At 64.4% G+C, this 114689-nt stretch carries 106 protein-coding genes, 3 tRNA genes, 1 pseudogene and 1 riboswitch (1 of these 111 running past the window's edge); of the genes and pseudogenes, 52 read left to right on the plus strand and 58 right to left on the minus strand.

Features of this window, described 5'->3' with window-relative positions:
* Nucleotides 1-403 precede the first annotated feature (403 nt).
* Nucleotides 404-1423 carry a DUF5914 domain-containing protein gene (locus tag AB0P23_RS04400; RefSeq protein ID WP_027494916.1) on the plus strand — a complete coding sequence of 340 codons (1020 nt, stop codon included), beginning with the start codon at nt 404-406 and terminating at the stop codon, nt 1421-1423.
* A gap of 1 nt (nt 1424) precedes the next feature.
* Here the strand turns inward: AB0P23_RS04400 and AB0P23_RS04405 are convergent, their stop codons facing one another.
* Both AB0P23_RS04405 and AB0P23_RS04410 read right to left on the minus strand, forming a co-directional pair.
* Nucleotides 1425-1781, minus strand: coding sequence for an SRPBCC domain-containing protein (locus AB0P23_RS04405; protein WP_052061612.1), 357 nt, complete (start codon nt 1779-1781; stop codon nt 1425-1427).
* Nucleotides 1781-2272, minus strand: a complete 492-nt coding sequence (locus tag AB0P23_RS04410) for a GNAT family N-acetyltransferase (RefSeq protein ID WP_052061618.1) — start codon at nt 2270-2272, stop codon at nt 1781-1783. The genes AB0P23_RS04405 and AB0P23_RS04410 overlap by 1 nt, the downstream gene beginning before the upstream one ends.
* Before the next feature lie 228 nt (nt 2273-2500).
* Between AB0P23_RS04410 and AB0P23_RS04415 the strand changes: the two genes are divergently transcribed.
* Nucleotides 2501-2950, plus strand: coding sequence for an Hsp20/alpha crystallin family protein (locus AB0P23_RS04415; protein ID WP_032374627.1), 450 nt, complete (start codon nt 2501-2503; stop codon nt 2948-2950).
* A 58-nt stretch (nt 2951-3008) separates the two neighbouring features.
* Nucleotides 3009-3191, plus strand: coding sequence for a hypothetical protein (locus tag AB0P23_RS04420; RefSeq protein ID WP_032374615.1), 183 nt, complete (start codon nt 3009-3011; stop codon nt 3189-3191).
* Nucleotides 3192-3275: 84 nt separating this feature from the next.
* Here the strand turns inward: AB0P23_RS04420 and AB0P23_RS04425 are convergent, their stop codons facing one another.
* Genes AB0P23_RS04425 through AB0P23_RS04455 form a run of 7 tightly spaced genes read right to left on the minus strand, consistent with a single transcriptional unit; the run spans nt 3276 to nt 9276 of the window.
* The gene (locus AB0P23_RS04425; protein WP_032400927.1) at nt 3276-3731 is read right to left on the minus strand and encodes a GNAT family N-acetyltransferase; all 456 of its coding nucleotides are present in this window, start codon (nt 3729-3731) and stop codon (nt 3276-3278) included.
* A 49-nt stretch (nt 3732-3780) separates the two neighbouring features.
* Entirely contained in the window at nt 3781-5298 is a 1518-nt protein-coding gene (locus AB0P23_RS04430; protein ID WP_032400926.1) for an NAD(P)/FAD-dependent oxidoreductase, read from the minus strand.
* The gene (locus AB0P23_RS04435; RefSeq protein WP_032367575.1) at nt 5295-6032 is read right to left on the minus strand and encodes a class I SAM-dependent methyltransferase; all 738 of its coding nucleotides are present in this window, start codon (nt 6030-6032) and stop codon (nt 5295-5297) included. The genes AB0P23_RS04430 and AB0P23_RS04435 overlap by 4 nt, the downstream gene beginning before the upstream one ends.
* Complete coding sequence (locus tag AB0P23_RS04440; protein WP_027494925.1) at nt 6029-6262, minus strand: RNA-binding S4 domain-containing protein; 234 nt, start codon at nt 6260-6262, stop codon at nt 6029-6031. Before AB0P23_RS04440 ends, AB0P23_RS04435 begins: the two co-directional genes overlap by 4 nt.
* Before the next feature lie 43 nt (nt 6263-6305).
* A complete protein-coding gene (locus AB0P23_RS04445; RefSeq protein WP_363796891.1) occupies nt 6306-8492 on the minus strand; it encodes a heavy metal translocating P-type ATPase in 2187 nt (728 codons plus the stop codon).
* Nucleotides 8489-8737 carry a hypothetical protein gene (locus AB0P23_RS04450; protein ID WP_363796893.1) on the minus strand — a complete coding sequence of 83 codons (249 nt, stop codon included), beginning with the start codon at nt 8735-8737 and terminating at the stop codon, nt 8489-8491. The genes AB0P23_RS04445 and AB0P23_RS04450 overlap by 4 nt, the downstream gene beginning before the upstream one ends.
* Before the next feature lie 26 nt (nt 8738-8763).
* Nucleotides 8764-9276: a GNAT family N-acetyltransferase gene (locus AB0P23_RS04455; protein WP_363796895.1), complete on the minus strand. Its 513-nt coding sequence runs from the start codon at nt 9274-9276 to the stop codon at nt 8764-8766.
* A gap of 119 nt (nt 9277-9395) precedes the next feature.
* On the opposite strand from AB0P23_RS04455, the gene AB0P23_RS04460 reads away from it, so the two are divergent.
* On the plus strand, nt 9396-11093 hold the full coding sequence (locus tag AB0P23_RS04460) for a cutinase family protein (RefSeq protein WP_363796897.1): 1698 nt from the start codon (nt 9396-9398) through the stop codon (nt 11091-11093).
* A 22-nt stretch (nt 11094-11115) separates the two neighbouring features.
* Here AB0P23_RS04460 and AB0P23_RS04465 read toward each other — a convergent pair whose 3' ends face one another.
* On the minus strand, nt 11116-12348 hold the full coding sequence (locus tag AB0P23_RS04465; RefSeq protein WP_155289501.1) for a hypothetical protein: 1233 nt from the start codon (nt 12346-12348) through the stop codon (nt 11116-11118).
* Between the two features lie 16 nt (nt 12349-12364).
* A complete protein-coding gene (locus AB0P23_RS04470; protein WP_032373368.1) occupies nt 12365-13900 on the minus strand; it encodes an aldehyde dehydrogenase family protein in 1536 nt (511 codons plus the stop codon).
* Between the two features lie 124 nt (nt 13901-14024).
* On the opposite strand from AB0P23_RS04470, the gene lat reads away from it, so the two are divergent.
* A complete protein-coding gene (lat, locus tag AB0P23_RS04475; protein WP_032373564.1) occupies nt 14025-15353 on the plus strand; it encodes an L-lysine 6-transaminase in 1329 nt (442 codons plus the stop codon).
* Between the two features lie 73 nt (nt 15354-15426).
* A complete protein-coding gene (locus AB0P23_RS04480; protein ID WP_032373369.1) occupies nt 15427-15831 on the plus strand; it encodes a hypothetical protein in 405 nt (134 codons plus the stop codon).
* Nucleotide 15832: 1 nt separating this feature from the next.
* On the opposite strand, the gene AB0P23_RS04485 is transcribed toward AB0P23_RS04480, so the two are convergent.
* A complete protein-coding gene (locus tag AB0P23_RS04485) occupies nt 15833-16690 on the minus strand; it encodes a LysR family transcriptional regulator ArgP (RefSeq protein WP_032400922.1) in 858 nt (285 codons plus the stop codon).
* A 72-nt stretch (nt 16691-16762) separates the two neighbouring features.
* Here AB0P23_RS04485 and AB0P23_RS04490 point away from each other — a divergent pair, with 72 nt between their 5' ends.
* The 3 genes from AB0P23_RS04490 (at nt 16763) to AB0P23_RS04500 (ending at nt 18413) form a co-directional block, all read left to right on the plus strand.
* Complete coding sequence (locus AB0P23_RS04490) at nt 16763-17380, plus strand: LysE/ArgO family amino acid transporter (protein WP_032400921.1); 618 nt, start codon at nt 16763-16765, stop codon at nt 17378-17380.
* 122 nt (nt 17381-17502) lie between these two features.
* Nucleotides 17503-18024, plus strand: coding sequence for a DUF664 domain-containing protein (locus AB0P23_RS04495; protein ID WP_032367951.1), 522 nt, complete (start codon nt 17503-17505; stop codon nt 18022-18024).
* Nucleotides 18021-18413 (plus strand): VOC family protein, encoded by a 393-nt coding sequence (locus tag AB0P23_RS04500; RefSeq protein WP_032400920.1) that lies wholly within the window; start codon nt 18021-18023, stop codon nt 18411-18413. Before AB0P23_RS04495 ends, AB0P23_RS04500 begins: the two co-directional genes overlap by 4 nt.
* 4 nt (nt 18414-18417) lie before the next feature.
* Here the strand turns inward: AB0P23_RS04500 and AB0P23_RS04505 are convergent, their stop codons facing one another.
* Together AB0P23_RS04505 and AB0P23_RS04510 are read right to left on the minus strand one after the other, a co-directional pair.
* The gene (locus AB0P23_RS04505; RefSeq protein ID WP_052061611.1) at nt 18418-18843 is read right to left on the minus strand and encodes a VOC family protein; all 426 of its coding nucleotides are present in this window, start codon (nt 18841-18843) and stop codon (nt 18418-18420) included.
* Nucleotides 18824-19201 (minus strand): VOC family protein, encoded by a 378-nt coding sequence (locus tag AB0P23_RS04510; RefSeq protein ID WP_032400919.1) that lies wholly within the window; start codon nt 19199-19201, stop codon nt 18824-18826. The genes AB0P23_RS04505 and AB0P23_RS04510 overlap by 20 nt, the downstream gene beginning before the upstream one ends.
* A 67-nt stretch (nt 19202-19268) precedes the next feature.
* Here AB0P23_RS04510 and AB0P23_RS04515 point away from each other — a divergent pair, with 67 nt between their 5' ends.
* The 3 genes from AB0P23_RS04515 (at nt 19269) to AB0P23_RS04525 (ending at nt 21508) form a co-directional block, all read left to right on the plus strand.
* Nucleotides 19269-20093 carry a helix-turn-helix transcriptional regulator gene (locus tag AB0P23_RS04515; RefSeq protein ID WP_287454325.1) on the plus strand — a complete coding sequence of 275 codons (825 nt, stop codon included), beginning with the start codon at nt 19269-19271 and terminating at the stop codon, nt 20091-20093.
* Nucleotides 20094-20208: 115 nt separating this feature from the next.
* Nucleotides 20209-21279, plus strand: coding sequence for a phospho-N-acetylmuramoyl-pentapeptide-transferase (gene mraY, locus AB0P23_RS04520; protein ID WP_027494939.1), 1071 nt, complete (start codon nt 20209-20211; stop codon nt 21277-21279).
* 16 nt (nt 21280-21295) lie between these two features.
* Nucleotides 21296-21508 (plus strand): hypothetical protein, encoded by a 213-nt coding sequence (locus AB0P23_RS04525; RefSeq protein ID WP_027494940.1) that lies wholly within the window; start codon nt 21296-21298, stop codon nt 21506-21508.
* 6 nt (nt 21509-21514) lie between these two features.
* On the opposite strand, the gene AB0P23_RS04530 is transcribed toward AB0P23_RS04525, so the two are convergent.
* Complete coding sequence (locus AB0P23_RS04530; RefSeq protein ID WP_094665920.1) at nt 21515-22189, minus strand: hypothetical protein; 675 nt, start codon at nt 22187-22189, stop codon at nt 21515-21517.
* A 67-nt stretch (nt 22190-22256) separates the two neighbouring features.
* Between AB0P23_RS04530 and AB0P23_RS04535 the strand changes: the two genes are divergently transcribed.
* Nucleotides 22257-22706, plus strand: coding sequence for a MarR family winged helix-turn-helix transcriptional regulator (locus AB0P23_RS04535; RefSeq protein WP_032400917.1), 450 nt, complete (start codon nt 22257-22259; stop codon nt 22704-22706).
* A gap of 24 nt (nt 22707-22730) precedes the next feature.
* Here the strand turns inward: AB0P23_RS04535 and AB0P23_RS04540 are convergent, their stop codons facing one another.
* Both AB0P23_RS04540 and AB0P23_RS04545 read right to left on the minus strand, forming a co-directional pair.
* Nucleotides 22731-22967, minus strand: coding sequence for a hypothetical protein (locus AB0P23_RS04540; protein ID WP_143537108.1), 237 nt, complete (start codon nt 22965-22967; stop codon nt 22731-22733).
* Complete coding sequence (locus AB0P23_RS04545) at nt 22960-23685, minus strand: haloacid dehalogenase type II (RefSeq protein ID WP_222097631.1); 726 nt, start codon at nt 23683-23685, stop codon at nt 22960-22962. The genes AB0P23_RS04540 and AB0P23_RS04545 overlap by 8 nt, the downstream gene beginning before the upstream one ends.
* A 112-nt stretch (nt 23686-23797) precedes the next feature.
* Between AB0P23_RS04545 and AB0P23_RS04550 the strand changes: the two genes are divergently transcribed.
* Complete coding sequence (locus AB0P23_RS04550; protein WP_027494945.1) at nt 23798-24259, plus strand: GNAT family N-acetyltransferase; 462 nt, start codon at nt 23798-23800, stop codon at nt 24257-24259.
* 22 nt (nt 24260-24281) lie between these two features.
* On the opposite strand, the gene AB0P23_RS04555 is transcribed toward AB0P23_RS04550, so the two are convergent.
* Nucleotides 24282-25355 (minus strand): aldo/keto reductase, encoded by a 1074-nt coding sequence (locus tag AB0P23_RS04555; protein WP_363796902.1) that lies wholly within the window; start codon nt 25353-25355, stop codon nt 24282-24284.
* Nucleotides 25356-25484: 129 nt separating this feature from the next.
* On the opposite strand from AB0P23_RS04555, the gene AB0P23_RS04560 reads away from it, so the two are divergent.
* The 3 genes from AB0P23_RS04560 (at nt 25485) to AB0P23_RS04570 (ending at nt 27925) form a co-directional block, all read left to right on the plus strand.
* On the plus strand, nt 25485-26354 hold the full coding sequence (locus AB0P23_RS04560) for a helix-turn-helix transcriptional regulator (protein WP_287454315.1): 870 nt from the start codon (nt 25485-25487) through the stop codon (nt 26352-26354).
* 89 nt (nt 26355-26443) lie between these two features.
* Nucleotides 26444-27313, plus strand: coding sequence for an AraC family transcriptional regulator (locus tag AB0P23_RS04565; protein WP_363796904.1), 870 nt, complete (start codon nt 26444-26446; stop codon nt 27311-27313).
* A 117-nt stretch (nt 27314-27430) separates the two neighbouring features.
* Nucleotides 27431-27925: a hypothetical protein gene (locus AB0P23_RS04570; protein ID WP_363796905.1), complete on the plus strand. Its 495-nt coding sequence runs from the start codon at nt 27431-27433 to the stop codon at nt 27923-27925.
* A 115-nt stretch (nt 27926-28040) separates the two neighbouring features.
* Here AB0P23_RS04570 and AB0P23_RS04575 read toward each other — a convergent pair whose 3' ends face one another.
* The gene (locus tag AB0P23_RS04575) at nt 28041-28484 is read right to left on the minus strand and encodes a MarR family transcriptional regulator (RefSeq protein WP_032373377.1); all 444 of its coding nucleotides are present in this window, start codon (nt 28482-28484) and stop codon (nt 28041-28043) included.
* Nucleotides 28485-28544: 60 nt separating this feature from the next.
* On the opposite strand from AB0P23_RS04575, the gene AB0P23_RS04580 reads away from it, so the two are divergent.
* Both AB0P23_RS04580 and AB0P23_RS04585 read left to right on the plus strand, forming a co-directional pair.
* Entirely contained in the window at nt 28545-29063 is a 519-nt protein-coding gene (locus AB0P23_RS04580; protein ID WP_197077467.1) for a phenolic acid decarboxylase, read from the plus strand.
* 1 nt (nt 29064) lies between these two features.
* Complete coding sequence (locus AB0P23_RS04585; protein ID WP_287453559.1) at nt 29065-29520, plus strand: DUF3237 domain-containing protein; 456 nt, start codon at nt 29065-29067, stop codon at nt 29518-29520.
* 94 nt (nt 29521-29614) lie between these two features.
* Here the strand turns inward: AB0P23_RS04585 and AB0P23_RS04590 are convergent, their stop codons facing one another.
* Both AB0P23_RS04590 and AB0P23_RS04595 read right to left on the minus strand, forming a co-directional pair.
* Nucleotides 29615-30046, minus strand: a complete 432-nt coding sequence (locus AB0P23_RS04590) for a PPOX class F420-dependent oxidoreductase (protein ID WP_206498826.1) — start codon at nt 30044-30046, stop codon at nt 29615-29617.
* Nucleotides 30043-30633, minus strand: coding sequence for a tetratricopeptide repeat protein (locus tag AB0P23_RS04595; RefSeq protein WP_080733230.1), 591 nt, complete (start codon nt 30631-30633; stop codon nt 30043-30045). The genes AB0P23_RS04590 and AB0P23_RS04595 overlap by 4 nt, the downstream gene beginning before the upstream one ends.
* 245 nt (nt 30634-30878) lie before the next feature.
* On the opposite strand from AB0P23_RS04595, the gene AB0P23_RS04600 reads away from it, so the two are divergent.
* Entirely contained in the window at nt 30879-31349 is a 471-nt protein-coding gene (locus AB0P23_RS04600; RefSeq protein ID WP_027494954.1) for a nuclear transport factor 2 family protein, read from the plus strand.
* 80 nt (nt 31350-31429) lie between these two features.
* Here the strand turns inward: AB0P23_RS04600 and AB0P23_RS04605 are convergent, their stop codons facing one another.
* The 4 genes from AB0P23_RS04605 to AB0P23_RS04620 form a co-directional block, all read right to left on the minus strand.
* Nucleotides 31430-32218, minus strand: a complete 789-nt coding sequence (locus tag AB0P23_RS04605) for an ABC transporter ATP-binding protein (protein ID WP_032400909.1) — start codon at nt 32216-32218, stop codon at nt 31430-31432.
* Nucleotides 32215-33240: an iron chelate uptake ABC transporter family permease subunit gene (locus tag AB0P23_RS04610; protein ID WP_222076383.1), complete on the minus strand. Its 1026-nt coding sequence runs from the start codon at nt 33238-33240 to the stop codon at nt 32215-32217. The genes AB0P23_RS04605 and AB0P23_RS04610 overlap by 4 nt, the downstream gene beginning before the upstream one ends.
* Nucleotides 33237-34265 (minus strand): ABC transporter substrate-binding protein, encoded by a 1029-nt coding sequence (locus tag AB0P23_RS04615; protein WP_363796909.1) that lies wholly within the window; start codon nt 34263-34265, stop codon nt 33237-33239. Before AB0P23_RS04615 ends, AB0P23_RS04610 begins: the two co-directional genes overlap by 4 nt.
* Nucleotides 34266-34330: 65 nt before the next feature.
* Nucleotides 34331-34395, minus strand: a riboswitch (cobalamin riboswitch).
* A gap of 45 nt (nt 34396-34440) precedes the next feature.
* Entirely contained in the window at nt 34441-35640 is a 1200-nt protein-coding gene (locus AB0P23_RS04620) for an MFS transporter (RefSeq protein WP_363796911.1), read from the minus strand.
* Nucleotides 35641-35686: 46 nt separating this feature from the next.
* On the opposite strand from AB0P23_RS04620, the gene AB0P23_RS04625 reads away from it, so the two are divergent.
* The 4 genes and pseudogenes from AB0P23_RS04625 to AB0P23_RS04640 all read left to right on the plus strand — a co-directional run bounded on the left by AB0P23_RS04625 (nt 35687) and on the right by AB0P23_RS04640 (nt 39362).
* Nucleotides 35687-36733, plus strand: coding sequence for a LacI family DNA-binding transcriptional regulator (locus AB0P23_RS04625; protein ID WP_363796913.1), 1047 nt, complete (start codon nt 35687-35689; stop codon nt 36731-36733).
* Between the two features lie 83 nt (nt 36734-36816).
* Nucleotides 36817-38172, plus strand: coding sequence for a bifunctional diguanylate cyclase/phosphodiesterase (locus AB0P23_RS04630; RefSeq protein WP_363796915.1), 1356 nt, complete (start codon nt 36817-36819; stop codon nt 38170-38172).
* A gap of 10 nt (nt 38173-38182) precedes the next feature.
* Nucleotides 38183-38530 (plus strand): annotated as a pseudogene (locus tag AB0P23_RS04635) (TIGR03668 family PPOX class F420-dependent oxidoreductase); the annotation flags it as partial.
* A gap of 277 nt (nt 38531-38807) precedes the next feature.
* A complete protein-coding gene (locus AB0P23_RS04640) occupies nt 38808-39362 on the plus strand; it encodes a GNAT family protein (protein WP_206498827.1) in 555 nt (184 codons plus the stop codon).
* Here AB0P23_RS04640 and AB0P23_RS04645 read toward each other — a convergent pair.
* Entirely contained in the window at nt 39344-40315 is a 972-nt protein-coding gene (locus AB0P23_RS04645; RefSeq protein WP_206498828.1) for a hypothetical protein, read from the minus strand. The two genes, AB0P23_RS04640 and AB0P23_RS04645, sit on opposite strands and share 19 nt — an antisense overlap.
* 383 nt (nt 40316-40698) lie before the next feature.
* On the opposite strand from AB0P23_RS04645, the gene lysX reads away from it, so the two are divergent.
* The 5 genes from lysX to AB0P23_RS04670 all read left to right on the plus strand — a co-directional run bounded on the left by lysX (nt 40699) and on the right by AB0P23_RS04670 (nt 47185).
* On the plus strand, nt 40699-43932 hold the full coding sequence (lysX, locus tag AB0P23_RS04650; RefSeq protein WP_308051298.1) for a bifunctional lysylphosphatidylglycerol synthetase/lysine--tRNA ligase LysX: 3234 nt from the start codon (nt 40699-40701) through the stop codon (nt 43930-43932).
* A 109-nt stretch (nt 43933-44041) separates the two neighbouring features.
* Complete coding sequence (locus AB0P23_RS04655) at nt 44042-44938, plus strand: alpha/beta hydrolase (RefSeq protein WP_179273856.1); 897 nt, start codon at nt 44042-44044, stop codon at nt 44936-44938.
* A gap of 100 nt (nt 44939-45038) precedes the next feature.
* Nucleotides 45039-46043, plus strand: coding sequence for a beta-ketoacyl-ACP synthase III (locus tag AB0P23_RS04660; protein ID WP_206498830.1), 1005 nt, complete (start codon nt 45039-45041; stop codon nt 46041-46043).
* A gap of 219 nt (nt 46044-46262) precedes the next feature.
* Nucleotides 46263-46664 carry a TIGR03618 family F420-dependent PPOX class oxidoreductase gene (locus AB0P23_RS04665; RefSeq protein ID WP_206498831.1) on the plus strand — a complete coding sequence of 134 codons (402 nt, stop codon included), beginning with the start codon at nt 46263-46265 and terminating at the stop codon, nt 46662-46664.
* Between the two features lie 50 nt (nt 46665-46714).
* On the plus strand, nt 46715-47185 hold the full coding sequence (locus tag AB0P23_RS04670) for a DUF4190 domain-containing protein (protein ID WP_287453547.1): 471 nt from the start codon (nt 46715-46717) through the stop codon (nt 47183-47185).
* Here AB0P23_RS04670 and AB0P23_RS04675 read toward each other — a convergent pair.
* Nucleotides 47171-48403, minus strand: coding sequence for an MFS transporter (locus tag AB0P23_RS04675; protein ID WP_287453545.1), 1233 nt, complete (start codon nt 48401-48403; stop codon nt 47171-47173). The two genes, AB0P23_RS04670 and AB0P23_RS04675, sit on opposite strands and share 15 nt — an antisense overlap.
* An 82-nt stretch (nt 48404-48485) precedes the next feature.
* Here AB0P23_RS04675 and AB0P23_RS04680 point away from each other — a divergent pair, with 82 nt between their 5' ends.
* From AB0P23_RS04680 to AB0P23_RS04690, 3 genes are all read left to right on the plus strand, one after another.
* Nucleotides 48486-49397, plus strand: coding sequence for a LysR family transcriptional regulator (locus AB0P23_RS04680; protein ID WP_283541666.1), 912 nt, complete (start codon nt 48486-48488; stop codon nt 49395-49397).
* 4 nt (nt 49398-49401) lie between these two features.
* On the plus strand, nt 49402-50016 hold the full coding sequence (locus AB0P23_RS04685) for a histidine phosphatase family protein (RefSeq protein ID WP_287453544.1): 615 nt from the start codon (nt 49402-49404) through the stop codon (nt 50014-50016).
* Between the two features lie 96 nt (nt 50017-50112).
* Nucleotides 50113-51609, plus strand: a complete 1497-nt coding sequence (locus tag AB0P23_RS04690) for a phage infection protein (RefSeq protein ID WP_363796919.1) — start codon at nt 50113-50115, stop codon at nt 51607-51609.
* Here AB0P23_RS04690 and AB0P23_RS04695 read toward each other — a convergent pair.
* A complete protein-coding gene (locus AB0P23_RS04695; protein ID WP_032367959.1) occupies nt 51544-51837 on the minus strand; it encodes a putative quinol monooxygenase in 294 nt (97 codons plus the stop codon). The two genes, AB0P23_RS04690 and AB0P23_RS04695, sit on opposite strands and share 66 nt — an antisense overlap.
* A gap of 102 nt (nt 51838-51939) precedes the next feature.
* Between AB0P23_RS04695 and AB0P23_RS04700 the strand changes: the two genes are divergently transcribed.
* Complete coding sequence (locus tag AB0P23_RS04700; RefSeq protein WP_206498833.1) at nt 51940-53466, plus strand: MFS transporter; 1527 nt, start codon at nt 51940-51942, stop codon at nt 53464-53466.
* Here AB0P23_RS04700 and AB0P23_RS04705 read toward each other — a convergent pair whose 3' ends face one another.
* The 4 genes from AB0P23_RS04705 to AB0P23_RS04720 form a co-directional block, all read right to left on the minus strand.
* Nucleotides 53467-54369, minus strand: coding sequence for a cutinase family protein (locus AB0P23_RS04705; RefSeq protein WP_032385265.1), 903 nt, complete (start codon nt 54367-54369; stop codon nt 53467-53469).
* 227 nt (nt 54370-54596) lie between these two features.
* Entirely contained in the window at nt 54597-56048 is a 1452-nt protein-coding gene (locus tag AB0P23_RS04710) for a glutamate synthase subunit beta (RefSeq protein ID WP_027494974.1), read from the minus strand.
* Nucleotides 56041-60630 carry a glutamate synthase large subunit gene (gene gltB, locus AB0P23_RS04715; RefSeq protein WP_222063349.1) on the minus strand — a complete coding sequence of 1530 codons (4590 nt, stop codon included), beginning with the start codon at nt 60628-60630 and terminating at the stop codon, nt 56041-56043. The genes AB0P23_RS04710 and gltB overlap by 8 nt, the downstream gene beginning before the upstream one ends.
* Before the next feature lie 424 nt (nt 60631-61054).
* A tRNA-Leu gene (locus AB0P23_RS04720) sits at nt 61055-61140 on the minus strand.
* A gap of 207 nt (nt 61141-61347) precedes the next feature.
* Between AB0P23_RS04720 and AB0P23_RS04725 the strand changes: the two genes are divergently transcribed.
* The 7 genes from AB0P23_RS04725 (at nt 61348) to pknB (ending at nt 71153) form a co-directional block, all read left to right on the plus strand.
* Nucleotides 61348-62817 carry a DUF3662 and FHA domain-containing protein gene (locus AB0P23_RS04725; protein ID WP_094621750.1) on the plus strand — a complete coding sequence of 490 codons (1470 nt, stop codon included), beginning with the start codon at nt 61348-61350 and terminating at the stop codon, nt 62815-62817.
* Between the two features lie 180 nt (nt 62818-62997).
* Nucleotides 62998-63462: an FHA domain-containing protein gene (locus AB0P23_RS04730; RefSeq protein WP_027494977.1), complete on the plus strand. Its 465-nt coding sequence runs from the start codon at nt 62998-63000 to the stop codon at nt 63460-63462.
* Nucleotides 63459-64904, plus strand: coding sequence for a PP2C family serine/threonine-protein phosphatase (locus AB0P23_RS04735; protein ID WP_032385262.1), 1446 nt, complete (start codon nt 63459-63461; stop codon nt 64902-64904). Before AB0P23_RS04730 ends, AB0P23_RS04735 begins: the two co-directional genes overlap by 4 nt.
* Nucleotides 64901-66358, plus strand: coding sequence for an FtsW/RodA/SpoVE family cell cycle protein (locus AB0P23_RS04740; protein WP_027494979.1), 1458 nt, complete (start codon nt 64901-64903; stop codon nt 66356-66358). The genes AB0P23_RS04735 and AB0P23_RS04740 overlap by 4 nt, the downstream gene beginning before the upstream one ends.
* Complete coding sequence (locus AB0P23_RS04745; RefSeq protein ID WP_363796922.1) at nt 66355-67839, plus strand: penicillin-binding protein 2; 1485 nt, start codon at nt 66355-66357, stop codon at nt 67837-67839. The genes AB0P23_RS04740 and AB0P23_RS04745 overlap by 4 nt, the downstream gene beginning before the upstream one ends.
* 6 nt (nt 67840-67845) lie before the next feature.
* Nucleotides 67846-69222 (plus strand): serine/threonine-protein kinase, encoded by a 1377-nt coding sequence (locus AB0P23_RS04750; protein WP_032367614.1) that lies wholly within the window; start codon nt 67846-67848, stop codon nt 69220-69222.
* The gene (gene pknB, locus AB0P23_RS04755; RefSeq protein WP_032373397.1) at nt 69219-71153 is read left to right on the plus strand and encodes a Stk1 family PASTA domain-containing Ser/Thr kinase; all 1935 of its coding nucleotides are present in this window, start codon (nt 69219-69221) and stop codon (nt 71151-71153) included. Before AB0P23_RS04750 ends, pknB begins: the two co-directional genes overlap by 4 nt.
* 10 nt (nt 71154-71163) lie before the next feature.
* Here pknB and AB0P23_RS04760 read toward each other — a convergent pair whose 3' ends face one another.
* Nucleotides 71164-71805 (minus strand): aminodeoxychorismate/anthranilate synthase component II, encoded by a 642-nt coding sequence (locus AB0P23_RS04760; protein WP_032389450.1) that lies wholly within the window; start codon nt 71803-71805, stop codon nt 71164-71166.
* A 13-nt stretch (nt 71806-71818) separates the two neighbouring features.
* The gene (locus tag AB0P23_RS04765) at nt 71819-72565 is read right to left on the minus strand and encodes a DUF881 domain-containing protein (protein ID WP_032367617.1); all 747 of its coding nucleotides are present in this window, start codon (nt 72563-72565) and stop codon (nt 71819-71821) included.
* 203 nt (nt 72566-72768) lie between these two features.
* On the opposite strand from AB0P23_RS04765, the gene crgA reads away from it, so the two are divergent.
* Both crgA and AB0P23_RS04775 read left to right on the plus strand, forming a co-directional pair.
* Nucleotides 72769-73032: a cell division protein CrgA gene (gene crgA, locus AB0P23_RS04770; RefSeq protein ID WP_027494985.1), complete on the plus strand. Its 264-nt coding sequence runs from the start codon at nt 72769-72771 to the stop codon at nt 73030-73032.
* Nucleotides 73033-73068: 36 nt separating this feature from the next.
* Entirely contained in the window at nt 73069-73554 is a 486-nt protein-coding gene (locus AB0P23_RS04775) for a PH domain-containing protein (protein WP_052061608.1), read from the plus strand.
* Between the two features lie 208 nt (nt 73555-73762).
* On the opposite strand, the gene AB0P23_RS04780 is transcribed toward AB0P23_RS04775, so the two are convergent.
* Both AB0P23_RS04780 and AB0P23_RS04785 read right to left on the minus strand, forming a co-directional pair.
* Nucleotides 73763-74680 (minus strand): rhomboid family intramembrane serine protease, encoded by a 918-nt coding sequence (locus AB0P23_RS04780; protein ID WP_206498837.1) that lies wholly within the window; start codon nt 74678-74680, stop codon nt 73763-73765.
* Nucleotides 74681-74704: 24 nt separating this feature from the next.
* The gene (locus tag AB0P23_RS04785) at nt 74705-75241 is read right to left on the minus strand and encodes a peptidylprolyl isomerase (protein ID WP_094621787.1); all 537 of its coding nucleotides are present in this window, start codon (nt 75239-75241) and stop codon (nt 74705-74707) included.
* An 82-nt stretch (nt 75242-75323) separates the two neighbouring features.
* Between AB0P23_RS04785 and AB0P23_RS04790 the strand changes: the two genes are divergently transcribed.
* Nucleotides 75324-75713, plus strand: a complete 390-nt coding sequence (locus tag AB0P23_RS04790) for a hypothetical protein (RefSeq protein WP_032400889.1) — start codon at nt 75324-75326, stop codon at nt 75711-75713.
* Here AB0P23_RS04790 and AB0P23_RS04795 read toward each other — a convergent pair.
* The 15 genes from AB0P23_RS04795 to dnaA form a co-directional block, all read right to left on the minus strand.
* Nucleotides 75702-77333: an alpha/beta hydrolase gene (locus AB0P23_RS04795; RefSeq protein ID WP_206498838.1), complete on the minus strand. Its 1632-nt coding sequence runs from the start codon at nt 77331-77333 to the stop codon at nt 75702-75704. The two genes, AB0P23_RS04790 and AB0P23_RS04795, sit on opposite strands and share 12 nt — an antisense overlap.
* 122 nt (nt 77334-77455) lie before the next feature.
* A complete protein-coding gene (locus AB0P23_RS04800) occupies nt 77456-78451 on the minus strand; it encodes a GGDEF domain-containing protein (RefSeq protein WP_230591612.1) in 996 nt (331 codons plus the stop codon).
* A gap of 196 nt (nt 78452-78647) precedes the next feature.
* Complete coding sequence (locus AB0P23_RS04805) at nt 78648-79598, minus strand: acyl-ACP desaturase (protein ID WP_206498839.1); 951 nt, start codon at nt 79596-79598, stop codon at nt 78648-78650.
* Between the two features lie 392 nt (nt 79599-79990).
* A tRNA-Ala gene (locus tag AB0P23_RS04810) sits at nt 79991-80063 on the minus strand.
* A 190-nt stretch (nt 80064-80253) separates the two neighbouring features.
* Nucleotides 80254-80327 (minus strand) — tRNA-Ile (locus tag AB0P23_RS04815).
* Between the two features lie 109 nt (nt 80328-80436).
* Nucleotides 80437-81828 (minus strand): DUF3566 domain-containing protein, encoded by a 1392-nt coding sequence (locus tag AB0P23_RS04820; RefSeq protein ID WP_283550836.1) that lies wholly within the window; start codon nt 81826-81828, stop codon nt 80437-80439.
* On the minus strand, nt 81829-84372 hold the full coding sequence (gyrA, locus tag AB0P23_RS04825; protein ID WP_027494992.1) for a DNA gyrase subunit A: 2544 nt from the start codon (nt 84370-84372) through the stop codon (nt 81829-81831). It lies immediately after the preceding gene.
* A 65-nt stretch (nt 84373-84437) separates the two neighbouring features.
* Complete coding sequence (gene gyrB / locus AB0P23_RS04830) at nt 84438-86480, minus strand: DNA topoisomerase (ATP-hydrolyzing) subunit B (protein WP_027494993.1); 2043 nt, start codon at nt 86478-86480, stop codon at nt 84438-84440.
* A 255-nt stretch (nt 86481-86735) separates the two neighbouring features.
* Complete coding sequence (locus AB0P23_RS04835) at nt 86736-87869, minus strand: PDR/VanB family oxidoreductase (RefSeq protein ID WP_283550837.1); 1134 nt, start codon at nt 87867-87869, stop codon at nt 86736-86738.
* Entirely contained in the window at nt 87866-88783 is a 918-nt protein-coding gene (locus tag AB0P23_RS04840) for a metal-dependent hydrolase (protein WP_027494995.1), read from the minus strand. The genes AB0P23_RS04835 and AB0P23_RS04840 overlap by 4 nt, the downstream gene beginning before the upstream one ends.
* 167 nt (nt 88784-88950) lie before the next feature.
* Nucleotides 88951-89511 (minus strand): DUF721 family protein, encoded by a 561-nt coding sequence (locus AB0P23_RS04845; RefSeq protein ID WP_027494996.1) that lies wholly within the window; start codon nt 89509-89511, stop codon nt 88951-88953.
* Nucleotides 89508-90740, minus strand: coding sequence for a DNA replication/repair protein RecF (recF, locus tag AB0P23_RS04850; protein WP_032373402.1), 1233 nt, complete (start codon nt 90738-90740; stop codon nt 89508-89510). Before recF ends, AB0P23_RS04845 begins: the two co-directional genes overlap by 4 nt.
* Nucleotides 90741-91667 (minus strand): phosphogluconate dehydrogenase (NAD(+)-dependent, decarboxylating), encoded by a 927-nt coding sequence (gene gnd / locus AB0P23_RS04855; protein WP_283550838.1) that lies wholly within the window; start codon nt 91665-91667, stop codon nt 90741-90743.
* A 104-nt stretch (nt 91668-91771) separates the two neighbouring features.
* On the minus strand, nt 91772-92956 hold the full coding sequence (gene dnaN / locus AB0P23_RS04860; protein ID WP_027494999.1) for a DNA polymerase III subunit beta: 1185 nt from the start codon (nt 92954-92956) through the stop codon (nt 91772-91774).
* 670 nt (nt 92957-93626) lie between these two features.
* Nucleotides 93627-95159 carry a chromosomal replication initiator protein DnaA gene (gene dnaA, locus AB0P23_RS04865; RefSeq protein WP_027495001.1) on the minus strand — a complete coding sequence of 511 codons (1533 nt, stop codon included), beginning with the start codon at nt 95157-95159 and terminating at the stop codon, nt 93627-93629.
* 622 nt (nt 95160-95781) lie between these two features.
* Here dnaA and rpmH point away from each other — a divergent pair.
* The 9 genes from rpmH (at nt 95782) to AB0P23_RS04910 (ending at nt 104896) form a co-directional block, all read left to right on the plus strand.
* Complete coding sequence (rpmH, locus tag AB0P23_RS04870) at nt 95782-95925, plus strand: 50S ribosomal protein L34 (protein WP_026347786.1); 144 nt, start codon at nt 95782-95784, stop codon at nt 95923-95925.
* Between the two features lie 30 nt (nt 95926-95955).
* On the plus strand, nt 95956-96336 hold the full coding sequence (gene rnpA, locus AB0P23_RS04875) for a ribonuclease P protein component (protein WP_363796930.1): 381 nt from the start codon (nt 95956-95958) through the stop codon (nt 96334-96336).
* Nucleotides 96333-96662, plus strand: coding sequence for a membrane protein insertion efficiency factor YidD (yidD, locus tag AB0P23_RS04880; protein ID WP_027495003.1), 330 nt, complete (start codon nt 96333-96335; stop codon nt 96660-96662). Before rnpA ends, yidD begins: the two co-directional genes overlap by 4 nt.
* Nucleotides 96663-96666: 4 nt before the next feature.
* Nucleotides 96667-97758 (plus strand): membrane protein insertase YidC, encoded by a 1092-nt coding sequence (yidC, locus tag AB0P23_RS04885; RefSeq protein ID WP_032373404.1) that lies wholly within the window; start codon nt 96667-96669, stop codon nt 97756-97758.
* A 25-nt stretch (nt 97759-97783) separates the two neighbouring features.
* Entirely contained in the window at nt 97784-98473 is a 690-nt protein-coding gene (locus tag AB0P23_RS04890; RefSeq protein ID WP_288123475.1) for a R3H domain-containing nucleic acid-binding protein, read from the plus strand.
* 2671 nt (nt 98474-101144) lie between these two features.
* Nucleotides 101145-101822, plus strand: a complete 678-nt coding sequence (rsmG, locus tag AB0P23_RS04895) for a 16S rRNA (guanine(527)-N(7))-methyltransferase RsmG (RefSeq protein WP_032371601.1) — start codon at nt 101145-101147, stop codon at nt 101820-101822.
* Between the two features lie 76 nt (nt 101823-101898).
* Nucleotides 101899-102900, plus strand: a complete 1002-nt coding sequence (locus AB0P23_RS04900; protein ID WP_027495008.1) for a ParA family protein — start codon at nt 101899-101901, stop codon at nt 102898-102900.
* 3 nt (nt 102901-102903) lie between these two features.
* Nucleotides 102904-103980, plus strand: coding sequence for a ParB/RepB/Spo0J family partition protein (locus tag AB0P23_RS04905; protein WP_363796931.1), 1077 nt, complete (start codon nt 102904-102906; stop codon nt 103978-103980).
* A gap of 235 nt (nt 103981-104215) precedes the next feature.
* Complete coding sequence (locus tag AB0P23_RS04910) at nt 104216-104896, plus strand: hypothetical protein (protein WP_032373407.1); 681 nt, start codon at nt 104216-104218, stop codon at nt 104894-104896.
* Between the two features lie 37 nt (nt 104897-104933).
* On the opposite strand, the gene AB0P23_RS04915 is transcribed toward AB0P23_RS04910, so the two are convergent.
* The 7 genes from AB0P23_RS04915 to AB0P23_RS04945 form a co-directional block, all read right to left on the minus strand.
* A complete protein-coding gene (locus AB0P23_RS04915; protein ID WP_032371397.1) occupies nt 104934-106127 on the minus strand; it encodes an N-acetylmuramoyl-L-alanine amidase in 1194 nt (397 codons plus the stop codon).
* Nucleotides 106128-106265: 138 nt separating this feature from the next.
* Nucleotides 106266-106598: a thioredoxin gene (gene trxA / locus AB0P23_RS04920; protein WP_032373577.1), complete on the minus strand. Its 333-nt coding sequence runs from the start codon at nt 106596-106598 to the stop codon at nt 106266-106268.
* A 47-nt stretch (nt 106599-106645) separates the two neighbouring features.
* Nucleotides 106646-107635 (minus strand): thioredoxin-disulfide reductase, encoded by a 990-nt coding sequence (gene trxB, locus AB0P23_RS04925; RefSeq protein ID WP_032371600.1) that lies wholly within the window; start codon nt 107633-107635, stop codon nt 106646-106648.
* 125 nt (nt 107636-107760) lie between these two features.
* Nucleotides 107761-108519, minus strand: coding sequence for a hypothetical protein (locus AB0P23_RS04930; protein ID WP_363796933.1), 759 nt, complete (start codon nt 108517-108519; stop codon nt 107761-107763).
* 59 nt (nt 108520-108578) lie between these two features.
* Entirely contained in the window at nt 108579-109160 is a 582-nt protein-coding gene (gene sigM / locus AB0P23_RS04935; protein ID WP_045841535.1) for an RNA polymerase sigma factor SigM, read from the minus strand.
* A 99-nt stretch (nt 109161-109259) separates the two neighbouring features.
* Entirely contained in the window at nt 109260-113435 is a 4176-nt protein-coding gene (gene murJ, locus AB0P23_RS04940; protein ID WP_363796935.1) for a murein biosynthesis integral membrane protein MurJ, read from the minus strand.
* On the minus strand, nt 113432-114689 hold the 3' portion of the coding sequence (locus tag AB0P23_RS04945; RefSeq protein ID WP_230593509.1) for a glycoprotein. It continues 1145 nt past the right edge of the window; the window shows 1258 of its 2403 coding nt (coding positions 1146-2403); the start codon falls outside the window, past its right edge — the gene reads right to left on this strand; it ends in the stop codon at nt 113432-113434. The genes murJ and AB0P23_RS04945 overlap by 4 nt, the downstream gene beginning before the upstream one ends.

Consider the following 114689-nt stretch of genomic DNA (forward strand, 5'->3'; position numbering starts at 1 on the left):
GAACACCGGATCCGACACCGGTAACCACTCACGCATGTCCACCGGCAACAAGAACTGCTGATCCCGATCCACCGGGCGATACCCTTTGGCCACCAACACATTCTCTCAGCCGACCACACCAGCCACCACTCAACACGCAGCACACCGAACCAGCTCAAATCGCAACAGCCCGGATCCCGCCTTTCGAGCCGAATTGTGGGCGCTGACATCAGTTGACCGGCACAGCGTGAACCGCCGACCCCCACTGGACCCACCTGATCTCGTGCACCGCTCCCCGTTCACCGGCACCCCGAGTCCACTAGATGTGACATTGACCCCCGAAAAGTCCACTCGACGTCACATTGAGTACCCCCGGGCGGGGACAATGGAGAATGAACACAATGTCTCGATGTGGGGAGCAGCAATGACCGCGCTGGATGCAGTACGACGACGCTGGCCGAAGACGATGCCACTTCAGCCGCTTCCGTCGGAGTCGTGGGCCAAGCAGGAGCCGACGTGGAAGGGTGCGAATCCCCAGGTCATCGAGTCGGCGTTGAAGCGTGCGAAGACTCGGACGTCGGGTAATTGGTTCGTTTTCGCTGCCAGTCGCGACGTGAAGGCCGACAAGCCGTTCGGTCGCTATGTCGGCACCACCGAGTTGGTTGCGTGGCGGGATTCGGCGGGCAAGGTGCATATCGGTCCGGGTGCGTGTCCGCATCTCGGGGCGGCACTCGATACCGCGAAGATCGAGTGCGACGCGTTGGTGTGCCGGTGGCATGGGCTGGCGTTGGGTCCGAAGGGTAAGGCGGGCTGGCGGCCGGTTCCTGCGTTCGACGACGGTGTACTGGTGTGGGTCCGGCTCGACGAGCTTGGCGGCGAGGAGCCGACGCCGGTGCCGGTGGTTCCGATCAGGCCCCCTGCGTCGACGTCCATTCCTGGTGTCGTCACGTTGATCGGGAAGTGCGAACCGGACGACATCATCGCCAATCGCCTCGATCCGTGGCACGGCGCATGGTTCCATCCGTACTCGTTCGCGAGGTTGAAGGTGGTGAGCGCGCCCACCGACATCGATGTGCCCGAGGAGGACGATCGCTTCCTGGTCGATGTCACGTTCCGCGTCAGTCGCGGCATCGGCGTTCCGGTTCGAGCCGAGTTCGTCTGCCCCGGCCCACGCACCATTGTCATGCGCATCCTCGACGGTGAGGGGGCGGGAAGCGTCGTCGAGACTCACGCGACTCCCCTGGCTCCTGCGCCCGACGGCACCCCGCGGACGGCGGTCATCGAGGCGACGATCGCGAGCTCGGATCGACCCGGCTTCCAGATGGCGCGCAAGGTTTCGGGATTGCTGCGTCCGGCGATGAACTTCACCGCAGCACGTCTGTGGAAGGACGACCTCGACTACGCCGAACGCCGTTACGAACTGCGCTCGACGGGTCGCGCGTGATCTAGCCTTCGACGAACGCGGCGAGTTGGCCGATGACGGTTCCCCAACCGTCATCGAAGCCCAACTCCTCGTGCATCTTTCGGTCTTCTACGTTGCGGTGCATCACGTGCGCCCGGTACTCCGTCCCGTCGGGATGATCGGCGAACGTGATCACCGCGGTCATGAACAGTTGCGGGGCAGGTCGCCAACCTTCGACGAGGGAGTTGGTGAACACGATGCGTTCCTGATGGTCGACGGCGAGGAAGCACCCGTCGATGTGCGGTTCGAAGTCGCCTCCGGGTTCACTCATCAGCGTTCGGAATGCGCCTCCGGGCTGCAGATCCCACGCGTCGGCTCGGGTCGGACTCGCCACAACCATCAGTCGTCGGCGAGGTCCTTGAAATACCGGGCGACAGGCCACCGCTCGAAACCACTCTTCTCGTAGACCGACCGCGCCGGCGCATGACCGGGATCGTCACCGGTCTCGACCATTACCATGCGCATTCCGGCGGATCTCACTCGCGCGAAAGACCGATCGAGGAGCGCCCTTCCGACGCCGGCTCGCTGCTGAGCTGGGTCGACCACCAGGACGTACACCTCACCCATGTCGTCGTTCGGGTGCAGGCGGGTACAGACCCAGCCGACCGGCGTGTCACCGTCCACGGCCACGTCCACGCTCTCGGGTTCGTCGTCGATGACGGATGCGAGATCGTCGTACTGACGTGCCTGCCACCCCTGGGGATAGAAGCAGTCGTACACGAACGACGGGACCGCCTCCTGCACGAGAGGAAACACCGGTTCCCACGCGCGAAGCGACAGTGCGAGCAACTCGGCCCGATACCGGGGGACGTACGGCACGATGGTCACCATCGGATCGAGTGTAGGTTGCAGCATTCGAGCGAGGCGGCGGTTCGACCGTCACACCGACTACTGCACGCCACCCCCATTGCGCCGCAGCACTATTGAGTCCAAAAATTTCCGAAAATGTGCCGAAAAGGTCTTGGCACTCGCCGCAATCGAGTGCTAATTTCTGTGTTGCACAGTTGAGGAGCGCCTCGCCACAGGGGCGAGCGCATCTGGGTACAGGAGGTGGTTGCTGTGCTTCGTTTCGATCCGTTCCGTGACGTCGATTCGCTCACCTCGGCATTGTTGGGTGCGTCTACCGGTTCGGACCGCGCACCGCGATTCATGCCCATGGATCTGTACAAGGTCGACGATCACTACGTACTCAGTGCCGACCTTCCCGGCGTCGACCCGGGATCCATCGACGTCGACGTCGATCGCGGCACATTGACGCTCACCGCGCGACGAACAGTGCCGGAAAGCTCCGGCGTGCAGTGGATTTCATCGGAACGGTTCGCCGGGACGTTCCGTCGACAGATCTCTCTGGGTGACGGCGTCGACACCGAGGGCATCTCGGCGTCGTACGACAACGGCGTCCTGTCGATCACCATTCCGCTTGCCGAGCGAGCGAAGCCGCGCAAGGTCGACATCGCTCGTGCCGAGCTGACCGGCGAGCAGAGATCCATCGAACACCAATCGACCTGATCCGTCACGCGCACAAGCACATCGAGCACTGTCGAACTACTCAGGGAGGGTGATGCATATGGAAACGGATACCGTGGTCTGGCCGGAATCTCCCGATCGTGACCAATGGTGGCGCACGGTTCTCGGGGTCGGGACCGAGATCCGTGAATGCGCCGCGGCCGATCTACTGGATCAGCAGCGAGCAGAGCCGGTCGACGACGACCTCTACCCGCACGTACCGCGACAGCCCGTCGCTGCGTGATCCCAACGACCGCAAGGCCGGCACCGACATTCGGTGCCGGCCTGCGTCATTGCCGCACCGAGTAACTGGTCACAAGGCCAGACATCACAGGACCAACGAGTAGAACGTGCTCGACGGGTCCACGACGTAGTCGCCGAACGGGGGCACTGCGACGAATCCATGTCGCTCGTAGAGGCGTCGAGCTGCGGCGAAGTAGTCCTGGGTACCCGTCTCCAGGCTGACGCGCTCGAACCCCAACCGCCGCGCCTCCGTCAGAACGTGCTCGAGCAGTTCGGACGCCACCCCGCGGCCTCGCGCGAAACGCGAGGTGCGCATCGATTTCAGTTCTCCGTGTTCAGGAGTGAGTGTCTTCAGCGCGGCAATGCCGAGCAGTGCCCCGGCCTCCCACGCCGTCCACACCCCCATGTCCGGCCCGCGCAGACCCGACAGATCCAGTGCGTGAACACTCTCTGCCGGGGACGTCGCGTGCATGTCCGCAAGGTGCTCGACGAGCAACGCACCGACCTCCGGCCGCGACAGATCGTCGACCTCGAGACGCATGCAACCTCCTGTCGTGAGTGGAAGTTCGACCCCTGCTACGAAGTACCACTCACCTGCGGCGAAGCCGCTCCAAAGCGTCGAACATCTTGAATCGTCCACTCGTGGGTACGGTTTCGATGTCGTGGCCGGTGACGCCCCAGCCCGCCAACAGGGTGTTCGCTGCCTGCAGTCCGGTGGTGGCGGCACGTTCCATGAGAGCAACGGGCAGATCGATTCGAATGCCGTCACCCGCGAGTACCAGCGAGGGCTCGGGGGTGCGCACGGTGGGTCGCTCGGCGAATGCTCCGAGGCCGAACATCGGACAGTCGTCTCGCCATTCGGATCGTTCCGCGATTACTTCTGCCGCAGCGGTTTCCGGGTAGATCTCGTGCATGCGAGCCATCAGCTGCGCGCGGGTGACCTCCTCGGATTCCTCGGCGGCGTAGGCATGCAGTTCGACCACGGAACCTCCGGTCCTCGCTGCCCACTCCGCGGCCTCGTCCTCGAACCGCTCGAGCACACTGATGTTGTCGATCGGAGGCATACCGCCGGTGCCGATGAACGCGGGACGATCGGCATTCACCGCCTTGCTCAGCCACACGCGGTGGACCATGAAAGGCGGGGTGTTCTGCAGCGCGCCGATCTGCTTGCGCCACGCCGGCGTCCCGAGCTCGGGGGATTCCTCGAGCACCCGCTGCAATCCGGCGATGTCGGTAGCGAGGACCACCGCGTCGGCGTCGATGATTCCGCCGGCGTCGACGCGGAACTTGCGCAGGCCACCGCGGGTGATCTCGCCACACGGAGTGGACGTTCTGATCTCGACACCGAGACCGCTGAGGTACTCCCCCAACGGGTTCCACAGTGCCTGTGGGTAGGGATCGCGGGGGACGTCGAAGATCAGACCCTCGGAGGAGCCGAGGAAGTAGATGTGGAACATCATCGCCAGTTCGGCAGCCGACATCTCCTCCGGGTCGGCGAAGAAGCTGCGTGAGAACACCCCGAACGCCAGATGGCGTGCCGCTTCGGGGAAGTTGATGTTGCGCAGGAACTCCGCCGCGGGAGTGGTGTCGAGTTCGTCGAAGGTCTTCGGCACGCTCACCGTCATCAGTGGCAGGGCGGCGATTCCGTTGAGATCGGTGAGGTCCTTCCACCGGAACGTCGGACTGCGCTTGACGAACGCGAATGCATTGAGCGGTGGCGTCTCGGGCAGACCCTTGAATCCGTCGATACGTCCGTCGCCGTCGATCAGCGGGTAGTCGTCGACCGGGCGTAGACGCGCCAGGTCGGGGTCGGTGCGGCGCAGCAGGTTTCGCAGGTTGTAGTACTGCCGGAAGAACGCGTGGAAGCCGCGGCTCATCGTCGCGGGCGAGCCGTCCTCCAGCGTCGTGTCCCAGCCACCGACGCGGCCACCGAGGTAGCTTTCGCGTTCGACCAGATGAACCTTGACGCCGCGTTCGGCCAGCGCGGTCGCGGCGCTCAGCCCCGCGATACCGCCGCCCACCACCACCACATGCGGGACGTCGGCCAGCTGGCCTGCGTCCGAATATCCTTGCACCGCAGCATGGGTGACCTTCTTGGAGTCGGTCAACGCTCTTCCTTCGCGGGTCGAGAGCCCAGGAACGTGTGCACCACACCGTTCTGCCATCCGGTCATCGTCTCTCGGGCGACACCGCTGTAGCCCGCACGCTGCATCCGTCGCATGAACGCCGATGCGCCGTCGAACGTCACGACGCTGCGCCACAGATGCCGATACAATGTGGCGTCTCGCGTCGCGAGCCAGCCGAGCGGGATGATGATGCCCCAGCTCACGACGTTCCAGGAGATGCGAGCACGCAGTGAATCGTGCACCGAGTATTCGTGGAACGCGATCGTCGAACCCGGACGCAGCAGCGCCAGTAGCGATTTGAGTTCGGTGTCGGGGTCGTCGACGTTCCTGATCAGATATGCGGCCAGGATGGCGTCGAACGGTCCGTCGACCCCGTTCACGGCCAGATCCTCCACCCGCGAATGCACGAACGTGACGTTCGACGGCCAGTCCTTGCTCCGGGCGACCTCGAGCATCTCGGCGGACGCGTCGGCGGCGACGATCTCGGCGTGCGGTGCCGCTTCGAGCAGCGCTGCGGTGGACGCACCCGTACCGCAACCGATATCGAGCAGGCGCAGTCCGCTCCCGAGGTCGGGGATGCGGAGGCGCTGCGCGGACTTGACGAGGTGCTCGTGGTAGCCGGGGTTCGCTCCGACGAGTCGGTCGTACGCCTTGGCACCGACGTCGAATGCGCCGGGAACTTCGTTTCGCGGCAGACCGCGCTTACCGACCTTCACAGTGCCTCTTCCTTGCTCACGCGGGCAGCTGGCCCACCCTGGACCGACACGACATCTCCGTGCTGCAACTGCCGTCCGCGGCGGATGTCCACGTCCCCGTTGACGCTGACCAGGCCGTCGGCGATGATGCCCTTGGCTTCGGCACCGGATTCGATCAGGTTGGCGAGCTTGAGGAATTGGCCCAGCCGGATCGATTCGTCGCGGATGGGGACATCGTGTGCATCGGACATGTCTCCATCCTGTACTAGCGGGCCGCTCGCTGCTACCAACGAGTCACATCGTGGCGCGGAAGCGGCGCAACCGCAGGCTGTTGCTCACCACGAACACCGAGGACAGCGCCATCGCCGCCCCGGCGAGCATCGGGTTGAGCAGGCCCGCGGCCGCGAGGGGTATCGCCGCGACGTTGTAGGCGAACGCCCAGAACAGGTTGCCCTTGATGGTGCTCAGTGTGCGACGCGAGAGCCGGATCGCATCGCCGACGGCCCGTAGGTCGCCGCGGACGAGCGTCAGATCACTCGCCTCGATCGCTACATCTGTACCGGTCCCCATCGCGAGCCCCAGGTCGGCGGTGGCCAGCGCTGCCGCGTCGTTGATGCCGTCGCCGACCATCGCCACGACCTTGCCTGCGGCCTGCAGTTCACGAACGGCATCGACCTTGCCCGACGGCAGCACACCGGCAACGACCTGCTCGATGCCTACCTCCGCGGCGATCGTTCGGGCGGCGGCCTCGTTGTCGCCGGTGAGCATGACCGGCGTCAGGCCCAGCTCGCGCAGTTCTGCGACGGCCTGCTTCGACGTCGGCTTGACCGAGTCGGAGACCACCAGAACCCCGCGAGCCTTCCCGTCCCACCCGATTGCGACGGCGGTGCGTCCCTGGCGTTCGGCGTCGTCGAAGGCGTCGGCCAGTTCCGGTGGCAGGGGCATCGACCAGTCGGCCAGCAGGCTGCGACGGCCGATGACCGCGGCGCGACCCTCGACGACGCCCTGGACACCGAGACCCTCGAGGCTGGTGAACTCCTCGACCGACTGGGACAGTGCCCCGCCTGCGATGGCCCGCGCGATGGGGTGCTCCGAACCCGATTCCAACGCTGCCGCCACGGCACGGACCACGTCCTCGTCCTCACCGTCGGCCACGTGCACCGAGTGCAGTGTCATCTCACCGGTGGTCACGGTGCCGGTCTTGTCCAGCACGACGGTATCGATGCGGCGGGTCGATTCGAGCATTTCTGGGCCCTTGATCAGAATCCCCAGCTGCGCCGCCCGACCGGTGCCGACCATCAGTGCTGTGGGGGTGGCCAGCCCGAGTGCGCAGGGGCACGCGATGATCAGGACGGCTACCGCCGCCGTGAAGGCAGCGGCCACCGAATTGCCGGTGCCGAGCCAGAATCCGAGCGTTGCCACCGAGATGGCGATGACGATCGGCACGAAGATTCCCGAGATACGATCGGCCAGACGCTGGGCCTGAGCCTTGCCGGTCTGCGCATCTTCCACCACCTTCGCCATCTGCGCGAGCTGGGTGTCTGCACCGACTCTGCTGGCGCGCACGGTGATTCGACCACCGACGTTCACCGTGGCTCCGGTCACCGCGTCGCCGGCCCCGACCTCCACCGGCACCGACTCGCCCGTCAGCATCGACCGATCGACGGCCGAGGATCCACTCTCGACGGTTCCGTCCGTGGCGATCTTCTCACCCGGACGAACGACGAACAGATCGCCGACGGCGAGCTGATCGATCGGAATCTGTTGCTCCTCATCGCCTTTCACCACGGCGACGGTCTTGGCACCGAGGTCCATCAGTGCGCGCAACGCCGCACCGGCCTGCCTCTTGGACCTGCTCTCGAACCACCGGCCGGCCAGGATGAAGGTGGTGACACCCGCAGCCGCCTCGAGATAGATATTGCTCGCCCCGTCCATCCGCGCGATAGTGAACTCGAACGGATGCGTCATGCCGGGCTCGCCGGCTGTACCGAAGAACAGCGCATACAGCGACCAGCCCAGTGCAGCAAGGGTTCCCATGCTCACGAGGGTGTCCATCGTCGACGTACCGTGCTTCAGGTTGGTCCACGCGGCCCGGTGGAACGGCAGCGCTCCCCAGACGACGACCGGCGCGGCGAGAGTCAACGACAGCCACTGCCAGTTGGTGAACTGGAGAGCTGGAATCATGGCCATCGCGATGACCGGAATGCTGAGCACTGCCGAGACGACCAACCGCTGTTTCAGCGGATCGGTAGGGAGATCGTCCTGTGGCTCGGCGGCGGGCAGCGTGGCGGTGTACCCGGCAGCTTCGACGGCGGCGATCAGGTCTTCGGTAGCAACACCGTCACTGGTGACGCGCGCCTTCTCGGTGGCGTAGTTGACCGTCGCCGATACCCCGTCGAGCTTGTTGAGCTTGCGCTCGATGCGGTTGGCGCACGACGCACAGGTCATGCCGCCCAGAATCAGTTCGGTTTCCGTACTCATCCCCGATTCCCTTCTGCCTCGATGACGAATGTGGCCGTGCGGACGACACCCTGATGCTGGAAGTCCGGATGAAGCGCAGATGTTCCGACGTGCGACTCGTGGTCGGAATGCGTCGGTTCGCTGGGCGACCCGTCGGGTCCGATCGCGTGGCCGACGAACAGGGCGAGAAAGAAGACGAGGGCTATGCCGACGACGAATCCGACGAGCTTGGTCGGGGTGCCGAGTTCATGTCGTGTGGAGTTCACATCCCTACCCTACCCCCCCAGGGTATCTAGTGGGTAGTGCCGATCGCCTTCTTGAAGCCGACGTGTGAGGCAGTGAAGCCCAGACGGGTGTAGAACCGGTGGGCATCCACTCGACGCGAGTCGGACGTCAGCTGCACCAGAGCGCACCCTCGCCGCGAGGCCTCCTCGATCGCCCACTCGATCAACGCGCCACCGAGCCCGCGGCTGCGCCAGGTAGCGGCCACCCGTACGGCTTCGATCTGAGCGCGCAACGCACCACCTCGCGCCAGTCCCGGAATGACCGTCGACTGCAGAGTTCCCACCACCTCGTCACCGTGCACGACGACGACCAGCACGTTCCGTGGATCGGAGGAAATGTCCTCGAAAGCGGTGCGATATCCGTCCATGTTCTCGACGGATTCGCGCGTCGCGCCCAACTGGTCGTCCGCCAGCAGCGCCACGATCGACTCGAGGTCCGACGCCACCGCCTCACGCACGACGCAGGTCGATCCATCGGTCAGAGCTAATTCCATCGGTGTCATTCGGGCGTGAAAAGTCATGTCCACGACGGTAAACGAAGCGTTTTGTAACGCGAACCATCCGAGCGACGAAATGCCGGGTAACCCACTGGCAATTGCAGTCGGGATCGGTTCGGGCGTGGATGATGGGGATCGAAAACATGAATGGTGGCAAGTCGAAGCGTGTGCGCATCGCGCTCAGCGCGTTTGCGATCGGCGCACTCGGTGCCGGAGTGCTGGTAGCAGCACCCTGGTCTGCGTCGGAAACGAGTGTCGAGGCCTCCGTCGAGCTGGTCTCGACATCGACCTGCTACGACATGGTGAGCATCGCCATCGGCGGACGCGGCGACACCCCACGCGAGGGCGTCAAGTGGCTGACCAAGCCCGACGGCACCCGCCTCCCCGCAGCGATGTCCGGTGACTACTCGAGCGACTGGATCGACCAGGCCGTGCGAGCTCCGAACAACGGCAACGTGGTTCCCGACTCCTACGCCGCGGTCTACGTCGAGTACCCGGCCGACCTGGCGAGCTACGAGAACGCCGTGCAGACGGGCGTCACCAACTCGCAGACCATCATGAAGGAAATCTCCGCGTCCTGCCCCAAGACTCGCTTCGCCATCGTCGGCTACAGCGAAGGCGCAGACGTTGCTCGCCGCACCGCCATGGAAATCGGCAATCAGGCCGTTCCCGAGGACGGCAAGTACGGCATCATCGACCCCTCGCAGGTCGTCGGCGTCGTCATCTTCGCCGACGCGGGACGCGTCGCAGGAGAGGGACCGTTCCCCGGTGCCGAGAACCCGTTCAGTAACCCGGACGGTTTCGACACCAAGTACCAGAACGGCAACAACGCCATCCCCGGACAGGGTGCATTGCCGGGAACGTCGGGCGGCTTCGGCGCACTCGACGGACGCGTCGCGTCCTTCTGCTCCGACGGTGACCTGACCTGCGCACTGCCCGCCAACACGTCGCTGATTCACCTGGCCGCCAACGTCGGTCGACAGGTCAACGCCGATGCGCTGCAGAACGAGAACCTCACCCCGGCCACCGGAGCCGACCTGGCTCTGGCACTGGGACGCATCGCAGTCAACGCCTTCAACGACATTGCGTCGCAGCCCAATTGGATGCAGAGCGACGAGACCTTCCTCGACGTACTGATCAAGGTGTCCGAGCCCAACTACAAGCCCGGCACCGCAACGACCCCCGTCTCGGCCAAGGTCGATGGTGAAGAGCCGATCGAGACCGGCCAGATGGTCGACATGGTGTACCTGCCGCAGAAGATCTTCAAGGAGATCACCGGGTTCATCTCGTCCAACCAGAACACGATCCCGGTCATCATGAACGATCCCTACGGCCTGACCCTCGGGCCCGGCTCGGGACACCACTTCGACTACTGGCGCGACGCCGACGCCGCCAACGGCAAGCCACTGACCTCGGTGCAGTACGCCGCAGCCTGGCTGACCCAGCTGGCCGAGCAGGCCAACCGGGGCGAGCCGGTGAAGACCAAGGAAGTACAGGAGAAGGCAGGCCGCGCAGCAATCCAGGCCATCGCCGCCACACCCGAGACCACCACCTCGGCAACGGCAACTCCGACGGCAACGACGACAGCACCGGTCACCACCAGCCCCGCTGCCCCGGCCGCCCCCGTTGCGCCTGCTCCCGCCCCCGCGGCCGAGGTGCCGGCACCCGCACCGGCACCGGCTCCCGCTGCCGAGCCTGCAGAACCGGCCTGCACGACTCCGGTCGAGGGCGAGACACCCGTCGAGGGCGCACCGCCGGTATGCGTCACCGCGCCCGCCACGGAAACGCCGGTCACCCCCGAGGCCGCAGCTCCGACGACGACTGTCGCACCGACCCCGTAGGTGTGTGGAAACTCGTAGCCCACTACGAGTTTCCACGCACGACGGGTGAGCGACGCGCCAGCAGAACAGCGGCACCCGTCACCACAGCAAGAACCACGAGCCCGGCCACCGACAGCACCAGGTGGTCGGGCTCGCTTGTGCGTGTGGCAACGGCGCTGTCGTACACCGAGGCTGTTTGATAGCTCGCAGCGTAGGCGGTGACAGGGAGCGCCATGACGAACAGCGCCGGCAGTGAGATCACCAGAGATCCGGGCGAGGTCGCCAGTGCGGAGACCAGAACATAGGCCGCAACGAGCGGCAGAGCGAACTGCGAGACGATCGGAATGTCGACGTAGTTCTCCGTCAGGCTCGTAGCAGCGATGACGAACAGGCCGCCCAGCCCGATGTACAGCTGCGGCCACCGGTAACCGATCCCGGCTCCCACTACCAACAGTGCTGCGCTCGCGCACAACCGAACGGCATCTCCCGCGGCGAAGCCGGAGGTGCCCAGGGCCGTCGCCGACACTGCGAACAACACCAGCAGCAGCCGTCCGTCCCGCCCCGGAAGTAGGAACGACGCCAGCAGCGCGGAAGCCGCCATACCGACGAGAGCAACGAGCCACTCGACGCTCCGCGTATCGGCATCTGCCGCAATCCAGCTCAGGACGCTGGCCACGACGGGCAGCGACAGGCCGACGAGCAGAATCCGCGGGGTCTCGGGTGGCTGCACCACCTCGTGATGGCGTGCCAGAAACAACGTGACTGCCGCGGCCACTGCAGCGATCACCATGACGATCGCGCGCTCGGGCGCCACATCGTCCTCGGCACCGACCACATCCCAGACGAAGACGGGACCGTCGTTCGCCTGCAACAGCGCATCGAGCCAATAACCCAGCAGCCCGGCGCCCACAACCGAGACACCCAGGGCGGCCTGTGCACCACGGTGGTGTCCCGACAAAACCGCGGCCGCACCCAGCAGCACACCGGTGCCCACTGCAGCGGCCCAGTGCCCGAGCATCCCGGGCACCATTCCGACGGTCTGGAACACCACGACGAGCAGCGCTGCCATCGCCACAATGGTCGCAGTTGGCGCACTGGCCCGGGCCGCGGAGACCGCCGTCCCACAGGCAGCGACGGCAACGACTGTGAGCCCGTTGACAATCGACCAGAACGACCCGAATTCCGCAGTGCTGTTCACCAGCGACTCGACGGGGCCGATGTCACTGATGGCATAGCCGAGAACGAAACCGGCCAAGAGCATCGACAGTACTTTCATACTGCCGATCATGCCGTCAGCCGAATTTCACTCCCTGCGCCAGGGGCAGTTCGTTGGAATAGTTGACCGTGTTCGTCGCCCGGCGCATGTAGGCCTTCCATGCGTCCGAACCTGATTCGCGTCCGCCGCCGGTTTCCTTCTCACCACCGAAAGCACCGCCGATCTCGGCGCCCGAGGGACCGATGTTGACGTTCGCGATACCGCAGTCCGATCCCGCAGCCGACAGAAAACGTTCTGCTTCACGCAGGTCGGTGGTGAAGATCGACGACGAAAGCCCCTGTGGCACATCGTTGTGCAGGGCGATGGCCTCGTCGAGGGTGTCGTAGGTGAGCACGTACAGGATGGGCGCGAACGTCTCGTGCCTGACGATGTCGGTCTGGGCGGGCATCGTCACGATCGCGGGCTGCACGTAGTACGAATACTCGTCGACGACATTCACGCGCTCACCGCCGACCACCACCGTTCCGCCGTCGGACTCGGCGGCCTCGAGCGCCTTCTGATAGCCGGCGAACGCGCCAGCGTCGATGAGCGGTCCCACCAAAGTGTCGCTCTCCAAGGGAGATCCGATGGACAGCGTCTCGTACGCCGAGACCAACTTGGCCACCAGTTCGTCCGCAACCGAGGAATGCGCGATGACGCGTCGGAGCGAGGTGCACCGCTGACCGGCCGTACCCGCAGCCGAGAACACCAGCCCGCGCGTCGTGAGATCGAGGTCTGCCGACGGCGTCACGATCGCCGCGTTGTTGCCGCCGAGTTCGAGCAGCACGCGCCCGAATCGCTGCGCAACCCGCGGCGCAACAGCCTTGCCCATCCTGGTCGAACCGGTTGCCGACACCAGAGCAACACGCGAATCATCCACCAGCGCTTCACCGGACGCTCGGTCCCCGATCACCAACTGAGCGATCTTGGGATCCACGCCTGCAGCGGCAGCAGCACGCTCGAACAGAGCCTGCACGCCGACGGCAGTCAGCGGGGTCTTCTCCGACGGCTTCCAGATGACGGTGTCCCCGGCCACCAACGCCAACGCCGTGTTCCAGCTCCACACCGCGACAGGGAAATTGAACGCCGTGATGACGCCGACTACACCGAGCGGATGCCATTGCTCCATCATGCGATGCCCGGGGCGTTCGGTGGCAATGGTGTTGCCGTACAGCTGACGTGACAGGCCGACGGCGAAGTCGCAGATGTCGATCATCTCCTGCACTTCCCCGAGCCCCTCGGAGACGATCTTTCCGGCCTCGATGGAGACCAGCGCGCCGAGGTCCTCCTTGTGCGTACGCAGCAGTTCCCCGAGTTCTCGGATCACCTGACCCCGCGCCGGTGCCGGCACCTGCGACCACGAGACGAACGCCGCAGCTGCGTCCGCGATGACACCGTCGACGTCTGCGGCAGAGGCCGATGCCAGCGACGCCAGATTTCCGCCGGTGATCGGCGATCTCGCGGTGATCGCGTCGGGACCGGCCGGCACGTCGAGCGCGATCGTCGCACCCAGCCGGTCGAGAATGGCGCGCGTACGCACACTCAGCTCGTCGTGGGTGATGGATGCAGACATGCGCGTACACCTTCCGTGGAGAGAATCGAACCGTCGGACATAAGCCTACCGACGGGGGTTACAACCGCATTATTTCCTGCCTAATGGTCTTGCTTACGGAATATTAACGCGTATGTTCGTCATCATGACGCAAGTATTACAGCGCACCGGAGTGCCCATCGACGCCTCGACCGCTCGCGGCGTGATCGGTGAACACCTACTGGCCGACGGTTTCGAGCTGGTCCTCGACCTCGACGCCTCCACCGGGTCCACCCTGGTCGATGCCCGAGACGGCACTCGCTACCTGGATCTGTTCACCTTCTTCGCGTCCAATGCTCTGGGTATGAACCACCCCGCCTTGATCGACGATCCGAATTTTCGGGCCGATCTGCTGCAGGCGGCGATGAACAAACCCAGCAACTCCGACATCTACACCGTGCCGATGGCACGTTTCGTCGACGCGTTCGCCCGGGTGTTGGGCGATGCTCGGCTACCGCACCTGTTCTTCGTCGAGGGCGGTGCGTTGGCAGTGGAGAACGCATTGAAGGTGGCATTCGACTGGAAGTCCCGGTGGAACGAGCGCAAGGGAATCGATCCGTCCCTGGGCTCGCAGGTGATGCACTTCGAGCACGCGTTCCACGGGCGCACCGGGTACACGATGTCCCTCACCAACACCGACCCGAACAAGGTCGCGCGCTTCCCGAAATTCGACTGGCCCCGAATTCCGTCCCCGTTCATCAGATCCGACGCGAACATGGACGAGCTCGAAGACGCGTCGTTGACGGCCGCACGGCTGGCCTTCGAAGCCAATCCGCACGACATCGCCTGCGCCATCATCGAACCCATCCAGGGCGAGGGCGGGGATCACCACTTCCGGCCCCGCTTCCTGCAGAAGCTGCGCGCACTCTGCCACGAGTTCGACGCACTGTTCGTCATGGACGAGGTGCAGACCGGAGCCGGAATGACCGGCACCGCATGGGCTTTCCAGCAGCTCGACGTCGTCCCGGATGTGGTCGCCTTCGGCAAGAAGGTCCAGGTCTGCGGAGTGATGGCGGGCGGTCGCGTCGACGACATCGACGACCACGTATTCGCGGTCAGCTCCAGAATCAACTCGACGTGGGGTGGCAGCCTCACCGACATGGTGCGATCGCGTCGAATATTGGAGGTCGTCGAAGCCGAGAACCTCATCGAACGCGCCGGCCAACTCGGAACAGTCTTGCTGAAGCAGTTGCAGGAGTTGGCAACTCGACATGAGATGGTCTCCGAGGTTCGTGGCCGCGGACTCATGTGCGCCTTCTCCCTGCCCGACGCCACGACCCGCGACCGAGTGATCGAACTGTTGCGCACCGAGGAGCACGTACTTGCGCTCGGCTGCGGCGACGCGGCAGTGCGATTCCGGCCGGCACTGACAGTCACCGAAACCGAACTGACACAGGCAATCGAGTCCATCGATCGGGTGTTGAGTCGGCTCTGACCCACCGCGTCAGGCAATCCTTGACACCAGCCGCCGCCTTCTGTCAGGATAAACCTGACACAGGAGGTGGATCATGGATCCGATCGAGCTGGCCGCCGAGGCCGACATCACTGCGGCAACACGGGCGGTCGTGACGGCCGCAGCCACCGAGGCCGGTCGCAATGCCGACGAGATCATCGGCACCGGCCCACTGCCGGGCACACCGGAATGGGAGGCAGAGCAGTCGACCGACCTGCCTGCACGACGGAGCCTCGCGTGGCATCTGTTGAGTCTTCGTGTGCAACTGGCGGCGGGGCTCGACGGCATCGAAACCGTTGTGGTGCTGCGCGTTCAGGGTGCGACGTGGGCGATCATCGGCCAGGCGGTCGGCATGTCTCGTCAATCGGCGCACGAGCGATGGGGTGCCCGCGCGGCAGCGATTCTCGATCCCGTCGGCGATGGGCAGCCCGACATCGTTCCGAACGACAGTCCGGCGTGACTTACCGCAGCACGGTCGCTGCCGCGGCTGCCACGGCGTCGGCCGCTCGCTGCAGTGCAGGCGACGACAGCGACCACTGCTGCCAGTACAGCTGAACGTCTTCGATGCCGTCGGCGTCGAAGCACCTCAGCGAGTCACAGTCCTGGAGGTCCGGGATCATTCCCCAGCCGAAGCCGAGTGCCACCGCCCGGGCGTAGTCCGAGGACGCCGGGACGAGGTGGCGGGGCGGAGTGTGCGAATCGACGCCTCGGTGCCGTAAGTAGTTGTCCTGCAATCGGTCGTCGGCGTCGAATACCACCACCGGCGCGGTGCTCAATGCCTCGGTCGTCGCACCGGAGCCGAACCATCGTTCGATGAACCTTTCGGTGGCCGACGGCCGGTAGCGCATGGCGCCGAGGGATCGGACGGTACATCCACGAACCGGCTCGGACACCGATGTGATTGCGGCAGAGACGATTCCGTCGTGCAGCAACTGGGCCGTGCGGTCCTGGTCCTGGCGATGCAGATCGAAGGTCGTCGTGCCGGCGAGTGGAGCGAGCGCAGGCAGCACCCACGTCGCCATCGAATCGGCATTGACGGCAATCGAAATGGGGGCCGAGACGCCGTCGTCGTTGAGCTCGGCCCTCGTCTGATCCGTCAGCGTATCGATCTGACGAGCCAGGCGCAGTACCGCGGCACCCGACTGGGTGGCCACCACCGGTTTCGTCCGCTGCACCAGGGTGCGCCCCAACGACGCTTCGAGCGACTTGATTCTCTGACTCACTGCAGAGGGGGTCACGTGCAATGCACGTGCGGCAGCCTCGAACGTTCCACCGTCGACTACTGCTCTCAGCGCTCTGAGCTGCTCTATCTCCACCATATGAAGCTACACTTACCGATGATGAAAAACATTCGCTGGCTCTAATGCTGGCCGACTCCTAGCGTGAACAGCATGACCTCGCTTGCCGCAGCACAATCGACGTTGACCGGATTGGGAGTCGGCCTGTCCCTCATCGTCGCCATCGGTGCGCAGAACGCGTTCGTCCTGCGCAAGGGCCTGCAACGCACGCATGTGCTCCCGGTGGTTGCGGTATGCGCGCTGTCCGACGCCGTGCTGATCGTCGCCGGGGTGGCGGGCATCGGCGTGCTCGTGGACCGGTTTCCGCTGGCGTTACGCGTCGTCACCGTGCTCGGAGCGCTGTTCCTCTTCGTCTACGGAGTGATGGCGCTGAACCGCGCCCGCACCCCAGCGGCGATGACCACCGACGGCGGCGGTGGGGGCTCGCTGATCGCCGCTGTCGCAACGTGTCTCGCGTTGACGTGGCTCAACCCGCACGTCTACCTCGATACCGTCGTATTTCTCGGGTCCATCGGTAACCGGCAGCCGGGCGAGCTTCGGTGGTGGTTCGCCCTCGGTGCCGTGCTGGGCAGCGTGCTCTGGTTCACCGCTCTCGGATACGGATCGCGCGTGCTCAGCCCCCTGTTCGCGCGGCCGACGGCGTGGCGCGTCCTCGATCTCGGTATCGGAATCATGATGCTCACCCTGGCCGCGCTGCTGTTGTTCGGCTGAGTCTGCCGCGCCGACGGAGCGCGAGCAGTGAGCTGAGTGTCCACAATTCACGATCGCGGCCCTCATCCCGATTTCGCATCCACAGAATGGACACGCAGCCCACCACCCGATACGAAGGACCCATGGCACAGCTGACGACGTTCCCGGAGCCCGAGTCCTCCTTGTCCGATCCCGCCGACCTGTTCGTCGAGTACCTCCGCTTCTACCGCGGTGAGCTCGCCCGGCGGATCGCCGCGTTGAGTGACGACGCGCTGGCCACGTCGGCTGTGCCGTCGCAGTGGACTCCCCTCGAGATGCTCATCCATCTTGTGTACATGGAGCAGCGCTGGTTCGTCTGGGGGTTTCTCGGGCGCGCCGTCGACGATCCGTGGGGGGACAAGAAGGACGGATCCTGGCATGTGCCGACCGACGTGCCGGCGGCGGCATTGCTCGCGCGCCTCGACGACGGCGCTCGACTGACCGAGCAGGTGCTGCGGTCTCATCGCATGGACGACGTGGCCACCCTGGGTGGACGATTCACCGAAGAACAGCCCACCCTGATCTGGATCTGCTTTCATGTACTGCAGGAATACGCCCGCCATCTCGGCCACCTCGACGTCGCCGTCGAACTGACCGGCGGGCCCACAGGCGAGGGGCCGCAATGAGAATCAACATCACCAGTGTGTTCGTCGACGATCAAGACAAGGCACTGGCGTTCTACACCGACGTACTGGGCTTCGTGGTCAAGCACGACATTCCCATGGGCGGAACAGATCGCTGGCTCACGGTCGTATCTCCTCAGGAGCCGGAGGGCACCGAGCTACTGCTCGAGCCCAGCGGCCATCCGGCAACCGGCCCGTTCAAGACGGCACTGTTCACCGACGGCATTCCGTTCACCCAGTTCGCCGTCGAAGACGTTGCAGCCGAACACGATCGGCTTGTCGGACTGGGTGTCAGCTTCACTCAGGAGCCCACCGAGATGGGCCCGGTGATCACCGCCGTGTTCGACGACACCTGCGGCAACCTGATTCAGATCATCGCTCCGGTGAGCTGACCGGTCACACGTTCGCGTACAGATCGACGGTGGTGCCGTCGGGATCGTGCACGACGGCATAACGCTGCCCCCAGAACGCATCCCACGGCTGCAGGTGCCCTGTGTATCCCGCGTCGGTCACCGCCGCCCACGCGGCGTCCACTCCGGCGGCCGTGCCGCAATCGAATGCCAGCGCGACGCGATGGCCTCCGCTGGGCGCGGTCCACGTCGGATCGAACGAGGTGATCGTCGAGGGTAGGTCGAACAACAACCGAACCCCACCGAGGTCGACCTCCACATGTTGCTCGGCGTCGGCGTCGGCCGGAATGTCCAGTCCCAGAACGCGGTAGAACGCCAATGCAACTGCCATATCGGCGACGACGATTTCGATTCCTGCCAGACGTGGTTTCACCCGGACAAGGCTAGCCACGTCAGCCCCAGTTCGCGGCATTTGTCAGGCAAAACGGATGCCCGGCCGTATCCAACAGCACACGCCAGGTCTCACCCGGTTGCTCGTCGGGCACAGTTGCACCCAACTGCACTGCGGCTTTCGCGGCCGCATCCAGATCGTCGACCGCGAGATCGAAGTGAAACTGTTTGCTGCCCTTCGTGTTCGGCCACTCCGGCCGCTGATAATTCTCCACGCGTCCGAATCCGAGCGCGCTGGAGGGCCCCTGCAGCATCGCGTAATCCTTCTCCGCGTGGACGACGGTCCAGCCGAGTAGCGCAGACCAGAACGTCGCGCTGGCCTCGGGATCTCCGCAGTCCAGCGTGACCATCTTCAGGGTTGCCACGGGTGCATCGTTCATGGTGTTTCTCCTCGACAGCGTCGATCGTTTCTCGAAGGTGTCGGACCAGACTCCTACACTGACGCCCGTGCCGGATAGGAAAAATGCGACAGCCACCCACGCCGGTGTCCTGCGGCCGGATCAGCTGGCGCAGTATGTCGACCTGGTCCGGCTGCCGTGTGCGGCGTCGTTGGAACCGTGGGTCGAGAACTACTGGCAACTTCGGTGGGATCTGCCGTCGGGCATCTCGTATCGCAGCTCGACCCTGCCCCACCCGGCATGCACGCTCAGCGTCGAGCACGGCTGGACCCGCGCCGGTGTCACCGAGCCGGTGGTCGTCACAGGAGTGCTGACCCGACGGTTCGACGTCGAACTCGCCGAGTCCGGGTGGGTGTTCGGCGTCAAATTCCGACCCGGCGGCTACGCGAGCTTCACCGGAACCGTGGCCAGAACTCTGCGCGACGTCCCAGTAGCTCCGCCCACCCCCTTTCGATCGGAGACCGTCGCCACGTTGACGCAACTGGACGCACAGCACGACGCCGACCACTGCCGAACCGTCGTCGACGCGGTTCTCGCGCCCTACACCCACGATGTCGAGCCGGAGTACGAGATCGTCTTGGATGTCATCGGCACGATGCTCGGTGATCGGACGCTGATACGCGTCGGTCAGGTGGAGGACAGATGTGGCATCGGGACTCGTCGGCTGCAGCGGTTGTTCGAGCGTTATGTCGGTGCGACGCCCAAGTGGGTTCTGGGCCGATATCGGATTCACGACGCCCTCAGTGATCTCGACAACGGATACACCGGGTCGCTGGCGGAACTGGCCGCGCGATACGGCTGGTTCGACCAGGCGCATTTCACCCGCGAGTTCACCGAACTGGTCGGTGTCTCTCCCGGTACGTATCAACTGTGAGTAACACCTTCGTCACGCAATGCGACTTTTGCCGATTCGTTTGGCACAGTATCCCGCGGTGCTCGGTAGCACCCGGTGGGCAACCGCAGCACAGAGGAAGAGTGGGCTTCAACGCATGATCAACATTCTCGTCGCCGGTGGAATCGCATTGGCGGTCTCGATTCTGTTGACGCCATTTCTCATCGCGCTGTTCACCCGACAGGGCTTCGGCCAGGAGATACGCGTCGAAGGCCCGGCGAGCCACCAAGCCAAGCGAGGAACGCCGACGATGGGCGGCGTCGCGATCATCGTGGGTCTGTGGGCCGGTTACCTCGGTTCCCACCTCGTGGCGATGGGAGGCGACGGGCCGTCGGCATCGGCGCTGTTGATCCTCGGTCTCGCGACCGCCCTCGGCATCGTCGGTTTCCTCGACGACTACATCAAGCTCCGGATGAAGCGAAGCCTCGGCCTCAAAGCCACCGGAAAGTACGTCGGGCAGATCAGTGCCGCAGTGATCTTCGCGGTTCTGGCACTGCAGTTTCGCAACGGCAACGGGCTGACGCCGGGCAACGTCGAACTGTCACTGGTGCGTCAGTCGACGTTCTTCACGATGGCTCCGATCGTCTTCGTGCTGTTCTGTGTGTTTCTCGTCGTTGCCTGGTCCAATGCCGTCAACCTCACCGACGGGCTCGACGGTTTGGCGGCGGGCTCGATGACCCTCGTCCTCGGTGCCTACACCGTGATGACGTTCTGGCAGTACCGGCAATCGTGCGCCACCAATTCGGTGGCCGGGTGCTACCAGGTGCGTGATCCGCTCGACCTCGCTGTCGTGTGCGCGGCGGCCGCGGGAGCGTGCATCGGATTCCTGTGGTGGAACGCGGCACCGGCCAAGATCTTCATGGGCGACACCGGCTCCCTGGCACTCGGTGGTCTGCTCGCCGGCCTGTCGGTCGTCAGCAAGACCGAGCTGATCGCGGTCGTCTTCGGAGCCCTCTTCGTCGCCGAGAGCGCCTCGGTGGTCATCCAGGTCGCGTCCTTCAAGTCCACCGGCAAGCGGCCGTTCCGGATGGCACCGATCCACCATCACTTCGAGCTGGGCGGCTGGGCGGAAACAACGGTCATCATCCGACTGTGGCTGTTCGCGGCCATCGCGTCGGCGCTGGGGCTCGGATTGTTCTACAGCGAATTCCTCGCGGCCGTCGGCTGACCTCTACGATTCCGATATGACCGACGAACTGTCTCCGCTGGCCAAGGTCGATGCTCTCGCCGCCGAACTCGAGACCCTCGATGCTCGACGCGTCGCCATCGGAGTCGAACTCGTCAACCTTCAGTTCGGACTCGACGGAAACGCAAAGATCCGCGCCACCGAGGTCTTTCACAGCGACTACCTGGGCAGGCTGTTCACGTTGGTCGACGAACTACGCACGGACGAGTAGGGCTCGCTAGAGCGCATCCGGGTCCGATCGCGACACCGCAGTCAACCGAAAATCCCTCAGGGACAACGTCCATGCCGCAACCGCGGCCAGCACAGCACCACCGATGGGAAACACGGTCCACGGACTGCCGATGATCGGGGTGAAGGTCGACGGTGACGCGTCGTCGACAGCAGCATCAGAACTGAAGAGATTTCCGACGTAACCCTCGTCGTCCTGAATACTTATGCCGGACAGACCTCCGGTTGCGATCCCGAACGGCGACTGCGGTATTTCGTTGGTGCCGCCGTAAATCGCGATGGATCGGGACCACACCGATGCAGGAACGACAGTCTGTTCCGACCGTTGCGGCGGCCAGTGCGTCCACGCGAAGGCGCTGCCCGCTCCCAGCGCGGCACCGACGACGATCAGCAACGTGAACAGGTGGGCGGAACTGTACTGACGGTCTCTGACGACGCGCATTCCGGAATCGACGAGAAACCACGCCACCACCAGGGCCAGAGCCACTCCGGCGGCAACGAGATACAGCGACACAGGGAACCAGCTCGGTCGCAGATGTGCCGTCCCAGGAGTGTCCGGCGGTTCGGTGATCGCAACGTGCCACACCACTGCGGCCGCAGCCCCTGTGGCCGCGCCGACGCCCCCGAGCACTGCGACGAGCCCTCTGCCGGATGGTCTGTCCACGCGCGAGACTCTACCGGCCAGTCGGTCTCTTGACCTGAAGCATTGTTCAGGTTCTACCGTTCGATGCATGACGACACAGCGCCCCATGCAACCACCCGAGATGCAACCCATCGGCTTCTGGACCGTCCGCGCCGGGGAGGCCGTCCGCGCTCGAACACGCGGAGCGCTCCGCGACATCGGCATCACCCAGGCCGAATGGTGGCTCCTGCATCAGATTTCACTGCATCCCGCTGGTGCCGATCGAGCGAGGACGATCGACACGATCGGACACAACGACACCCCTGGCGCGATCGTCGACGCAATCGACTCCGCTACCGAGAAGGGGTTGATCACCGAATCCCATGCACGACTGAAGTTCACGCCTGAGGGCGAGCGGCTGTTCGCCCGCGCCGCGGACATCCAACGGATGCTGCAAGACGAACGCATGCAGGGAATCAGTCAGGACGATTTCGCGACCACTATCCGCGTCCTGCAACGAACCATCGAGAACGTCGGCGGCGACGCATGGCACTGGTAAGGCAGTCACCCGGAACCGACCACGTCAGGGTCGCCTTCTCGTGAACAGAACACCGACCACGAGGCCGAGAACAGCGCCGAGGACGGGCAGGCCGAAGACAACGAACGCCGTTGTGTAGGTGATTCCCAACGAGCGGATGTAACTCGAACTGTCCACGACGAACGCGTAGTTGACCCGTCGCGGCCTGATCTCCCACAGCAAGTATCCGAGCGAGCCGATCAATCCGAGGCACAGCCCGACCAGGGTGCTCAACCTACGCATTGCCGTGCGCCCCACGGGCCGCGTCGGCGAACTCCGCCATGCTCGGGAACTGCATCGCAAAGCCGTAGTCGCCGTTCGGCTCCGGTGTTGCGCCCCACCCTGGCCGATCGTGTCTGCGATCGATCCACACCGAAGCAAGGCCGTGACGCCGCGCCGGGACGTGATCGTGGAACAGGCTCTGTGCCACGTGCAGCAGACGTGATTTGGGCACACCGAAGTCGTCGAGGATCGCGTCGAGCGCATCGAAATGGTTGTCCGCCGGCTTGTATGCGTGCACATCCTCGGCTGTGACGATGGCGTCGAATTCAACGCCGAGCCGACGGTTGCTACCGGCAAAACCCGCGCGGTGCACGTTGGACAGAATCACCAGCTTGTAGTGCTCGGCGAGTGATGCCAGTGCGTCCGCCGAGTCGGGAAAGGCCGGCCAGTCCGGAACGGAGCCGGCGAGTCTGCCTGACCAGTCCGGGGTGACCGGTATACCCAGCGCGTCGCCTGTTCGTCCGAATGCGTCGGCCAGGATGTCGGGATAGAGCATCGACGGTGAATCCTGCTGCGCCTGTGCTTCGTTGGGCGCATAGGCGGCGAGTAATTCGTCCTTGGACATCGGCGACCCTGTATCCGCAGCCCATGCGCCGAGCACGTCACCGATCCCCGACTCCCAATCGATCAACGTTCCATAGCAATCGAAGCTCAAGACGTCGTAGTCGGCCAGGTTCATCGGGCTCCCTTGGGTATTCGGTGGCGGTCGGATCCGGATGCCTCTATCGTCTGCAGGTCATGTGCATCGTACTGCGGTTGGCCGACCCTCGACCGATCGATGGTCGGCGGTTGTGACGTCGACCCGGCTACGGCCGGCAGCCGCCACGGATGCCGAATTCCTGTACTCGATGGCCTCGGACGCCACCGTCATGCGGTGGGTGGGCGACGGAAAGCCCTGGACAAGAACTTATTTCGACCGTCGATTCAGCCGAGCACTGGCGACGACGGACCTCGATACACCCGACCTGCCCATGTGGTCGATCGGAGTCGAAGACGCGGTACCGGTCGGACTGCTGAGCCTCATCCGTCGAGCCGATCACGTCGAGGTGGGCTACTGGGTGCATCCGGACCACTGGGGACGCGGCTGTGCTGGGCACATGCTGGGCGAGGTCCGCGAGACCGTGGGCAACCTCGCAATGGTTGCGACAGTCGCACGCGGCAATGCCGCGTCGCAAAGAGTGCTGGAGAAGGCAGGGTTCACAGTCGTGCACGACGGTGATCCGTTGACCTATCGTCGATCACCGTCGTCCTGATCCGACTGCTCACCAGGACCGATCACCAGGGCCGCGGCGGACGTGGGCGCACCGATGTTCGCCCGCTCGTGACCCCGCGGACCATCGGACGCGCCAGGAATTCGTGCGGAAACCCCATGTCGATCGCGCTGACCGAATACAGCCGAGCCAACTGCGACTCGTCGAAAACGACATCGAGGGCACCGATGTTGTGCTGCAACTGTTCTGCGGTCCGCACACCGATCAGCGAACTGACGACGGCGGGATGTTGCAGCGTCCATGCCAACGCCACCTGGGCCGGAGTCGCACCCATCTCTCCTGCCACCTCGACGACGACGTGGGCTGTGCGCAAACCACGTTCGGTCAGTGTTCGGTTCGACCTCACGTGATCGCGCCGACTGCCCGTCGGTGAATTCGAGCTCGCCCCTTCGAGGTCGGCAGCGGTGTACTTACCCGTCAACACACCCCCGCCGAGGGGTGACCACGGAACCACACCGAGACCCAGATCTGCTGCCATCGGTAACAACTCGCGTTCGGTAGTGCGCTCGATCAGGCTGTACTCGACCTGAAGTGCGGACAGCGGTGGCCATCCGCGTAGCTGCGCAAGGGTCTGCATTCGCGCGACCTCCCAGGCCGGGGTATCCGAAATGCCGAGGTAGAGAACTTTTCCCGATTGCACCAAATCACCGAGGGCGGCCATGATCTCGTCGCTCGGCGTCACACCGTCCCATGCGTGCAGGTACATCAGATCGATGTAGTCGGTGCCCAGGTTCCGCAAACTGGCATCGACCGAACCACGCAGGCTCTTTCTCCCGCCGCCACCCGAATTCGGGTCCGCCGGATCGCGCGTCGCCGCATATTTGGTCGATACGACAACCGAGTCGCGACAACCTTCGAGAAATTCCCCCAGATACCGCTCCGATTGACCGTCGGTGTAGATGTTCGCGGTATCGATCATGTTGCCTCCGAGGTCCAGATAAGCGTCGAAGATGCGTTTCGACTCCTGCTTGTCGGCTCCCCACCCCCAGACGTCCCCGAATGTCATGGCCCCCAACGACAACGGTGCCACGCGCAGTCCCGAGCGTCCCAGGAGTCGATAGTCGTCCATCCGTGTCATCGTGTGTCTCCTTCTCGATCGATCCGTCCGGCTCACAGTGCCGGTCCGGTCGAGAAGCGGGAAGGTCATGGTCATCCTGGGACGCGCGATACCAGGCTGACTGGTCCGAATTGACCTACGCTGTGTGGAATGACCACGACGCCACCGGAGATGGCCCGCCGAGAACTGGCGGCCTTCCTGCGGTCTCGACGTGAAGCGCTCGTTCCGTCCGACGTCGGTCTGCCGCCGCGGATCGGGGCCTCCCGGACCCCCGGACTCAGGCGCGAGGAGGTCGCCGCACTCGCCGGTGTCAGCGTCGACTATCTCGTGCGGCTCGAGCAGGCCCGTGATATCCGACCGTCCGCCCAGGTGGTGGGGTCACTGTCGAGGGCCTTGAAGTTGTCCGGCGACCAGACGGGCTACCTGTTCACGTTGGCGGGGCATCGTGCACCCGAACGGCCCACCGACCGAAAGATTCCCGACGGAATCGCCCAGTTGGTACACGACGTCGAGCCCCTGCCTGCCATGGTCCTCGATTACAGACTCGAAATCCTGGCCATCAACGAAACCATGGCCGCCCTGCTGCTCGACATAGACGAGCGGCCCGCCGAGAGTCGTAATGTCCTCCGAATGTGCTTCTTGGACACATCATTCGACGGCTTCTACGAGTCACGCGACGACGTCGTCCGCGGTGCCGTCGCCGATTTGCGTGCCGCGTGGGTCGACCACTCGCACGACACTCACCTCGCCCTGCTGATCGACGAACTCCAACACGGCAGTGCCGAATTCTCGCGATACTGGCAATCACGTGAAGTATCGATACGAAGCCGGGGAGACAAGCCGATGCAGCACCCGCTCGTCGGCCCGGTGACCGTGACGTTCGACGTCCTCACTCCACTCGGCGACCCGGATCTTCGATTGATCGTCTATCGCCCGGCCGACGCACAATCGCATGCCGCGTTGGCCGAACTCGGTCGCCTCCGTGCTCGGCGACGCGGACGGCATCTGCGCACCATCTGAACCCGACCCAGCCGGGCTCGAAAAGTCGAGCCAGCCGTGCCTGCGCCTCCCTATCGTTGTCACCAGAACGAAGGAAAGGCCACCGGCACATGCTCGAACGATGGAATGCAGCACTCGATTACATCGAGGACAACCTCGACCACGACATCGACCCGGCACAGCTCGCTCGCATCACCCTCACGTCCGACTATCACTTTCGACGCGTGTTCTCCGCGCTGGCCGGAATCCCACTGTCGGCGTACATCCGACAGCGGCGAATGTCGTTGGCAGCCGCAGACATTCTCGCCGGCATCGGGGTGCTCGACGTCGCGACCAAATACGGCTACAGCGGCGACGCATTCACTCGCGCATTCCGAGACATGCACGGGGTCACACCATCCCACGCCCGCAAGCCAGGGACCACCCTCCGCTCCAGACCACCACTGGCATTTCACCTGACCATCGAAGGAAAGAGCACCATGGACTACCGCATCACCGAACTGCCCGCATTTCACATCATCGGCAAATCGACGCGAATCCCCCTCACATTCCACGGCGAGAACACCGCCATGACCCAGTTCCACCAGACCTTGCCCACCGGATTCGGCGAACAACTCGGCCGACACGCCGACCTGCCCGAACTCCCCCACATCCTCTTCGTCAGCGATGGCTTCGAGGCCGACCGAACCGACGGCAGTCTCTTCGACTACTACTTCGCCGTCGCCACCACAGCCCCCATACCGGCCGACCTGGACTCCCTCAGCGTCCCCGCATCGACATGGGCGGTCTTCGAAACACGCAGCGACACCGCACTCGCCCCAGCACTACAACAACTCTGGGCCGACGCATTCAGCGAGTGGTTCCCCTCCCACCCCTTCCACATCACCCCCGGACCGGAAATCCTGACCGTCACCGAGAACACGCCCGACTGGTCATCGGGAGCCGGAGAACTCTGGATCCCGGTTGCCCGCAACCAATGACTTCCCGCCCGCCCTGGTCACTCAATGTGACACTTGGTGGCCTTTTCGGGGGTCAATGGCACATCCAGTGGACTGTGGGGGCGGGTGTCGGTGCCAACTCATGACTAATCTGGCGTGATGTCCAGTAGTCGCCGGAACGAGTTGCGGCGACGGTATCTGTCGCTCGGCCTGGGTGAGCTGTCCGCCGCAGCGGTGTTTGCTTCGATTGCGCTCACCATGGCAGAACCACGGCTCGACGGTCGAGAGGAGTCTCTCGCCATGTGGTCTGCTCTCACCCCGTTGCTTGCCGTCCTCGTGCAGGCGGGAATCTACTGGTTGATGGCGCGATCCTGGGTCGAACTCAACCCGATGCCACCGGTCATTCGCGCGTTCTATCGCGTATGTCGAGTCGCAAACGTTCAATTGTTGGCGGCTGGGCTCATCGGTGTCGTCGTATGGTTCCCGTCGAGCGCCGGAATTGGCGTCGCACTGCTCGTCGTGTGGCTGTTCGCCGTTGTCGAATTCGTCAACTACTTCGTGGTTCGACTGTCGTATCCCGCACACCGCTGGTGGCCGACAGTCGGTCAGATGCGCACTCCTCGGCTTGTCCTCGACATCAACACGCGTCGCTGATCGAAACAGGGAGCACTAGCACGACATCCCGGTACTCAATGTGACATTCGGTGGCCTTTTCGCGGGTCAATGGCACATCGAGTGGACTGCGTGGCTGCGGGCGCGCCGCCGAGAATCAGGAGCTGCGGCGGGAGAGGATGCTCGTGATTTCCGCCAAGGCCGGCAGAGCTGCGGCGATGGCTTCGCGGTTGTGTCGACTCAGTTCGTCCAGTGCGTCCGCGAGTACTCGGGAGCTCGCCGCGTCGTATTCGGCGAGGAGCTTCACAGCTTTCGGCGATGCGGTGAGTGTCGCCCCTCGAAGGTCACCGGTGGTAATCGATCTTTCCACCAGGCCGGCGTCGACCATCGCTCTGATCAGGTTGCTCACGGTGGATCGGGCCAGGTTGAGGCGAGTGGCAAGGCGTCCCGGACTCATGGACGGTTCTGCTGCAAGGGCTCGCATCACCTCGATGTGCGAGTCGGCGATGTCGGGCAACTGCGCGACATCCCGCGTCGCCCGGAGCAGTGATCGCCGCAGGGGCCCCAGCTGTCGGCCCAGTTCGGTTGCGGTGGAGTCCATGCGTCGATGATCGCACAGATAGTTTTGCCGCAAACATAGTTTTGTGACAAAATGAAGACCATGACCACAGTCGAGAACCCCATCCCCAGTCAAGATCTGAGCGGCATCGTCGGGCATCGCTTCATCTACACGTACGCCAACAGCTGGCAGTACGAGATGTATGTCAAGAACGCGACCACGATCGACTACCGAATTCACACCGGCATGGTCGGCGGACGCTGGGTCAAGGACCAGGAAGTCGATCTCGTCCAGCTCGACGACGACGTCTACAAGATCTCGTGGAACGAGCCCACCGGAACCTCGGTCGTCGTCAACGTCATCCCAGGCAAGCGTCGTCTGCACGGAACCATCTTCTTCCCGCAGTGGATCGAGTTGGACGGAACCAAAACGGTCCTCTACCAGAACGATCACCTCGACGAAATGCGTGCGTACCGCGACGCCGGACCGACCTACCCCATCTATGTCGTCCCCGAGTTCGCCACGATCACGCTCTTCGAGAACGTCGGAGCCGACGACGAGACCATCGTGTCCGTCGCACCGGGCGATCTTCCCGACGGCTTCGCGGACCGAACGAACTGACGTGCGCCCCGATCTGACGTTCGTCGCGCACCTGTCCGTCACGGTCGGGGAGCCCATCGATCTCGGCCAGGTCAGCGACGGACATCGACGCCTCGTGCCGATCCTCGGTGGCACCGTCGACGGGCCGGTGATACGAGGACGCGTCCTGGCCGGCGGCGCCGACCACCAGGTCCTCAGATCGGCCACTGTCACCGAACTCGACGCCCGATATGCACTCGAGACCGACGCAGGCGAACGAATCTCGGTCCACCACGTCGGGATGCGCACCGGCAGCGAACAGGACATCGACGCACTGACTCGCGGCGAGCAGGTTCCCGCCGACCGAATCTACTTCCGCACCTTTCCCCGACTGTCGACGTCCGCCGACTCCCTCAGCTGGATGAACGGGACACTCTTCGTGGCCACGGGTGAACGTTTACCGAATTCCGTCGAACTGGACGTCTACCAACTCACATGACGGAGGCAGATATGCACCGACCCCAGTGCACTCAATGGCACATTCAGTGGCCTTTTCGGGGGTCAATGGCACATCGAGTGGACTGCCTAGGCGATCAGGTGAGGCTTTCGCCATAGACGTGGTCGACGGCGATGGTCACCAACACTCGGCGATCCGCGGCCATTGCGGCGCGGTATTCGGTCCAGTCGGGGTGCTCTCCGGCGGCGGCGCGGTAGTAGTCGACCAGCGCATCGATTTCGGGGCTGTTCGGGTTCGCGCCCGGTCCGGTGAGGGTGACGGATCCTTCTGCTGTTGCCCAGGCCTTGCCGTCGGCGCTGGTCACTTCGAGTGCAGCGCGCGGGTCTCGGCGTAGGTTGGCCGTTTTCGCTCGTCCTTCGGTGACCGAAATCTTGATTGTTCGCTCGGTGCGATCGTAGAACGGCGTCACCGGCGACAGTTGCGGCAGGCCGCTCGCTTTTATCGTGGCGAGTACGCCGAGTCGGCTGCGCTCGAGGAGGTCGTGTGGATCGAATGCTCCGCTGGTCATGGCTTCACCTCGGGGTCGTCGAACGAACTGGCACGATCATGGTGGGCAACACGGTCGTCGGTGCCGCTGTTCCTCGGCCTGTCGGTAGGGAGGTCGTCGGCATAAGTTCCGATTGCGCGACGGTATGTGCCGAGCGCAGGCTTCGCTGCCTGCAGTGCCGCCTTCAGCGCGCCAGCACCATCGCCCAGATCCCACAGGATCAGGGCAATGAATGCATCTCGCGCAGAGGAGAATTCGTCGGAAAACTCGAAGTCTTCCAACACACGCGACGCGTCCTCGAGTCGCCCGACATTACGCAGCGAACTGGCGAGCTGAATTCTGGCCTTGCTCTCGTGCACGGAATCGAGCCCACTCGACAGCGCCGCCTCGTACAACGGAATCGCAGCCGATTCTTCGCCCAGAAAATCCTCGAGCGACGCACGTTCGAACAGGGCCCGTGCTCGGGAAAGCCTTGTCGCCGAAAGCAACTCATTCATCTCCGACCGCATCAAAGCAGGCTCGCCGTCATCTGCGTGGCACCAGAACGCAGCTATGGAGTCCATCTGGGCCCCCCGGGATTCGGCCGGACAGCTACCGACGAACGACATGCGCTCACGTTCGTCCCCTCACCAGTCCATCCTTGCAGAGCATGCCTACGCTTGGAACCTTCACTCTGTGATGTTCTCTGAACCGAAGCGAAGTACACGATCGGTGTGAGTCGTCATCGACGGTATCGGCCGGGCTGCGAACTCGAAAAGATGGTGAACAGCACCACCACCGACCTGGGTGAAGCCGGGTCTCGAAACGTCCCACTCGATTGACACGTCGGTGAACGGTAAGCAAACGTATAGCCATGCAACTGAGATTTCTGGCCGGCATCTCGACGGCTTTCGCATGCAAGCTTCTGCTGATGCGAGTGCTGACCCTCAAGTTGCAGCGAGACATCGAGGCGCTCAACAACGGAAACTATCGCCCTCTGCTCTCGTCGTTCCACCGAGACGCGGTGCTCAAATTCGCCGACGGTGACAGCCGATGGTCGGGCACCCACCGCGGACGACCGGCAATCGAAAAGTTCTTCCAGGACTTCGTCGCCGCCGGCATCCGCGGGCAGGTCACGGAAATCTACAGCGGCGGAGCCCCCTGGCGCATGACCCTCCTCGTCCGCTTCGACGACCAAGCACACGCAGCCGACGGCACCGAGTTGTACAGCAACCGAACGGTGCTCCTGGTCCGCACCAGCTGGGGCAAAATCGTCTCGCAAGAGGACTTCTTCGAGGACACCACACGCATCGACGCATTCGAGCGGAAATTGCGCCAACTCTAGATTCGGTCTCCCCTCCCCCGGTTTTGCCCCTTCCCCCGGGTACTCAATGTGACATCTAGTGGCCTTTTCGGGGGTCAATGTCACATCGAGTGGACTCCGGGGGCGGTCGGGCGGGGGCGGCGATAGGTCACCTGGGGGTAGTCGTCGGTATGCGAGACGCTGGCGTGCACGTTGTACACCTCGCGCACCAGGTGTTCGGTGATCACTTCGTGTGGGGTTCCCGATGCCACGATGTTGCCGTTGTTCAGGACGATGATGCGGTTGCAGAACATGGCGGCGAGGTTGAGGTCGTGGAGGGCGATGTAACTGCTCAGGGGTAGTCCTGCGACGAGGGTGAGGATGTCGAGTTGGTGTTGGATGTCGAGGTGGTTGGTCGGCTCGTCGAGCAGTAGTTCGGTGGGTTGTTGAGCGAGGGCCCGTGCGATCTGGGCGCGTTGGCGCTCTCCACCGGAGAGGGTGTGCCAGCGTCGGGTGGCTTTCGACGCCATGGCGGTGTCGGTGAGTGCCTGTTCGATCGCGGCGTCGTCGGCTGCTGTGTCTCCGCCGAGGATGCCGTGGTGGGGGATGCGGCCAAGGCGTACGACGTCGCGGACGGTGATGTCGACGTCGGTGTCGGAGTGTTGGTCGACCATTGCTACGCGGCGGGCGATGCTGCGACGACGTTGGGTGCGCAGGTTCTTTCCGTCGAGCAGCACGTCGCCGCTGTCGGGTGCCACGATGCCGGCGAGGATGCGCAGTAGCGACGATTTGCCGGAGCCGTTGGGGCCGATGAGCCCGATGGTCTCGCCCGGTTCCGGTGCGAAGCTGATGCCGTCGAGAATCGGGTTCCCGCCGCGGGTCCACTGGATGTTGTTCACGTGCAACGTCATCGGGATCTCCTGAGCCGAAACAGAATGAGCGCGAATGCCGGCACGCCGATGAGTGCGGTCACCACTCCGACGGGTATTTCCTGCGGGGCGAACAGCGTTCGGGCGATGGTGTCGACCCACACCATGAAGATCGCGCCGATGACCACCGTTGTCGGCAGCAGTCGTCGATGCCGTGCGCCGACGAGAAAACGGGCGGCGTGCGGCAGAACGAGACCCACGAACCCGATGGCTCCGGCGGCGCTGACGAGCGAGGCCGTGATCAGTGCGGTGATGACCAACAACAGGATTCGCACCCACTTGACCGGAACACCGAGGGACGCGGCCGCGTCGTGCCCGAATGTGAAGGCGTCGAGGGCCGAGGTGTTGAACAGACACACCACCATTCCGAGCAGCGCAACAGATCCGCACAGCACCACGTCCGTCCAGTCGGCACCGCTCAGCGATCCGAGGAGCCAGAACAGCACGCCGCGTGTCTGTTCGGCGTCGGCCGAGGAAATGACGATGAACGACGTCAAGGCCGAGAACAGCTGCGTCCCCGCGACCCCGGCCAGCACCACGCGGTCGTTTCCGCCGCCTGCGCCTGCGGCCAGCAGCATCACCAGGACGAACGAGAGCAACGCACCGGCGAATGCCCCTGTGGACAAGGACAATGCGCCACCGCCGACGCCGAGAACCGCGACGAGGACCGCTCCGGTGGATGCACCGGACGAAATGCCCAGGACGAAGGGATCGGCGAGGGGGTTGCGCAGCAGTGATTGCATGATCGCCCCGCACAGCGCGAGACCCGCGCCGCACACGGCGGCCAGCAAGGTCCGGGGCAGGCGCAGCTCCCAGACGATTCCGTCCTGGATGCGACTGACTCCCGAACTCCCGATACCCATGTGCGTCAACATCACTCGATACACGTCGGGCACCGACACGTTCGCGGGTCCGATGGTGACGGCGACGCCGATCGAGAGCACCAACAACGCCGATCCTGCGAGCAGTAGTGGGACGAGCACCCCGCGATCGGTGCGGCTCATCGCGACGCCATTCCCCAATCCTGCAGGGCGGCCGCAACTTTCTCGACACCGTCGATCGTCCGAATGGACGGGTTCAGATCGGCACCGTTGACGACGATGTACCGCTTGTTCTCGACGGCGGGCATTCGGCTCGTGACCGAATTCGACTCCAGGAAGCCGATTTTGCTGTCCAGGGCGTCCCCGGCGATACTGCGTCGACTCAGATCTGCGAGCACCAGTGCAGTCGGGTTGCGATCGAGCACACTCTCCCAATTGACCTGTGGCCATTCGTCGGTGGTGTCGGCATAGATGTTCTCGGCGCCGACGGAGTCGGTGATGATGCCCGACGATCCGCAGCAACCGGCCATGTACGGCGTATCGGTGTCGGCGAACCAGTAGGCCAACGACACACTTGACGCGTCGACCGAACCGGAGGCCTTCTCGAACCGATCCTGCAGTTCGGCGACCAGGCGCTCGCCACGGTCTCGTACGTCGAAGACCGCCGCGAGATCACGAATCTCCCGATAGACGGTGTCGATCACCAGCGGCTCCGTGCGAGCACCGTCGGAATTGACGCTCTCGTCCGTCTTGCCCTGACAGTCGTTGGGCGAGAGGTAGTTCGGGACGCCGAGTTGCTCGAACCTGCTCCGATCTGCGACTCCCCCGGGTCCGAGGGTGCCGCCGAAGGACGCGGTCACGAAGTCGGGCTCGGTATCCAACACGACCTCGAGCGATGGCTTGTTGTCTGCGAGCCTCGGCACCCTGGCGTTCTCGGATTCGAGGTTCGAGCGGACCGGGTCGGTCCAGGTGGCGGTGCCCACCATCCGGTCTGCGAGGCCGAGCGAGAGCAGTATTTCCGTCGAGCTCTGGTTCAACGACACCGCGCGTTGCGGTGGTGCGTCGACGACGACGTCGCGTCCGCAGTTCTCGATGGTCAGGGGATAGTTCCCGGAGGTGTCGGTGGACGCGTCGGGGGTCGACGCGGTCGAACAACCGGAGACCAGAAGGATGGAGACAGCGCCTAGTGCTGCGAGAGAGGTACGCATCGAAGAGCTTCCTGCTTGGGGCTCGTGTCGCGGAGCCGCGGGTGGGGTTCGATCACGACGTCCGAGCATTCGGACTTCGAGCTCTCACTCGTCACCGTTGCGCGCCAGCTCCGGAATTGCACCGGATTCCCTCGTTCGTCGCGTGCTGACCCTATCGCGGGAGTGGGCCGCGAGGTCAGTGCGCCGGCGTCGAGACCGGTACCGACGGATACGAGCTCGGAAAGGCTCTGCGCGCGACCACTACGACTGTGAGTGCCACAGCCACCAGGATCGTCGCCGCAGCGGTCACCGCCCCGATGCCCCTGGCGTCGACGACGACGCCTCCCACCAGGGCCCCGGTGGCAATGGCCAGTTGAAAGGCGACGACGTAGATCGCCGACGCCTTGTCGGCGTCGGCAGGGGCGGCCCGAACCACGGCGGACTGGATGCAGACCGGCAGTGTGGTGAATGCCAGACCCCACAACGCGATCGCCCCGACAGCAAGGACGGCCAGGCTGCCCGGTGCTGCGCTGAGGGTGCCCCACAGGACCGCCGTCGCGGCCGCGACGGCACCCAGAGCAACGATGGTGGACGGCCGCGGCCAACGGTCGTACGTTCTGCCGATCACCCAGATACCGACGACCCCGAACAAACCGTAGAGCATCAACATCACGGTCAGAGTGGTTCCGGCCGAACCGATTGCGCGATCGACGATGAGCGAGAAGTACGTGTACGCGGCGAAATGGCCGAGGACGGCCAGGAACGTCACTCCACACAGGATCGCCAGGGTGCCGTCGAGCACGCGCGGTGATTTCTTGTCGCCCGCAGCTGCTCGAGTGACCGGTAGTGCGGGGAGGACGAAGTAGAGCGCCACCGCGATAGCGGCGGCAACGACACCGAGAATCGTTGCAGCAGTGCGCCACCCGAACCACTGACCCATGGCCGCGGTGATCGGATTACCGGCGACCAACGCCAACGAGGTGCCGGCGTACACCGTGGCGATCGCTTTTCCTTGATTACCGGGAAGTGCGAGTGACGCCGCGACGGGTGCGACCACGGCCCAGAAGACTCCGTGGGTGGCCGCGCACAGCATCCTCGACAGCACCAGCATCGGGTACCCGACGGACACCGCGGAGAGAAGTTGCGAAAGGGCCAGTGCCGCAACGGTAATGACGACGACCCGTCGCCGCGGCCAGTCGCGTACGAACCTGATCAACGGCATGGTCATGACGGCGACGCCGTATGCGTAGAAGGTCAGCAGCAGACCGACAGCGGATTCGCCGACGCCCAGATCGCCCGAGATCTCCGAAAGCAGACCCACGGGCAACGTTTCGGCCGTGACATAGATGAAGGCGGCTGCACCGAGAACCAGCAGCTTGGGGAGGGGCGACGACATACTGTGTATCGTTACACAGATCGTCGACGCACGCTAAGGTAACCCCGTGAACAATCGGGTGACGATGGCCGACGTCGCGGCGTCTGCGGGAGTCTCCACCATGAGCGTCTCGTACACCTACAACCAACCCGACCGCGTCTCGCCTGCCACCCGAGACCGCGTCCACGCAGCGGCGGCGGCCCTCGGATACGCAGGTCCCAACCGTGCGGCACGCTCGCTCCGCAGCGGAAAGCACAACAGCATCGGCGTCGTACTCGGTGAAAAACTCACCTATGCCTTCGAGGATCCCCAGGCCCGACGGTTCCTCTCGGGCATCGCCGACACATGTCTCGACGCCGACACCGCGCTGGTGATGTTACCTAACCTGCACCGCGACAGTGACATTGCGAGAATTCGCGACGCGCAGGTCGACGGCTACGTCGTCTGGACCACCGGCGTCGACGACCCCGTCCTCGACGTACTCGTCGGCACCGGTCGACCCACCTGCGTCCAGGGAGGCCCCCAGCATCCGGGATTGCACTCCATCGGAATCGACGACCGCGCGGCCGCCGGCGCGATCGCCACCATTGCTCTGCGCAATCGGCGTCGGCCCGCGATCGTTGCGCTGCGACCCGATTCGCGACGCGAATCGACGGTGGTGCAGGGCGCCGACGCGTCGGGCATCTCGATGCCGGTGACCCGCGCACGACTCGAGGGCTACCGCGATGCGTGCATGCGTCGAGGAATCGAATGGTCGACGGTACCGACGCTGTTCACCACCCACAATTCGCGCGAAGAGGGCACACGGGCAGCGCGACTGTTGTTGCGCGACAACGTCGTCGATGTGATATTCGCGATGAGCGACGAACTCGCCTTCGGCGCACTCGACGCGGCGACGGGTGCCGGTATCGACATTCCCGGCCACGTCGCACTGACCGGATGGGACGACTCCCCTGCAGCGGCGGCGGCCCACTTGACCACCGTCGCGCAATCGTTGTTCGACCAGGGCCGATCGGCGGCCCGGTGGGTGCTCGGTCTCAGCGACGCCGTCGACGCCGCGGTGTGGAACATCGAGACGCGAGAGTCGACGGGCACGCTGCGTGAGGGCCAGTAAAAAGGGCGCGCTCCCCGTTTATAGGCGTTAAGCAAACTCTTCGGCTAGTATCGCCGGTGGCCGTCCGGCTACGAGGGGGCACTGTGAGTCGAGAACACGACACGCCGCTCCGCCGTGCCGACCCCAACCCGACTCTCGACGCCCTCACCGGGCTTGCGAACCGGAACGAAATCCTGGCCACCATCACCGCCGCGCTGGTCGACCTAGGCCCTGACCAGCACTTCAGCGTCCTCCTCGTCGACATCGACGGCTTCCGTGAATTCAACGACGCGCTCGGACCGGCCCAGGGCGACGAGCTGCTGTGCATGGTCGCCGACCGACTCACCGCATCGACCCGACCCGGCGACACCATCGGCCGACTCACCGGGGACGAATTCGTCATCGTCGCCTACGGCTGCCATTCCCTGGCAGCCCGAGCGATGGCCGCGGGATTCGCCAGCATCTTCGAGCCCCCCTTCGAGCTCGGCGGCCGTCAACTCACCCTCACCGCCAGCGTCGGTGTCGCGTCCACCACCGGCAGCACCGATCGCGCCACCCAGTTGGTACACAACGCCACCGCCGCCATGCATGCCGCCAAAGCCACCGGCCGCAACCGGCATCACATCTTCACCGACGAGCTGCACCACACCAACCGCACGCGGCTCGAGCTCCTCGAACGACTGCGCGGAGTCGCCATGACCGCGCGCGAGCTCACCATGGTCTACCAACCCATCGTCGAACTCGCGACCGGAACCGTGGTCGGAGCCGAAGCCCTCGTTCGGTGGAACCACCCCGAACTCGGACTCCTGATGCCCGACGCCTTCATCCCCCTCGCCGAAGACAACGACCTGATCGTCCCACTGAGCATGTGGATTCTCACCGACGTCGCGACAACCATCGCCGACTGGCAATCCCGCGCGATCATGCTCCAAGTCGGTGTCAACGTCAGCCCCGCACACTTCGCCGCAGGAACCCTGGCCACCGACGTCATCGACATCGTCGACACCCACGGCATCGAACGCGGTCGACTCGCACTCGAACTCGCCGAATCGCAGACGCTGCACGACCTCGACGCCGTGCACTACCAACTCCGCGACGTCCAACGCCACGGCGTCCTCATCGCCATCGACGACTTCGGCTCCGGCTTCTCCTCCCTCGAACGACTCGCCACCCTCCCCGTCGACATCCTCAAAATCGACAGATCCCTCACCCAACACCTCGACAGCACCAACCTCCACCGACGCCGCGCCATGACCACCCTCTGCACCGCCCTCGTCGACGTCACCACCACCCTCGGCAAAGACACCGTCATCGAAGGCATCGAGACCACCGAACAACTCCGAATCTGCACCGACATGGGCGTAACCTTCGGCCAAGGACACCTCCTCGGACGACCCATGCCCGTCGCCGAACTGGAGCAATACATCACCCGACACAGCAGCCACAGCGAATCCGCATGAGGACTTGAACGTGAAGATAGACAACGAAATTCAACGCTTCACCGACGCACCCCGCGCCCAACTCTCCACCATCAACCCCAACGGCACCCCACACCTGGTCCCCATCGTCTTCGCTGTCGCGCCCACCGGCGATCGCATCTACACAGCCATCGACTGGAAACCCAAAACCACCCAGAAACTGCAGCGACTCGACAACATCCACGCCGATCCCGCCGTCAGCCTCATCGTCGACCACTACTCCGACGACTGGTCACAACTCTGGTGGATCCGCGCCGACGGCAACGCCCGCATCGTCGACGCGGGCAGCGCCGAAGGCACAGTCGGTACCGACACCCTCGTCGCGAAATACAGCCAATACTAGAACAACCGACCCGAGGGGCCGGTCATCGTCATCGACAAACTGTCCTGGAGATCGTGGTCAGCTTCCTGATCGTTTTCCTCCTCTCCACAGCATCGCCCACCCCCCGGCTGACCATCTGACACCACTACCGTCTGACACCACTACTGTCTGACCACTCAATGTGACATCCGGTGGCCCTTTCGACCGTCAATGGCACATCGAGTGGACTGCACATGGGTCGGAGGGCACCGAAAAACCAGTGGAATCGGCATTAGCAGGGAGTCAGACTGTCCCAATGGTCAGCAAACCTCCCGTTCGGATTGTCACCGACCGTCTCGTGGTTCGACGCGAGACGGCAGACGATGTTGTCGTCATTGCCGAAACGATCGAGCGAAATCGGGTCCGCCTGCTGCCGTGGCTCGGTTGGGCCACCGAGGACGCTGCAAACAGGTCGGCGCAGATCGTCCGCATCGCGGAAAGCCGGAAGCTGTGGGACGCCGACGAAATGTACGACTACGGGATTTTCGGACGATCCACCAGCGCATTCCTGGGGAAGATTGCATTGCACCGACGAGTCGGACCGGGTGGGATCGAAATAGGGTACTGGCTCGACAGTGCAGCCGAGGGTGACGGCATCATCTCCGAAGCCACCGCGACCCTCACGCAAGAGGCATTGAAACTCGCCGACGTCGATCGCGTCGAAATTCATTGCGATGCAGCCAATTCGAGGAGTCGAGCCGTTCCGCAGCGGCTGGGTTTCGTCCTCGACAGGATCGAGCCGCGAGCCTTGGCCGCTGCGGCCGAAACCGGGGACCAAATGATTTGGGTGTATCAGCCCGATCGGCGGTAGGACGGGTCGACGGTGACGTCGGGGCGCGGACGCGCGAGCGCCTGTCGGTACCGGGACCGCAGGTCGGAGAGAACACGTTCCGGATCGTCGCGAATATCGCTCGGCAGGTGAGTCACGACAATGATGCCCGCGTTCTGAGCGCGCTCCCGTCGTTCCACGGTGGCGCGGTGCGCCGCGGGTGACAGGTGATATTCGAGCGAGTCGATCTCCCAGTCGAGGGCGACGTCGTCGAGCCAATTGTCGGCCACCAGCAGCAACCTGCCCGACTCGTCGCGTACCGCGACATTGTGAGTCATCGGGGGAAGACCGCTGCGCGCGTACAACTTCTGCGCGTGTGCTTCGGCAACGGAGTGCGCGCCGGCGGCCAGTTCGCGAAGTACTCGACGAGGCATCGCGGTTCCACGCGTGGTGCCGGCGTCCAGTTCCTTCATGATCGCCTCGATCGTTGCGGCACCCCGCTGAACGACACTGGCAACGAGCGCCATGCACTGCTCGGCGTTCTTCATGCGACGAATCGCGTCGCACAAACACCGAACAACCGGCGCGACGGGAAGACCCGACTTACTTTCCGCCGTTGGCATCCGCCACGTACGTTCCACCGCGGCGAAGCTCACGGACCTGCGGTGCTGCGCCTCGGGAATGAGCACGAACGTCTCCTCGAACGAGCCGGATGTACCGAGACCATGCAACGCCAGCCCGGCCCGACCACTGATGACGCCATCACGACCGCAGTAGATGGACGCGGCAACCGCCCGCTCCAAGGGCGTCAGCGAACGGTTCTTCAAGAACACCAGGCCAGGTAGCGCCCGTGACCAGATACCGTCCGGCAGCGTGCGCCGAACAATCGTCTTCGACGCGACGCCGAGTTCGAGAAGATGAGCAGTCCGCACCAGCCCGCGATCCGATGCGGCCGCAATTACCCTCGCATCGACCCGTGCGCCGCCCCTCTTCATACAGACGATCCTGCACGCTCGGCCGGACACCGGATCGCACCCGACGTCGCACTATCAACAGCCCTGTGGACAACCGAATGCCTGTGGACAAACGCATACAGAAAGGGTGGCCCACACTCTGACTCGAGCAAGGCCAGGCGCGCTCTCGTGACCGGACGCGAGTCCACTCAATGTGCCATTGACTGCCGGAAAGGCCACCAAATGTCACATTGAGTGGACGGCGGGGCGGCAACAGGCAACCCACCCACCTCAGCGGGGATACCGTCTATCTTGCAACTCGTGCGTTCTTATTTCGGGAGTGAGACATGACGGCGACAGCAGTTCCCTCGGATCGGTCGGGTACCACGGCACCACGGTCGTTTTCGCCGCCGCAGCGCGGTCGGTTGAGTGAGGTTCCGCATATCGCGGGGCTGGTGCTCGGTGTGTTCGCGGCGGCGTTGTTTCTGTGGAGTCTGTCGCCCACTTTGCGGTATCTGGTTCATGCGCCGCGGGAGTATGTCGACACGTATTACTTCGATGCTCCGGATACGAGTTTGTCGTGGGCGTTGGTTGTCGGGTTGTTGGCGGCGGCGTTGGCGAGTCGGAAGCGTATTGCGTGGTGGTTGCTGACGATCTATTTGGTGTTGTTGGCGATCACGAATGTCGCGGAGGGCATCGAGGACAAGAACGTCAGTTCGTGGATTGCGTTGGCGGTTCATGTCGTCGTGACGGGTCTGTTGATCGCGTCGCGCAAGGAGTTCTACACGCGGGTTCGGCGCGGTGCGGTGTGGAAGGCGCTCGGGGTGCTCGTGCTGGGAGCGGCCGTCGGCACGATTGTCGGGTGGGCGTTGGTGGCGTTGTTCCCGGGTTCGTTGCCGGAGGGTCAGACGTTCCTGTGGGCGTTCAACAGGGTGACGGCGTTGGCGACGGTGGACAACGAGCAGTTCGACGGTAGGCCGAACGGTTTCGTCAATACGGCGTTGGGACTGTTCGGAGCGCTGGCGTTGCTCGGTGCCGTGGTCACGTTGTTTCGGTCGCAACGGTCGAGCAATGCGTTGACCGGGCGCGACGAGTCGGCTCTGCGCGGCCTGCTCGACAAGTGGGGTGCCGACGATTCCCTCGGCTACTTCGCGACCCGCCGCGACAAGGGCGTCATCTTCGCCACCAGCGGCAAGGCGGCGGTGACGTATCGCGTCGAGGTCGGGGTGTGTCTGGCCAGTGGTGACCCGATCGGCAACCCCGAGGCGTGGCCACATGCGATATCCGAATGGCTCGACCTGGCCGAGAAGTACGGTTGGACCCCAGCTGTCATGGGGGCCAGCGAGATCGGGGCCACGGCCTACAAGCGGGCCGGCCTGAGTGTTCTCGAACTCGGCGACGAAGCAATCCTGAAAACCAAAGATTTCAACCTCAATGGACGCGAGATGCGTCCCGTGCGTCAGGCCGTCAACCGGTCTCGCAAAGCGGGTGTCGTGGTCACCGTGCGTCGTCATCGCGATATTTCGGCCGAGGAGATGGACGAGATCATTGCCTGCGCGGATGCGTGGCGCGATACCGAGACCGAGCGTGGTTTCTCGATGGCGCTGGGCCGGTTGGGCGATCCGCTCGACGGCGATTGTCTTCTGGTGCAGGCGGTTCAGGGCGAGAAGATCGTCGGTGTTCTGTCGCTGGTGCCGTGGGGTCGGACCGGCGCGTCGTTGGACCTGATGCGCCGCGATCCGGCGTCGCCGAACGGTGTCATCGAGTTGATGGTGACCGAACTTGCCACCGGCGCAGATCATTTCGGTGTCAGCAAGATTTCGCTGAACTTCGCGGTGTTCCGTGCTGCGTTCGAGGAGGGTAGTCGGATCGGGGCCGGTCCGGTCCTGCGAATCTGGCGCAGCGTATTGGTGTTCTTCTCGCGCTGGTGGCAGCTCGAGGCGCTGTATCGCTCGAATGTGAAGTACTTGCCGGAATGGGAGCCGCGCTACCTGTGCTTCGCCGACAATCGGGTGCTGCCGAAGGTCGGTGTCGCGTCGGCCATCGCCGAAGGCTTCTTGACTCTGCCGACCTTTCGGCGCGCCTCGAAGCACACCGGGTCCCACGTCGCGGTGCCGGCAGCGTTGGTCGACGCCGAGGACATTCATCCCGACGGCAGCGGACCCGAGACTCCCGCAGACGACACCGTGCCCGGCCGCAAACGTCCCGACCAGGTACGCGTGCGCATGGCCAAACTCGATCGTCTCGAAAGTGACGGCATCGAGGGCTATCCCGTCGCCTATCCCCCGACACACACCGTCGGTGAAGCGGCGGCTTCGCCCCAGGGCACGACGGTCCGAATTGCGGGTCGAATACTGCGCATTCGCGACTACGGCGGCGTGTCGTTCGCCGTCATCCGGGACTGGTCGGCCGATATTCAGGTGCTGTTCGACCGCGAACGCGTCGGCGACAGAATCGAGGAATTCGATGCCGACTTCGACCTGGGTGACCTCATCGAAGTCAGTGGCACCATCGGATACAGCAGGCGTGGTGAGCTGTCGCTGCTCGCCACCGAGTGGCGAATGAACGCCAAATGCCTGCACCCTCTACCCGACAAGTACCGCGGTCTGACCGATCCGGAAGCGCGAGTACGGCAGCGGTACGTGGACCTGGCGATCAACCGCGATGCGCGCGCGTTGATGATCGCACGCTCGAATGTGGTGAAGTCGCTTCGTGATTCACTGAGCGATCGCGGCTACATGGAGGTCGAGACACCGATCCTGCAGCAGGTACACGGCGGTGCGAACGCTGCCCCGTTCGTCACCCACATCAATGCCTACAACCTGGATCTGTACCTGCGCATCGCACCGGAGCTCTATCTCAAGCGGCTGTGCGTCGGCGGCATGGAGAAGGTCTTCGAGATCGGGCGAGTGTTCCGCAACGAGGGAGCGGACTTCAAGCACAATCCGGAGTTCACGATCCTCGAGGCGTACGAGGCACACAGTGACTACGAGCGCGCAATGGTGTTGTGCCGCGAACTGATTCAGCGTGCAGCCGTGGCAGCGCACGGCCGCGAAATCATTCTGCGTCCCGACGGCCCGGACGGCGAGATGATCGAGATCGACATCTCCGGGGAATGGCCCGTCAAGACACTGCACGGTGCCGTCGCCGAAAAATTGGGTGTTCCCGTCGAGCCGTCGACGCCCCTGGGCGAGCTGCAGCGGCTGTGCGACGAGAACGCCATCCCCTACGAGAAGTCGTGGGACGCGGGTGCCGTCGCCCAGGGCATGTACGAGCACCTGGTGGAGGACTACACCGAATTCCCCACCTTCTACAAGGACTTCCCGACGTCGATGTCGCCGTTGACGAGACCGCATCGGAGCATCCCCGGCGTCGCCGAAAAGTGGGACCTGGTGGCGTGGGGGGTCGAACTGGGCACGGCCTACAGCGAGCTGACCGATCCCGTCGATCAACGTCGACGCCTCACCGAGCAGTCGTTGCTGGCTGCGGGTGGCGACGAAGAAGCGATGAGCTTGGACGAGGACTTCCTGCAGGCGCTCGAGCACGGGATGCCCCCGACCGGCGGCCTCGGAATGGGCGTCGACCGCGTCGTCATGCTCATCACCGGCGGCAGCATTCGCGAGACACTCGCATTTCCGCTGGCCAAACCGCGACAATGACGGTCTTCCCGAGGCGATCCTCCACGGGAAAGTTGCAAAACGGGGCGAATGGTGGAAACTGGAGGCTTAAACAAACTTCGAGTAGGCAATGCATGGTGGGGACGAAAACATGGATCACGGGAATCGAACCGAGCGCGAGGCATTGTTTCCCGTGAAACATCCTCCCGGGCGGTACATCGAAGTGGACGGCCAACGTCTGCATCTGTTCGTCCGGGGAACCGGCCCCACGATCGTTCTCTGCGGCGGCCTGGGCAGTAACTGGTTCGACTGGAACGACACCGTCGATATCTTGAGCGCCCGACATCATGTCGTGGTTCTCGACCGCCCCGGCTTCGGACTCAGCGACCCTCTGCCCGATGGCGCCACTCCCACCGTCCGCGGCGAGGCCGACAGGATCGTCGGCGTCCTCGACGCGCTCGGTGTCACCGAGCCGGCCGTCGTCGCGGGTCACTCGATTGCCGGCTTCTACGCAGAAGCGGTGGCCCGGCTGTACCCGTCGCGCATACGTGGTGTTCTTCTCCTGGACTCGAGCGCCGAGTCCGACCCCCGCCGCATCCTTCCGGCGGCTCTGCGAGTGCGCGCAGCGCATTCCCTGTCGACGCTACTGAGCCGCACGGGCCTTCAGCGGCTCGTCGGCCCGCGCGTCCGACCGATACTCAACCAGGCGACGCCGCCCGACGGCACACCGAAGGACGTCGTCGACTGGGTCGACGACATCTACCGCAGGCCCACCTATCTCACGGCTGCACTCGTCGAAGATGTCGTCTACCCGGACCTCGCGGCCGAATTGAACCGACTTCGGAAACGATTGCCCCTCGTCGTTCCCGTTATCGTCGCGGCCGCCCACACCGGACGCCCGTCCCCGTGGGGACGCAGATGGATCAAAACCCAGCGCAAGCTGGCCACATACTTGCGAGCCGATTTCACCGTCGTCATACCCGCCCATCACCACGCCATGATCGACAAACCCGCCGAGGTTGCGGCGCTCATCACCGAACTGGTGTGAACCTCTCCCGTCGACGCACGTAACGTGTGTCGACGAGCCCGTAGCCCAAGACCCGAGCCGAAGCTCGGCGATGGCGCGGTAGCACGAGAGGAAATTGAAGATGGTTGCGATCAGCACAACGCAAGGTCGACAGTCGAAGATGCTCGGTCTGGGCGTTCACCGCCCCGAACGAATAGTCACCAACGATGAGATCTGCGAGTTCATCGACTCCAGCGACGAGTGGATTCAGACGCGATCCGGCATCAAGAACCGCCGATTCGCCGACCCCGAAGAAAACGTCGTCCAGATGTCGATCTCGGCAGGCCGAAAAGCACTCGAAGCCAGCGGCATCTCCGCCGAGCAGGTCGACACCGTCATCGTCGCGACCTCCACACACCTCGAACTGACACCCCAAGCAGCCGCCAAGGTTGCCCACGGACTCGGCACCAAAGGACCGGCTGCATTCGACATCTGCGCCGGATGCGCAGGCTTCTGCTACGCACTCGCCGTCGCATCGGACCTGGTCAAGGCAGGAACCTCGCAGTACGTCCTCGTCATCGGAGCCGAGCAGCTCAGCGTCACCACCGACCAGTACGACCGCACCACCCGCTTCATCTTCGCCGACGGCGCCGGAGCCGTCGTCGTCGGACAGAGCGACGAAACCGAAATCGGACCCGCCGTATGGGGATCCGACGGGTCGCAGTCCGACGCCATCGTGCAGACCACGGACTGGTACGAGTACATCACGACAGCCAACATGGAACGACCCTGGATCAGGATGAACGGAATCTCCGTCTTCCGCTGGGCTGCATTCGAGATGGGCAAGGCCGCGCAGAAGGTACTCGACGTCGCCGGCATCAAAACCGACGAACTGCACGCCTTCATCCCTCACCAGGCCAACAGCCGCATCACCGATCTGCTTGCGAAGAGTCTCAACCTGGACGAAGGCACCGCCGTCGCCAACGACATCGCCGAAACCGGCAACACCTCGGCTGCGTCCATCCCCCTGGCAATGGAAGAACTACTGCGCACCGGCAAAGCGAAAGCCGGAGACACCGCACTCCTGCTCGCCTTCGGTGCAGGACTGTCCTACGCCGGACAGGTCGTCAAACTCCCGAAGCTGTAATCACTCCACCTGTCCGCAGCCCACACCCACCCGCAGTCCACCTGTCCGCAGTCCACTCGATGTGACATTCAGTGGCCTTTTCGGCAGTCAATGTCACGTTGAGTGGACTCGGGCCGGGTGGGGTGGGTGCGGGTGGACTTGGGTGCGGGTGGACTCGGGCCGGGTGGGCGGTCCGCCGAGGGTCTGGCCGAGTCAGCTCTCGGGTCGTAGTGTTGGTTCATGCCCAAGCCTCCGTTGCCCGTTGATGCTGTCGAGTTGCTGAAGAAGGCGAATCCCGCTGTCATGGCGGTGGTTCGTACCGATGGAACTCCGATCACCGCGCCCACGTGGTATTTGTGGGAGGACGGGAAGATCGTGCTCAATTTCGATGCCTCGCGTAAGCGGCTGGAGCACATTCGGGCGAATCCGAAGGTCTCGATTTCGGTGATGGACGAGGCCAGTTGGTATACGCATGTGACGGTGCACGGTTCGATCGAACTGCAGGACGACCCGGATCTGGTGGATATCGATCGCATCGCGACGCATTACACCGGCGAGCGGTATCCGGTTCGCGATCAGCCGCGCGTGACCGGTTACGTGACCGTCGACGCGTATGTGGGCTGGGGCAAGGTCGGTTCGTAGACGTCGCGTTGCCGCTTGCGACGGCCCAATTCAGGTGCAAGACTCCCGCAATGGTCAATCCGCAGGGTGAAGGTAGCGACGCGTTCGAGAAGGACGAGCCGTACGGGGGTCAGCAGTATCCGCCGTATCAGGACCCGAACACGAGCTACCAGAACCCGCAGCACGGACAACCTCAATACCAAAATCCTCAATACCCGAACCCTCAGTACGGACAACCCCAATACGGTCAGGCCCCGTATGTCGGAGCGGGTTTTCGGCCGGCACCCGCGACGAACACGTTGGCGATCGTGTCGCTCGTGTTGGCGGTGTTGGGTCTGACGTTCATCCCGCTGATCGCGTCGGTGTGTGCGGTGGTGTGTGGCCACGTTGCGAAGGGCCAGATCAAGCGCACCGGCGAGGGCGGGTCAGGATTCGCGACGGCAGGTCTGATCGTCGGCTACGTGTCGATCGCCCTGTTCGTCCTCGTCGTGGCTGCTATTTTCATCTTCGCGATAGCAGCCTCGAATTCATCCACGTATTGAGTTCGGTTGCTGCGCCAGTCGGCCGTTCATCGCTGCGGCCCACAGGCCGGCGATGACTGCCAACGCAATGACGAACAGCGCCAAGGCATTCCATCCGAGTGACTGAAAGACCACTCCGCCGAGCCAGCCCACGACGGACGATCCTCCGTAGTAGAACAGGTTGTACAGCGATGTCGCCTGCGCCCGTCCGTGGACGGCTCGCTGGCCGGTCCATCCCGACGCGATGGCGTGGGCGGCGAAGAATCCCATCGTGAAGATCACCAGCCCGGTGAGGATCACGGCCAGGTTCGACGCCATCGTCAGTGCGACTCCGACGATCATGGTGGCGGTCGATCCGGCGAGGACGATCGATCGGCCGTGCTTCGTCGCCAACTTACCCGCCACTCGCGAGGACACCGTGCCGCTGAGGTAGGCCACGAAGATCAAGCTGATCAGAGACTGTGGAAGACCGAAAGGCGCTGCCTCGAGCCGGAATCCGAGGAAGTTGTAGATCGCCACGAACCCTCCCATCAATAGGAACCCCTGGCCGTACAGCGCCAGCATCCCCGGCTCTCGGAGATTCACCCACAACCGACCGGGTAGTTCGCGAATTCGGCTGTGCACGAGGGTCGTTCGCGGCCGCGGTGCCAACCACACGAACAGTCCCGCTGCCAGCGCCGCGATGACCGACACGGTAAGGGTTCCGATTCGCCAATTGGTCTGTTCTGCAACGGGTCCCGAAACTATTCGCCCCAGCAGACCACCGAGCGTCGTACCGGACACGTAGGTTGCCGCTGCCAGCGCGGTGTGATTGCGGTGCACCTCCTCGCTGAGATAGGCGATCGCAATGGCCGGAAGTCCGCCCAGCGCACCACCTTCGAGGAATCGCAGGACCAGCAGCACCTCGAGCGAAGGCGACAGAGGCACCAGCAAACCCAGTGTCGTCGCGACGAGTATCGAGGCGGTCATCGCTCGAACGCGTCCGATTCGGTCGGCCGCGACCGACCACGGAATGACCGACACCGCGACGCCGACGGTCGCCAGGCCGACGGCGAGCGAGGACTGCGACGGGGTGATGTCGAGACTGGACGCGATCAGCGGCAGAATCCCCTGTACCGAGTAGAGCTGCGCGAACGTCGCCACTCCGGCGAACAGCAGCGCCAACACGAGACGCCGGTACTCGATCGATCCCTTGGGATGCCCCTCCCACTCCAGGACCTCGGGCTGCGTCGTAGTCATGTCAAAGACGTTAGAAGCGCTCACGGTATACGTCCAATGCATGAGAGACCGACGATCGATACGTCAGCGATATGCTTCACCCATGCGCCGCGAGACCACCGAGCTGCTACCACTTCTGCCGACCCTGGTCGCGGTGGCGGACACCGAGCACATCACCGACGCCGCCCACGTCCTGGGAGTCCCACAACCCACCGTCAGTCGGCAGGTCGCCCGCGCGTCGGCGATCCTCGGCGTCGACATCGTGGAACGACGGGGCCGCGGCATCGTGCTGACCAGTACCGGCCGCGTCCTCATCCCGTATCTTCAACGAGCCCTGAGCGACATCGACGCCGGTATCGACGCCATGACCGAGCACGACGCCCGAGCGCGTGGCCGAATAGCCGTCGCGTTCCAGAACACACTCGGTGAGGACGTCGTGCCCGCACTGATCCGGCACTTTCGCGTCGACCATCCCGCGGTGACGTTCGATCTCGACCAAGGCGCACGTGCACGCTGCCTGGATCGCCTCGCAGATCGCGCGTCCGACCTGGCGTTCGTGTCTTTGAGCGCCGAACACACCGACACGAATTCCTTCCAGCTGTACGACGAGCGGCTGATGCTGGTGGTCCCCGAACATCACCGTCTCGCGTCGCGGAAGACGGTCGATCTCGTCGATACCGCCGACGAGAACTACATCGCCATGGGCCACGGATACGGAATGCGCTCGATCTGTAACGAGCTGTGGGCCGATGCCGGATTCAGCCCGCGCATCGCGTTCGAGGGACAGGACACCCATACCGTGCGCGGACTCGTCGGCGCCGGCCTCGGCATCGCCATCCTGCCGCGGATCCGTGCACACGGCGCCGAGGGTGGAACGGTCGACGTGGGACTCACCCAACCCGCTGCGCGCAGGCGAATCGGCATGGTGTGGGAGCCGGGGACGGACATGCCCCGCCAGGTGGCGGCCTTCCGCTCGATGGTGCAACGCAGTGGACGCACACTCGTGATTAGGTGAGTCGATGCAACTGGTTCTGGTACGGCACGCCCTTCCGCGACGATCGGAGTCCTCGGCCGATCCCGATCTCGACGAACTGGGCGTCGAACAATCCCGCAGAGTGCCCGATGCGCTGGCACGCTTCACGGTGTCTCGAGTCGTGTCGAGTTCGCAGCAACGCGCGATCCGGACCGCGCAGCCACTCGCCGAACGGCTCGGTCTCGAGATCACGACCGACGACCGTCTGACCGAGTACGACCGGGACTTCGGCGGCTACGTTCCGATCGAGGCCGCGAAGACCGAATTTCGCGACGCCTACGACCGCATCAAGGCCGGTCACCTACCCGAGCAGGTCGACGAACAGGCCTTTCGCACGCGAGTTCTCGCCGGAGTGGCCGATATCGTCTCGACCGCCGCGCACTCCGACACCGTTGTCCTCTTCGCTCACGGCGGCGTCGTCAACATGCTGTTGCAAGACATTCTGCAGACCCCGAAAGTGCTCGGATTTCCCATCGACTACTGCTCGGTGACGCGTGTGCTCTTCTCCCGCAGCGGTGCCCGATCGGTCTCGTCGGTCAACGAGACCGCCCATGTGTGGGACCTGTTGCCGCGCAACCGACAATCCACAGAGACCTCTTAAAGTCCCTGGTAGAGGTGCAGAACGGCCGCTGTGGATCGCTCCGAGTGGTCGGTGCGGCCGGCGGTGGCAGTTAGCCTCGAAGTCATCATGGGTGAAATGCGTATCTTCCGACGTCCTGCCGTTGCTCTCGTCGCACTGGCGTTCCCTCTGGTGGCTGTGGGTGCGTTCGCACTCGGCACCGGCTACGACCTGGGCGGAGAATCGACCACGACGACCGCCGTTGTCGCAGACACTCAGCAGGCCCCGGCCGAGGCACAGCAGACGGCCGATCCGCTGTCCAAGGCCAGGAGCAGCCTCAACAGCGCCTCGCTCCCGATCACCTTTCTCTCCAGCGGCATCGGTCAGCTGACCGAAGGCGGAACGCAGCTCAACGACGGCGTCGGCCAACTTGCCGACGGCATCACCCAGGCTCACGACGGAACCATCCAGCTCGCCGACGGGTTCGGCCAGTACCGCGACGGCATCGGCCAGCTCGGTGACGGCGCATCGCAGATCAGCGGGGGTGTCGACCAGGTCGTCGACCAGCTCGCCGGATTCGGAGCTCTGCAGGCCGACTTCACGGCAAAGCTCGCCGCCACGGCAGACACGGTCGATCGCTTCCCGCATCCGGGATCCGACGCGATTTCCGGCGAGATCCGCGGAGTGATCGACAACCTCAACACTCAGGCGTTCGGTCCCGATACGCTCGCTCAACTGCAGACCCTCAAGGGTGGTGCTCAGCAGCTGTCGACCGAACTGAACGACCCCAACAGTCAGTTCCTCGGTGCCACCGCGCAGCTCGGCGACGCAACCGTGCAGTTGCGTGACGGACTCGGCCAGCTCGACGACGGCGGGCAGCAACTCAAGGCCGGCACCGATCAGCTCGTGACGTCGGTGAAACCCGTCGAGGGGATCGTCAACGGCATCGCCACCAATGTGCGCGACGCCTCCGCCGCCCTCCCGACAAAGGCGGCCGCCACGACCGATGACGCCACCTCCGACCAGAACATTGCAGCGACGGCGACGAGCACCGGTACCGGTGCCACCCCGTATCTGATCGCCGCCCTCGTGGCACTCGGAGCTCTCGGCTGCGTCAGCCTCGTGCGGGTCCTGGGCAGGGACACCAAGCCGCGGTGGCTCGCCGTCGGAGCGGCCGTCGCCGCAGTGGGTGTCAGCGCGGCCGTCGCATTCGCCTTCGCCACCGACGCCGCCCTCGGACCGGTGATCGGAGCCGGCGCGTTCCTCATCGTGTCGGCCGCGGCTTATCTCGCCACCGCAGGTGCCATTCAACGAGTGCTCGGTGCTGTGGCGGGCCAGATCGTCAACGTCGTCGCCCTCGTGGTGCAGGTCGTCGTCTGCGGCTTCGCGTACGCATCGACGGCACCGATCTGGGGAGACGTCGCAGCCTTCATGCCGATGAGCTACACCGCCGCCGGTGCCCGCATCATCGCGTCGGGAGAGATGAGCGGGACCGGGTGGCTGGCGATCGGTGCCACGGTGGCGCTGCTTGCCGTCTCGGCACTCGTGTACGTCAGCGCGCGGGCAGGCTCAACCGACGGGCCGGAGCGGGTGGATGGCGGGCGGGGCCGCGAGATGGGCACCGAATTCGCTTAGCGCCTGCTGCAGGTGCGGGGTTTGCATGTGGCCGTCGAGGTCCTCCTGCGATTTCCATACCTCGATGGTGATGAAGGTGCCGGGCTCGACCGCCGACTCGAACAACTTGTAGGAGACGTTGCCGCTCTCCTTGCGTGACTCGGCGACCAGAGCCACGAGCCCGTCGCGCACGGTGTCGATTGCGTCCGGCTTGGCGGTGATCGTCGCGACTACCTCGAGATCGTTGATCATGCGGAATCGGTTCCTTCGTTCGGCGAGACACACTCTTCCTCACCGAACGTACTCCCGACCCACCTAAGGTGAGGTGTCCACGCGGGAAGGGAAGAAGCAGTGAATCAGACGGCAACCGAGGATCGCGCCACGAAGAAGGAATGGCTCGGCCTCGCGGTACTGGTGGTGCCGATCCTCGTGGTCTCCATGGACATGTCGGTGCTGTATCTCGCACTGCCCTTCATGACGGCCGATCTCGAACCCACCAGCAACCAGACCCTGTGGATCCTCGACATCTACGGATTTCTGCTGGCCGGTCTGCTGATCACCATGGGCTCGCTCGGCGACCGTATCGGACGGCGGACCCTGCTGATGGTCGGCGCGGTGGTCTTCGGCGCGGCATCGCTCGCCGCGACGTTCTCCACGTCCCCCGAGATGCTGCTCGTCGCACGTGCTCTGCTCGGAGTGGGCGGAGCCACCATCGCGCCGAGCACACTGTCGTTGATCCGCAACATGTTTCACGACCCTGCGCAGCGCAAGGAAGCGATCGGCCTGTGGACCGCCGGTTTCGCAGGCGGCGCAGCCGTGGGCCCGGTTGTCGGAGGCGTTTTGCTGGAACACTTCTGGTGGGGTTCGGTCTTCCTGATCAACATCCCCATCATGGTCGTGCTCTTCGTTGCGGCCCCGCTACTGGTCCCCGAGTTCAAGGACAGCGACCCCGGAAAGTTCGACCCGATCAGCGTGATCCTCGCGATCTCGTCGATGCTCTCGATCGTGTTCGCCATCAAGCACGGGGCCCAGGACGGTATCGACGCCACGACGTTCACCACCGCGATCCTCGGCCTGGCACTCGGCTTCGTGTTCGTCATCCGGCAACGCAAGGCATCGAACCCGCTCATCGACGTGACGCTCTTCGCCGAACGTGCTTTCAGCGCTGCAGTCGTCGTGCAATTTCTGGTCATCTTCTCCATGACCGGCTTCAGCCTGTTCGCCTCCCAGTACCTGCAGCTGGTTCTCGGACTCGGACCACTCCGCGCCGGACTGTGGTTGCTGATTCCCGCTGCCGCAGCGGCGGCCGGTGCCGTCACCGCACCGACGATGAGCAAGGTGATCCCCACCGGCACCATCATTTCGGCGGGCCTGCTGTCCATCGTCTTCGGCTGCGTCGCACTGATATTCGTGCAATCCGACTCCGGCCTGCCGCTGCTGCTGACCGGAATGGCCCTGGTCACGTTCGGGATCGGAGCAGCATCGACTCTGAACTCCGACATCGTGCTGACCGCTGCGGCCCCCGAAAAGGCCGGGGCTGCATCGGCATTGTCGGAAACCGGGGCCGAGCTCGGCGGTGCCGTCGGCATCGCGATTCTCGGCACCATCGGCAGCACCGTCTATCGACACCGCATGGAGGACGCCATCCCGGCGGGCACACCGGCCGAGATCGCCGATCCGGCCCGCGAAACCATCGGCGGCGCAATAGCCGTGGCCGACTATCTGCCGGAGCCGTTCGCATCGCAGTTGACCGATGTCGCGCACTCGTCCTTCATCGACGGCTTCAACCTCGCCGCCGGTACGAGCGCCGTGCTGATGTTCGTCAGTGCCGTGGTCGTGTTCCTGCTGCTCCGTCGGGTTCCTGCTAGTACGTCGTAGTCAGACCGCGTCGGCGAGGTAACGCGCCAACCACCGCGTCGCCGACACTCCGTCTCCGACGTCGTAGGTCTGATATTCCTGGTGGATGCCCGAGCGGTAGAAGGCCTCGATCTCTCGCTGACGCTGGGCATTGGCCTGATCCGACAGCTGCCCCTGCAGTACGGGTAATCCACCGGACGCAGCAAGGTCGGCGATCAACGATTGTGCTTCCTGGGTGTACTGATCTGCGACGTCGGGCGCAGGGTTGGACGACACGGCGAGGAAGCCCGCGAGTCGCGCCACGTAGTCGTCCTTGGGCGTCGAGCAATACAGATCGCCGACGGCGCAGAACGTGCGCACCACCGGACTGACGTAGCCGAATCCGCCGACCCTGGGTCCACCGACGCCGGTACCCACAACAGGGGGACCGACCAGGGCGTCGGTATCCGACCGCTTCGGGTCGGAGACGAGCCCGACCGCCACCACCTTGTCGGCCGGAACCACCCCGAGACCGGTTCCGATGGACGCGGCGAGATCACCGGCCGCGTCCGCTCCCTGGCTGTAGCCGATGATGCCCAGTTTCGTTGCGCCGCAGCGATCCGCCATCGCCTTCAGCATGCCGCCTGCGTTGGTGACGGCAGCAGCACGAGACTGCCCGTACACCTCGCCCTCCCACGGGAACGCGGTGGCGGGATACGAGACGTACTCGGTGCGGATGTCCCCGCCGAGACGATCGGTGACGTCGGTCAGCATCCCCGGCTTCGGCGCAGCACCGGAGCTGGTCTCCCACGTTCCCGGAATCGCGACGACGTACATCGAGGGACAACCGCCGGGATCGGCGACGGCGGGTGACGCCCCGACGATTAGACCGGACGCAACAGCTGCAGCGACGCCGACACCGGCGCAGAATTTCTTGACACTCATGGGGAGGGGGCCTCACTGGGTGATCGAACGCTTCTTGTGTTCGATCACCACAATGACAGCGGCCTGTGACCATCCGATGCCCACATGGTTAACGGACGTAACCGTGCGTCACACAGTTCGCCGCCACCCGTCGGGATCGGTCGCCGCCCGTCGGGATCAATGCGGCTTTCAGTCGCTCAGAGTGCAACAAAGGGACATTGATCCCGACGGGACGGGCGGAAAACTACCTACCGCTGCGGCGCCTGGGTGGGCACGATCGGCGACGGCAGCGCGGTTGCTCCCTGCAGGAAGGTGTCGACGGCGGCCGCGCAGGAGCGGCCCTCGGCAATGGCCCACACGATGAGCGACTGGCCGCGGCCCATGTCTCCGGCGACGAAGACGCCGGGCACGTTGGTGACCCACTCGTTGGTGCGTTCGACGTTTCCGCGCTGGTTGAAGTCGACGCCCAGGTCGGTCAGCAGACCGCCCTTGTCGGGTCCGACGAAGCCCATGGCGAGGAGCACGAGATCGGCTTCGAGGGTGAACTCGCTGCCTTCGATCTTCTCGAACTTGCCGGCCTTGAATTCGACCTCGCAGGCTTCGAGTGCGGTGACCTTGCCGTTCTCACCGACGAAACGCTCGGTGTTGACGGAGAAGACGCGCTCGCCCCCTTCCTCGTGTGCGGACGCGACGCGGTACATCAGCGGGTACGTCGGCCACGGGGTGGAGGTGGCACGCTCCTCGGGCGGACGCGCCATGATCTCGAACTGGTGGACGCTTTCGGCGCCCTGACGGTGCGAGGTGCCCAGGCAGTCGGCCCCGGTGTCGCCGCCGCCGATGATGACGACCTTCTTGCCCTCGGCACTGACCGGCGGCTGCTCGAAGTCGCCCTGCTGGACGCGGTTGGCGTGCGGCAGGAACTCCATGGCCTGGTAGATGCCGTCGAGCTCGCGGCCCTCGATGGGCAGGTCGCGCCAGGCGGTGGCACCGCCGGAGAGGACGACGGCGTCGAACTGCTCACGCAGTTCGTCGGCCGAGATGTCCACGCCCACATCGACACCCGTGCGGAAGACGGTGCCCTCGGCCTCCATCTGCGCGAGCCGACGATCGATGTGGCGCTTCTCCATCTTGAACTCGGGAATGCCGTAGCGCAGCAATCCGCCGATGCGATCGGCACGCTCGAACACCGTGACGGTGTGGCCGGCGCGGGTGAGCTGCTGCGCTGCAGCAAGTCCCGCGGGTCCGGAGCCGACGACGGCGACGGTCTTACCGGTCAGGTGCGTCGGGTAGACCGGCGTGACCCAGCCTTCCTCGAAGGCCTTGTCGATGATCTCGACCTCGACCTGCTTGATGGTCACCGGATCCTGGTTGATACCCAGGACACACGCCGCCTCGCACGGAGCGGGGCACAACCGTCCGGTGAATTCCGGAAAGTTGTTGGTGGCGTGCAGGCGATCGATGCTGTCGCGCCAGCGATCCTTGAACACCAGGTCGTTCCACTCGGGAATCAGGTTCCCGAGGGGACAACCGTTGTGGCAGAACGGAATGCCACAGTCCATGCATCGGCTGGCCTGGGTGCGCAGAGTGTCCTTCGAGAAGTCCTCGTAGACCTCTTTCCAGTCCATCAGGCGCAGATCGACGGGCCGCCGCTTGGGTACTTCGCGAACCGTGTTCTTCAAAAATCCCTGTGGGTCACCCACGAGCTGCCTCCATGATCGCTTCGTCCACGTCCGCGCCGTTCTTCTCGGCTTCGGAGATGGCCAGCAGTACCTTCTTGTAGTCGCGAGGCATGACCTTCACGAAATGGTTCACCTGCTGTGACCAATCCGCGAGGATCCGCTCGGCCACCTCGGAGCCGGTCTGCTCCTGGTGACGAGTGACGATGTCCTTCAACCAGGTGAATTCGTCGCCCTCGAGCTCGTCGATGTCGACCAGCTCGGTGTTGAGGTTGGCCTCGAACGTCTTGTTCGGATCGAAGATGAACGCGACGCCGCCGGACATGCCGGCACCGAAGTTTCGTCCCGTCGTGCCGAGGATGACGACCTTGCCGCCGGTCATGTACTCGCAGCCGTGATCGCCGACGCCTTCGACGACAGCAACGGCACCGGAGTTACGAACCGCGAACCGCTCGCCGACGACGCCGCGGATCAGGGCTTCACCGCTGGTGGCACCGAACAGGAACACGTTGCCGCCGATGATGTTGTCCTCGGCCACGAAGCCCTTCGGAGCGTTCAGCGACGGTCGCAGCACGAGATGTCCACCGGACAGGCCCTTGCCGACGAAGTCGTTGGCGTCTCCGTTGAGGCGCAACGTCATACCGGAGGGCACGAACGCACCGAAACTGTTGCCGGCCGAGCCGGTGAACGTGATCTCGATGGTGTCGTCCGGGAGGCCGACGCCGCCGTAGGCCTTGGTCACCTCGTGTCCGAGCATCGTGCCGACGGTGCGGTTGACGTTGGTGATCTTGGACTCGAACGCGACCTTCTCGCCCTTGTCCAACGCATTGCGGCTGGCCGAAATCAGCTGCTGATCGAGGGCCTTGTCGAGACCGTGATCCTGAACGCCTGTGTTGTACAGGTTCTGGTTCATGAACGCCGATTCGACCTCTTCGAGGATCGGCGACAGATCGAGCTTCGACGCCTTCCAGTGCTCCTTGGCCGCGGTCGTGTCGAGCAGACCGACCTGGCCGACGGCTTCGTCGAGCGTGCGGAAGCCGAGCTCGGCCATGAGCTCACGTACCTCTTCGGCGATGAACATGAAGAAGTTCTCGACGAACTCGGGCTTGCCCGCAAAACGCTTGCGCAGCAACGGGTTCTGTGTCGCAACACCGACGGGGCAGGTATCGAGGTGGCAGACGCGCATCATGATGCAGCCCGACACGACGAGCGGAGCGGTGGCGAAACCGAACTCCTCGCCGCCGAGCAGAGCAGCGACCATGACGTCGCGGCCGGTCTTGAGCTGGCCGTCCACCTGCACGACGATGCGATCGCGAAGACCGTTGAGCAGCAACGTCTGCTGGGTCTCGGCCAAGCCGAGCTCCCACGGTCCACCTGCGTGCTTGACCGACGTCAGCGGCGTCGCGCCGGTGCCGCCGTCGTGGCCCGAGATGAGCACCACGTCCGCGTGCGCCTTGGACACACCCGCCGCAACGGTGCCGACTCCGACCTCGGAGACCAGCTTGACGTGAATACGAGCCGACGGGTTCGCGTTCTTCAGGTCGTGGATCAGCTGCGCCAGATCCTCGATCGAGTAGATGTCGTGGTGCGGCGGCGGCGAGATCAGACCGACACCCGGCGTGGAGTGCCGAACCTCGGCGACCCACGGGTACACCTTGTGAGCCGGAAGCTGGCCGCCCTCACCGGGCTTGGCTCCCTGCGCCATCTTGATCTGGATGTCGGTGCAGTTCGTCAAGTAGTGCGAGGTGACGCCGAAACGTCCCGACGCGACCTGCTTGATGGCACTGCGTCGCCAATCGCCGTTCTCGTCCGGCTCGAAGCGCGAGACGTCCTCGCCGCCCTCACCGGAATTCGAGCGTCCGCCGAGACGGTTCATCGCGATGGCGAGGGTCTCGTGTGCCTCGGCCGAGATGGAGCCGTAGCTCATCGCGCCCGTGGAGAAACGCTTGACGATCTCGCTTGCCGGCTCGACCTCGTCGATCGAAATAGCCTGTCGCTCTTCGGTCTTGAAGCGGAACAGACCGCGCAGCGACGCGAGCCGCTCGGACTGGTCGTCGACCATCTTCGTGTATTCCTTGAAGATGTCGTACTGACCGGTGCGGGTGGAGTGCTGCAGCTTGAAGACGGTGTCGGGGTTGAAGAGGTGGTACTCCCCTTCCCGACGCCACTGGTACTCGCCGCCCGTCTCGAGCTCACGGTGTGCGCGTTCCTGACGGTTGTCGAGGTACGCGACGCCATGTCGCGCTGCGACGTCGTCGGCGACCTGATCGAGATCGATACCGCCGAGGTGGCTGTTGAGCCCGGTGAAGTACTCGTCGACCAGTTCCTGCGACAGGCCGATGACCTGGAACAGCTGGGCTCCGGTGTACGACGCGAGAGTCGAGATGCCCATCTTGGACATCACCTTCAGCACGCCCTTGCCTGCGGCCTTGATGTAGTTGCCGACGGCCTTGTCGAACTCGATGCCGGTGAGGGCGCCGCGCTCGATCATGTCCTCGATCGACTCGAAGGCCATGTACGGATTGACCGCTGCCGCACCGAATCCGATGAGCAGAGCCATGTGGTGGACCTCGCGGGCATCACCGGCTTCGATGATCAGACCGACCTTGGTGCGGGTCTTCTCACGGACGAGATGGTGGTGCACTGCCGAGGTGAGGAGCAACGACGGGATCGGAGCGAGCTTCTCACTGGACTCTCGATCGGAGAGCACGATGATGCGCGCTCCGCCCGAGATGGCAGCGGAAACCTGAGCGCGGATGGCCTCCAACGCCTTTCGGAGACCCTCACCGCCCTCGGCAACCGGGTACAGGCCACGCACGACCACCGAGCGCAGCTCTTCCTGCGTGCCCTCGTCGTTGATGTGGACGAGCTTGGCGAGGTCGTCGTTGTGCAGGATCGGCTGGGGCAGCACGATCTGCTTGCAGCCGTCGGCACCCGGGTTGAGCAGATCGCCCTCGGGACCGATGGTGCCGCCGAGACTGGTGACGATCTCTTCACGGATCGCGTCGAGCGGCGGGTTGGTGACCTGGGCGAACAGCTGCGAGAAGTAGTCGAACAACATCCGCGGACGTGCCGACAGCACGGCGATCGGGGTATCGGTACCCATCGAACCGATGGCCTCGGCACCGGACTTCGCCATCGGCGAGACCAGCACGTTCAGTTCCTCGGTGGTGTATCCGAAGATCTGCTGGCGAATCAGCACGCGATCGTGCGGCATGTGCACGTGCGGCCGCTCGGGCAGATCGTCGATCGACGTCAGGCCCTCGTCGAGCCACTGCTGGTACGGGTGCTCGGCGGCGAGTTCGTCCTTGATCTCGTCGTCGGAGACGATGCGGCCCTGTGCGGTGTCCACCAGGAACATCCGGCCCGGCTGCAGACGCACCTTGCGGACGACCTTGGACGGGTCGATGTCCAGCACGCCGACCTCGGAAGCCATGACGACCAAGCCGTCGTCGGTGACCCACAGGCGGCTGGGGCGAAGACCGTTGCGGTCCAGAACTGCGCCGATGACGGTGCCGTCGGTGAAGCACACCGAGGCCGGTCCGTCCCAGGGCTCCATCAACGAGGAGTGGTACTTGTAGAACGCCCGACGCGCGGGGTCCATGGATTCGTGCCGCTCCCAGGCCTCGGGAATCATCATCAGCACGGCATGCGGCAGGCTGCGGCCGCCGAGGTGCAGCAGTTCGAGCACCTCGTCGAAACGTGCTGTGTCACTGGCTCCGTGGGTGACGACGGGGAAGATCTTCTCGAGCGCTTCCGAGCCACCGAATACGTCGGAGGTGATGAGGGCCTCGCGGGCGCGCATCCAGTTCTCGTTGCCGGTCGCGGTGTTGATCTCACCGTTGTGTGCGACCCGGCGGAACGGGTGGGCCAACGGCCACGACGGGAACGTGTTGGTCGAGAAACGCGAATGCACAAGTCCCAGTGCACTTTCGACGCGCTCGTCCTGCAGGTCGAGGTAGAAGCCCTTGAGCTGGGGCGTGGTCAGCATGCCCTTGTAGACGAACGTCTGCGAGGACAGCGACGGGAAGTACACGGTCTCGCGACCGGGGCCGTCCTTGCCTGCGCCCTCTTCACCCAACTCGTGTTCGACGCGCTTGCGAATGACGAAGGCACGACGCTCGAGTTCGAGGTCGGTGATCGCCGCGTCGGGAGCGGAGAAGAACAACTGACGGAACGTCGGCATCGCGTCGCGCGCCAACGCGCCCAAGGAGGAGTCGTCGGTGGGGACCTCACGCCATCCGAGGACGGTCATGCCTTCGCTCTCGACGATGCGCTCGACACCCTCGCACGCGCGTGCGGCGTCGCTGCGGCCCTGCGGCAGGAATGCGACACCTGTTGCGTAGGCACCGGGTGCGGGGAGCTCGAAATCTACGACGGCGCGGAAGAACGCGTCCGGTACCTGGATCAGAATGCCCGCACCGTCGCCGGTGTTCGGTTCGGAGCCCGCGGCACCGCGGTGCTCGAGGTTGACCAGTGCGGTGATCGCCTTCTCGACGATGTCGCGACTGCGGCGACCGTGCATGTCCACCACGAATGCGACACCACAGGAGTCGTGTTCGTTGACGGGATCGTAGAGGCCTTGCGGGCCCGGAGTGTGCTTCATACCTAGCCTTCGGATAAGTCCAGCCTTGAAACTCGTCGGCGACGGTGTGGTGTAACCGGCTGCTCGAACGGCCTGCGGTGCGTCCTCGCCGTTGAAGCAGCACCTGTCGATCTTCCACGCTTTCCTCTGCACGGGCGGGTGGGCTCGTGGTAGAAAAGTGAAGGTCTCGACGGATCAGGCCGTGGTGAGGCCGATCCAATTACGAACGATAAGTCAGTACCAGGGTGCTCTCGCAAATAAGGTAAGCCTACTTCGGGCTCTCACCTGCGATTTTCCACCGAATCGACGGGGTCCGGAATCTGGCTCTGCATCGACACGTCGACATCGTTGTCGAACTACACGAATGTAAGGCATCACCCGCGCTCACGCGCCGGGGTTCGAAGAAACTACTGGCCGCAGCGATCGAGATCAGCTGCGGCCAGTGTGGTGGGCGGAGGGGGACTTGAACCCCCACGTCCCGAAGGACACTGGCACCTGAAGCCAGCGCGTCTGCCATTCCGCCACCCGCCCGGGTGACGGCGAGAACACTAACACGCACCCCGCCGTGCTCGAAAATCGCCGCCTCGAGCTGCCCTGAGCAACCGGCGGCACAGCGTTGCTGTCGGCCGCACCGTATATCATGCTTGCAGCGCGACTTCGTGATGACACGCGGCCGTCGCACCGTTGTAGGCAACAGGCACCACAGGGTGGAAGAACACAGTGAGAGGAGGGGTCACGATGGGCATCGTTCAGCGTTTCGAACGCAAGCTGCAGAGCGCTGTCGGCGACGTCTTCGCCCGCGTGTTCGGCGGCGGCGTCGTACCGGCCGAAGTCGAGGCGGCGCTGCAACAGGAGGCGTCCGATCTCGTTCGCCCCTTGGACGGCGGTCATTACCTGGCACCCAACAACTACGTGATCACGATCAACAGCTCGGATCACGAGGAACTTGCCGGTGATCGCGAGCTCACGGTCAAGGCTTTCTCGCGTCACCTGGACGATTACATCCGTGATCAGGGGTGGCAGACCTACGGTGACGTGGTGGTTCGCTTCGAACCGTCGCCCACCCTTCACACCGGACAGTTCCGGGCCAGTGGCTCGGTCGATCCCGATGTGGGACGATCGGCGATTGCTGCGCAGAACAGCTCTGTTCAGCAGAACGCGTCGGCACAGCCAGCCCGTCCCGTCCCTTCAGCCACGCAGCGACCGACTGCCCCACCGATGTCGATACCAGGAGCCGGCCACATGACGCAGAACCCAGGCTACGACCCGCAGCGCGACCCCGCGGACGGACATCGTCCGGATCCGCGCGCACGCAACGGATACGCCGGTGGCCAGGATCCCCGCTACGCGGCGCGTGAGCAGAACGGATACGACGCGCAGGGTTATGCGCCCGCCGATCGAGATCAGCGCTACGACCAGCAGCCGTACAACGCCCAGGGCTACGAGAACCAGGGCTACGACGAGCAGCCGTACGCCCAGCACGGCCAGGCCTACAGCGCCGCCGGCGGCCAGGAGCAGGGATACGACCAGGCCTACGGAGCACCCAACGGTCAGGAGCAGGGTTACGACGCCCAGGGCTACGACCGAGCGGGCTACAACGCCCAGGGTTACGACGCGCAGGGCTACAACGCCCAGGGTTACGACGCGCAGGGCTACAACGGTGCCGGTTACGACTACAACGGTGGCGAGCAGGGCGGTGCTTACAGCGAGGCTCCCTATCAGGAGCAGGCGTACGGCGAGCCCGCCGGCCGCTATGCCGAGCCGCAGGGTGCCGGTTACCCACAGCAGGGCTACCAGCAGCCCGCCTACGACTACCCGCCCGCCCAAGCGCCCTACGGCCGCGGCTACCCCCAGGGTGCCGGTGATCGCGGGGACGGCTACGGCTACGACCAGCCGGCGTCCTACGCAGGTCAGTCCCAGGCGCTCGCCGCGACCCTTCAGCTCGAGGACGGCAGCGGCCGCTACTTCCAGCTCCGGGACGGACAGAACATCATCGGGCGCGGCCAGGACGCCCAGTTCCGCCTCCCCGACACCGGGGTGTCACGCCGACACATCGAGATTCGCTGGGACGGCCGAGTGGCCATGCTGTCCGATCTGGGATCCACCAACGGAACCACCGTCAACGGTGCACCCGTCCAGGATTGGCAACTGGCCGACGGCGACGTGATCCGCGCCGGTCACTCCGAGATTCTGGTCCGGATCGTCTGATCACCGGAGTGGCCCGGCCGACCGAGATGTTCGTCTCCTCGACTCGCAGGTTCGCCCACCCGTATGTCGTCCACACGAGCGACTGCACCCTATGATGCTGCGAGACAACCATGTCTGTCGCGCCGCCGCGTCGGATTGTGGGGGATGCAGGTCCGATCGCGAAGGAGGAGGTGAATCGTCGTGCAGGGATTGATTTTGCAACTGACCAGGGCAGGTTTTCTGCTTCTGTTGTGGTTCTTCGTCTGGGCCGTTCTTCGGACGCTGCGCAGTGACATCTATGCCGCAGCCGGTATGCGTGTGCCCGCCCGCTACTCCGGTGGCTCGAAGGTGCTCCCGTCGTTCAACAAGCAGAAGGTGGCGAAGTACCTCGTGGTGACCCAGGGCGGCCTCGCCGGCACGCGCATCTCGCTCGGCACTCAGCCGGTTCTGATCGGACGCGCAGACGATTCGACTCTCGTTCTGACAGACGACTATTCGTCCACCAGGCACGCTCGCCTCTCGCCTCGCGGCGGAGATTGGTACGTCGAAGACCTGGGCTCGACCAACGGCACCTACCTCGATCGAGCCAAGGTCACCACCGCTGTACGCGTTCCACTGGGAACTCCGGTTCGCGTCGGCAAGACCGTGATCGAGTTGCGCCCGTGACCCTTGTTCTCCGCTACGCCGCCCGCAGCGATCGCGGTCTCGTTCGCTCCAACAACGAGGACTCCGTCTACGCAGGTGCGCGACTGTTGGCTCTGGCCGACGGCATGGGCGGTCACGCCGCAGGCGAAGTGGCCTCGCAGTTGATGATCGCCGCGCTGGCGCACCTCGACGACGACGAACCGGGCGAGGATCTGCTCGGCAAACTCGAAGCCGCCACCCGCGAGGGCAACGCCTCCATCGCCGACCAGGTGGAAGACGAGCCCGAACTCGACGGCATGGGAACCACGCTGACCGCAATCCTGTTCGCGGGCAAGCGAATGGGTCTGGTGCACATCGGTGACTCGCGTGCCTACATGCTGCGCGACGGCTCGCTCACTCAGATCACCCGCGACGATACGTTCGTCCAGTCACTGGTCGACGAAGGCCGCATCACCGCCGAACAGGCGCACACGCACCCGCAACGCTCACTGATCATGAGGGCGCTGACCGGTAACGAGATCGAGCCGACGCTCACCGTCCGCGAGGTCCGTGCCGGCGACCGCTACCTGTTGTGCTCCGACGGTTTGTCGGACGTCGTGAGCGACGAAACCATCGAGAACACCCTCGCCGAGGGCGAGACCGGGCCGTGCGCCGACCGCCTCATCGAACTAGCCCTGCGCAGCGGTGGCCCGGACAACGTCACCGTCGTCGTCGCCGACGTCATCGACCTCGACTACGGCCAGAGCCACCCGATTCTCGGCGGCGCAGCCAGCACCGAGGACGAAGAAGACGCTCCGCCGCCGAACACTGCAGCGGGCCGCGCCGCCGCCATGCGTCCCCCGCGCACGACGCCCAAGCGCGTGACCGCCCCTGTGGTGACACCGGAGAAGAAGTCGCACAAACTGCGGTGGTCGCTGATCGCGCTGACCCTGATCGTGTTGGCCGGAATCGGTGTCGTGGTTGCCAATTCGGTGATCAAGGGCAATTACTACGTCGGTGCCGACAACAGCAAGGTCACCGTGCTGCGCGGTCTCCCCGGTTCCGTTCTCGGGTACTCGTTGCAGAGCGTGGAATTGATCGGCTGCCTCGACGACAACGGTGGCGTCACATTGACTGCACCCGACGCCGCGCCGGCCGATTGCGTCCCGTTCGAGATCGACGACCTGTTGCCGGCCGCGCGCGAGCAGGTGACCGCAGGACTCCCGTCGGGCTCTCTCGACGACGCCCGCGGTCAGGTGCAACGGTTGGCCTCGGGAGACCTACTGGAGGTCTGCGAGACCGAGCCGGCAGTGACCACCACAGCCGCACCCGCCCCGACGACGCCGATCATCGCGCCCCCCGGAGTGCCGTTGCCTCCGCCCGCGCCGGAGCCCGTTCCGGAAGCTGCCCCGACCACTACCGCCGTGCCGACACCGACCGTCGCGCAGATCCCAGGCCAGAACTGCAGGACCGGTACTCGATGAGTTCCAATCCGTCCGCAGGAGGCTCCTTTCCGAGTCCTCCCGGTGGGTTCGCTCCCGCACCGATCCAGTCGAATCGTCGCAATGTCGAATTGCTGCTGCTCGGTGCCGCGGTCCTGATCACCACCATCTCGTTGATCCTCGTCGAAGCCAGCCAGGAACAGACGATCACCTGGGACCTGGCCAAGTACGCGCTGGCCTACCTCGCACTGGTGACGGTGGCGCACTTGGCCGTACGACGGTTCGCCCCCTATGCGGATCCGCTGCTGCTGCCGATCGTCGCGCTGCTCAACGGTCTCGGCCTGGTGCTGATCCATCGACTGGACCTGGCCGATCAGCAACAGGCGCAGTACCTCGGCAACCCCATTCCCTCGCCCGACGCCAACCAGCAGGTGCTGTGGACGACGCTGGCCATCGCCGGCTTCGTGGCACTGCTGGTGCTGCTGCGCGACTACCGCACCCTGGCTCGCTACGGGTACACCCTTGGCCTGGCCGGCTTGATCCTTCTCGCCATTCCCGCGCTGCTGCCGTCGGCGTTCTCCGAGGTCAACGGATCCAAGATCTGGATTCGGTTGCCCGGCTTCAGTTTGCAGCCCGGTGAATTCGCCAAGATTCTGCTGCTGATCTTCTTCGCGTCACTGCTGGTGTCCAAGCGCGAACTGTTCACCACGGCAGGCAAACACTGGCTCGGCATGGACTTCCCGCGCGCTCGCGATCTCGGGCCCATCATCGTCGTGTGGATCGTCTCGGTCGCGGTGCTCGTGTTCGAGAAGGACCTGGGCACGTCGCTGCTGATCTTCAGCACCGTTCTGGTGATGATCTACATCGCCACCGAACGTGTCGGCTGGATCATCATCGGCAGCGGTCTGCTGATGGTCGGATTCTTCTTCGCCTACCAGGCGTTCAGCCACGTGCGCGTGCGGACACTGACCTGGCTGGACCCGTTCGCGGACTACAACGACACCGGCTACCAGATTTCCCAGTCGCTGTTCGGTCTGGCCACCGGTGGGCTCGCCGGCACCGGCCTCGGCAGCGGTCGCCCGTCGCAGGTTCCGTTCCCCAAGACCGACTTCATCATCGCCACCGTCGGCGAGGAACTCGGCCTCATCGGTTTGGCCGCAGTGCTGATCCTGTATCTGCTGTTCGTCATTCGCGGAATGCGTACTGCGCTCGCCGTCCGAGACAGCTTCGGCAAGTTGCTCGCCGCCGGGCTCTCGTTCACCGTCGCCGTCCAGCTGTTCGTCGTCGTCGGCGGCGTCACCAAACTCATCCCGCTGACCGGTCTGACCACCCCGTACATGTCGTACGGAGGATCCTCGTTGCTGGCGAACTACCTGTTGGTGGCCTTGCTGATCAAGATCTCCGACGCAGCGCGTGAGCCTGCGACCCCCAAGAAGAAGCCCGCTGTGGCCGCCCCGATCGCCGAGGCGCCGACCGAAATGGTGAAGCGCGCATGAACACTCCCCTACGCCGCGTCTCCATCGCCATCATGGTGATGGTGGTCGCCCTGCTCGCCAACGCGACCTACGTTCAGGTCATCAAGGCCGACGACCTGCGCACCGACCCGCGGAACTCCCGCGTTCTGCTCGACGAGTACTCACGTCAGCGCGGTCAGATCTCGGCCGGTGGCCAGGTTCTCGCATCGTCGGTTGCCACCGACGATCGCTATAAGTACCTGCGCACGTACCCGCAGAACTCGATCTCCCCCGCAAGCCCGCAGGCCAACGCCCCGATCACCGGCTTCTATTCGATGCTGTACTCGAGCACCGGTCTCGAACGCGCCGAGGACCCGGTACTCAACGGATCCGACGACCGGTTGTTCGGCGGACGCCTGTTCGACCTCATCTCCGGCCGGGATCCCCGCGGCGGCAACGTCGTCACCACCATCAACCCGGTCGTCCAACAGGTGGCGTACGACCAGCTGACCGCCAAGGGATACACCGGCTCCGTCGTGGCCCTCGACCCCGCCACCGGCAACATTCTCGCCATGGCCAGCACGCCGAGCTACGACCCCAACCTGCTGGCCAGCCACGACGGCAGCACCACGTCGACCGCGTGGGAGAACCTGAGCGACGATCCGGGCAAGCCGCTGGTGAACCGCGCGATCTCGCAGACCTACCCACCGGGATCGACGTTCAAGGTGATCACGACCGCCGCTGCGCTCCAAGCAGGCGCCACCCCGGACGATCAACTCACGGCCGCGTCGAACATCACCCTTCCTGGAACGTCGACGACGCTCGAGAACTACAACGGTTCGACGTGCGGAGGCGGTCAGACCGCCTCGCTACGTGAGGCGTTCGCACGGTCGTGCAACACCGCCTTCGTCGAACTGGGCATCGACACCGGCGCCGACAAGATGCGCGAGACCGCCGCCAAGTTCGGTATCGGAGAGGACACCAGCATCCCGCTCACCGTTGCCGACAGCACCATCGGATCCATCGACGACGACGCGGCTCTCGGCCAGTCCAGCATCGGTCAGCGCGACGTGGCGCTCACCCCGCTGCAGGACGCCGTCATCGCCGCGACCGTCGCCAACGGCGGTGTACGGATGGCTCCGAACCTGGTGCAGCAGTTGCAATCTCCCGACCTGTCGGACCTGTCCAGCTACCAACCCCAATCGATGGGTGAGGCGATCAGCTCCGACACGGCCGCGACCCTGACCGATCTGATGATCGGTTCCGAGAACAACACCAGCGGGGAAGGCAAGATCCCCGGGGTGCAGATCGCGTCGAAAACCGGTACCGCAGAACATGGTTCGGATCCTCGCAACACCCCGCCCCATGCGTGGTACATCGGTTTCGCACCGGCGAAGGACCCCAAGGTCGCCATCGCCGTCATCGTCGAGGACGGCGGAGATCGAGCCCTCGCCGCCACCGGCGGTTCGGTCGCAGCACCCATCGGCCGCGCCGTCATCGCCGCCGCATTGCAGGGGAGGTGAGCATCGGTGCCACTGAGTAACGGAGCCGTCATCGCGCAGCGCTACAGACTGCTGCGCCTCATCGCCACCGGCGGCATGGGACAGGTCTGGGAGGCGATGGACAATCGCCTCGACCGCCGTGTCGCCGTGAAGGTACTCAAAGCCGAGTTCTCCGAGGATCCGGAGTTCTTGCAGCGCTTCAGGTTCGAGGCCCGTACCACCGCTCAGCTGAACTACCCCGGAATCGCCGGGGTGTACGACTACGGCGAGACCCGCGACGGTGCAGGCGAATCGCTCGCCTACCTGGTGATGGAACTGGTCAACGGCGAACCCCTCAACGCAGTGCTGGGTCGCATGTCGCGCCTGCCGCTCGGCCATGCCCTCGACATGCTCGAACAAACCGGGCGCTCACTGCAGATCGCGCACACGGCAGGGGTCGTCCACCGCGACGTCAAGCCCGGCAACATCCTGATCACCCCCACCGGGCAGGTCAAGATCACCGACTTCGGCATCGCCAAAGCCGTCGACGCCTCCCCGGTCACCAAGACCGGAATGGTCATGGGCACCGCCCAGTACATCGCTCCCGAACAAGCCCTCGGCGAAGAGGCGACCTCGGCATCCGACGTCTACTCGCTCGGCGTCGTCGGATACGAAGTACTCGCGGGCACACGGCCTTTCGTGGGCGACGGCGCCTTGACCGTCGCCATGAAGCACGTCCGCGAAGCACCGGCGCCCATGCCGGTCGACCTACCGCCTGCCGTCCGTGAGCTCATCGAGATCACGATGGTCAAGGATCCGGCCGCCCGGTACGCCAACGGCGGCGAATTCGCCGACGCCGTCGCCGCAGTTCGGGCCGGCCGCCGGCCGCCGGCACCCGGCAACTCGCGCGGTACCGGAACCGGGAGAGTCATGATGCCCGGCGTCGTGCCCAGCCCGCAGCCGCCTCCGCCGTCGAGCACCCAGATGATGCCGACCTCGCAACGGGATTACCGGGGCCCGGCTACCGGCACTGCAGCTGCAGCGGTTCCCGAGCAGACCGGCATGTCCTCGGCACAGAAGGCGTTGGCCTGGGGCGGCGGCGCGCTCCTGCTGTTGGCCATCCTGATCGGCGGTTACGTACTGCTGACAGGTGGCAGGGACGACTCGCCGACACCGTTCGTGCAGCCCACGACCACCACGCAGCCGACGACCACGACCACAACGACCACCGAGCCGACGACCACCACCGAAGAAACCACGACCACCGAAGAAACGACGACCACTACCACGACGACCACGACCACCTCGGAGGAGCCGACGACCACCGAAGAGAGCACGACGACCTCGGCGCAGCCCACCCAGACGACGACTCGCAGGCCGCTGATCGAGATTCCGTTCCCGCAAGCACCACAAGGACAACGATGACGACTCCCCGTACGCTCTCCTCTCGCTACGAGCTGGGCGAGATACTCGGTTTCGGCGGTATGTCCGAGGTTCACCTCGCTCGGGACACACGACTCGATCGTGACGTCGCCATCAAGGTTCTGCGCGCCGACCTCGCTCGCGACCCCACGTTCTACCTGAGGTTCCGACGTGAGGCACAGAACGCTGCTGCGCTCAATCACCCCGCCATCGTCGCCGTCTACGACACCGGTGAAGCGGAGACCGAAGCCGGTCCGCTCCCGTTCATCGTCATGGAATACGTCGACGGCGACACCCTGCGCGACATCGTGCGCGCCGAAGGACCCATGGAGCCGCGTCGGGCCATGGAGGTCATCGCCGACGTCTGTGCTGCGCTCGATTTCAGCCACCGCAACGGCATCGTGCACCGCGACGTCAAACCCGCCAACATCATGATCAACAATGCAGGCGCGGTGAAGGTGATGGACTTCGGCATCGCCCGTGCCATCGCCGACTCGTCCTCGCCGATGACTCAGACCGCCGCCGTGATCGGAACCGCGCAGTACCTCTCGCCCGAGCAGGCCCGCGGGGAACAGGTCGATGCGCGTTCGGACGTCTACTCGCTCGGGTGCGTGCTGTTCGAGATCCTCACCGGCGAGCCGCCGTTCAAGGGGGATTCGCCGGTCGCCGTCGCCTACCAGCACGTCCGTGAAGACCCCCAGCTGCCGTCGCTGGTCAACGACACCGTCCCACGCGAACTCGACTCGATCATCCTCAAGGCAATGGCCAAGAACCCGGCCAATCGCTACCAGAGCGCCGCCGAGATGCGTACCGACCTGGTCCGCGTTCTGGGTGGACAGCGCCCGAGTGCGCCCATGGTGATGAACGACGAGGATCGAACCACCATCCTCGGCTCCGTCGATTCTCGTCAGGCCGATTTCTCCGGCAAGGACAAGCCCGCCGCTACCGCGGCACCTCGGTCGTCACGCCACACGGAGGACTACGAGGAACCGAAGAACCGCCGCGGCCTCAAGATCGCGTTGATCTCGGCGGCCGCGATCATCGTCGTCGCTATCGTCGGTGCCTTCCTGTGGTCGCTCGGTCCCGGTGCCGACCCCAAGACCGTCGCCGTGCCCACCGTCGTAGGACTGTCCGCAGACGAGGCGCAGCGTCAACTCGAAGAAGCCGGCCTGCGAGTGAGCATCCAGGAGAAGCCCGACGCGGCGATTCCGGAAGGCTCGGCCATCGGCACCAATCCGGCGGCCGGATCACAGACCGAATCGCCGGGGAACATCCAGCTCGACGTGTCCTCCGGACCGCAGCAGGTGCAGGTTCCTCGACTGACCGGCCTCACCCAGCAGCAAGCGTCGGATGCACTGAACGAGGTGGGCCTCCAGCTCGATGCCACCGTCGCCCGTGCTCCGTCGTCACCCGAGAACCTCGACAAGGTCGTCGAGCAGAATCCGTCCTCGGGCGTGAGCATGAACGCGAACTCGCAGGTTCGCATCACGCTGGGCACCGGGCCCGCGCAGGTGCGGATGCCCGACGTCGTGGGGCAACTCGTGAACGTGGCGCAGCCGAACGTCGAGGGAGCCGGGCTGCGCGTCCAGGTGCAGAACATCGACTCGGGACAGCCGACGGGTCAGGTCGTCTCCACAGACCCCGTGGGCGGCACCAATGTCACCGAGAACACCGTCGTCACGCTGCGCGTGTCGAACGGCGACAAGATCCCCATGCCCGACCTCGCCGGTCTGACCGAGGCACAGGCGTTGGCCGCGCTGCAGTCGGCCGGCTGGACGGGCACGGCAGCGGAACTGACGGCGACAAGGGAAGCGACGCTGGATCCGTTGATGGTCGGGCGAGTGGTGAATCAGACGCAGCCGGCAGGGTCCGAGATCAGCAAGTCCGACACCGTCACAATCAGCATCGGTGCCCTGGGTATCCCCGGGCGTTAGCGATCGACGATCAGGCGAAGGCCTCGGCGACCTGCGCCTCCAGGGTTCCCACCAAACCGGAATCGGTGGGCATACCGCACACTGCGAGCCAGTTGGCCAGCATCCGGTGCCCGCCCTCGGTGAGGATGGACTCCGGATGGAACTGCACGCCGTGAATGGGTAGCTCGGTGTGCCTCATGGCCATCACCAGACCGGATTCGGTACGGCCGATGATCTCGAGCTCCGCGGGGATGGTGTCCTCGCGGACGGTCAGCGAGTGATAGCGGGTGGCCGTGAACGGCTCGGCCATCCCTTCCAGGACGCCGACACCGGTGTGATGGACGAGGCTGGTCTTGCCGTGCAGCAGCTCCGGAGCCTTCTCGACCGTGGCACCGAACGCGGCTCCGATGGCCTGATGGCCCAGACACACACCGAGCAGCGGGGTTCCGGCCCGCGCGCTCGCCGAAACCAGGTCCATCGTGGCCCCGGCGCGCTGCGGGGTTCCCGGGCCCGGGCTGAGCAGAATGCCGTCGAACTCCGCGGCGACAGCGTCGCGATCGGCGAGTCGCTCGTCGTCGTTGCGCCACACCTCGACCTCGGCGTTCAACTGGCCCAGGTACTGGACGAGGTTGAAGACGAAGCTGTCGTAGTTGTCGACGACGAGTATGCGCATGTCGACAGCGTACTCAGCGCGGCTCCGCGAAACGCATGCGCACCGATTCGGTGTACGCCGGAACCGAGAGGTTCTGATAGGCCGCGACCTCGTAGCGGAGGCCATAGCGCAGCGCATACTGCTCGTACAGCCGCACCCCGGGCTCGTTGTCCAGCGCCGCCCGCAGTCGATCCGGGTCGCCGAGAGCCGTCATCACGTACGGCGGACTGTACGTCCGGCCGCCCAGTAGCAGCGTGTTCCCGATACACCGCGGTGCCGACGACGCCACCAGACGCTGATCCTGCATCGCCATCGCCGACGCACCACCGGCCCACAGGGCGTTGAGGACACTCTGCACGTCGACCTGATGAACCACCAGGTCGTCCGGAGACGCGTCGGACGCATACGACCCGTCGGGACCGCGTGGAGCGTCGGCCATCGTCACCGTCAACCCCGTGCCGGACGCCTCCTCCCGGCCCGCCGCGTCCGAGAGGGCGTCGACCCGGGCCAACGCGTCGGCCACCTCGGAGTCGCCCGCCGCCGTACGCTGCTGCAGGAGATCGACCTGCTGCTCCAGCGCATCTCTACTGCGCAGCGCATCGTCGCTGCTTCTCTGGGCCGAATCGACCAGATCGGCGAGCCGTGTCGTGTCACCGCCCCGCAACTCGTTGCCGTCCGAGGCATGTCGCGTGGTTCCGAGCAGCAGACCGACCACAGCGCACACCGCCACAGCGAGCACCCACCATCGGGTCTCGGAGGAATCGGTCGATCGTCGTCTCACAGAGTGCTCGCCACTGTTCGGTAGGTCGGTGCTGCGCTGATCTGAGTTAGCGTGTACTACAAACCGGGTGGATGACCGCCACGGCTCTCCGGGAGACAATAACCTGGGGATGCACGCAACTCGATCGATCCACAGGTTGTCACCGTCAGTTGTCCACAGGCACGGCGCACGCCGATGACCGTCAAGAACACGAAGAGGACGCAATGCCGAAGTCGAAGGTACGGAAGAAGAACGACTACACGATCAACCCGGCCAACCGCACGCCGGTAAAGGTCAACGCCGGCCCGTCGCCGGTCTGGTACGTGGTCCTGATGCTCGGATTCATGCTGGTAGGGCTGCTGTGGCTGATCGTGTACTACCTGGCCCAGGAAGACATCTCGTTCATCGGCAACCTCGGTGCGTACAACTTCCTCATCGGATTCGGCTTCATGGTCGTCGGCCTCGTCATGACCATGCGATGGCGCTGAGAGCCGGCCGAGTTACACCCATGTCATTCATCCCCAATGTGGATAAACCCTGTGGATAACTTTCCCAACCATCCACAGGGTGTGTACGAACACCGATGGGCGACGCCGGCCGTAGCCGTCGGCGCGCTGGTGGCAGGCGGTATCGCACTCGCCATCGGTGCCGTCCTCGCCTCCTCGGACGCCGCCGGAACCTTCCTCGTCGGACTCGCCGCCGTCGGAACCTGGGTGATGGCAGCCCTCGCGGCCGCACAACGCCCCCGACTCGCCATCACACCCGACGGCTCCCTGGTGATGAAACGACTCACCGGCACGCGCACGTACTCGCGCGCCGACATCGTCCAAATCAAAGTGGTCCGCTACCCGAGACTGGGACGACGAGTCCCGATGCTCGAAGTGGACGTCCGCTCACCCGACGAAGACGACGATCGACTCATCATCTTCGGTCGATGGGACCTGGGAGCCGACCCACGCGACGTGTTCGAGGTACTCGACACCTACGGCCTGGTGCCGCCGAACAACTGACCGCCCACCGTCCCGGACCCCCTCCGGGGTACTCAATGTGACGTTCAGTGGACTTTTGGGGGGTCAATGGCACATCTAGTGGACCAGTGAGCCGTCGCAAAGCCGCCGGGCAGCCCATGGTGATTGCCGAGCACACGTATCGGCGTCGTCGGGAGTCAATGTGACGTCCGGTGGCCTTTTCGGGGGTCAATGGCACATTTAGTGGACTTCAGAGGCCCATCTGCGCGCGCAGGTCGAGGACTCGGACCGCGATGGTGCCCAGGGCTATCAGGGCTACTGCGGCCACGGAGAGCCAGGCGAGGGATATCCCGGCACGAGGCTGCGCGCCGTTGCGGTTGGGTAGGAACACCAATCCGGCGGTGGCTGCCGCTCCGGCGACCAGTCCGCCCATGTGGCCCCACAGCGAGATGCTGGGGATCGAGATGCTGATGAAGATGTTCAACGCGATCACGATCAGGACCGGGGTCGGGGAGCGCTTGAGTCGCAGCAGAATGACGGCCTGCGCACCGAGCAATCCGAATACTGCACCCGACGCGCCGGCGGTGGCGGCGAGGGGGTTCTCGAACAGCATGACCGATGCGCTGCCGCCGAGCAGCGACAGGAAGTAGACGGCAAGGTAGCGGCTGCGGCCCAGCACCAGTTCGACGTCTCGGCCGATGATGTACAGGGCGAACATGTTCACCAGCAGGTGGATGGGTCCTATGTGGATGAACCCACTGCTGAGGAGGCGCCACACATCGCCGTCCGCGACCAGCAGGCTGTTCAGTGCCCAGGCGTCCGCCAGCGAGGATCCGCGGAAATTGCTCATGAGGTCGCCGGATTGAGCGGCGGTGATACCGAAGATCACGACGTTGATCGCGATCAGCGCGAAGGTCAGGGGTGTCTTGGCCGAGCGTGTCATCGGCGCGCCGGCGACCGTACGTGCGGTCCGGACGTTCTTATTGCCGTCGCGAATACAGTCGACACAGTGTTGCCCGACGGCCGCGGGCTGCAGGCACTGTGGGCACGCGGGCCGGCCGCATCGAGAGCAGGCCAGGCCGGTCGGGCGATCGGGATGTCTGACGCACACCGACTGGGGTGGGTTGGGCTGGTCGCCGTACGCGCCACCCCAGCCGGGGTTTGTCATCGTGTAATTCCTTCTACAACCGAATCAGGCGATGGTGATGCTGTTGATGACGACCTCTTCCACCGGGCGATCGCCGCGGCCGACCTGCGTGCTCGAGATGGCGTCGACGACCTTCTTGGACGCCTCGTCCGTGACCTCACCGAAGATGCTGTGCTTGCGGTTGAGGTGCGGGGTCTTGCCGGTGGTGATGAAGAACTGCGAGCCGTTGGTGCCGGGGCCTGCGTTGGCCATGGCCAGCAGGTACGGGCGGTCGAAGGAGAGCTCCGGGTGGAACTCGTCCTCGAACTTGTAGCCCGGTCCGCCGGTGCCGGTTCCGGTCGGGTCGCCGCCCTGGATCATGAAACCGTCGATGACGCGGTGGAAGACTGCGCCGTCGTAGAACGGTCCGGTCTTGGCACCCGACGCGTTCTGCGTCGTGTATTCCTTCGACCCGTCCGCGAGACCGACGAAGTTCGCGACGGTCTTGGGGGCGTGATTGCCGAACAGTTCGATGACGATGTCGCCGCGGTTGGTGTGCAGCGTTGCCGTTTGGGTCTTGTTTGGTGAAGTCACGCTCACCATCGTGCCATCTCGAGCGACCGGGTAGTTCACAGGTGGTGTATCGGGAGGGTCGATCGGGGCGCTGTTGTGGAACAGTGAGGGCATGACGAGCACAACGAAAACCGAGCGGGTTCACTCCTCCACCGGTACGGCGGCGTCGACGCTGCTCGGTGCCGCTTCCGTCGTGAGCAAGGGCCCTGCCGGAGTGGGCCTGTTGCTCGCCAAGCGCGGCTACGGTCTGGCGCGTAAGCAGGCTGCGCAGCGTCGCGCGGCAACTGCCGAGCGCATTGCCCGGGCCGATCTGACCAAGGCAGCTCTCACGACTGATCGGACACCGGGAAACAAGCGTCGCGTCCTGGCGCTCGGAGCTGCCGCTGTCGTCGTCGGAGGTGTCGTGTTCTACCTCAGCCGTCGCCGCCACGAGGTGCCGCCGCCCGCAGATACGCCGCCCAGCCTGGTCGATTACGAAGACGAGTCGACGTCACAGGTATAGAAGCTTCTGTAGTAGATCGAACAGGCCCGGCCGGGGCCTGGTTTCTGCATCGTCACCCCGGCCGGCGACGACCAGCGCGACGTTGTGTTCGACGCTCGAACCGTCCGTGAGGTAGTCGCCGTGACCTGTCGTGCCCGGACGCCCGTCGCCCTCGTCGGTCGCCAGTTGGGTCACTCCATCGAGTGTGCCGGGATCGCGACCGAAGGCACCGATGTCGGCAACGATGTCCCCGCGCGCCTCCGCCGCGAAAACGTGACCGTCGGGAACCTGTAGGTCGGTCACACTGTCGGTGCCGAGGCCAGGTGATCCGAGGGCCACGAACTCGTCGACGCCGGTGCTTTCGTGCAGGGCAGCGGCTGCGGTCAATGATCCGTACGAGTGCGCGAGCACCGACAGATGTGGATTGTTCGACCGGGCCACGTCGAGGCCCTCCAGAAAGGGCACCAATCGCGTCGCCCCCGCGTGCGCTGCTGCGTCGGATACGACTGTTCGATCGGGATCGAGTAGGCCCCACCCCAGCTGTGGAGCCTGGTAGTTCATCCACGTCACGGCTGCGACGGTGGGCGGCGGATCCTCCGAAAATGTCTGCTCCACAGTAGCTTTGAGATTTTCCAGGTCGCCGTCGTAACGTACCGCGTCGCCGTGGACGGTCGAGCCGAGGCCGGGTACGAACACCGCCACGTGTGTTGCCGTGTCGACGTCACCTACCGCGATCGCGGCAGTGGTCTCCGCATACGTCGAATTGTCGAGCGCCAACAGTTGCCTGTCACCCTGCGCCAGAGTGCTCTCGATCGCGTCGAGCGAACTCAACCGCGTTCGCGTCTGTTCCAAGCCGGCGTCAGCATCACTGAATAGTCCTCCGAAAATGTTGTCCTGCAATTGGTTTCCGAGTTCACCCGCCACAGCCTGCAGTCGGAGGCGCTCACTGGCAAGTACCCGACGGTTCGCTGAATCCCGAATTCGGCCCGGCACGCCGTCCAGATTACCGATGAGAGCCGGGTGCTCGACGAGCAGCCGAGTGCGCTCGGCGGGCGAGAGTGCGCTCCAGAACGCCGCATTCGTGGCCGGGCTCCCGTCGACCGGCACTACCGATACCCCTGCCGTGGCCAGTTTTCCCGGTGAGATGTCGCCGGCGAGGCGTCGGGCAAGGTCGTCGTCGAACGCGGTCGCGGCTCGCATCAGTTGGGTGATGCGTTCGGCCAACTCGGTGCAACGGCGACGCCGATCGCGAATGGTCGACGACAGGTCCTGCTGCGCAACCGAATACGACGTCAGCACGTCGGTCACCGAACCGTCGCGTCGGATATCGAAGTGCTCGCACGCGGCGTTCGATTCCAGAGCGGTCAGCGCCGAGACGAGTCCCGCCATGTCGATGGCCGCCGGAGCGGTGCACAGCGCTACCCGCAGTAGCTCCGTCGCACAGTCCCCCACCTGCGCACTTAGAGCTCCGATGGCATCCCGGTATGCCGTTGCCGCGGGGCCCTGCCATCCGTCGTCGACGACGGTCTCCAGCAGTGAACTGTGCACGGCGGTCAATTCACGCCAACTGTGCATGAACCGATTCGAGACGGCGGTCAACGCCTGACTGTCCCATGATCTGACGTCATCGAGCGTGACCATCGCAATCCCCCCGCAGCGTTGTCGTCGTACTCGACGAGTCAACGTCAGCGAGACGGTGCAGCGAGGAATCTATCCCCAGGCTGTGGATGAAATCTGGGGATGACGGGCATATCGGTGTATCGCTACACGATTCTGCGTACCGGCCCGCGATGTCCGTCGCCGGGCTCGGTGGGGCGAGACGCCTTCGGGGGACGACTCCGCTTGGCGCGGTACAGGTCTGCGTCTGCAGCGCGGTAGATTTCACCCCACCGGCGGCCGGCAGGCATACACGCCAGACCGACGCTCCACTCGGCTCGATGGGATCGCCGCAAGCCGTCGATGACCTGCCAGGCTTCGGCCTCGAGAACCCCTGGCATGAACAGGACGAATTCGTCTCCGCCGAGCCGGCCCAGAACATCCCGTTTCGTCAGTTGCCCCTTCCACGCCTTCGAGACGCGAGTGAGCAACACGTCTCCGGCAATGTGGCCGTACTCGTCGTTGATCTCCTTGAAGTTGTCGAGATCGAGCACCGCCAGACTGACCGTCAGACCACGAGCGGCGCACGCGGGCAACATCTTCTCGATCTTCGACTCGAAACCGAATCGATTGAGCAGGCCCGTCAACGCGTCATGAGTGGCCGAATACCGCATTCGACGCGCGAACACGCCGAACACTTCCGTTGCGCCGACGATGCCCAGGGCGACGAGAATGTAGCTGATGAAGGGCGTGCCGTAGGGGGCGACAGCGGCACCCACGACCGCAGACACGGCCAGCACCGCAACCCATATTCCAGCGTCGCGCTCGGACCAGAACGCACCGATGTGCATGCCGAGGAACATCGCCGCTTGCACACAGATCAAGAACGCGGGCATCGTGTTGCTACTGCCCAATGCACAGGCAAGCGCGCCCACCGACAGAGCGGTGGCGGTACCGACCGCATGCTTGGGACTCGGCGCTCCTGCCCGGGCGAGAACAACGATCGCCGCCGGCCCCAGAACCACTGCGAGCGCGGCGAAAAGCTGCTGCGGACCGGACAGGTCCGACCACGATGCGATGCCGTTCGCGATGTAGAGAACCGTGGTCACCGCGGCGAATACCGCCAGCATCCGGCCGGACTCGTCGAACCTGAATCTGCTCACCAGCAAACACCGTCGACTACGCGTGACGCCTCACCGAGGCACGCAACGAACCGGACACCACCGCTCACGCGATTCCCCCCAGGCACCATCGGCCCTCCCCACGCACTACGACCATCGCCTCATCGGGCCCACCCGTGACCGGACTCTAACACCTCCGAGCTTCGATCACGACCCGCAGCAGCGATTCCGTAGCAGGTCAGGACGCTTTCTCGGCCCGCGCTGCCTCCCGCGCCAACAGGCGATCGCGTGATTCCTCGAACTTCGTCGCCTTCGCCTCGAGATCCTGGACGAATGCGGCCAGAGGATCGCGATCGCGTTCGCCCTCTCCACTGAAGTCGTTGCGCTCGAAGATGTTCCATTTCCGCAGCACCGGCATCAGCACCTCGTCCAGATGCTGGCGGAGATCGTAGATCCCGTGCTTCGCCAGGATCATGGCGTTCTTGCGGAAGTTCGGCATGTTCAGTCCCGGCATCTGAAAGTCCGTCGCGACATCGGCGATGGCACGCACCATCTGGTCCGGGACCAGGTCGAGCGACGCCTCGCCGAGGTTGCGGTAGAAGATCATGTGCAAATTCTCGTCGGCGGCCACCCGGGCCAGCATTCGATCGGCGATCGGGTCACCACAGGCCAGCCCCGTGTTGCGGTGGGACACGCGTGTTGCGAGCTCCTGGAACGTCACGTACGCCACCGAATGCAAAAAATTGGAGCCGTCCATCGGGGCATCGACACCGACCGTCATGTGGTGCATCCGAGCCCGCTCCAGCTCGACCGGGTCGACGGCGCGTGTGACGACCAGATAGTCGCGCATCACGATCCCGTGACGGTTCTCCTCCGCGGTCCAACGGCCCACCCAGGTGCCCCAGGCTCCGTCCAACGAGAAGTTGTCGGCCAGACCGCGGTGGTACGACGGCAGATTGTCTTCGGTCAACAGATTGGTGATCATCGCTGTGCGAGCCAACACCGACAACGACGACTGCTCCAGCGACCAGTCCTCTCCGCCCATCGCTGCAAAATTGCGACCCAGATCCCACGGCACGTAATCATGCGGATGCCATTCTTTCGCCATGGACAGATGGCGATTCAGGTTGGCTTCCAACGTGCCGTCGAGTTCGGTCAACAGCTCTTCATGATCGAGAACACGCGTCATCTGTGGGGCTCCTCCGAGAAATATGAGACGCCCGAACCGAAGACCGATCCGAGACGCCGAGATCGAACGACGGCACACCCCCCTGCGGTGCGCCGTCGCGACCTGTCCCGTCGATCCGAGAACCGACGCTGCTGTACCCGAAGAACGCTAGGGACCGCGGACGTGATGCGAAACGAATCCAACAATGATCTGGATATCTGGGCACCGATCTCGACAGCGGTTGGTCCGAGTCACAACAGTGGTCGACGCATCCCTGCCACTCGGCCGGGACTCAATGTCACGTTCGGTGGACTTTTCGGGGGTCAATGTCACATCTAGTGGACTTGGGGTGAGCGACAGTCGAGTGCAGACCCGAAAAAGGACGTCCATCGGAATGGACGTCCTTTTGATTGTGGAGCCTAGGAGATTCGAACTCCTGACATCTGCCTTGCAAAGGCAGCGCTCTACCAACTGAGCTAAGGCCCCGGGTGTTGCTGTCGAACGTGCACGAACTTTACACGTTCTCTCCGAGCGATTGTCACCCGGTGGAGATGCTGTGCCAGACGCCTTCCGAGCTGCGCGTGGAGCGCACCTTCGATACTGTCAGCACTGCGATCACCACCGAAGCAACAAGAAGAAGGATTTTCACGTCCTGCCTCTTCTCGTTCGTTCGGTGTGGGCCTAGGAGGACTTGAACCTCCGACCTCTTCCTTATCAGGGAAGCGCTCTAACCGCCTGAGCTATAGGCCCTCGATACTGCTTCGGGCCGAAGAATTGCTCTCCTCGAACCGAGGGATGAGATTACCGTATCGGGCCGCTGTCTTCCAAAACGGCCCGATACGGCAGTCGTTCGTGCTGGTCAGTCGCGATCTGCCAGCGTCACTTCGACGCCGCCGACCAGGTCCGACGACAGGTTGTAGATGAAGGCACCGATCGTGGTGAGTGCGGTGAACAGTACGACATTGATCACACCGATCACTGCCGCGTAGCCGAACACCTGACCGGCGCTGACGAGCCCGCCGTCGCCGGATTCGTTGACGATCTCGGTGAAGGCACTGTTGAGTCGGTCCCACACACCCATGCCGTCGAGCACGGCGTACAGCAGGCCGACGGCCACCATCCACACGAAGAACAGCGACACAGCGATGACCAGTGCGATCTTGAGCGTCGACCAGGGGTCGATCTTGCGAATCTGGATCGTCGCCCGCAGAGGATCGCCGTCCGCGCTGGGTACCGCCGTGATGGCGGTGGGGGCTGCGCGATCGGCTGCCGTCGGCTCGGGATGCCGGGTGGCGGACAGATCCGGCATGTCCTTCGCCAGATCTTTGCGCTCGATGTGCCGGGTCGGCCCGTCGATCACGGCCGCTTTCGACCGCGCTGCCTCGCGTCGTTCGGTCTTGTCCTCACCCGATTCACGCTCGCCCGATTCACGCTCGCCCGATTCACGCTGGCCCGATTCACGCTGGCCCGGCGCTGCCGAGGCGGCTGCAGCTGCCACTGTCGAACGATCGAACTCACCTGTTGCCGGCAGTGCGGTGCCGCGCCCGGACAGGTTCGTCTGAGGTTGGTTCTGGGGCTGCTGACGGTCGTCGGGCCCCTGCTGTGCCGGACGCTGGCCGGGGCCGCGCTGCCAGGGCGGAGTGCCGGAACCGCCCTGCGGGCCGTCTCCGCGTTGAGTCGGTATCGCCTGGGTCGGTGCCGGAGCTTTCGACTCGGCTGACCCCTCGGCGGCCGGAGCAGCGTCATTGGCGGGACGCGGCGGCGATGCGGGACCGGACGGTCCCTGACCCTGCGGCGGCTGGCCGTTGGCGGGGCGACCGCCGTCGGCTTTTGCTGCACCCGGCTCACCGGGCCGACCGTTGGCCGCCTGTGGCGGGCGAGACTGAGCCGGTCCCTGCGGTGCCGGTCCCTGCTGAGGTGCTCGCGGCGGCGGTCCCTGGGGTGCCGGCTGACCCTGAGGACCCGGCTGACCCTGCGGTGCCGGTGGGCGCTGCGGCGGCGGTCCCTGCGTCGGACGAGGCGGGCCGGCCGGACCACCCTGTGTCGGGCGCGCCGGTGGCCGAGCACCCTGCTGCGGTGCCGGTCCTCGCCCGGCCGCGGGAGCCGGACGCGTCGCCGGCTGGGGGCGACTTCCCGGTCGGGCACCTTCGGGGGGTGCCGGACGCGATGGCTGCTCGGTCTGCGCAGCGTCCCTGCTGTCCGGTCCACCCGTGGGGCCGGGCCTGCTGCCAGGCCGGTTGGGAGTGCTCACTTACGACTCCTTCGGTGCATCGTCTTCGGGACCTGCTGCGTCCGGTTCGATCTCGTCGGCGTTGCGCGCTATCGCGAGCAGTGTGTCGCCTTCACCGAGATTCATCAACCGCACGCCCTTGGTCTGTCGGCCGGCTTTCCGAACCTGCTTGGCAGCGGTCCGGATGACCCCACCACTGGACGTGATGGCGTACAGCTCGTCCTCGTCGTCGACGATGAGAGCTCCCACCAGCGTGCCACGCTTGGGGTCGTACTGGATTGTCAGTACTCCCTTTCCGCCGCGGCCCTGCTGCGGGTAGTCCTCCATCGCGGTGCGCTTGGAATAACCGCCCGACGTCGCGACCAGCAGGAACTTGTTCTCGCTGACCACGTTGAGCGAGAGCAGCTCGTCTTCGCCGTTGAAGCGCATGCCCTGGACACCGGAGGTGGCGCGGCCCATGGGGCGCAGTACCTCGTCGGTGGCCGAGAATCGGATCGATTGGCCTTGAGCCGAGACGAGCAGCAGGTCGTCGTCGGACGACGCCAGAACTGCCCCGACCAACTCGTCCTCACCGCGGAGGTTGACGGCCACGATGCCGCCGCTGCGGTTGGAGTCGAAGTCGGTCAGACGCGACTTCTTGACCAGACCGCCCTTGGTGGCGAGCACCAGGTAGGGAGCATCTTCGTAGGTCTTGATCTGGATGACCTGCGCGATGCGTTCGTCGGGCTGGAACGCCAGCAGGTTCGCGACGTGCTGTCCGCGCGCCGTGCGGTTGGCCTCGGGCAGCTCGTACGCCTTGGCCCGGTAGACGCGTCCCTTGGTGGTGAAGAACAGGATCCAGTCGTGCGTCGAGCAGACGAAGAACTTGCTGACGATGTCGTCCTGCTTGAGGCCCGCTCCCTGCACGCCCTTGCCGCCGCGCTTCTGAGACCGGTACAGATCGGTTCTGGTGCGCTTGGCGTATCCGGTCTCGGTGATCGTGACAACCACGTTCTCCCGGGCGATCAGATCTTCGTCGTTGACGTCGCCGTCGGCAGCGATGATGCGCGTGCGACGGTCGTCGCCGAACTTCTCGACGATCTCGGCCAGCTCGTCTCGCACGATCTGACGCTGACGCTCCGGCTTGGCCAGAATGTCCTGCAGGTCGGCGATGGTGCGTTCGAGTTCGGCCAACTCGTCGATGATCTTCTGGCGCTCGAGGGCTGCGAGGCGCCGCAGCTGCATGTCGAGAATTGCCTGCGCCTGGATCTCGTCGATGTCGAGCAGATCGATCAAGCCCTGCTTGGCGAGATCGACCGTCTGCGACGCACGGATTAGGGCGATGACCTCGTCCAACGCGTCGAGCGCCTTCACGAGGCCGCGCAGGATGTGGGCCCGCTCCTCGGCTCTGCGCAGGCGGTACCGAGTACGACGAACGATCACGTCGAGTTGGTGAGTGACGTAGTACCGGATCATCTGATCGAGTCGCAGGGTGCGCGGCACGCCGTCGACGATCGAGAGCATGTTGGCACCGAAGCTGGTCTGCAGCTGCGAGTGCTTGTAGAGGTTGTTGAGCACGACCTTGGCGACGGCGTCGCGCTTGATCGTCACGACGATGCGCATACCGACGCGGTCCGAGGACTCGTCGTCGATCTTCGAGATACCGGACAACTTGCCGTCGCGAACCTGCTCGGCGATCGAGGTGATCAGGTTGTCGGGGTTGACCTGGAAGGGCAGTTCGGTGATGACGATCGTCGTGCGACCGTTGGAGTCCTCCTCGATCTCGACGACGCCGCGCATGCGGATCGAACCGCGGCCGGTCGAGTACGCATCCTGAATTCCCTGGCCGCCGACGATGAGTCCGTGGGTGGGGAAGTCGGGACCCTTGACGCGTTCCATGCAGGCCGCGAGAGTCGCTTCCTCGTCGGCCTCGAAGTTGTCGAGAGCCCAGAACACCGCGTCGCCGAGTTCACGCAGGTTGTGCGGCGGAATGTTGGTGGCCATACCGACGGCGATACCGTTGGAGCCGTTCATCAACAGGTTCGGCACACGCGACGGAAGTACCGTCGGCTCTTGGGTTTTGCCGTCGTAGTTGGGGATGAAGTCGACGGTTTCCTCGTCGATGTCGCGCAGCATCTCCATGGCGAGCGGGGTCAGACGCGCTTCGGTGTATCGCATGGCGGCGGCACCGTCGTTGCCGCGGGAGCCGAAGTTGCCCTGGCCGTCGACCAGTGGGTACCGCATCGACCACGGCTGAGCCAGACGCACGAGCGCGTCGTAGATCGAGGTGTCGCCGTGGGGATGGTAGTTACCCATCGTTTCGGCAACGGGCCGTGCGGATTTCACGTAACTACGGTCGGGACGGAAGCCCGAGTCGTACATCGCGTACAGCACACGTCGGTGCACCGGCTTGAGACCGTCGCGGACCTCGGGAAGCGCGCGGCCGACGATGACGCTCATCGCGTAATCGATGTAGCTGCGCTGCATTTCCTGCTGGATGTCGACCGGATCGATCCGGTCGCCGCCCTCGGCGTTGGTGGTCGAGCCCGGCGGGGGCCCGACCGGCGGTTCGGTGATGTCAGACATAGAAGATCTCCTCGAAAACGGTCGTCGGACGCACCGACACTGAGTGCGGTGCGTCCGAGAAACGACTAAACGTCAAGAAAGCGAACATCTTTCGCGTTACGCGCGATGAAGCTTCGGCGGGCGGACACGTCCTCGCCCATCAGGACGCTGAACAGTTCGTCCGCGGCCGCGGCATCGTCGAGAGTGACCAGACGAAGAACTCGCACTGCCGGGTCCATCGTGGTTTCCCACAGCTCCTTGGCGTTCATCTCGCCGAGGCCTTTGTAGCGCTGGACGCCGTCCTCGACGTTGATCTTGCGCTTGTTGGCGATACCGGCCTCGAGCAGACCGTCGCGCTCGCGGTCGGAGTACGCGAAATCCGGTTCGCCGCGGCTCCACTTGAGCTTGTACAGCGGCGGCATGGCCAGGTAGACGTGACCGTTCTCGATCAGCGGCCGCATGAACCGGAACAACAGGGTCATCAGCAGGGTGGAGATGTGCTGGCCGTCGACGTCGGCGTCGGCCATCAGCACGATCTTGTGATAGCGCAGTTTGGCGATGTCGAACTCGTCGTGAATGCCGGTGCCGAACGCGGTGATGATCGACTGGACCTCGTTGTTCTTGAGGACACGGTCGATGCGGGCCTTCTCGACGTTGATGATCTTTCCGCGCAGCGGCAGGATCGCCTGGAACATCGAGTCACGGCCGGATTTGGCCGAGCCGCCGGCGGAGTCGCCCTCCACGATGTAGATCTCCGACTTGCTCGGATCGTTCGAGCGGCAGTCTGCGAGCTTGCCGGGCAGGCCACCGATATCGGTTGCGCTCTTGCGCCGCACCAACTCTCGCGCCTTACGTGCGGCCATGCGGGCCTGCGCGGACGAGACCGCCTTGTTGATGATCGTCTTGGCATCGGCCGGGTTGGACTCGAACCAGTGCGAGAGGTGCTCGTTGCACGCCTTCTGCACGAACGAGCGAATCTCGGTGTTGCCGAGCTTGGTCTTGGTCTGGCCCTCGAACTGCGGCTCGCCGACCCGCACCGAGATGACGGCGGCGAGGCCTTCACGGATGTCGTCGCCGGTGAGCTTGACGTCCTTTTCCTTGACCAGTTTCTTCTCGATGGCGTACTTGTTCACCGTCGACGTCAGCGCGGTACGGAAACCCTCTTCGTGGGTACCGCCCTCGTGCGTGTTGATCGTGTTGGCGAAGGTGTGCACCGATTCGGAGTAACCAGCGTTCCACTGCATGGCGATCTCGACCTCGTGGCCCTCACCCTTGCCGGTGAAGCCGACGACCGAGTTGTGAATCGCGGTCTTGGTGCGGTTGATGTGCTTGACGAAGTCCACCAGACCGTCGGGGTAGTGGTACGTCCTCTTACGAACCTTGGCCGGCTTCGCGTTGGCCGCGTCGGCCTGCTCTTCCTCGGCGGTCTTGGGTGCCTCGGCGGTCTCGCCGAGTTCTTCCTCGGTCGCGTCGGTGGCCGCGACTCGCTCGTCGGTGAAGTTGATGGTCAGTCCCTTGTTGAGGAACGCCATCTCCTGCAGGCGACGGTGCACGGTCTCGAAGCTGTAATCGAGGGTCTCGAAGATCTTGCCGTCGGCCCAGAAACGCACCGTGGTGCCGGTCTCCGTGGTGTCGCCGACGGTCTCGAGTGGGCCGGGCTTGGCGTAATCGTACGTCTGCTTGTAGCGGTGACCGTCACGCGCGATCTGCAGTTCGACCTTGGTCGAGAGTGCGTTCACGACGGAGATACCGACGCCGTGCAGACCGCCGGAGACGGCGTAGGAGTCGGAGTCGAACTTGCCACCGGCGTGCAGCTGGGTCATGACGACCTCGACGGTGGGAACACCGGAGGAGTGCATGGCGACGGGGATGCCGCGGCCGTCGTCCTTGACCTCGACGCTGCCGTCTTCGTGGATGGTGACGTCGACGGTGGAGGCGTAGCCGGCCATGGCCTCGTCGACGGAGTTGTCGACGACCTCCCAGATCAGGTGGTGCAGGCCTCGTTCACCGGTGGAACCGATGTACATACCGGGCCTCTTACGGACTGCTTCCAGGCCCTCGAGGACCGTGATGGAAGAAGCGCCGTAATCCTTGCTGTTCTCACTGTTACCTGACTTCTGGGCAGCCACGGTTAGCTGGTTCTCCTTCTACGCGTCCACTACCCCGCTCACACCTGACGTAGGTGCTACCGCAGGGTCGGCACGGTCGTTTCCGCCGTGCTCGGTCCATGCGTTTGTTCCGGGCTTGATGTCGTACCGGTCCATAGTACTGGGTGGCTGCGACAGCATGGGGACGATGACACCCCTAAAAGGCCCCTGATTGCTTCACAGGCGCATTTTCTCGACATCGGACGACAAAGATGAAGGGTAAAACCGGCGATTCGGCTACAGATCGAGGACGATCCGTTCTCCGTCCGACCGCGAGACGCAGATCAACATCTCGTGCCGCTGCTCCTCGGTCGTCAACCGATTCTCTCGATGCTGCGGTGTTCCGCTGAGCACTCGCACCCGGCACGTGCCGCAGAAACCCTGCTGGCACGAGTACGCGACGTCCGGCCTGATGCGTCGAATGGCATGCAGCGCAGTCTCTTCCGCACCGACCGACAGAATTTCGCCGGAATCGACGAGCTGCACCTCGAATTCCGTCCCGTTCTTCACCGGCGGCGGTGAGAAGCGCTCGAAGTGCAGATGCGTGGCCGGGAGGGCGTCGAACGAGGCGCGAACGAGGTCGATCATCGGCGGCGGACCACATACGTAGACCGAACCGCCGGGGGCCGTCGAGCCCAACAGATCCATGCTCGACGGCATGCCGTCCACGTCGTCGGTGCGCACGGTGACCCGGGCGGGATCCCAGCCCTCGATCTCGTCGAGAAACGGCATCGACTCGCGGGAGCGGCCGCAGTAGACGAGGTGCCAGTCCATGCCCAGATCGCGGGCACGGCGCACCATCGAGATGATCGCGGTGATGCCGATTCCACCGGCGACGAATACTGCCTGTTCGGACGGTACGAACGGAAACCCGTTGCGCGGCCCCCTGATCGACACCGCAGTGCCGACCGTCAGCGCGTGCATCTCCGGAGATCCGCCGCCGCCGTCCGGCACGAGTCGTACTGCGATCGAGTACTTGTCGTCGCCGGGCAATCCGCACAGGGAGTACTGCCGTCGCCGACCGGACGGGAGGTAGAAATCCAAGTGCATTCCCGGTGCCCACGCCGGCAGAGCCGACCCGTCGGCGGCGGCGAAGGTCAGCTGGACGACCTGTTCGTCGATGCACAGAACGTCACGGGAGACCAGTGTCAGTTCTCGGGTACGCGCGACGGGAGGCGCCGCGAACGAGGCGTCGTACTCACCGTTGTCGAGGAGGGCGAACCACTTGTCCAGTGCATCGGTGACCAGCGAGACCGTCTGATCCGGCTCGTCACGCCCGTACAGATTCTGTGGAATCGTGCGGCCTACTCGGAACGAGTCGACCTTTCGAGCCATCGCGTCGAGCCTGCTCCGCAACGTGCGTTTGGTCATCGATCAGCGGACCGCGCCGCCGGCGAGGTGGCGAGATACTGCACGGCCTGGGCCGTCGAGCCTTCCTGAGACGGGTGATACGTGCTCTTGAAGTACCGCAGGGACGCCTTGACCATGGACATCGGCGTCGGAAACAGACCGGCCTTGGCGACCCGTCGGAATTCACGGAACGACGGCGTGCGCTCCTTCGGCGACAGATGCGCCAACGTCGGATCCTGGCTCATGAGGTAGCGCACGCCGCGCGTCCAGAACCAGACGAGAGTGGGTGCAATGACCACGTAGGTCCGGATACGCCGGGCCGGCCGAACGTCGAAGTAGCGCATCACCTCGTACGCCACCGAACGATGCTCCACTTCTTCGGCGCCGTGCCACCGCAACAGATCGAGCATGACCGGATCGACGTCGGCTTCGTCGAGCTCGCGCGCGTTGAGAACCCAGTCGCCGAGAAACGCGGTCAGATGCTCGGCAGCTGCGATCAAGGCAAGACGCTCCACCAGGCTGTTCTGACCGTGGCCCGAGCGGTTGCCGAGCGCGCGTCCGAACAGGAACTTCATCTGGTCGACGTACGGATCGACATCGATGCCGTGGGCCCGAAGCTGATCGTGGACCTCGGTGTGGGCCTGTGCATGCATGGCTTCCTGGCCGATGAAGCCGATCACGTCGTCGCGCAACTGATCGTCGTGGATGAGCGGCAACGCCTCTTTGAACGTACGCACGAACCACTCCTCGCCCTCGGGCAGAAGCAGGTGCATCACGTTGATCAGATGGGTGGCCAGGGGATTGCCGTCCATATAGTGCAGCGGCAGAGTTTCCCAATCGAATTCGACGTTCCGAGCGTGCAGAACCACTCTGTCTTCGGGGGTCCCATCGACGTCGACCGCCGTTGTCGACGCCTTCTTCGTAGGTGCAGACACAACTTCTCCTCGTCCGATGGCCGCATGGAACAGTATTCGGTCCCCCGACCGTTGCGTGTCCCGAATCACGCTACGCATACCAACTGTCTCACGGCAACACTGCCCCCAACATCTGTTGAGGATCACCTGGACCAGGGGCTACGTCTAACGCGCATTGGGAACAGTCACTATCCGTAGGTGTCCCGCGGACCGCGACCTTTGACGTGTCGCTCGCCTTTTCGCCAGCTCTGCGTCGTCGGCCCGGTGATCCGAAGCGACGTCACCACACCGTGGCCCACCGCCGCCGCGATCTTCGCCAGAATCTGCGACTGCATCAATCGGAGCTGCGTCGCCCACGCAGTCGACTCGGCGGAGATACTGAGCACTCCGTCCTTGAGGCCGGTGGGGTCGGCGTGTGCCGAGATGTCCTCACCGACGACGCTGGGCCACCGCCCCAGCACGGCACCCTCGGATACCTTGGCCGACCAACCGCGCTTGGACGCGATCGAATTCGCCAGTGCCCCGAACGCCTGCGGGTCTCGATCGTCGGGGCCAGCACCCGACCAACCCCGTCGTCGACGCCCCCGCAGTGCCCGGACACCCCCGGTCGGTGACGAACGACCTTGACCGACCGACTTGCCGCTCGCCTTGGCCGCAGCCCGGGCGTCTTCGAGCGCCCGACGCGCAAGGTCGACGCCCTTCAACTCCGGCTGCTCATCCGGTGCCGGTGAATTCGTGTCGTCGCTCATGACACCTCACTCTCCGACGTCGACAGCTCGGTGATGGTCGAAATCCGGCCTGCCGCACCGGAATCGGACCCCTGACGTGCCTCGACACCGTAGCGTCGTGCATCGAGTTCGGGTGGCACGTCCTCGGGAACCGCGGCGGTGATCAGTACCTGTTCCGCGTCGGCCGCGACCGCCGCCAGGGCCGTGCGCCGCTTGCGGTCGAGCTCGGCGAACACGTCGTCGAGCATCAGGACGGGGTCGGTCCCGTCCTCGCGCAGCAACGAAAAGGAGCCGAGCCGAAGAGAGAGTGCATACGACCAGGATTCACCGTGGCTGGCAAAGCCTTTGGTGGGTCGGTCGCCGAGCATCAGTTCCAGATCGTCTCGATGGGGCCCGACCAGACACACCCCACGTTCGATCTCTCGCTGCCTCATCACCGAAAGTTGGTGCAGGAAAGCAGCTTCCAGCACGTCGACGTCGTCGGACTCCGGTGCTCGGCCGGCATCGGAGAATTCCGGCGGCAGTGCCTCGGCGAGGCTGCAGCGATAGGACAACGTGGCGAGCCGCGATTCCGGCGCGATCGACTCGTAGGCCTGCTGCACGAAGGGCATCAGCTCGTACACCAAAGATATTCTGGCCGAAAGCAATCGGGCACCGTGGGCGGCAAGATGGCCGTCCCAGACATCGAGCGTGGCCAGAGCGCTCGAACCGTCGCTGGACGACGAGCCTCGACGCAACGCCCCGCTGGCGGTCTTGAGCAGTGCCGACCGCTGACGCAGCACCTTGTCGTAATCTGCGCGCACAGCGGCCATTCGAGGAATTCTGGTGGTGAGCAGCTCGTCCAGATACCGACGGCGCTCACTCGGGTCGCCGCGCACCAGAGACAGGTCCTCGGGTGCGAACAACACACTCTGGAGTACACCCAGAATTTCTCGTGGCCGACGCAGCGGAGACCTGTTCATCCTCGCCTTGTTCGCCTTGCCCTCGAGCAGTTCGACGTCGATGATCAACTCGCGTCCGTGGTTGACCACGGCGCTGCCGACGAACGCGGTGGACGCGCCTGCCCTGATCATGGGCGCATCGGTCGAGACCCGGTGCGAGGACAGCGTCGACAGATAACCGAGTGATTCCAGCAGGTTGGTCTTACCGTGTCCGTTGGGCCCGACGAACACGGTCGATCCCGGACCCAGGTCGACGATGACGTCGTCCCAAGACCGGAAATCGTGAAGTTGCAAAGACCGGACGAACACTTACTCGGTGTTCTTCGGCGCGGGTGCGCGCAGTGTCTCGTCCGCATCCGCCTTCTTGACGGCGTGCCCGCCGAACTGGTTCCGCAACGCCGACACTGCCTTCATTGCAGGCGAATCTTCTTGTCGCGAAGCGAATCTCGCGAACAGAGCTGCGGAGATGACCGGGGCGGGTACGGCATGCCGAATGGCCTCCTCGACGGTCCAGCGACCCTCGCCGGAGTCCTCGGTGTACCCCGAGATCTCACTGAACTCCGGATCCTGACCGAGTGCCTCGACCAACAGATCGAGCAGCCACGACCGCACGACGGTGCCCTTGCTCCAGGCCCGCAGTACGCCCTGCACGTCCTGCACCAATTCTTCGGCCTCGAGGATTTCGTAGCCCTCGGCGTACGCCTGCATCAGTCCGTATTCGATGCCGTTGTGCACCATCTTCGAGTAATGCCCGGCACCGACAGGGCCGGCGTGGACGAAACCGTCCGCGCGCTCCCCTTCCGGACGCAGGGCATCGAAGATCGGCATAGCGCGTGCAACGTGCTCGTCGTCGCCGCCGACCATCAGGCCGTAGCCGTTCTTCAATCCCCAGACACCGCCCGAAACTCCGGCATCGATGTAACCGATTCCCTTGGCGTCCAACAGTTCTGCGTTGGGCTTGTCATCGGTGAAACGCGAGTTTCCACCGTCGATCACCAGGTCGCCCGGTTCGAGAACATCCCCGAGCCCGGTGATGGTGTCCCGGGTGATCTGGCCGGAGGGCACCATCACCCACACCACTCGGGGAGCGGTGAGGGATTCCGCGAGACCGTCGAGTGACGGGGTGTCCGTCACCTCGGGCCTCGGGTCGTAACCGATGACCTCGTGGCCGTGCTCGCGCAGCCGCTCGCGCATGTTGAAGCCCATTTTTCCGAGACCGACCAAGCCCAGCTGCATGAGGAAGCGTCCTTGTCTGTGTCAGGTGTAATTCCGGTCGAGCGGGTGTGGAGCCGGCGGAACGACTCGTCCGATCCCGCAACCTCAACAGTAACCAGGCAGGATCAGCCCGGCAGCCTGACCGGCATCAACAGATAGGTGTATTGGGACTGAGGCGCCGCGAACTTGCCGGAATCGTCGGGCACCAGCTCCTCGTCCGACGTCGGACGCAGCACTGCAGGCCGACTCGGGGTGGTGAAACCGAACGTGACCTTCTCGCTGTGCAAGGAGGACAGGCCGTCGATGAGGTACCCCGGGTTGAACGCGATGGTGAGCGCCTCGCCCTGGAAGTCGGCCGGCAGAGCTTCCTCGGCGCGGCCGGCATCGTCGCCGCCTGCCGAGAGCAGCACACCTTCGGCGTTGAATTCCAGACGCACCTGCGCACCCCGTTCGGCGACGAGTGCCACGCGCTTGATGGCCTCGACCAACGGCGCGATCTCGAGTGTTGCGACGGCGGTGTGCTCTGCCGGCAGCAACTGACGGAACTTCGGGAATTCCGCATCGAGCAGACGAGTGGTCGTGCGGCGCCCGTCGCTGACGATTCCGAGCAAACCGTCGCTCCCGATGGAGGAACCCGAACCGAGAGCGAGCTCGACGGGCGAACCCGCGTTGCCGCCGAGAGTCTTGGCCGACTCGGACAGGGTCTTCGCCGGAATCAGCACTGCGGTGGTGGTGTCGGCGCCGGCGGGAGTCCAGTCCACCTCGCGAACCGCCAACCGGAATCGGTCGGTCGCAGCCAGCACGACGTTGGTGCCGTCGATCTCGACACGAATACCGGTCAGCATGGGAAGCGTGTCGTCCTTGCCCGCCGCAATGGCGACCTGGGCAATTGCCTCGGAGAACACATCACCGGCCAGCGAACCGGTGTTGCTGGGCAACTCGGGTAGCTGAGGATAGTCCTCGACCGGCATCGTCGGCAGCGAGAATTTTGCGCTTCCGCAGTTGACGAGAACGCGAGTCCCGTCGACGGTGACGTCGACGGGCTTGTTCGGCAACGACTTGGTGATATCGGCAAGTAGCTTGCCCGACACCAGAACTCGTCCTGCGGTGGCCACCTCGGCCGACACCTTCACCTGGGCGGAGACCTCGTAATCGAAGCCCGAGACCGTCAGACCCTGTTCGTCGGCGGCGAGCAGAACGCCACCGAGAACGGGAACGGGCGGCCGAGACGGCAGGCTGCGGGCCACCCACGCCACGGAATCGGAAAAATCTTCACGAGCAACGCGAAACTTCAAACTTCCAAGCTCCATCGCTCGGCATTTCCTCTCGTTCGGGGCATTCGTGTGCACAGTCGAGCGGTGCGACCACGATCGTCGCGGCTCCAACCGATGCAACGACGAGTCTGGCACATCCAGCGCAAGCACACCGTATGCCCTTCGAGACGAAGTTGAAAGCTCGGGCGAGGCCGCGAAGGGCACCGATGCGGTCGTCGGAAGGGGGCTGTGAACGGATCGTTCCCCAACACCTGTTTTCAAAGAAGTTCTTTCAAGGAGAAAACAGAAGTATTAATAGGTCCTGTGCAATCTGTGCATGGAGCCCTCGCGATGCTGGTGGCTCGGCGTGGTGTCGTGGGGATGAACTCGGGACCAATCTGCGGTTGACGGACGGCTGCCTGTGGACCAATCGCATCGGTGCACAGGCGCCCACATTCCATCCCCAGAAGTCGACGGTTGTCCACATGGTTATCCACAGGTGTGAATCAATGGTCGTCGGCTCCGAAATGTCATCCGATTCGGCCCAGAATCGGCGCGGAATCGACCCAGATTCGATCCGGAATCGATCCGGAATCGACTGGAGATCGTGTTCGATCGACGCCCGAGTCGAACCGAGGCGGCACCGATCACCGACGAAAACGGCGACGGCGCCGACCCCCGCGATGGGAATCGGCGCCGTCGCCGTCGTTGCCGAAGGACTGTGGAGCTATCGCTTCGAGCGCTGCTTGATGCGCGCCGTCAACTCCTGGACCTGGTCGTAGACCTTGCGACGCTCGGTCATTTCCTTGCGAATCTTCTTGTCCGCGTACATCACCGTCGTGTGATCTCGGCCGAACGTCTGACCGATCTTCGGTAGCGACAGGTCGGTGAGCTCTCTGCAGAGATACATCGCGATCTGCCGGGCCATGGCCAACGCTCGGGCCTTACCCGGTCCGCACAGGTCCTCGATGGAGGTGTCGAAGTACTCCGCGGTGACGGCCATGATCGTGGCCGCGTTGATCTCCAAGCTGGACGAATCGGGAATCAGGTCACGTAGGACGACCTCGGCGAGGGTGAGGTCGAGGGCCTGTCCGTTCAACGAGGCGAATGCCGTCACGCGAATGAGGGCGCCTTCGAGCTCGCGGATGTTGCGCTCGATGCGGCTGGCGATCAGCTCCAGGACGTCGTGCGGCACGTCGAGTCGATCCATCCGAGCCTTCTTGCTCAGAATGGCGATCCGCGTCTCGAGCTCCGGTGGCTGGACGTCGGTGATCAGGCCCCACTCGAAGCGGGTACGCAGCCGCTCCTCGAGGGTCGCCAACTGTTTGGGTGGTCGGTCGGACGAGACGACGATCTGCTTGTTGGCGTTGTGCAGCGTGTTGAAGGTGTGGAAGAACTCTTCCTGGATACCTTCCTTGCCCTCGATGAACTGAATGTCGTCGACCAGCAGTACGTCGGTCTCCCGGTAGCGGCGCTTGAACGCCACCTTGCGGTCGTCACGGAGACTGTTGATGAAGTCGTTGGTGAATTCCTCGGTGGAGACGTACTTCACGCGCATGCCCGGGAACAGGCGCTGCGCGTAGTGCCCGGCCGCGTGCAGCAGGTGCGTCTTGCCCAGGCCCGATGCCCCCCACACGAACAACGGGTTGTACGCCCGGGCGGGTGCTTCGGCGATGGCGACCGCGGCGGCGTGCGCGAACCGGTTGGAGGCGCCGATCACGAACGTGTCGAAGGTGTACTTCGAGTTGAGGCTGTTGGCACCCGACGACGGTGGCGTCGACTCCGGTGGTTTGGTGAAGTACGTCGGCCACGAGTTCTGGACGCTGGCGAGGGCTTCCCGCTCGTCGTCCACTTCCTCGTAATCGGCGGTCTCGGAGTCCGACGGCTCGTCGTCTCTGCTGGTCAGGACGCGGCGCCGGTACGTAGGGGAACTGACGGCATCGGGATACGTCGAGCGCTCGGTTTCGAGCTTCTCGTCCTCGGGAGCGGAGATACGAACGCCGAGACCTTCGACACCCTGTCCCAGATGACGCCCCAGGGCTCCCAGGATGGGTTCGCGCAGGTCGCGTTCGATCGCTTCCTGAGCGAAGGTCGACGGGACGGCGAGCAGAGCGAAGCCCTGAGTCAACGTGAGCGGTTTGACCAGCGCGAGCCAGGCCTTCTGGCCCTTGGTCAGCGGCGACCCACTGTGTCGGTCGGACGTCAGCTCCGCGACTACCTCGGGCCAGATGCGCGCAAGCGCATCCGGATCGTCGTTCACGTCGATCCCTCCGTCGTCGAGCTTGTAGGTCTCGCCGGACTCCGACAACCGATTCGGTGCGGCGTTTCGAACCCGCGCAACCGCGTCGTCGGATAGCGTCGTCGATCGTGCGCCTCCGCGGCCGAGACAAGGGTCCTTCGGTGGACCCCGCAAGGTACGAATATGCCACCTGAACTGTGTTTCCACACAATTATCCACAGGTGTGGATAAACGACACCGATGTGAGCCCAACCGTCACCGAGTGGCGTGGTAGTACGTATACGACAGTCTGACCTGCGGCGATAGCCGTTGTCAGTCGTTCGATCGCAGCAACGACCAGTTGCGCGGTGCCGCGGAGCGACAGATATTGTCGACTCTTCGGCCCGTCCGAGGTCTCGTCGTCCGTGGCCTGTGTATGAATCGACGGATCGGTCGATGTCGAGCGAGTTTGACCACCGGTGACTCGATCAGTACTCTCGAACAGTCACCCAATAGCGAGGTGGCCGATGCTTGCTGGCTGCTCACAGTCTGTCTTCACTCGGATTTCTCGCTCGGGAGGCTAGCGAGTTCATCCGAACTCGCTGAGAACCTTCACAGCAGGCGCCGACAGATCGGCGTCTTCGAATCTCGAGGAGTGTTGACCGTGGCCAAGGGCAAGCGGACGTTCCAGCCGAACAATCGCCGCCGCGCGCGCGTTCATGGCTTCCGTCTTCGTATGCGTACCCGTGCGGGTCGTGCAATCGTTTCCGCACGTCGCGGCAAGGGCCGCAAAGAACTCACAGCCTGATAACCGTTCGTCCGAAGCTTGGAGCTCGGGATGCTTCCTGAGCCGAATCGGCTGCATCGCGCACGTGACTTCACCGTGGTGATGCGTCGAGGACGCCGAATGGGTAGATCGGACCTGGTCGTACACGCAGTTGCGCGTCACGAGCAGGACATCGCATCCACCGTTCATGGGCCACGTTTCGGATTGATCGTCAGCAAGGCAGTCGGGCCGGCCGTAACTCGTCATCGAGTTGCGCGCCGGCTTCGGCATATCTGTGCCGAGGTTATCGACGGGCTCGCGGTGAACATCGACGTGGTCATTCGAGCACTTCCAGGTGCTGCGCACGCATCCTCGGCAGATCTACACGTTCAACTGCGTTCAGGTTTGAAGAAGCTCGGTCTACTCGAAGCTCCGAAGGGTCCGCCGTCATGACATTCATGGGCAACCTTCGTTCCATTCCTGCTCGAACTCTCGTCTACTGCATCGTGTTGTACCGGACCTATGTGTCCCCGATGCGGCCCCCTACCTGTCGCTTCTCCCCCACCTGCAGTGAATACGCCATCGAGGCGCTCCAGGTGCACGGGATGCCGAAGGGCTCGCTCCTGGCAGTCGTCCGCCTCCTCAAATGTGCTCCCTGGCACTCTGGAGGCTGGGACCCGGTGCCCGAACCCGGTAGGTGGCGCGCAACCGTCACCGAGCTGACCGAAACCGAAGAACACCACGATCTCCTGCGAGTGGAAGAACAGAGGAGTACATAGAGCCGTGCTCGACTTCATTTACTACCCGGTTGCCTGGATTCTCTGGGTGTGGCACAAGGTGTTCGGCTTTGTGTTCCAGGATCCCAGCAATGGCTTCGCCTGGGCATTGTCCGTCGTCTTCCTCGTCTTCACCCTCCGGCTGATCCTGTACAAGCCCTTCGTCAAGCAGGTCCGCACGACGCGGCAGATGCAGGAGCTGCAGCCGCAGATCAAGGCGCTGCAGAAGAAGTACGGCAAAGACAAGCAAAAAATGGCCGTCGAGATGCAGAAGCTGCAGAAGGAACACGGCTTCAACCCACTGATGGGCTGCCTCCCCGTGCTGGCACAGGCACCCGTCTTCATCGGCCTGTTCCACGTGCTTCGCTCGTTCAACCGCACCGGCACCGGTTTCGGTCAGCTCGGGCTGACGCCCGAAGAGAATCGTGAGCTGTCGAACTACGCGTTCAACGTGTCCGATGTGCAGTCGTTCCTCGATGCTCGTCTGTTCGGTGCACCGATCTCGGCGTGGATCACGATGCCGCAGGATCAGCTCAACGCCTTCGCTGTGGGTCCGGGAGCAACAATTCCGTCCACATGGGTCATCGCGGCCGTATCGATCCCACTGATGATCATCGCGGCGATCATGACGCACCTGAACTCACGTGCGTCGGTCGCACGTCAGAGCGCTGCCGCAGCAGCAAACCCGCAGTCCGCGATCATGAACAAGCTTGCGCTGTACGTGTTCCCGCTCGGTGTCCTCGTCTTCGGCGCATTGCTTCCGATCGCCATCCTGCTGTACTGGGTCAGCAACAACACCTGGACCTATGCGCAGCAGCACCTGGTGTTCGGCAAGATCGACAAGGAAGAGGCCGCCAAGGTAGCGGCCGCCGTCGAGAAGCGCTCGGAGAATGCGCCCAAGCCAGGAGTGAAGCCGGTCTCGACCACCAAGCCCAAGCCCGGTGCTCGGCCGAAGCTCTCGAAGATGGCACCGACGGATGACGAATCCACTACCGATACTGCAAGTACCGGGACGGAATCTTCATCAGGGTCTACCACGCCGAACAAACCGCGACCGCAGGCGAACAGGAACAAGTCGACCAAGCGCAAGCGGCGCTGACCGACACGTCGAGAGAAGGACGAACATGGCAGCGCACGCCGAAGAAGCACAGAACGACGAAGTACGGAACGCAGCAGCTGGGGATGGAGTGGGTGACGTGATGGTCGAGACCGATCAGGTGAGTGCCGTCGAGACGGAGTCCGACGACGAAGCTACCGTCGACGACGCCGTGCAGAAGACGCCGTCGGCTCCCACGAGTGTCGATGACGTTGCGGACTCGAACGACGATTCGGATGAGGACGACGAAGACGACGAGGATTATTTGGTCGAGGAAGGCGAAATCGCCGGCGACTACCTCGAGCAGCTTTTGGACGTGCTCGACTTCGACGGAGACATCGACCTCGACGTCGAGGGTGATCGCGCGATCGTCAGCATCGACGGCGGGGACGATCTCGCCAAGCTCGTCGGTCGCAAGGGCGAGGTACTCGACGCTCTGCAGGAACTCACGCGTCTGGCTGTGCAGCAGTCGACGGGCGAGCGCAGCAAGCTGATGCTCGACGTCGCCGGGTGGCGTGCCAAGCGACGCACCGAGCTCGGGAACCTGGGTGCCGAAGCAGCACGTCGAGTACTCGAATCCGGAGAGCGTGAAGAACTGACTCCGATGACTCCGTTCGAGCGCAAGATTGTGCACGACGCAGTCGCCAAGATCGACGGCGTTGCGAGCGAGAGCACCGGCGTCGAACCCGCTCGACGGGTAGTCGTCGTCAAGGCATAGCGACACTTTCGATAAGCGATGGCCCCCACTTCGGTGGGGGCCATCGTCGTTTGTGTTGAAAGCTCGGGCTTGAATTGCATGGATGTAATTTGCCTTGGGCGTTAGCGATCGGATGGGCTCCGAGAGCGAAAAATAATGGGCCCATCGGGTATCGGGCGTTTTCGTCACTGTGACGGGTGGTTGCAGGGCGGCTCTGTCCGTGATTCCACGTGACGGACGATGTTTCACGTGAAACGAACGCTGAGGCAGATGTCGATCAATAGGTCGAGGCGGCTCCCCCCTTTCCGGCGGTCATATCCACGCCGATCACGCGACCGGATCGCGGCCCCGTTTCGTCGACGGCCGATGATCGAGGAATGCTTCACAGCTCGGCGAGGTCGAGAGTCTCAACCAACTCTTGGACCCCAGCCGATTGCCAGTAGCCAAGACCACCCATTGTGCATACGTTCAGATTCGACCGCTCAGTTCTGTCGGCATCACGCACGCGGGTGCGCAGTTCCAAGTTCCGAGGAAGGAATCAAGTCACGGTGGGACCGCGGACTATCCGACCGTCGGTTCGCTTGCCGCGATGCGCGCCCGCGGCGAGCACATAGTCACCGTGGCCCCTTGCGCGACGATATGACAGGCGGGCCTCGGTGTAGCGGGCGGGCACACCGGGCTAGTTCATGACCTCAAACTCTGCTGTCGGGCCGGGAGAAGGTGTACTCCTCACTTGCCGAGCCGGTGTTGGATGAAGACGTGAGCCGATCGACGGACGGTGGGTTGTGACCGTGCTGTGCGTGCTGCGCGAACTCCTGGAGGCATGAGGTGTAGCGGGATCCGTCTGGGTGAATTCTGTGATGACCTTGTTCTGGACTGCGACGGCGGAGTGTCCGGCGCGGTGACGTCGCAGGTTAGGTCGAATGAGCATGGGTGGTTCACCATGGCGTGACGTGTGGCGGCCGGCAGTTTCGTAGTCACCTTCGGTCGCTTCACGCTCAGCGGGACTCGATACACCAGCATCGGATCGCGAATGTCTGCGAACGCAGGATCACCCATCGTGGGTGCGCCCCGGCGTCGCATCATGGACACGACGGTCGCGTAGGGAGAACCTCTTCCCCCCGGGTGACTTACGAGGGGTGCGGACGCGTGAGCGTGTTTCACGTGAAACAGTCGGGTTACTGGCCGGTCGCAACCTATCGAGACTGGGCTCGATTGGACTGATGCCGGCTCGCCCTATGCTTCCGACCCCAATTGCTCGAGGAGGGATCGACGTCGCCGCTCTCGATCGCCGTGCAGGCGTCGTCCTCGAATTGCGTCTGCGGGTGATGTGGTCCAACCGATCGGAGGCAACCGACGGTCGCCTGCGAATCTGACGTCCAGATTGATCGTCGGCAAGACCCGTTGTGGAACTTGGTGCCGTGCCCGACTGACGGTCATCGACACTACGGTGACGTCGACGGCGAACGTGACCCGCAGAGAGTCGGATCGTGTTTCACGTGAAACACGATCTAGGGCACGATCCTGCCGTCGCAGCGTCCAACGGTCTTGAATACGCTCCGGCCGGTGCTCACGACATTCGGTGGGCCCGGCCCGAGGAGCATTCCGAACCGGGCGTCGATCTTGCGACCGGTCGACCGGTGCTCGCGACAGCCGGCGCTAGGCGGGCGCGAGGAGCAGTCCGAGCCGCGCGACATTTAGCGACAGTTCAAACGATGCCCGCAGCTGTCCAGTTGTATCCGAAAGCGTGGGCACGCCGATCGCCGACGACGCCACGGCGGGTGCTCGCAACATCCGGTCCCAACGAGGGGGTGTGGGGTCGGTTTCGAGCTGGGTGCTGTGGGGCCAGGCGGCGCCCGGGAATGAACGTGACGCCTAGTGGGCTCGGTCGAGGCAACATCGATTGCGGTGTCAGTCGGGGACGAATCTGCCGACGCTGTCCGACCAGAGCGAGCTGCCCGGTTTCACGTAAAACGGCGGGGGGCGCGCCCGACAGCACGGACACGGCTATCAGAGTTACGACTCGTCTCGACGAAGTGGTTGCTCAAACCCTGGGTGGGATGGACGGATGCACTTCAGTGAACGCAGTCCTCAACGCCGTCCTTGGGGTGGCCTCATCGGATCGCCGGATTCTGTTGGACCCGTGATGGCGGTCGGGTCAGTGTGCCGGTGGGGTGCTTCCCTCGGCGAGCTCGCCGAGTGCCTATGGAGCAAGGGTCAAAGGCGCGCCCGTGCCGAGGACCCACGACGGCAGTGGGCGTAGGGCGGCGATGTACTTGGAGTCCTCAGCCTGACGTGTCCTTATCGGATGGGCGACGGGAACGGCTCCTGTACCGGATGGGTCTGGCCGTACGGGCATCTCGTCCACCATCGCCGGGACGGGAAGTCCTAGTCGATATCACTTGGTGCGCGAGTTCTTTGGAGGGTGCTGAGGACCGTGGGTCGGTCGCTCGAAGTACACGCAACTGTCGCGTCCCCAGCCGTCGGACCCTGGCACGGTTTCACGTGAAACACCGACGTACTCAACAACGGCGAAGTGTTGGGAAAGATGAACCGTCGAATCGGGAGCGGGCGCGCGGACGGCGGTCCGGCTGTGCTCGGCCCATCGAATCGGGACTCCAACTCCCGGAACCTCGCGATCTTAGCAACTTACAGAGGTGTCGTTTGGCGATCCGTGCCCGAGCACGGGATGATGTTTCACGTGGAACAAGAAGCGTCGGATAGCACCGAGTTGATGGCCGTCGCCGAGCAGATGTTCGGAGATCGACTGGATCTCGCTCGGAGATATCACGAGTCCTTGGCTACCGCCGGAGTCGAACGGGGGCTGATCGGTCCACGCGAAGTTCCGCGACTCTGGGAGCGGCATATCCTCAATTGCGCCGCGATCGGCGAGCTCATCGACGAGGGCGAGACTGTGGTCGACATCGGCAGCGGTGCTGGCCTTCCCGGCATCCCTCTTGCCATCGCTCGACCGGATCTTCGGGTGACGCTCGTCGAGCCTCTTCTTCGGAGAACCGTCTATCTGGCCGAGTTCATCGACGAGCACGATCTCAACGTGTTGGTCGTACGCGGGCGGGCCGAACAGCCCGGCGTGAAGAAGGAAGCCGGCGGTGCGGATGTCGTCACGTCGAGGGCTGTGGCCCCGCTGGAGAAGCTCGCCAAATGGTCTCTCCCCCTCGTTCACGAACGCGGCCGGATGCTCGCGTTGAAGGGTTCCAGCGCGAGTGAAGAGATCGAACGCGACAGGACTTCCCTCACCCGTATGGGTGCTGGCAAGCTGGAGGTCGTGGAGTGCGGTGTCGGTCTTCTCCCGACACCCACCATCGTCGTCAGGGCAGTCCGTGAGCCGCGGCGGCTCAGTCGCCACTGATGATCGATTGCGGGAATCGCCCCGCGCCGTTTGTATCGAACGTAGAACACATTCAGTTCCGCACTAAGGAGCACATATGTCGGGTGGGTCGGATCCCGCTGTTTCACGTGAAACAGAGTCCAAGAAGAAGTCGTCGAACGCAGCCGCCAACAAGGCGGGGGTGACGAGTGGCTTCGAGTACACCAACTCGATTTCGACCGACGACACCCCGATCGGGGCCGCCGCGCACCGGGCCAGTCAGGTCCTTCACCCGGGATCAGTGACGTTGCCCAAGCCGGCGAAGCGCCGCATGCTGACGATTGCGAATCAGAAGGGTGGCGTCGGCAAGACCACGACGGCGGTCAACCTCGCAGCCGCACTCGCGCTCCAGGGCCTGACGGTCTTGGTGGTGGATCTGGACCCTCAGGGCAACGCCAGCACGGCACTGGGCGTCGAACATCATTCCGGTGTGCCGTCGAGCTACGAGGTGCTCATCGGCGAAGTGAAGGCCAAAGATGCGATCCAGCAGAGCCCGCACAGTGAGCGGTTGTTCTGCATCCCGGCAACGATCGACCTTGCGGGCGCGGAGATCGAATTGGTCTCGATGGTGGCCCGGGAAGGACGCCTCAAGACGGCGTTGTCGGTCGAGGAGTTGGCCGGACTCGACGCCGATTTCATCCTCATCGATTGCCCACCGTCACTTGGTCTGCTGACAGTCAATGCCCTTGTGGCGGCCACCGAAGTGCTGATTCCCATTCAATGCGAGTACTACGCACTGGAGGGTGTGGGGCAGCTGCTTCGAAACATCGAGCTGGTTCAGTCCCATCTCAATCCTGAATTGCACGTCTCGACCGTCATCCTCACGATGTACGACGGCCGCACCAAACTGGCCGATCAGGTCGCCGAGGAAGTGCGCAAGCACTTCGGTGATGCCGTGCTGCGTGCCGTGATTCCGCGCAGTGTGAAGGTCTCCGAGGCACCGGGGTATGGCATGACGGTGTTGGATTACGACCCGGGTTCGCGTGGAGCAATGAGTTACTTGGACGCCGGACGAGAGCTCGCTGCTCGCTCGGCCGGCATAGACGCACGAAAGAAGTAGGACATGAGTCAAGCACGTAAGGGCGGTCTGGGGCGCGGACTCGCGTCGCTTATCCCCACGGGCCCCGATGCCGGACCGCGCCTCGGTAATGCAGCAGCCGACGTCATCATCGGTGCCGACCGCAACGCCAAGGACAAGCCGGACACGTCGACGAAGCCCAAGCGGGCAGCGGCGTCCGACGACACCACAGAGACAGCAACGGCACCTGCTCCGACGCCGCCGGTGTTGAACGGGGACGACCTCTCCCCTGTCGGTGCCGTGTATCGGGAGATCTCGCCGGAGCGAATCGAGGCTAATCCCAAGCAGCCGAGGCACGTCTTCGACGACGAATCCCTTGCCGAATTGGTGCACTCGATTCGCGAATTCGGCCTCATGCAGCCGATCGTGGTGCGCCTCGTATCCGGTTCTGCAGCTGCAGGAGATGCCAAGTATCAACTCGTCATGGGCGAGCGGCGGTGGCGCGCGAGCCAGGAAGCGGGCCTGGATAAGATCCCCGCGATCGTCCGGGAAACCGCAGACGACGCAATGCTGCGCGACGCACTGCTCGAAAACATCCATCGCGTACAGCTCAATCCCCTCGAAGAGGCGGCCGCATATCAGCAGCTGCTCGAGGAATTCGATGTCACGCACGAGGAGCTCGCGGCAAAGATCGGACGGTCACGTCCCGTCGTGACCAACATGATCCGTCTGCTGAAGCTGCCGATTCCGGTACAGAGACGTGTCGCAGCCGGTGTTCTGTCGGCGGGACATGCACGCGCACTGCTGTCATTGGACGCGGGATCGGATGCACAGGAATCGCTGGCTGCGCGCATCGTGGCCGAGGGTCTCTCGGTTCGAGCGACGGAAGAAGCCGTCACTCTCGCCAATCGCGAGGACGGTAAGTCCCCCGAACCGGCGGCGAAGCGCAAGCCGATCCAGATGCCGGGCCTTCAGGATGTGGCCGATCGCCTCTCGGATTCGTTCGATACGAGGGTGACAGTGAGTCTGGGTAAGCGAAAGGGCAAGATCGTCGTCGAATTCGGGTCGGTCGACGACCTTCAGAGAATCGTCGAGATGATGGAAGCTCAGAAGAAAAAGTAGCCGCGTTTTTTCAGGACCAGTCATACCAGGGCGTAACGTCACTGTGACGTATATCGACGACGAGTGGTCCCGAAAACGGCAAAATGGATCGAAAACTATTGTGATGCATTAGGTTTCGAGGATCTTCCCCGATCACCAGGTAGCGCGACCCCGTCGCCTATCCTGGTCGAGGAGAGAATCGGCTCCCCACCGAGAATCGAGCGGTGGAACGACTGCACGGAGGCTGAGGTACGCGGTGTCGGCGATGGTGACCGGAGTGACCCTCGGCTCGTTCGAACATCTGCCGGCACATTCTCGGCGGTGTAGCTTCTGGGTCCTCGATCCCACGTCCGACGGCGCGGCAGTGGACCTCGAATTCGAGAACGAGGTGTGGCTGTCGACGATCATGCTCGAGTGGGGATCGTGCGGACAGCTGTTGTCCGTGGACGGCGACACGATCGGGTGTGCGCTGTACTGCCCGCCCCGCGCAGTTCCTCGGGCGTCGACCTTCCCTACTTCGCCCGTCAGTCCCGACGCGGTCCTACTGACCCAGCTTCGTATCGATTCCCCGGCCGATGCGGATCTGCATTCGGCAACCCTGATTCAGGCCGTGGTCGGCGATCTCGTCAATCGTGGTGTTCGTGCCTTGGAGGCCTTCGGCATTCGCCACAATGCGGACGACGCGTCACCGGCAATTCCCAACGCGACGGCACATGCGACGTGCTCGGCTGCGACATGCATGATCGACGCCGACTTTCTGGAGAAGGTCGGCTTCGAGGTGGTGGCACCGCATCACAGGTTCCCGAGACTCCGCCTCGAATTGGATCGCGATCACGGGTGGAAACAGGATGTCGAATCGGCGCTCGAGCAATTGCTGGTGGCGGCGAGTATCTCGGTGGTCGACATCGAACAGAAGTCGACGGTCGGAGCTCGCTGAACGACGGCTCCGACCGGTGGCGCGGGGGCGCCGTCGATCAGGGGCGGTCGGCGGCTGCGAGTTCCTCGGCCAGTAGTTCAGCGAACGTGAACGTGCCGGTCGGTTGGTCGTCCTGACCCAGGAGGTACAACCGCTTGACGGCGATCAGGATTGCCTCGGCAATGATGTCGCGGAATCGCGGATCGCTCAGTACTTCGACGTCGGATTCGTTGGTGAGGTAGCCGAGGTCTATCTGGATGGTCGGCATGTTGGTGAGCCGCAACAGATCCCACGTGCGGCCGTGACTGCGGCAATCGAGAAGTGGTGTGCGAGCAACGATTTCGCGTTGCACGTAGCTGGTGAGGACCTGGCCGATCATCGAGGTGGATCCGTGCGAGTTACCGAAGTGGAAGCTGGCCACTCCGTTGGCCACAGGACTGGTGCTCGACGCGCAGCGCAGCGAGATCATCAGATCTGCGCCCCAGGCGTTGGCGGTTTCCGCGCGGTCGGCCACCGACGGGTTGGTTCCCCGTGCACGAGAGAGGAACGTTTCCATTCCGGTCGCCGCCATTCGGCCTTCGAGACGACTGGCCAGATCCCACAGAATTTCCGATTCGGAGACGCGTCCGAATGTGCCGTCGACGATGCGGCCGGTGTCGGCACCACCGAGATCGGGGTCGATGACGATTCGCTTACCCGTCAGCTGTGGGCCGGATTTGCGTACGAGTTCTTCTTCGCTCATCGCGTGGGGCGATCCACCGGTGACACGGGTTCCGAGGAGGTCGAGCGAACGCAGTGTCGCCGGGCCGCAGATACCGTCGGGTGCCAGACCGATCTCGCGTTGAAATGAAGACAGGCCCTCGTGCGTCTTCGGTCCGAAGAAGCCGTCGACGCGCTCGTTGTAGAAACCGAGGTCCTGCAGGCGTGTCTGCAGGGTGGCGACGTCGTCGCCGTACAGCGGAGCGGACAGCTGGTAGATCAGCGTGCGGGCACCGAGGTGGTAGGACGCTTCTTTGAGGGCGCGGTACGTGGCCGGTCCGACGACGCCGTCGACCAGTAAGCCACGATGCTGCTGGAACGCGCGGACGGCACCGTCGAGGGCCCGGTCGAACACCGATCCCGGGGCCGTCCAGTGGCCGTCGTCCATCGGGCCGGGCGGAACCACGGCCTCGTGGAGGAAACCGAGTGCCGAGAGAGTGCCGCGGACCTCGGCGACGGCGGGTCCGGAATCGCCGTGACTGAGCTCCTGCATCCTGGAAAAACCCTCTCGATCGTCCTGACGGTCAACACGCACTTCGATGCGCTGATGTGCCGACGCAAGCATCGGCACATCAGATGATTGTCGCAGAAAGACAGGCTTCTGCGGCAATCCACACCAAGCGTGGGTGAGTCAGATAACGCCTTCGAGGTCCTTGAGCAGCGCGGCCTTGCCCTTTGCGCCGACGATCTGCTTGACCGGCTTGCCACCCTGGAACAGGATCAGCGTCGGGATGGACATGACCTTGAAGTCCCGAGCCGCCTGCGGGTTGGCATCGATGTCGAGCTTGGCGATGGTCAGCTTGTCCTTGTGCTCGGCAGCGATCTCCTCGAGAACGGGAGCAACCATCTTGCACGGGCCGCACCAGGTGGCCCAGAAGTCGACCAGCACGGGCTTCTCGCTGGTCAGAACGTCGTCGACGAACGACGCGTCGGTGATGGTGACTGTGCTCTTGTCTTCGGACATGTGAATCTCCTCGGTGTGGGTCTGCAAACAGGTGGTGGGGCTACCGGTCAGGCGTTGACGGCGTCGACCGGCTGATCGGCGTGCTCGAGTGTGTTGGTGGTGATGTCGCCCTGCTCGGCCAGCCAACGCTCGGCGTCGATGGATGCGGTGCAGCCGGTACCCGCAGCGGTGATGGCCTGCTGGTAGACGTGATCGACGAGGTCGCCGGCAGCGAACACCCCTTCGACCGAGGTGGCCGACGTGGGCGATGCGATCTTGACGTAGCCGGCATCGTCGAGTTCGACCTGGCCCTTGACCAGTTCGCTGCGAGGATCATGGCCGATCGCCACGAACATCCCGGTGACGTCCAGAGTCGTCTTCTCGCCGGTGACTGCATGTTCCAGAGACAGGCCGGTGACGCTGGTGTCGCCGAGCACTTCGAGAACCTTGGTGTCGGTGAGGAAACGAATCTTCTCGTTCTTCTTGGCGCGCTCGAGCATGATGCGCGACGCGCGGAACTCGCTGCGGCGGTGCACGATCGTCACGCTGCGGGCGAAGCGCGTGAGGAAGGTTGCCTCCTCCATTGCCGAGTCGCCGCCGCCGATGACGGCGATATCCTGGTCGCGGAAGAAGAACCCGTCGCAGGTGGCGCATGCGCTGACGCCGCGTCCGAGGAGCTTCTCTTCACCGGGAATGGAGAGGTACCGAGCGGCTGCACCCATCGCGAGAATGATCGCGCGAGCTCGGTAGGTCTCGCCGCCCGCCGAGACAGTCTTGATCGGCCCGGTCAACTCGAGCTCCTCGACGTCCTCGGTGCGGATGTCGGCACCGAAACGTTGCGCCTGTTCGCGCATCTGTTCCATCAGATCGGGGCCCATGATGCCCTCGCGGAAACCGGGGAAGTTCTCGACCTCGGTCGTCGTCATCAAGGCACCGCCGAACTGGGTTCCCTCGAACAGGATGGGCTCCAGCTCTGCGCGGGCCGCGTAGACACCGGCGGTGTATCCGGCCGGTCCCGAGCCGACGATGATGAGATCGTGAACCTTGGGGGTACTCAATGCAGACCTTCCGATCTTGTGCGGCGTGTTCTTGGCGTCGACGCGAAAGTGCACTGAGCACTGCCTATCGACGTACATCTGGTCAACACCACCCTAGAGGCAGTTGTTCCCCGGTGAGAGATGTGTCAGCCGATATCGCGACGCGTGAGGACGTCGGGATTGCCGCCGCGGCAATCGTTGCCTACTGCCAGAGCGATGAACTGCGCCGGCCCGGCCCCGGCGAGGACGAGGAGAGTTCCCTGTCGGCCTTCGATTCGAACCTGACTGGATCCGAGAACGGTGGCGGCGGGGTCCACGCCGTTGGCGTCGAGACACGCGGCCAGGTCTGCCGGATCCGACAGGCTGCCGGAGTCTCGTTTACCGATGACGGTGAACGCGACGTTCGAGTCGAGATCGGTGGAATCGAGAACGAGGGACGAGTCGGGTGGCGTGGTCCCCGGCTCGGCTACGACGGGATCCGACGTGCCCGGGCTGTGCAGGACGGCGGCGAAGGTGACCGAGCCACCCGCGAGAAGTGCTGCAGCAGCGGCAATTCCGACGATGGCATGCCGGCGTGTACGCGCGCTACGTGGAGGTCTGCGAAGCGGAAGGACGTCGGCGGTACGGTCCGATGACGTCGGGTCGGCCAGGGTCTCGAGGGTGCGATCGATCTGCCGGGCGACGTCGGCGGGAACGGGCATCGTGCCGTTCGGATCCTCGCCCAACTCGTGCAGCCGAGCGGTGACGGTGTCCAGTGTCGCCAGTACTCGCATCGCCTCGGCGTCGGCACGCACCAACGGCCACAGCCGACTGCTGACGTCCTCGGGTAGTGCATCTGCATGCAGATCGGCCAGCAACTCGGGTGAGAACGGGGCACCGGGTAGAGCGTCGGTGTTCGACGACACGTTCCTGCCTCCCTTCGCCGAGTCTTCTTTCCCTCTCACACGGTTTAGACGCGAGGGGTCTAGATTCGGTTCCCTGCGTCCTTGAGGTATGCGAGCTGCGTCGACAACTTGAGTCTGCCGCGAGCGCATCGACTCTTCACGGTACCGGTGGGAACCCCCAGCAACGCTGCGGCGTCGGCCACCGAGTAGCCCTCCATGTCCACGACGACCACCGCCGCTCGCTGGTCGGGCGGCAGCGTCATCAGGGCCTGTCGGACGAGGATGCTCGTCTCGGATTCGGAGATTCGGTCCCGAGGCGACACCGGTTCGTGACTCTCGTTCTCGCTCAACGGAACCGACGGACGTGCCTTGTTTCGGCGAATGCGATCGAGGCACGCGTTGACGACGATCTTGTGCAACCAACTGCGGACTGCAGCGTCCGCGCGAAACGACCCGGCCGTTCGATGCGCGGAGAGCAACGCCTCCTGCAACGCGTCGGATGCGTCCTCGGGTGTGTAGCTCGTGCGGCGTGCCGTGAGCCACAGGTGTTCCTGATGGCGATGGATCAACGTGGCGAATGCGGTGGGCTCACCGGCTGCATGAGCAGCCAACAATTCCGCATCCGTGCGCTCCCCCAGCGCCGAATCGATACGTTCGGTCATACGAAAACGGCTCCCCCCGTGTTAACGCATTGGGGGGAGCCTAGGCCATCGATACCGCGAAGTACGAAACGAACGCGATTTGCCTCTGTATCGCCGGTTTTACGTGTCGAAACCGATCCCGGAGATCGAGGTAGCGATGCGGCCACCCTGCTCTCCGAGGGTGGTGATCCACACCAGGACGTTGCCGGTGGGTTCGGTGCCGTCGAGTGCGATATCGGTGCGGCCGTTCTGCAGAGTGGCTTCACCGAGGAGCGTGGTGTCGCCGAGGCTCGGGGAATCGTTGGGAGCGGACCTGATCTCGACGACCGTTCCCGGCGACGTCGATTCGATCCACGCGTTCTTCAACGTCGACGACGGGATGGTGACGAGCAGTCCGACACCGTTCTTCAGCGCCGGGAACTGCTGGAAGTAGGAGTCGGTGGTCCAGGCCGTGCTGGGGTTGTTGTCGATCACGTTCGATGCCGTACCCGGGTTGTCTGCAGAACCCTGCGGCGAGAAGACGCTGACATCGCTCATCGCGACGGGTCCACCCGTCGGCGCCGGGGGCGCAGCGGTGTCGCCGGCCGGCGGTGCGGCAGCCGGGGTCGTCAGCCCGAACTCCTGGCTGTCCAGCGGTGCATCGGTGTTGTCGCCCGCGATAGAGGTGAACAACCAGTAGCCGGCGAACGCCAGAATCAGCACCGTCAGAGCGCCGAGAACGGCGATGGCGATGTTGGTTCGCGTCGACTTCGCCTTCTCGGCGGCCAGCTCTTCCGGGTCTGCGAGCGAGTGACCGCTGGCTCCCGGGGCACGCTGGCCCAGTCGCAGTGCCGGCATCAGGTCGGTCTTGTCGTTGACCACCGCGGCCTGATCGAGAACGTGCTGCACCGTCGCGGCGGTGCGAATGCCACTGTTCTGCTCGAGCGCTCGTACCGCGACGGCAGAGATCTCGAACGGAACGTCGGGGCGAATTTCGCGAGGCTCGCGCGGCGCACCCTTGTCGTCCCGATCGGCCGGACGCATGCCGCCGACGCTGCGCAGGGATGCCGCGTCACCGGGAACGACGGCTTCTCCGGTGGTGTCCGACAACGGCCAGCGTGCAGTGATCAGGGCGTAGAGCATGGCACCGAGACCACGGACGTCCGAACTGGAGTCGGCGTCCGCCAGAGTCGCGGGAAACGCCAGGACGGCGTTGCCGCTGGTACTGATGCGTACGCGATCGGGGTGGTCGATCGACAGTGCGCCGCCGCTTCGGTGCGCAGCCTCGGCCGCGGCGGCCAGGACCTTGATCGCACGGGCGGCGCCGGTGGGGGCAGGAACCGTATCGGCCATCTCGCGCAGCGAGCGACCGGGAGTCCACTCGGCGACGACGATGCCGCCGGAGCTACCGCGCACCACGTCGAGCACCCGGGCGAGGCCGGGAGAGTTGATCCGACCGAGGCGCAGCGTCCGGGACAGGATTGCCTGCGGGCCCTGAGTGCGGTCGTTGGGTGACGCCGTGGACTGCTGATCGGCGTCGACGAACGTCAACGCGACCTCGCGGTCGAGCTTGACGTCGTGGGCCTGCCAGAACTTCAGCCCGCGAGCTCCACCGTGCGGTGCCAACAGGCGGTAGCGTCCGCCGGCCACCGACGCACCGGGAATCAGTGTCGGTCCGCGAAGGGTGCGCCCGGGGGCGTCCGCGGTGGACTGGTCCTCGGCTGGTTTTTCGGCAGCTTTGTCCGTCGTCGGCTTCGGTGCTACTGGTTTGTCGACTGCCGCCGATTTCTTCGTCGCGTCCACCGGCGTGCTGTCGATCTTCGGCTCGGCCTTGCTCGCGTCGTCGACCGGCAGCTTCGCCTTCGAGATGGAGACGGTCTTGTCCGACGGCTTGGCGGCCAGCGCTGCCTTGGAGATCGCGATCGTCTGATCCTTGGGAGCGGACGCTTTGGTTTCCTTCTTCTCGGTGGCCTCGGCACTCGATGCAGCCGACGACTCAGGCGTGCTGGGTGTGCTCGGCTTCTCCGAAGAATCAGATGCTTTCGGGTCCGGTGTCTTCGACTCGGGTGTTTTCGACGACGCAGCAGACTCGGCCTTCACGGGCTCGGTGCGGTCCTGGGTGTCGACTTCGACTCCGCCGCTCGTTCGGTCGGCTTCGTTTGCTGGAGACTGTGCCGGCCCCCCAGCAACATCGTCGTCGGTCACTGTTACTCCTTCAGGCGAATATGCCCCGTGTTGTTCTACAAGCGGTCGACCTGCAGGGGCGTCTGCCCCCGGGTGCCGTTGACCAGGGTACGGGAGTCGATCCCGCGCAGTGTCCCATGTGGGCTCGGTTCGAATAACAGGAATCACGCTGGTTTCCGCGGCAGCCGGATCCGGCACCGAACCGGACGTCACAGGCTCGGGCGGGGCCGACCGTCCGAGGACCCGGCGGACGAGCCGGCTCAACGCGACGGTGACGGCCAGTACTTCGGGAATCTTGCCGAACCACAGGATGGAGAACGTGATGCCGAGCATGATGACGGCGTCCATCGCGACGCGCACGAAGTTGCCGATCCAGCCGTTCGCCATGGCGTCGAATCCGACGATCCGGTCGATGGCGAGCATGGCTGCGCCGCCGGCCAGCGAGGCGATGAGAACCAGCCAGACAGTCTTCCCGACGTTGGCCATCCGCAGGTTGCCGAGGCTCTTGTGCAGCAGGTATCCGCCGATGACGGCACCTGCGGTGTAGCCGAGGCCGGTCGCGGTGCCGAGGAGCAGCACCACCTGCTCGGGATCGGATGCGACGATCGGCGCGAGCAATGACAGGCCGATCTTGACGGCGGTGATGCCGAGCACGATCCACGTCGGAGTCCAGGCCTGCTCGCGGGCGTAGAACACGCGCAGGTGGATCAGGACCAGGGCGTACGGGATAAGGGAGAACGCGGACCAGCTCACGGCCTCACCGAGCCGGTTGGCGTCGGGCGCAAACTTGCCGAACCCGTACAGCGCCTCGCCCACCCACGGCCCCGCGAAGGTCAGGAACACGACGATCGGGACCATCGCGACCATCGTCAATCGGGTGGCGACGGAGAGATCGTCGACGACCGAGGGCGTGTCACCGTTGGCGGCATTACGACTGAGTCGAGGCATGATCGCCGTCAGAACCGTGACGCCGAGAATGCCGTACGGCAGCTGCAGCACGATCCAGGCCTGGGAATAGATCGTGGGGCTCGCGTCGTCGGCTCCCGACGAGATGTTGGTGGCGACGATCAGACCGATCTGACTGATGACGACATAGAGCACGATCGCCGCCGCCATCGCGCCGAACTTCTTCAAGCGCGCGTCGAATCCCCACAGTGGGCGCAGGTCGATCTTCTCGCGGCGAAGCGCAGGGATCAACGCCAGCACCTGCGTGATGACACCGGTGGTGACGCCGAGGCCGATGATCAACAGCTGCGGGTTCGTCATGTCGACCGGGTTGACGGTGATCTCACCCGGCATCAGGAAGTAGATGCCGAACACCGCAAGTACCACGAGGTTGTTGAATACCGGTGCCCACGCACCGGGTTTGAAGTTCTGTCGGGTGTTGAGCACCGCGGTGAGCAAGCCGGAGAGCCCGTAGAACATCAGCGCCGGCAATACCAGATAGGTGAAGGCAATGGTCAGGTCCTCGTTGACCTTCGGATCACCGTTGAGCATCAGACGCGCCAGCAGCGGCGCAGCGATGGTTGCGGCCAACGCCACGGTGCCGAGCAGCGCGACCGCAATGGTGAAGAGGCGTCGGACGAAGTCACGTCCGCCGTCGGCGTCCTCTTGTTCTGCGCGTACCAGGACAGGAACGACGATCGCTCCGAGGACGGCACCGAGCACCAGCTCGGAGATCATGTTCGGCAGGATCGTCGAGACGGTGAACGCACTGGCCAGGCCGGCACCCAGGGTGGCCGTCATGGCTACTTGCTTGGCGAATCCGGTGATGCGGCTGACGAGGGTCGCCACCGCAATGGAACCGGAGGCGGCCAGCAACGACTTCTGAGGTCTGGGTTCGGACTGCGGTGGTGACTCGTTGCCGCCCGGTGGTGTCTGCGGCGGAGGGATGTTCCCCGACGGCGCGGCGGGTGGGTAGTCCTCGTCCCGGAACCGTGGGATGAGCTGAGTTGCGGAGTCGTCCGCTGCCGGTTGACCGTCGAGCGGGGGCGGCGCCGGATAGGAACGCATCTCGGGTCGCGGTTGTCGCTCCCAAGGGGCGGGGCGAGGGGGCGTCGTGCGCCGGAACACCTGCGCTGCGGGCATGCGTGACCGGGGCAGGTCGCCGTCGTACGGCACATTGCCTGTCATGGTCTCTCGTACCCTTCGTCGGCCGGGTCGGGTTGTCCTCGGAATCGGTGCCAGAGTCGTCGGCCTGCAAGCAACAGTAGGAGCGCGCCGGCGCAGGCGGTAATTATCGCGAGAGCTTGACCGTATGCGTTCGATCGAACCGACACCGTCGATACCTCGCCGAGCCGGGTGCCGTCGAGGGTGGTGACGGAGAAGTCGACCGACAGATTGCGTTTGTCGTCCACCTCGGCGGGCACGGTGATGGTGCGCGATCCGCGCGCCGGAAGTTGGGTCACCCCGACGTCGCTGATCGTCATCTCCGGTGGCGCGTCTACTCGGAGGAGCACGTTGACCGGCACCGGTAGGTCGTTGCGGGCCACGAGCAGCAGCGGACTCTGCTCGGAGGCCAGTGTGTAGACGCCGCCCGGGGCCAGCACGGTCACCGATCCGTAGACGGTGTCGAGTCCGACGCGGGTCGCGGTGAGACGGGTGCGTGCCATGGCCGCGGCGTCCTCGCCTTCGGCGCTGGCGCGACCCGCGGTCGACAGGGCGCGGAGCATGTCCTCCCGCAGCGGGGCGGTGTACAGGCGCGGAGTCAGTGCGGACTGGGGATCCTCGACCAGTGACTGCGCCAGGGTGTCCACGCGTGCGCTCTGTGTGCGCACCGTGTCGATGGCGGACGCATCGAGATCGGTCGGCACATCGATGCTGGTCACCGGGATGCCGGTGGGGGGCTCGGTGATCAGGCCGGGCAGCGGACGAGGCGTCGCCAGGCCCGAACGCAACAGCGAGGACACCGTCGACAGGATTGCCGACGGTTCGTCTCCTCCCGCGGTCCAGTACTGCGGCGGTGCGACGGTCACCGTGCGGCCGGGTCGATCGGCACCGACGAGGGCGTGGAAATTGATGGCACCGAGGGCGTCCTGCAGCCGTGCGGTGCGAGAGTCGGTGCCCAGGTCGAAGCGTTGATTCGCCGGGGTCAAGGCCGGGGTCGACGGGGTCGTCCCGACGCCGGCCAGTGCCGCGGTGGTCGCCGAGTCGTAGTGGGTGGCGGCCAAGGTGCCGGTCGGATCGGCGGCGGTCGGCGCGGTATCGGTGGACACCAGCAGAGATGTCGGCGACGACGTGGGTGGGCTGATGCTGTTGTCGGCGACGAGGACGGTCCCGGTTCCCGACGATCTCAGCGCGTCCGCAGCGCCCGCGTCGACGCCGCCGGTGGGACTCCAGGTGAAACCGCGTAACGAGCTGATGCCGAGGATGCCGTCGACGATGTCG

It is taken from the genome of Rhodococcus sp. NPDC077669, from assembly GCF_040686915.1.
In the GTDB taxonomy this organism is placed as follows: domain Bacteria; phylum Actinomycetota; class Actinomycetes; order Mycobacteriales; family Mycobacteriaceae; genus Rhodococcoides; species Rhodococcoides fascians.

What these genes read in the sequence shown, in the direction of transcription:
- AB0P23_RS04445 (WP_363796891.1), bottom strand. Translation starts at nt 8,492, where the DNA reads ATGAGTACGGAAACCGAACTGATTCTGGGCGGCATGACCTGTGCGTCG.
- mraY (WP_027494939.1), top strand. Translation starts at nt 20,209, where the DNA reads ATGATCAACATTCTCGTCGCCGGTGGAATCGCATTGGCGGTCTCGATT.
- AB0P23_RS04900 (WP_027495008.1), top strand. Translation starts at nt 101,899, where the DNA reads ATGTCGGGTGGGTCGGATCCCGCTGTTTCACGTGAAACAGAGTCCAAG.
- AB0P23_RS04805 (WP_206498839.1), bottom strand. Translation starts at nt 79,598, where the DNA reads ATGACGCGTGTTCTCGATCATGAAGAGCTGTTGACCGAACTCGACGGC.
- AB0P23_RS04405 (WP_052061612.1), bottom strand. Translation starts at nt 1,781, where the DNA reads ATGGTTGTGGCGAGTCCGACCCGAGCCGACGCGTGGGATCTGCAGCCC.
- trxA (WP_032373577.1), bottom strand. Translation starts at nt 106,598, where the DNA reads ATGTCCGAAGACAAGAGCACAGTCACCATCACCGACGCGTCGTTCGTC.
- AB0P23_RS04745 (WP_363796922.1), top strand. Translation starts at nt 66,355, where the DNA reads ATGAACACTCCCCTACGCCGCGTCTCCATCGCCATCATGGTGATGGTG.
- AB0P23_RS04410 (WP_052061618.1), bottom strand. Translation starts at nt 2,272, where the DNA reads ATGGTGACCATCGTGCCGTACGTCCCCCGGTATCGGGCCGAGTTGCTC.
- AB0P23_RS04575 (WP_032373377.1), bottom strand. Translation starts at nt 28,484, where the DNA reads ATGGACTCCACCGCAACCGAACTGGGCCGACAGCTGGGGCCCCTGCGG.
- AB0P23_RS04915 (WP_032371397.1), bottom strand. Translation starts at nt 106,127, where the DNA reads ATGCAGGAGCTCAGTCACGGCGATTCCGGACCCGCCGTCGCCGAGGTC.
- rnpA (WP_363796930.1), top strand. Translation starts at nt 95,956, where the DNA reads ATGCTTCCTGAGCCGAATCGGCTGCATCGCGCACGTGACTTCACCGTG.
- AB0P23_RS04725 (WP_094621750.1), top strand. Translation starts at nt 61,348, where the DNA reads ATGGGCATCGTTCAGCGTTTCGAACGCAAGCTGCAGAGCGCTGTCGGC.
- AB0P23_RS04685 (WP_287453544.1), top strand. Translation starts at nt 49,402, where the DNA reads ATGCAACTGGTTCTGGTACGGCACGCCCTTCCGCGACGATCGGAGTCC.
- AB0P23_RS04665 (WP_206498831.1), top strand. Translation starts at nt 46,263, where the DNA reads ATGCCCAAGCCTCCGTTGCCCGTTGATGCTGTCGAGTTGCTGAAGAAG.
- AB0P23_RS04645 (WP_206498828.1), bottom strand. Translation starts at nt 40,315, where the DNA reads ATGAAGAGGGGCGGCGCACGGGTCGATGCGAGGGTAATTGCGGCCGCA.
- AB0P23_RS04605 (WP_032400909.1), bottom strand. Translation starts at nt 32,218, where the DNA reads ATGACGTTGCACGTGAACAACATCCAGTGGACCCGCGGCGGGAACCCG.
- AB0P23_RS04540 (WP_143537108.1), bottom strand. Translation starts at nt 22,967, where the DNA reads ATGCGTAGGTTGAGCACCCTGGTCGGGCTGTGCCTCGGATTGATCGGC.
- AB0P23_RS04670 (WP_287453547.1), top strand. Translation starts at nt 46,715, where the DNA reads ATGGTCAATCCGCAGGGTGAAGGTAGCGACGCGTTCGAGAAGGACGAG.
- AB0P23_RS04785 (WP_094621787.1), bottom strand. Translation starts at nt 75,241, where the DNA reads ATGGTGAGCGTGACTTCACCAAACAAGACCCAAACGGCAACGCTGCAC.
- AB0P23_RS04510 (WP_032400919.1), bottom strand. Translation starts at nt 19,201, where the DNA reads ATGAACGATGCACCCGTGGCAACCCTGAAGATGGTCACGCTGGACTGC.
- AB0P23_RS04600 (WP_027494954.1), top strand. Translation starts at nt 30,879, where the DNA reads ATGCAACTGAGATTTCTGGCCGGCATCTCGACGGCTTTCGCATGCAAG.
- AB0P23_RS04890 (WP_288123475.1), top strand. Translation starts at nt 97,784, where the DNA reads ATGGCAGCGCACGCCGAAGAAGCACAGAACGACGAAGTACGGAACGCA.
- AB0P23_RS04775 (WP_052061608.1), top strand. Translation starts at nt 73,069, where the DNA reads ATGTGGATAAACCCTGTGGATAACTTTCCCAACCATCCACAGGGTGTG.
- AB0P23_RS04555 (WP_363796902.1), bottom strand. Translation starts at nt 25,355, where the DNA reads ATGACACGGATGGACGACTATCGACTCCTGGGACGCTCGGGACTGCGC.
- AB0P23_RS04505 (WP_052061611.1), bottom strand. Translation starts at nt 18,843, where the DNA reads ATGCCGCGAACTGGGGCTGACGTGGCTAGCCTTGTCCGGGTGAAACCA.
- gltB (WP_222063349.1), bottom strand. Translation starts at nt 60,630, where the DNA reads ATGAAGCACACTCCGGGCCCGCAAGGCCTCTACGATCCCGTCAACGAA.
- AB0P23_RS04595 (WP_080733230.1), bottom strand. Translation starts at nt 30,633, where the DNA reads ATGTCGTTCGTCGGTAGCTGTCCGGCCGAATCCCGGGGGGCCCAGATG.
- AB0P23_RS04660 (WP_206498830.1), top strand. Translation starts at nt 45,039, where the DNA reads ATGGTTGCGATCAGCACAACGCAAGGTCGACAGTCGAAGATGCTCGGT.
- AB0P23_RS04545 (WP_222097631.1), bottom strand. Translation starts at nt 23,685, where the DNA reads ATGAACCTGGCCGACTACGACGTCTTGAGCTTCGATTGCTATGGAACG.
- AB0P23_RS04490 (WP_032400921.1), top strand. Translation starts at nt 16,763, where the DNA reads ATGACCTCGCTTGCCGCAGCACAATCGACGTTGACCGGATTGGGAGTC.
- sigM (WP_045841535.1), bottom strand. Translation starts at nt 109,160, where the DNA reads ATGACCGAACGTATCGATTCGGCGCTGGGGGAGCGCACGGATGCGGAA.
- AB0P23_RS04615 (WP_363796909.1), bottom strand. Translation starts at nt 34,265, where the DNA reads ATGCGTACCTCTCTCGCAGCACTAGGCGCTGTCTCCATCCTTCTGGTC.
- rsmG (WP_032371601.1), top strand. Translation starts at nt 101,145, where the DNA reads ATGTTTCACGTGGAACAAGAAGCGTCGGATAGCACCGAGTTGATGGCC.
- AB0P23_RS04420 (WP_032374615.1), top strand. Translation starts at nt 3,009, where the DNA reads ATGGAAACGGATACCGTGGTCTGGCCGGAATCTCCCGATCGTGACCAA.
- AB0P23_RS04780 (WP_206498837.1), bottom strand. Translation starts at nt 74,680, where the DNA reads ATGACAAACCCCGGCTGGGGTGGCGCGTACGGCGACCAGCCCAACCCA.
- AB0P23_RS04580 (WP_197077467.1), top strand. Translation starts at nt 28,545, where the DNA reads ATGACCACAGTCGAGAACCCCATCCCCAGTCAAGATCTGAGCGGCATC.
- AB0P23_RS04680 (WP_283541666.1), top strand. Translation starts at nt 48,486, where the DNA reads ATGCGCCGCGAGACCACCGAGCTGCTACCACTTCTGCCGACCCTGGTC.
- AB0P23_RS04525 (WP_027494940.1), top strand. Translation starts at nt 21,296, where the DNA reads ATGACCGACGAACTGTCTCCGCTGGCCAAGGTCGATGCTCTCGCCGCC.
- gyrA (WP_027494992.1), bottom strand. Translation starts at nt 84,372, where the DNA reads ATGTCTGACATCACCGAACCGCCGGTCGGGCCCCCGCCGGGCTCGACC.
- AB0P23_RS04620 (WP_363796911.1), bottom strand. Translation starts at nt 35,640, where the DNA reads ATGTCGTCGCCCCTCCCCAAGCTGCTGGTTCTCGGTGCAGCCGCCTTC.
- AB0P23_RS04465 (WP_155289501.1), bottom strand. Translation starts at nt 12,348, where the DNA reads ATGAAAGTACTGTCGATGCTCTTGGCCGGTTTCGTTCTCGGCTATGCC.
- AB0P23_RS04400 (WP_027494916.1), top strand. Translation starts at nt 404, where the DNA reads ATGACCGCGCTGGATGCAGTACGACGACGCTGGCCGAAGACGATGCCA.
- AB0P23_RS04535 (WP_032400917.1), top strand. Translation starts at nt 22,257, where the DNA reads ATGACGACACAGCGCCCCATGCAACCACCCGAGATGCAACCCATCGGC.
- AB0P23_RS04460 (WP_363796897.1), top strand. Translation starts at nt 9,396, where the DNA reads ATGAATGGTGGCAAGTCGAAGCGTGTGCGCATCGCGCTCAGCGCGTTT.
- AB0P23_RS04495 (WP_032367951.1), top strand. Translation starts at nt 17,503, where the DNA reads ATGGCACAGCTGACGACGTTCCCGGAGCCCGAGTCCTCCTTGTCCGAT.
- AB0P23_RS04500 (WP_032400920.1), top strand. Translation starts at nt 18,021, where the DNA reads ATGAGAATCAACATCACCAGTGTGTTCGTCGACGATCAAGACAAGGCA.
- AB0P23_RS04655 (WP_179273856.1), top strand. Translation starts at nt 44,042, where the DNA reads ATGGATCACGGGAATCGAACCGAGCGCGAGGCATTGTTTCCCGTGAAA.
- AB0P23_RS04560 (WP_287454315.1), top strand. Translation starts at nt 25,485, where the DNA reads ATGACCACGACGCCACCGGAGATGGCCCGCCGAGAACTGGCGGCCTTC.
- AB0P23_RS04425 (WP_032400927.1), bottom strand. Translation starts at nt 3,731, where the DNA reads ATGCGTCTCGAGGTCGACGATCTGTCGCGGCCGGAGGTCGGTGCGTTG.
- AB0P23_RS04845 (WP_027494996.1), bottom strand. Translation starts at nt 89,511, where the DNA reads ATGAGCGACGACACGAATTCACCGGCACCGGATGAGCAGCCGGAGTTG.
- AB0P23_RS04485 (WP_032400922.1), bottom strand. Translation starts at nt 16,690, where the DNA reads ATGGTGGAGATAGAGCAGCTCAGAGCGCTGAGAGCAGTAGTCGACGGT.
- AB0P23_RS04470 (WP_032373368.1), bottom strand. Translation starts at nt 13,900, where the DNA reads ATGTCTGCATCCATCACCCACGACGAGCTGAGTGTGCGTACGCGCGCC.
- AB0P23_RS04640 (WP_206498827.1), top strand. Translation starts at nt 38,808, where the DNA reads ATGGTCAGCAAACCTCCCGTTCGGATTGTCACCGACCGTCTCGTGGTT.
- AB0P23_RS04565 (WP_363796904.1), top strand. Translation starts at nt 26,444, where the DNA reads ATGCTCGAACGATGGAATGCAGCACTCGATTACATCGAGGACAACCTC.
- AB0P23_RS04570 (WP_363796905.1), top strand. Translation starts at nt 27,431, where the DNA reads ATGTCCAGTAGTCGCCGGAACGAGTTGCGGCGACGGTATCTGTCGCTC.
- AB0P23_RS04905 (WP_363796931.1), top strand. Translation starts at nt 102,904, where the DNA reads ATGAGTCAAGCACGTAAGGGCGGTCTGGGGCGCGGACTCGCGTCGCTT.
- AB0P23_RS04835 (WP_283550837.1), bottom strand. Translation starts at nt 87,869, where the DNA reads ATGACCAAACGCACGTTGCGGAGCAGGCTCGACGCGATGGCTCGAAAG.
- lat (WP_032373564.1), top strand. Translation starts at nt 14,025, where the DNA reads ATGACGCAAGTATTACAGCGCACCGGAGTGCCCATCGACGCCTCGACC.
- AB0P23_RS04455 (WP_363796895.1), bottom strand. Translation starts at nt 9,276, where the DNA reads ATGACTTTTCACGCCCGAATGACACCGATGGAATTAGCTCTGACCGAT.
- AB0P23_RS04440 (WP_027494925.1), bottom strand. Translation starts at nt 6,262, where the DNA reads ATGTCCGATGCACACGATGTCCCCATCCGCGACGAATCGATCCGGCTG.
- AB0P23_RS04675 (WP_287453545.1), bottom strand. Translation starts at nt 48,403, where the DNA reads ATGACTACGACGCAGCCCGAGGTCCTGGAGTGGGAGGGGCATCCCAAG.
- AB0P23_RS04740 (WP_027494979.1), top strand. Translation starts at nt 64,901, where the DNA reads ATGAGTTCCAATCCGTCCGCAGGAGGCTCCTTTCCGAGTCCTCCCGGT.
- AB0P23_RS04705 (WP_032385265.1), bottom strand. Translation starts at nt 54,369, where the DNA reads ATGAGTGTCAAGAAATTCTGCGCCGGTGTCGGCGTCGCTGCAGCTGTT.
- AB0P23_RS04610 (WP_222076383.1), bottom strand. Translation starts at nt 33,240, where the DNA reads ATGAGCCGCACCGATCGCGGGGTGCTCGTCCCACTACTGCTCGCAGGA.
- AB0P23_RS04795 (WP_206498838.1), bottom strand. Translation starts at nt 77,333, where the DNA reads ATGGTCACGCTCGATGACGTCAGATCATGGGACAGTCAGGCGTTGACC.
- AB0P23_RS04690 (WP_363796919.1), top strand. Translation starts at nt 50,113, where the DNA reads ATGCGTATCTTCCGACGTCCTGCCGTTGCTCTCGTCGCACTGGCGTTC.
- yidD (WP_027495003.1), top strand. Translation starts at nt 96,333, where the DNA reads ATGACATTCATGGGCAACCTTCGTTCCATTCCTGCTCGAACTCTCGTC.
- AB0P23_RS04760 (WP_032389450.1), bottom strand. Translation starts at nt 71,805, where the DNA reads ATGCGCATACTCGTCGTCGACAACTACGACAGCTTCGTCTTCAACCTC.
- murJ (WP_363796935.1), bottom strand. Translation starts at nt 113,435, where the DNA reads ATGACAGGCAATGTGCCGTACGACGGCGACCTGCCCCGGTCACGCATG.
- AB0P23_RS04590 (WP_206498826.1), bottom strand. Translation starts at nt 30,046, where the DNA reads ATGACCAGCGGAGCATTCGATCCACACGACCTCCTCGAGCGCAGCCGA.
- gnd (WP_283550838.1), bottom strand. Translation starts at nt 91,667, where the DNA reads ATGCAGCTGGGCTTGGTCGGTCTCGGAAAAATGGGCTTCAACATGCGC.
- AB0P23_RS04790 (WP_032400889.1), top strand. Translation starts at nt 75,324, where the DNA reads ATGACGAGCACAACGAAAACCGAGCGGGTTCACTCCTCCACCGGTACG.
- dnaN (WP_027494999.1), bottom strand. Translation starts at nt 92,956, where the DNA reads ATGGAGCTTGGAAGTTTGAAGTTTCGCGTTGCTCGTGAAGATTTTTCC.
- pknB (WP_032373397.1), top strand. Translation starts at nt 69,219, where the DNA reads ATGACGACTCCCCGTACGCTCTCCTCTCGCTACGAGCTGGGCGAGATA.
- crgA (WP_027494985.1), top strand. Translation starts at nt 72,769, where the DNA reads ATGCCGAAGTCGAAGGTACGGAAGAAGAACGACTACACGATCAACCCG.
- AB0P23_RS04480 (WP_032373369.1), top strand. Translation starts at nt 15,427, where the DNA reads ATGGATCCGATCGAGCTGGCCGCCGAGGCCGACATCACTGCGGCAACA.